Source organism: Saccharopolyspora flava (assembly GCF_900116135.1).
Classification (GTDB): domain Bacteria; phylum Actinomycetota; class Actinomycetes; order Mycobacteriales; family Pseudonocardiaceae; genus Saccharopolyspora; species Saccharopolyspora flava.
This window is the reverse complement of sequence record NZ_FOZX01000008.1, coordinates 1-114,500: the sequence shown is the minus strand read 5'-3', so window position 1 is coordinate 114,500 and position 114,500 is coordinate 1. Positions and strand designations below refer to the sequence as shown.

The 114,500-nt window shown below is 70.4% G+C and carries 107 protein-coding genes, 3 tRNA genes, 1 rRNA gene, 1 other RNA gene and 1 riboswitch; of the genes, 58 read left to right on the top strand and 54 right to left on the bottom strand.

Annotated features, from left to right (window positions below; genetic code table 11):
- The first annotated feature begins 30 nt into the window (after positions 1–30).
- Positions 31–103, top strand: a tRNA-Asn gene (locus BM424_RS21315).
- A 121-nt stretch (positions 104–224) separates the two neighbouring features.
- On the opposite strand, the gene BM424_RS21310 is transcribed toward BM424_RS21315, so the two are convergent.
- Together BM424_RS21310 and BM424_RS29560 are read right to left on the bottom strand one after the other, a co-directional pair.
- The gene (locus BM424_RS21310; protein WP_139274128.1) at positions 225–737 is read right to left on the bottom strand and encodes a DUF6346 domain-containing protein; all 513 of its coding nucleotides are present in this window, start codon (positions 735–737) and stop codon (positions 225–227) included.
- A 120-nt stretch (positions 738–857) separates the two neighbouring features.
- The gene (locus BM424_RS29560; protein WP_245776046.1) at positions 858–1,178 is read right to left on the bottom strand and encodes a hypothetical protein; all 321 of its coding nucleotides are present in this window, start codon (positions 1,176–1,178) and stop codon (positions 858–860) included.
- Here BM424_RS29560 and BM424_RS29555 point away from each other — a divergent pair.
- The 6 genes from BM424_RS29555 (at position 1,107) to BM424_RS21280 (ending at position 10,980) form a co-directional block, all read left to right on the top strand.
- Positions 1,107–1,583 carry a GNAT family N-acetyltransferase gene (locus BM424_RS29555; protein WP_245776042.1) on the top strand — a complete coding sequence of 159 codons (477 nt, stop codon included), beginning with the start codon at positions 1,107–1,109 and terminating at the stop codon, positions 1,581–1,583. The two genes, BM424_RS29560 and BM424_RS29555, sit on opposite strands and share 72 nt — an antisense overlap.
- A 169-nt stretch (positions 1,584–1,752) precedes the next feature.
- The gene (locus BM424_RS21300) at positions 1,753–2,322 is read left to right on the top strand and encodes a thymidine kinase (protein WP_093420933.1); all 570 of its coding nucleotides are present in this window, start codon (positions 1,753–1,755) and stop codon (positions 2,320–2,322) included.
- A 117-nt stretch (positions 2,323–2,439) separates the two neighbouring features.
- Positions 2,440–2,991 carry a YbaB/EbfC family nucleoid-associated protein gene (locus BM424_RS21295; RefSeq protein ID WP_175548204.1) on the top strand — a complete coding sequence of 184 codons (552 nt, stop codon included), beginning with the start codon at positions 2,440–2,442 and terminating at the stop codon, positions 2,989–2,991.
- Positions 2,988–3,302, top strand: coding sequence for a WXG100 family type VII secretion target (locus tag BM424_RS21290; RefSeq protein WP_093420931.1), 315 nt, complete (start codon positions 2,988–2,990; stop codon positions 3,300–3,302). The genes BM424_RS21295 and BM424_RS21290 overlap by 4 nt, the downstream gene beginning before the upstream one ends.
- Positions 3,303–3,304: 2 nt before the next feature.
- Positions 3,305–8,728, top strand: a complete 5,424-nt coding sequence (locus BM424_RS21285) for a WXG100-like domain-containing protein (protein WP_093420928.1) — start codon at positions 3,305–3,307, stop codon at positions 8,726–8,728.
- A gap of 2 nt (positions 8,729–8,730) precedes the next feature.
- Complete coding sequence (locus BM424_RS21280; RefSeq protein ID WP_139274127.1) at positions 8,731–10,980, top strand: ADP-ribosylglycohydrolase family protein; 2,250 nt, start codon at positions 8,731–8,733, stop codon at positions 10,978–10,980.
- A gap of 87 nt (positions 10,981–11,067) precedes the next feature.
- On the opposite strand, the gene BM424_RS21275 is transcribed toward BM424_RS21280, so the two are convergent.
- Complete coding sequence (locus BM424_RS21275) at positions 11,068–12,213, bottom strand: magnesium and cobalt transport protein CorA (protein ID WP_245776024.1); 1,146 nt, start codon at positions 12,211–12,213, stop codon at positions 11,068–11,070.
- Positions 12,214–12,343: 130 nt separating this feature from the next.
- Complete coding sequence (locus tag BM424_RS21270) at positions 12,344–13,186, bottom strand: SAM-dependent methyltransferase (RefSeq protein WP_245776023.1); 843 nt, start codon at positions 13,184–13,186, stop codon at positions 12,344–12,346.
- A 702-nt stretch (positions 13,187–13,888) separates the two neighbouring features.
- Here BM424_RS21270 and BM424_RS21265 point away from each other — a divergent pair.
- The 4 genes from BM424_RS21265 (at position 13,889) to BM424_RS21255 (ending at position 15,519) form a co-directional block, all read left to right on the top strand.
- The gene (locus tag BM424_RS21265; RefSeq protein WP_093420920.1) at positions 13,889–14,095 is read left to right on the top strand and encodes a hypothetical protein; all 207 of its coding nucleotides are present in this window, start codon (positions 13,889–13,891) and stop codon (positions 14,093–14,095) included.
- A gap of 145 nt (positions 14,096–14,240) precedes the next feature.
- Complete coding sequence (locus BM424_RS28520; protein ID WP_139274126.1) at positions 14,241–14,504, top strand: hypothetical protein; 264 nt, start codon at positions 14,241–14,243, stop codon at positions 14,502–14,504.
- Positions 14,505–14,667: 163 nt separating this feature from the next.
- A tRNA-Ile gene (locus tag BM424_RS21260) sits at positions 14,668–14,742 on the top strand.
- A gap of 195 nt (positions 14,743–14,937) precedes the next feature.
- Complete coding sequence (locus tag BM424_RS21255; RefSeq protein ID WP_093421337.1) at positions 14,938–15,519, top strand: NUDIX hydrolase; 582 nt, start codon at positions 14,938–14,940, stop codon at positions 15,517–15,519.
- A gap of 102 nt (positions 15,520–15,621) precedes the next feature.
- On the opposite strand, the gene BM424_RS21250 is transcribed toward BM424_RS21255, so the two are convergent.
- The 3 genes from BM424_RS21250 to BM424_RS28515 all read right to left on the bottom strand — a co-directional run bounded on the left by BM424_RS21250 (position 15,622) and on the right by BM424_RS28515 (position 16,553).
- On the bottom strand, positions 15,622–16,008 hold the full coding sequence (locus BM424_RS21250; protein ID WP_093421334.1) for a transcriptional regulator: 387 nt from the start codon (positions 16,006–16,008) through the stop codon (positions 15,622–15,624).
- Between the two features lie 69 nt (positions 16,009–16,077).
- The gene (locus BM424_RS21245; protein WP_139274125.1) at positions 16,078–16,317 is read right to left on the bottom strand and encodes a hypothetical protein; all 240 of its coding nucleotides are present in this window, start codon (positions 16,315–16,317) and stop codon (positions 16,078–16,080) included.
- Positions 16,318–16,340: 23 nt separating this feature from the next.
- Positions 16,341–16,553, bottom strand: coding sequence for an HC3 family zinc finger protein (locus BM424_RS28515; protein WP_139274124.1), 213 nt, complete (start codon positions 16,551–16,553; stop codon positions 16,341–16,343).
- Positions 16,554–16,824: 271 nt separating this feature from the next.
- Between BM424_RS28515 and BM424_RS21240 the strand changes: the two genes are divergently transcribed.
- On the top strand, positions 16,825–17,925 hold the full coding sequence (locus BM424_RS21240) for an NsdA family TPR-like regulatory protein (protein ID WP_245776022.1): 1,101 nt from the start codon (positions 16,825–16,827) through the stop codon (positions 17,923–17,925).
- Between the two features lie 85 nt (positions 17,926–18,010).
- Here the strand turns inward: BM424_RS21240 and BM424_RS21235 are convergent, their stop codons facing one another.
- From BM424_RS21235 to BM424_RS21220, 3 genes are read right to left on the bottom strand one after another with little or no spacing between them, the layout of a single operon-like run.
- Entirely contained in the window at positions 18,011–18,319 is a 309-nt protein-coding gene (locus BM424_RS21235; RefSeq protein WP_093420913.1) for a hypothetical protein, read from the bottom strand.
- A gap of 3 nt (positions 18,320–18,322) precedes the next feature.
- Positions 18,323–20,035: an alpha/beta hydrolase gene (locus tag BM424_RS29550; protein ID WP_245776021.1), complete on the bottom strand. Its 1,713-nt coding sequence runs from the start codon at positions 20,033–20,035 to the stop codon at positions 18,323–18,325.
- Between the two features lie 42 nt (positions 20,036–20,077).
- Positions 20,078–20,314: a hypothetical protein gene (locus BM424_RS21220; protein ID WP_245776020.1), complete on the bottom strand. Its 237-nt coding sequence runs from the start codon at positions 20,312–20,314 to the stop codon at positions 20,078–20,080.
- 314 nt (positions 20,315–20,628) lie between these two features.
- Here BM424_RS21220 and BM424_RS21215 point away from each other — a divergent pair, with 314 nt between their 5' ends.
- A complete protein-coding gene (locus BM424_RS21215; RefSeq protein ID WP_139274123.1) occupies positions 20,629–21,012 on the top strand; it encodes a nuclear transport factor 2 family protein in 384 nt (127 codons plus the stop codon).
- A 111-nt stretch (positions 21,013–21,123) separates the two neighbouring features.
- Positions 21,124–23,166 carry an NACHT domain-containing protein gene (locus tag BM424_RS28510; RefSeq protein WP_139274122.1) on the top strand — a complete coding sequence of 681 codons (2,043 nt, stop codon included), beginning with the start codon at positions 21,124–21,126 and terminating at the stop codon, positions 23,164–23,166.
- A 184-nt stretch (positions 23,167–23,350) separates the two neighbouring features.
- Here the strand turns inward: BM424_RS28510 and BM424_RS21205 are convergent, their stop codons facing one another.
- The 3 genes from BM424_RS21205 to pobA form a co-directional block, all read right to left on the bottom strand.
- Positions 23,351–23,551: a cold-shock protein gene (locus BM424_RS21205; protein ID WP_093420904.1), complete on the bottom strand. Its 201-nt coding sequence runs from the start codon at positions 23,549–23,551 to the stop codon at positions 23,351–23,353.
- 218 nt (positions 23,552–23,769) lie between these two features.
- On the bottom strand, positions 23,770–24,474 hold the full coding sequence (locus tag BM424_RS21200; protein WP_093420901.1) for a class I SAM-dependent DNA methyltransferase: 705 nt from the start codon (positions 24,472–24,474) through the stop codon (positions 23,770–23,772).
- Positions 24,475–24,617: 143 nt separating this feature from the next.
- Complete coding sequence (gene pobA, locus BM424_RS21195; RefSeq protein WP_093420899.1) at positions 24,618–25,790, bottom strand: 4-hydroxybenzoate 3-monooxygenase; 1,173 nt, start codon at positions 25,788–25,790, stop codon at positions 24,618–24,620.
- A gap of 120 nt (positions 25,791–25,910) precedes the next feature.
- On the opposite strand from pobA, the gene BM424_RS21190 reads away from it, so the two are divergent.
- Positions 25,911–26,534 carry a TetR/AcrR family transcriptional regulator gene (locus BM424_RS21190; RefSeq protein ID WP_175548203.1) on the top strand — a complete coding sequence of 208 codons (624 nt, stop codon included), beginning with the start codon at positions 25,911–25,913 and terminating at the stop codon, positions 26,532–26,534.
- 45 nt (positions 26,535–26,579) lie between these two features.
- On the opposite strand, the gene BM424_RS21185 is transcribed toward BM424_RS21190, so the two are convergent.
- The 3 genes from BM424_RS21185 to BM424_RS21175 form a co-directional block, all read right to left on the bottom strand.
- Positions 26,580–26,786 (bottom strand): YbdD/YjiX family protein, encoded by a 207-nt coding sequence (locus tag BM424_RS21185; protein WP_093420893.1) that lies wholly within the window; start codon positions 26,784–26,786, stop codon positions 26,580–26,582.
- Positions 26,783–28,918: a carbon starvation CstA family protein gene (locus tag BM424_RS21180; protein ID WP_175548202.1), complete on the bottom strand. Its 2,136-nt coding sequence runs from the start codon at positions 28,916–28,918 to the stop codon at positions 26,783–26,785. Before BM424_RS21180 ends, BM424_RS21185 begins: the two co-directional genes overlap by 4 nt.
- Before the next feature lie 164 nt (positions 28,919–29,082).
- Positions 29,083–29,907 (bottom strand): LLM class F420-dependent oxidoreductase, encoded by an 825-nt coding sequence (locus BM424_RS21175; protein ID WP_093420891.1) that lies wholly within the window; start codon positions 29,905–29,907, stop codon positions 29,083–29,085.
- 300 nt (positions 29,908–30,207) lie between these two features.
- Between BM424_RS21175 and BM424_RS21170 the strand changes: the two genes are divergently transcribed.
- The 3 genes from BM424_RS21170 to BM424_RS21160 all read left to right on the top strand — a co-directional run bounded on the left by BM424_RS21170 (position 30,208) and on the right by BM424_RS21160 (position 32,426).
- Complete coding sequence (locus BM424_RS21170; RefSeq protein WP_093420888.1) at positions 30,208–30,699, top strand: SigE family RNA polymerase sigma factor; 492 nt, start codon at positions 30,208–30,210, stop codon at positions 30,697–30,699.
- The gene (locus tag BM424_RS21165; RefSeq protein ID WP_093420886.1) at positions 30,696–31,685 is read left to right on the top strand and encodes a WD40 repeat domain-containing protein; all 990 of its coding nucleotides are present in this window, start codon (positions 30,696–30,698) and stop codon (positions 31,683–31,685) included. The genes BM424_RS21170 and BM424_RS21165 overlap by 4 nt, the downstream gene beginning before the upstream one ends.
- 117 nt (positions 31,686–31,802) lie before the next feature.
- Positions 31,803–32,426, top strand: coding sequence for a hypothetical protein (locus tag BM424_RS21160; RefSeq protein WP_093420883.1), 624 nt, complete (start codon positions 31,803–31,805; stop codon positions 32,424–32,426).
- Between the two features lie 10 nt (positions 32,427–32,436).
- Here BM424_RS21160 and BM424_RS21155 read toward each other — a convergent pair whose 3' ends face one another.
- The gene (locus BM424_RS21155; RefSeq protein ID WP_093420881.1) at positions 32,437–33,669 is read right to left on the bottom strand and encodes a hypothetical protein; all 1,233 of its coding nucleotides are present in this window, start codon (positions 33,667–33,669) and stop codon (positions 32,437–32,439) included.
- 385 nt (positions 33,670–34,054) lie between these two features.
- On the opposite strand from BM424_RS21155, the gene BM424_RS21150 reads away from it, so the two are divergent.
- Both BM424_RS21150 and BM424_RS21145 read left to right on the top strand, forming a co-directional pair.
- Positions 34,055–34,570 (top strand): DUF3145 domain-containing protein, encoded by a 516-nt coding sequence (locus tag BM424_RS21150; protein ID WP_093420878.1) that lies wholly within the window; start codon positions 34,055–34,057, stop codon positions 34,568–34,570.
- Positions 34,571–34,619: 49 nt separating this feature from the next.
- The gene (locus tag BM424_RS21145; RefSeq protein WP_139274121.1) at positions 34,620–35,192 is read left to right on the top strand and encodes a hypothetical protein; all 573 of its coding nucleotides are present in this window, start codon (positions 34,620–34,622) and stop codon (positions 35,190–35,192) included.
- Between the two features lie 55 nt (positions 35,193–35,247).
- Here the strand turns inward: BM424_RS21145 and BM424_RS21140 are convergent, their stop codons facing one another.
- The 5 genes from BM424_RS21140 to BM424_RS21120 all read right to left on the bottom strand — a co-directional run bounded on the left by BM424_RS21140 (position 35,248) and on the right by BM424_RS21120 (position 40,086).
- Positions 35,248–36,492, bottom strand: a complete 1,245-nt coding sequence (locus BM424_RS21140; RefSeq protein WP_093420873.1) for a beta-ketoacyl-[acyl-carrier-protein] synthase family protein — start codon at positions 36,490–36,492, stop codon at positions 35,248–35,250.
- The gene (locus BM424_RS21135) at positions 36,489–36,728 is read right to left on the bottom strand and encodes an acyl carrier protein (protein WP_093420871.1); all 240 of its coding nucleotides are present in this window, start codon (positions 36,726–36,728) and stop codon (positions 36,489–36,491) included. Before BM424_RS21135 ends, BM424_RS21140 begins: the two co-directional genes overlap by 4 nt.
- Positions 36,729–36,802: 74 nt before the next feature.
- Positions 36,803–37,783 carry a beta-ketoacyl-ACP synthase III gene (locus BM424_RS21130; RefSeq protein ID WP_093420868.1) on the bottom strand — a complete coding sequence of 327 codons (981 nt, stop codon included), beginning with the start codon at positions 37,781–37,783 and terminating at the stop codon, positions 36,803–36,805.
- Entirely contained in the window at positions 37,780–38,700 is a 921-nt protein-coding gene (locus tag BM424_RS21125; RefSeq protein WP_093420866.1) for an ACP S-malonyltransferase, read from the bottom strand. Before BM424_RS21125 ends, BM424_RS21130 begins: the two co-directional genes overlap by 4 nt.
- Positions 38,701–38,871: 171 nt before the next feature.
- A complete protein-coding gene (locus BM424_RS21120) occupies positions 38,872–40,086 on the bottom strand; it encodes a PucR family transcriptional regulator (protein ID WP_175548201.1) in 1,215 nt (404 codons plus the stop codon).
- A 240-nt stretch (positions 40,087–40,326) separates the two neighbouring features.
- Between BM424_RS21120 and BM424_RS21115 the strand changes: the two genes are divergently transcribed.
- Positions 40,327–41,052: a mechanosensitive ion channel family protein gene (locus BM424_RS21115; RefSeq protein ID WP_093420863.1), complete on the top strand. Its 726-nt coding sequence runs from the start codon at positions 40,327–40,329 to the stop codon at positions 41,050–41,052.
- Between the two features lie 124 nt (positions 41,053–41,176).
- Positions 41,177–42,052, top strand: coding sequence for a peptidoglycan recognition protein family protein (locus BM424_RS21110; RefSeq protein ID WP_093420861.1), 876 nt, complete (start codon positions 41,177–41,179; stop codon positions 42,050–42,052).
- A 3-nt stretch (positions 42,053–42,055) separates the two neighbouring features.
- Here the strand turns inward: BM424_RS21110 and BM424_RS21105 are convergent, their stop codons facing one another.
- Positions 42,056–42,283: a DUF3263 domain-containing protein gene (locus BM424_RS21105; RefSeq protein ID WP_093420858.1), complete on the bottom strand. Its 228-nt coding sequence runs from the start codon at positions 42,281–42,283 to the stop codon at positions 42,056–42,058.
- Between the two features lie 160 nt (positions 42,284–42,443).
- Positions 42,444–42,572: riboswitch (FMN riboswitch) on the top strand.
- 98 nt (positions 42,573–42,670) lie between these two features.
- On the opposite strand from BM424_RS21105, the gene BM424_RS21100 reads away from it, so the two are divergent.
- Entirely contained in the window at positions 42,671–43,315 is a 645-nt protein-coding gene (locus tag BM424_RS21100) for a nicotinamide mononucleotide transporter family protein (protein WP_093420856.1), read from the top strand.
- Here the strand turns inward: BM424_RS21100 and BM424_RS21095 are convergent.
- Positions 43,302–44,345 carry an isocitrate/isopropylmalate dehydrogenase family protein gene (locus tag BM424_RS21095; RefSeq protein WP_245776019.1) on the bottom strand — a complete coding sequence of 348 codons (1,044 nt, stop codon included), beginning with the start codon at positions 44,343–44,345 and terminating at the stop codon, positions 43,302–43,304. The two genes, BM424_RS21100 and BM424_RS21095, sit on opposite strands and share 14 nt — an antisense overlap.
- 234 nt (positions 44,346–44,579) lie before the next feature.
- The gene (gene aceE / locus BM424_RS21090) at positions 44,580–47,354 is read right to left on the bottom strand and encodes a pyruvate dehydrogenase (acetyl-transferring), homodimeric type (RefSeq protein WP_093420853.1); all 2,775 of its coding nucleotides are present in this window, start codon (positions 47,352–47,354) and stop codon (positions 44,580–44,582) included.
- 300 nt (positions 47,355–47,654) lie between these two features.
- Between aceE and BM424_RS21085 the strand changes: the two genes are divergently transcribed.
- From BM424_RS21085 to BM424_RS21075, 3 genes are all read left to right on the top strand, one after another.
- On the top strand, positions 47,655–48,089 hold the full coding sequence (locus BM424_RS21085) for a DUF3052 domain-containing protein (RefSeq protein WP_093420851.1): 435 nt from the start codon (positions 47,655–47,657) through the stop codon (positions 48,087–48,089).
- A gap of 124 nt (positions 48,090–48,213) precedes the next feature.
- Positions 48,214–48,678 carry a peroxiredoxin gene (locus tag BM424_RS21080; RefSeq protein ID WP_093420849.1) on the top strand — a complete coding sequence of 155 codons (465 nt, stop codon included), beginning with the start codon at positions 48,214–48,216 and terminating at the stop codon, positions 48,676–48,678.
- A 102-nt stretch (positions 48,679–48,780) separates the two neighbouring features.
- Positions 48,781–48,855, top strand: a tRNA-Val gene (locus tag BM424_RS21075).
- 276 nt (positions 48,856–49,131) lie between these two features.
- Here the strand turns inward: BM424_RS21075 and BM424_RS21070 are convergent.
- From BM424_RS21070 to BM424_RS21050, 5 genes are all read right to left on the bottom strand, one after another.
- Complete coding sequence (locus tag BM424_RS21070; protein WP_217649788.1) at positions 49,132–49,983, bottom strand: aminoglycoside phosphotransferase; 852 nt, start codon at positions 49,981–49,983, stop codon at positions 49,132–49,134.
- Positions 49,983–50,729 carry an AAA family ATPase gene (locus BM424_RS21065; protein ID WP_093420847.1) on the bottom strand — a complete coding sequence of 249 codons (747 nt, stop codon included), beginning with the start codon at positions 50,727–50,729 and terminating at the stop codon, positions 49,983–49,985. The genes BM424_RS21070 and BM424_RS21065 overlap by 1 nt, the downstream gene beginning before the upstream one ends.
- Positions 50,730–50,736: 7 nt before the next feature.
- Positions 50,737–51,621 carry a radical SAM protein gene (locus BM424_RS21060; RefSeq protein ID WP_217649787.1) on the bottom strand — a complete coding sequence of 295 codons (885 nt, stop codon included), beginning with the start codon at positions 51,619–51,621 and terminating at the stop codon, positions 50,737–50,739.
- 148 nt (positions 51,622–51,769) lie between these two features.
- Complete coding sequence (locus tag BM424_RS21055) at positions 51,770–51,976, bottom strand: hypothetical protein (RefSeq protein ID WP_093420842.1); 207 nt, start codon at positions 51,974–51,976, stop codon at positions 51,770–51,772.
- Positions 51,973–52,200, bottom strand: a complete 228-nt coding sequence (locus tag BM424_RS21050) for an HC3 family zinc finger protein (protein ID WP_093420839.1) — start codon at positions 52,198–52,200, stop codon at positions 51,973–51,975. Before BM424_RS21050 ends, BM424_RS21055 begins: the two co-directional genes overlap by 4 nt.
- Before the next feature lie 320 nt (positions 52,201–52,520).
- Here BM424_RS21050 and BM424_RS21045 point away from each other — a divergent pair, with 320 nt between their 5' ends.
- Positions 52,521–53,756: a helix-turn-helix domain-containing protein gene (locus BM424_RS21045; RefSeq protein WP_139274120.1), complete on the top strand. Its 1,236-nt coding sequence runs from the start codon at positions 52,521–52,523 to the stop codon at positions 53,754–53,756.
- On the opposite strand, the gene BM424_RS21040 is transcribed toward BM424_RS21045, so the two are convergent.
- From BM424_RS21040 to BM424_RS21010, 7 genes are all read right to left on the bottom strand, one after another.
- On the bottom strand, positions 53,728–54,285 hold the full coding sequence (locus BM424_RS21040; protein WP_245776018.1) for an NUDIX hydrolase: 558 nt from the start codon (positions 54,283–54,285) through the stop codon (positions 53,728–53,730). The genes BM424_RS21045 and BM424_RS21040 overlap by 29 nt on opposite strands.
- Positions 54,286–54,466: 181 nt before the next feature.
- A complete protein-coding gene (locus BM424_RS21035) occupies positions 54,467–54,880 on the bottom strand; it encodes a DUF3592 domain-containing protein (protein ID WP_093420831.1) in 414 nt (137 codons plus the stop codon).
- Positions 54,881–54,940: 60 nt separating this feature from the next.
- Entirely contained in the window at positions 54,941–55,750 is an 810-nt protein-coding gene (locus BM424_RS21030; RefSeq protein ID WP_245776017.1) for an SAM-dependent methyltransferase, read from the bottom strand.
- Positions 55,751–55,815: 65 nt separating this feature from the next.
- Positions 55,816–56,445: a LysE family translocator gene (locus BM424_RS21025; protein ID WP_175548199.1), complete on the bottom strand. Its 630-nt coding sequence runs from the start codon at positions 56,443–56,445 to the stop codon at positions 55,816–55,818.
- Positions 56,446–56,642: 197 nt separating this feature from the next.
- On the bottom strand, positions 56,643–56,837 hold the full coding sequence (locus BM424_RS21020) for a DUF1059 domain-containing protein (protein ID WP_093420826.1): 195 nt from the start codon (positions 56,835–56,837) through the stop codon (positions 56,643–56,645).
- Positions 56,800–57,387, bottom strand: a complete 588-nt coding sequence (locus tag BM424_RS21015) for a class I SAM-dependent methyltransferase (RefSeq protein ID WP_139274119.1) — start codon at positions 57,385–57,387, stop codon at positions 56,800–56,802. The genes BM424_RS21020 and BM424_RS21015 overlap by 38 nt, the downstream gene beginning before the upstream one ends.
- Positions 57,384–58,328: a DMT family transporter gene (locus tag BM424_RS21010; RefSeq protein ID WP_093420821.1), complete on the bottom strand. Its 945-nt coding sequence runs from the start codon at positions 58,326–58,328 to the stop codon at positions 57,384–57,386. The genes BM424_RS21015 and BM424_RS21010 overlap by 4 nt, the downstream gene beginning before the upstream one ends.
- A gap of 121 nt (positions 58,329–58,449) precedes the next feature.
- Between BM424_RS21010 and BM424_RS21005 the strand changes: the two genes are divergently transcribed.
- Positions 58,450–59,046: a TetR/AcrR family transcriptional regulator gene (locus BM424_RS21005; protein ID WP_342742640.1), complete on the top strand. Its 597-nt coding sequence runs from the start codon at positions 58,450–58,452 to the stop codon at positions 59,044–59,046.
- A gap of 12 nt (positions 59,047–59,058) precedes the next feature.
- Here BM424_RS21005 and BM424_RS21000 read toward each other — a convergent pair whose 3' ends face one another.
- On the bottom strand, positions 59,059–59,547 hold the full coding sequence (locus tag BM424_RS21000) for a YbaK/EbsC family protein (RefSeq protein WP_093420817.1): 489 nt from the start codon (positions 59,545–59,547) through the stop codon (positions 59,059–59,061).
- A 235-nt stretch (positions 59,548–59,782) separates the two neighbouring features.
- Here BM424_RS21000 and BM424_RS20995 point away from each other — a divergent pair, with 235 nt between their 5' ends.
- Positions 59,783–60,580, top strand: a complete 798-nt coding sequence (locus tag BM424_RS20995) for a thioesterase family protein (RefSeq protein ID WP_093420815.1) — start codon at positions 59,783–59,785, stop codon at positions 60,578–60,580.
- Between the two features lie 315 nt (positions 60,581–60,895).
- The gene (locus BM424_RS20990; protein ID WP_093420812.1) at positions 60,896–61,642 is read left to right on the top strand and encodes a D-Ala-D-Ala carboxypeptidase family metallohydrolase; all 747 of its coding nucleotides are present in this window, start codon (positions 60,896–60,898) and stop codon (positions 61,640–61,642) included.
- Between the two features lie 512 nt (positions 61,643–62,154).
- Here BM424_RS20990 and BM424_RS20985 read toward each other — a convergent pair.
- Positions 62,155–62,370: a hypothetical protein gene (locus tag BM424_RS20985; RefSeq protein ID WP_093420810.1), complete on the bottom strand. Its 216-nt coding sequence runs from the start codon at positions 62,368–62,370 to the stop codon at positions 62,155–62,157.
- A gap of 10 nt (positions 62,371–62,380) precedes the next feature.
- Positions 62,381–62,557, bottom strand: coding sequence for a hypothetical protein (locus tag BM424_RS28965; protein WP_175548198.1), 177 nt, complete (start codon positions 62,555–62,557; stop codon positions 62,381–62,383).
- A 104-nt stretch (positions 62,558–62,661) separates the two neighbouring features.
- On the opposite strand from BM424_RS28965, the gene BM424_RS20980 reads away from it, so the two are divergent.
- From BM424_RS20980 to mshB, 3 genes are all read left to right on the top strand, one after another.
- Positions 62,662–63,378, top strand: a complete 717-nt coding sequence (locus BM424_RS20980) for a Clp protease N-terminal domain-containing protein (RefSeq protein ID WP_093420807.1) — start codon at positions 62,662–62,664, stop codon at positions 63,376–63,378.
- A gap of 64 nt (positions 63,379–63,442) precedes the next feature.
- Positions 63,443–64,402, top strand: coding sequence for a DUF3048 domain-containing protein (locus BM424_RS20975; RefSeq protein ID WP_093420805.1), 960 nt, complete (start codon positions 63,443–63,445; stop codon positions 64,400–64,402).
- Between the two features lie 99 nt (positions 64,403–64,501).
- Complete coding sequence (gene mshB / locus BM424_RS20970) at positions 64,502–65,344, top strand: N-acetyl-1-D-myo-inositol-2-amino-2-deoxy-alpha-D-glucopyranoside deacetylase (RefSeq protein WP_093421314.1); 843 nt, start codon at positions 64,502–64,504, stop codon at positions 65,342–65,344.
- 26 nt (positions 65,345–65,370) lie between these two features.
- On the opposite strand, the gene BM424_RS20965 is transcribed toward mshB, so the two are convergent.
- Positions 65,371–66,084, bottom strand: a complete 714-nt coding sequence (locus BM424_RS20965) for a maleylpyruvate isomerase family mycothiol-dependent enzyme (protein ID WP_245776015.1) — start codon at positions 66,082–66,084, stop codon at positions 65,371–65,373.
- A 203-nt stretch (positions 66,085–66,287) separates the two neighbouring features.
- On the opposite strand from BM424_RS20965, the gene BM424_RS20960 reads away from it, so the two are divergent.
- The 3 genes from BM424_RS20960 (at position 66,288) to BM424_RS20950 (ending at position 70,050) form a co-directional block, all read left to right on the top strand.
- The gene (locus tag BM424_RS20960; protein WP_093420802.1) at positions 66,288–67,853 is read left to right on the top strand and encodes an alpha/beta hydrolase; all 1,566 of its coding nucleotides are present in this window, start codon (positions 66,288–66,290) and stop codon (positions 67,851–67,853) included.
- A 471-nt stretch (positions 67,854–68,324) separates the two neighbouring features.
- Entirely contained in the window at positions 68,325–68,906 is a 582-nt protein-coding gene (locus BM424_RS20955) for a TMEM165/GDT1 family protein (protein WP_093420800.1), read from the top strand.
- A 97-nt stretch (positions 68,907–69,003) separates the two neighbouring features.
- Complete coding sequence (locus tag BM424_RS20950; protein ID WP_093420797.1) at positions 69,004–70,050, top strand: saccharopine dehydrogenase family protein; 1,047 nt, start codon at positions 69,004–69,006, stop codon at positions 70,048–70,050.
- Positions 70,051–70,178: 128 nt separating this feature from the next.
- Here BM424_RS20950 and BM424_RS20945 read toward each other — a convergent pair whose 3' ends face one another.
- On the bottom strand, positions 70,179–70,730 hold the full coding sequence (locus BM424_RS20945) for a VOC family protein (RefSeq protein WP_093420795.1): 552 nt from the start codon (positions 70,728–70,730) through the stop codon (positions 70,179–70,181).
- Positions 70,731–70,813: 83 nt separating this feature from the next.
- Here BM424_RS20945 and BM424_RS20940 point away from each other — a divergent pair, with 83 nt between their 5' ends.
- Complete coding sequence (locus BM424_RS20940) at positions 70,814–71,299, top strand: GNAT family N-acetyltransferase (RefSeq protein WP_093421309.1); 486 nt, start codon at positions 70,814–70,816, stop codon at positions 71,297–71,299.
- Between the two features lie 3 nt (positions 71,300–71,302).
- On the opposite strand, the gene BM424_RS20935 is transcribed toward BM424_RS20940, so the two are convergent.
- The 4 genes from BM424_RS20935 to BM424_RS20920 are packed head-to-tail and all read right to left on the bottom strand — an operon-like array spanning position 71,303 to position 79,508.
- Entirely contained in the window at positions 71,303–72,523 is a 1,221-nt protein-coding gene (locus BM424_RS20935; protein WP_093420792.1) for a DUF2399 domain-containing protein, read from the bottom strand.
- Between the two features lie 27 nt (positions 72,524–72,550).
- Positions 72,551–76,669, bottom strand: coding sequence for a TIGR02680 family protein (locus BM424_RS20930; protein WP_093420790.1), 4,119 nt, complete (start codon positions 76,667–76,669; stop codon positions 72,551–72,553).
- Entirely contained in the window at positions 76,666–77,865 is a 1,200-nt protein-coding gene (locus tag BM424_RS20925) for a TIGR02678 family protein (RefSeq protein ID WP_093420787.1), read from the bottom strand. The genes BM424_RS20930 and BM424_RS20925 overlap by 4 nt, the downstream gene beginning before the upstream one ends.
- Positions 77,862–79,508: a TIGR02677 family protein gene (locus tag BM424_RS20920; RefSeq protein ID WP_093420785.1), complete on the bottom strand. Its 1,647-nt coding sequence runs from the start codon at positions 79,506–79,508 to the stop codon at positions 77,862–77,864. The genes BM424_RS20925 and BM424_RS20920 overlap by 4 nt, the downstream gene beginning before the upstream one ends.
- A gap of 139 nt (positions 79,509–79,647) precedes the next feature.
- Between BM424_RS20920 and BM424_RS20915 the strand changes: the two genes are divergently transcribed.
- Complete coding sequence (locus tag BM424_RS20915; protein WP_093420782.1) at positions 79,648–80,583, top strand: cobalamin biosynthesis protein; 936 nt, start codon at positions 79,648–79,650, stop codon at positions 80,581–80,583.
- Positions 80,584–80,741: 158 nt separating this feature from the next.
- On the opposite strand, the gene BM424_RS20910 is transcribed toward BM424_RS20915, so the two are convergent.
- From BM424_RS20910 to BM424_RS20900, 3 genes are read right to left on the bottom strand one after another with little or no spacing between them, the layout of a single operon-like run.
- On the bottom strand, positions 80,742–81,776 hold the full coding sequence (locus tag BM424_RS20910) for an SURF1 family cytochrome oxidase biogenesis protein (protein ID WP_093420780.1): 1,035 nt from the start codon (positions 81,774–81,776) through the stop codon (positions 80,742–80,744).
- A gap of 47 nt (positions 81,777–81,823) precedes the next feature.
- Positions 81,824–82,687, bottom strand: a complete 864-nt coding sequence (locus tag BM424_RS20905; RefSeq protein WP_093421306.1) for a fructosamine kinase family protein — start codon at positions 82,685–82,687, stop codon at positions 81,824–81,826.
- Positions 82,687–83,142: a low molecular weight protein-tyrosine-phosphatase gene (locus tag BM424_RS20900; protein ID WP_093420777.1), complete on the bottom strand. Its 456-nt coding sequence runs from the start codon at positions 83,140–83,142 to the stop codon at positions 82,687–82,689. Before BM424_RS20900 ends, BM424_RS20905 begins: the two co-directional genes overlap by 1 nt.
- A 59-nt stretch (positions 83,143–83,201) precedes the next feature.
- Between BM424_RS20900 and cobC the strand changes: the two genes are divergently transcribed.
- The 16 genes from cobC (at position 83,202) to BM424_RS20820 (ending at position 99,129) form a co-directional block, all read left to right on the top strand.
- Entirely contained in the window at positions 83,202–84,248 is a 1,047-nt protein-coding gene (gene cobC, locus BM424_RS20895; protein WP_093420775.1) for an Rv2231c family histidinol phosphate aminotransferase CobC, read from the top strand.
- Positions 84,229–85,104 (top strand): Nif3-like dinuclear metal center hexameric protein, encoded by an 876-nt coding sequence (locus tag BM424_RS20890; protein ID WP_093420772.1) that lies wholly within the window; start codon positions 84,229–84,231, stop codon positions 85,102–85,104. Before cobC ends, BM424_RS20890 begins: the two co-directional genes overlap by 20 nt.
- A complete protein-coding gene (locus BM424_RS20885) occupies positions 85,101–85,826 on the top strand; it encodes a zinc ribbon domain-containing protein (RefSeq protein WP_093420770.1) in 726 nt (241 codons plus the stop codon). The genes BM424_RS20890 and BM424_RS20885 overlap by 4 nt, the downstream gene beginning before the upstream one ends.
- Positions 85,823–86,947, top strand: a complete 1,125-nt coding sequence (locus tag BM424_RS20880; protein ID WP_093420767.1) for a bifunctional RNase H/acid phosphatase — start codon at positions 85,823–85,825, stop codon at positions 86,945–86,947. Before BM424_RS20885 ends, BM424_RS20880 begins: the two co-directional genes overlap by 4 nt.
- Positions 86,948–87,017: 70 nt before the next feature.
- Positions 87,018–87,410, top strand: an RNA gene (rnpB, locus tag BM424_RS20875) — RNase P RNA component class A.
- Between the two features lie 786 nt (positions 87,411–88,196).
- The gene (locus BM424_RS20870) at positions 88,197–88,487 is read left to right on the top strand and encodes a hypothetical protein (RefSeq protein ID WP_093420765.1); all 291 of its coding nucleotides are present in this window, start codon (positions 88,197–88,199) and stop codon (positions 88,485–88,487) included.
- 6 nt (positions 88,488–88,493) lie between these two features.
- Positions 88,494–89,063 (top strand): hypothetical protein, encoded by a 570-nt coding sequence (locus BM424_RS20865; protein WP_093420762.1) that lies wholly within the window; start codon positions 88,494–88,496, stop codon positions 89,061–89,063.
- A complete protein-coding gene (locus tag BM424_RS20860) occupies positions 89,038–91,929 on the top strand; it encodes an ATP-binding protein (protein ID WP_175548197.1) in 2,892 nt (963 codons plus the stop codon). Before BM424_RS20865 ends, BM424_RS20860 begins: the two co-directional genes overlap by 26 nt.
- Entirely contained in the window at positions 91,926–93,887 is a 1,962-nt protein-coding gene (locus BM424_RS20855) for a voltage-gated chloride channel family protein (protein WP_245776014.1), read from the top strand. Before BM424_RS20860 ends, BM424_RS20855 begins: the two co-directional genes overlap by 4 nt.
- Positions 93,887–94,474: a hypothetical protein gene (locus BM424_RS20850; RefSeq protein ID WP_093420759.1), complete on the top strand. Its 588-nt coding sequence runs from the start codon at positions 93,887–93,889 to the stop codon at positions 94,472–94,474. The genes BM424_RS20855 and BM424_RS20850 overlap by 1 nt, the downstream gene beginning before the upstream one ends.
- Positions 94,475–94,476: 2 nt before the next feature.
- The gene (locus tag BM424_RS20845; protein WP_093420757.1) at positions 94,477–95,490 is read left to right on the top strand and encodes a C40 family peptidase; all 1,014 of its coding nucleotides are present in this window, start codon (positions 94,477–94,479) and stop codon (positions 95,488–95,490) included.
- Between the two features lie 151 nt (positions 95,491–95,641).
- A complete protein-coding gene (locus tag BM424_RS20840; RefSeq protein ID WP_245776013.1) occupies positions 95,642–95,980 on the top strand; it encodes a hypothetical protein in 339 nt (112 codons plus the stop codon).
- Between the two features lie 99 nt (positions 95,981–96,079).
- On the top strand, positions 96,080–96,265 hold the full coding sequence (locus BM424_RS20835; protein WP_093420750.1) for a hypothetical protein: 186 nt from the start codon (positions 96,080–96,082) through the stop codon (positions 96,263–96,265).
- Between the two features lie 6 nt (positions 96,266–96,271).
- Complete coding sequence (locus tag BM424_RS20830; RefSeq protein ID WP_093420747.1) at positions 96,272–97,723, top strand: RNB domain-containing ribonuclease; 1,452 nt, start codon at positions 96,272–96,274, stop codon at positions 97,721–97,723.
- 79 nt (positions 97,724–97,802) lie between these two features.
- A complete protein-coding gene (npdG, locus tag BM424_RS20825) occupies positions 97,803–98,468 on the top strand; it encodes an NADPH-dependent F420 reductase (RefSeq protein ID WP_217649794.1) in 666 nt (221 codons plus the stop codon).
- A 274-nt stretch (positions 98,469–98,742) separates the two neighbouring features.
- Positions 98,743–99,129 (top strand): DUF4326 domain-containing protein, encoded by a 387-nt coding sequence (locus BM424_RS20820; RefSeq protein WP_093420742.1) that lies wholly within the window; start codon positions 98,743–98,745, stop codon positions 99,127–99,129.
- A gap of 56 nt (positions 99,130–99,185) precedes the next feature.
- On the opposite strand, the gene panB is transcribed toward BM424_RS20820, so the two are convergent.
- From panB to BM424_RS20795, 5 genes are all read right to left on the bottom strand, one after another.
- A complete protein-coding gene (panB, locus tag BM424_RS20815; protein ID WP_093420739.1) occupies positions 99,186–100,040 on the bottom strand; it encodes a 3-methyl-2-oxobutanoate hydroxymethyltransferase in 855 nt (284 codons plus the stop codon).
- 132 nt (positions 100,041–100,172) lie between these two features.
- A complete protein-coding gene (locus BM424_RS20810) occupies positions 100,173–100,961 on the bottom strand; it encodes a transporter substrate-binding domain-containing protein (protein ID WP_093420737.1) in 789 nt (262 codons plus the stop codon).
- 96 nt (positions 100,962–101,057) lie between these two features.
- Complete coding sequence (locus tag BM424_RS20805) at positions 101,058–101,867, bottom strand: SWIM zinc finger family protein (RefSeq protein WP_093420734.1); 810 nt, start codon at positions 101,865–101,867, stop codon at positions 101,058–101,060.
- Positions 101,860–104,844, bottom strand: a complete 2,985-nt coding sequence (locus tag BM424_RS20800) for a DEAD/DEAH box helicase (protein ID WP_093420732.1) — start codon at positions 104,842–104,844, stop codon at positions 101,860–101,862. The genes BM424_RS20805 and BM424_RS20800 overlap by 8 nt, the downstream gene beginning before the upstream one ends.
- A 225-nt stretch (positions 104,845–105,069) precedes the next feature.
- A complete protein-coding gene (locus BM424_RS20795; protein ID WP_093420729.1) occupies positions 105,070–106,815 on the bottom strand; it encodes an NAD+ synthase in 1,746 nt (581 codons plus the stop codon).
- Between the two features lie 83 nt (positions 106,816–106,898).
- On the opposite strand from BM424_RS20795, the gene BM424_RS20790 reads away from it, so the two are divergent.
- From BM424_RS20790 to BM424_RS20775, 4 genes are all read left to right on the top strand, one after another.
- Positions 106,899–108,479, top strand: a complete 1,581-nt coding sequence (locus BM424_RS20790; RefSeq protein WP_093420727.1) for an alpha/beta hydrolase — start codon at positions 106,899–106,901, stop codon at positions 108,477–108,479.
- A gap of 116 nt (positions 108,480–108,595) precedes the next feature.
- Positions 108,596–109,939 carry a glutamine synthetase family protein gene (locus tag BM424_RS20785; RefSeq protein WP_093420724.1) on the top strand — a complete coding sequence of 448 codons (1,344 nt, stop codon included), beginning with the start codon at positions 108,596–108,598 and terminating at the stop codon, positions 109,937–109,939.
- A gap of 80 nt (positions 109,940–110,019) precedes the next feature.
- Positions 110,020–113,721, top strand: a complete 3,702-nt coding sequence (locus BM424_RS20780; protein WP_093420721.1) for an FkbM family methyltransferase — start codon at positions 110,020–110,022, stop codon at positions 113,719–113,721.
- A gap of 604 nt (positions 113,722–114,325) precedes the next feature.
- A 16S ribosomal RNA gene (locus BM424_RS20775) occupies positions 114,326–114,500 on the top strand; the annotation flags it as partial.

Below are 114,500 nucleotides of genomic sequence, written 5' to 3'. Positions count from 1 at the left end.
CGCGACAGAGCGCCGACGACAAGAGAACATTCCTCCGTAGCTCAATCGGCAGAGCATTCGGCTGTTAACCGAAGGGTTACTGGTTCGAGTCCAGTCGGAGGAGCGCAAAGCCCAGGCCCAAGGCCTGGGCTTTTTCATGCGCCGGGGGTGAGACCCCACGTTCACCTGATCGTGGGTGGTGGGGAAGTTTTCATGAAAACTTCCCCACCACCCACGAGATCACGTCACTTCTTGCGCTTGCCCGCACCGCCGAAGCGAGGCCAGGCGAACACGAGTGCAGCGACGGCGAACAGCGCGCCGACGAGGCCGAGCGGGAAGATCGCCACCCACCCGAGCCAGGCCCAGGGGCGTTCGACGTCGCGCACCACGGTCATCGTCGTGGGCCGGTGCCCGCCGTCGGGGAGGTTCTGCACGACGGGAAACCGCTGCCCGACGTCGTCGCCGGAGAAGTCGGTCTCGACGCTGACCGCGGTGCTCGTCGAGCCGTCCTGCCATCGCACCTGGAGATCGCACTTCTCCCAGAAGTTCAGGAACAGCGGACCGTCCGACCAGCACTTCACCGGGACGGCGGTGCCCGACCGCTGCTTCCCGCCGTCGACGTCCGACGCGGTCGCCCCGCTACCTACGAGAGCGATCACGCCGAGCGCGCCGAAGAACAACCCGATCGCCAAGCACACCGCAGCCAAGATGAGACGAACATGAGCCGGATCCTGCTGTGCTCGCTTCACCTTGGTCACGCGCCCGCCTCCTTCTCCGCCTGCATTGTCTGCTGCTGCCAGTTTCGTACCCGACGGGCGAGCCTGATCTTCATCCCTACGGGCGTGTTCGGTGTTCGGTATTTACCGAACACCGAACAGTCACTCGCCGTGGTAGAGGCGGTTGAGGTCGATGAGCTCGACTTCGGGCGCGTCGTCGGCGGCTCGGCGGAGGTCGTCGGAGAAGCCCGCGCCGCTGAAGCACAGGAGCCGGGTTGCACCGCTCTTGGTGATGTCGCGTCGTTCCAGCACATCGCGGATCTCTTGAAGACGCCGGAGGTGCGAGAGTCCCATCGGTTCGTTCCACTTGGCTTCGCCGATGGCGAGCAGGGTTTCCCGGTCGTCCGCGTCGTGGCCGAAGACGGCGAGATCGACCTCGTGCCCCTTCTTGGCAGCGGGGTCGTTGATCGTGCCGTTGACCACCCGAGTCGGGTGTCCTCCGCAGGTCTCGGGCGCCGCGTACCAGCGAGCCCATTGACGGCAGAGATCCTCGAAGTGAGGACCCAGCACCTTGCTGGTGAAGGTGTTCTGCGCACGTCGCCAGACAGTCGCGGCACGTCCCGGGCGCTCCAGATCGCCCCAGTGCGGAGCCTCTACCTCGATCCCGCCCAGTGGGGGCGGGGACTTGGTCGGCGGTTGCACGATGAGGCGCTCATCGTCCTGCGGCGGGACGGCTACCGGCGTGCGGTCGTGTGGGTCCTGGTCGGAAACGTGCGTGCCCGGCGCTTCTACGAGCGGGCAGGGTGGGTTCCGGACGACGTGAGCAAGATCGACAGCATCGCGGGCAGCCCACCCCTGACGGAAGTCTGCTACTCGCGGGAACTTTGACAGCCTTCACTTGTATAACTCCAGTTATCATAACTCGAGTTATATGAGCTGGATCACGTTTTCCGGTGCCTTGTTTGCCGTTGTGGCCACAACCGCGAACAAGGCCGTCGCTGTTCACGGTTGTGGCTGGGTGTGGGGTGGTGGTCGGGGGTCGCTACTGTGTTCGGTCGTGGCGAAGCTCTACTTCCGGTACGGGGCGATGAACTCCGGCAAGTCGACCGCGTTGATCCAGGTCGCGCACAACTACCGGGAACGCGGTCAGCAGGTCTTCGTGGTGAAGCCGGAGATCGACACCAAGAGCCCGGTGGTGCTGTCGCGGATCAACGTGACCCAGGACGTCGACCTGGTCGCCGACGCCGGAACGGCCGTGCGGGACGTCGTGCTCGCCGCTGGGCGGCCGGATTGCGTGCTGGTCGACGAGGCGCAGTTCCTCACCGGTGAGCAGGTGGAGGACCTGTTCCGGCTGGCGGTGCTCGACGGCGTCCCGGTGATCGCCTACGGGCTGCGCAGCGACTTCCGCACTCGCGGGTTCCCGGGGAGCCTGCGGCTGATGGAGCTCGCGCACTCCATCGAGGAGCTCAAGACGATCTGCCGCTGCGGTCGCAAGGCGACGCTCAACGCGCGCACCGTCGACGGCGAGTTCACCCAGGACGGCAGCCAGGTCGCCATCGAAGGTGACGTTGGCTACGAATCCATGTGCGGCACCTGCTATCTCGCCAAGGTCGGCACGCTGGGCTGATCGAGACCGTCGTCTCACGTGGTGGGTGACTCCGGTCCAAACCGCACACGAGCTCCCGGCACGACCGATAAGGTGCCTCGCGGCCGGGCTGAGCGAGGAGACGGACGAGGGGCGCAGGTGACGGGGGCCGACGACGACCGGGCGACGCTGCAGGCGCGCAACGCGGCGATCAAGGAGCAGGTCAACGGGCTGCTCGACAAGTTCCACCAGCAGACCGCTCTGCTGGAGCAGGCGCAGTCCGCCGCCTCGTCCGCGACGGCGACGGTGACCTCCCCGGACGGGCTGGTCACGGCCACCGTGGACGCCACCGGCACCATCACCGAGCTCGAATTCGCGTCGAAGAACTTCCAGCGCACTGATCCGAAGCAGCTCGCCCGAACCGTCCGCGAGACCGTTCACGCCGCGAGCGCGCAGGTCAAGAAGCAGATGGCCGACCTGGTCGCGCCGGTGACCGAAGACCTGCCCGACCTCCCGGACCTCATCGACGGCGCCCCGTCGCTCAAGGGGCTGCTGCCCGAGATGCCGGACCTCTCCGAACCGTCCGCGCCCGCGCAGCCGCCGCGGCTGGAGAGCGCGCCGCAGTCCCGCCTGCCCCGTCGTCGCCCGGTCGACGACGACCCCGATGACGACGCGCCCGACAGCTGGCTCGTGGGAGGTCAAGGCCGATGACCGGCGCGCGCATGGAGCCGGACCGCGTTCGCGGCGGTGCGGCGAAGTTCGACGGGGCCGCCGACGAGGTGGAGCAGATCCTCGACCGGCTGCAGCAGACCCTGCAGGCGCAGGGCCCGTGCTGGGGCAACGACGAGTCCGGCCAGGCGTTCGCCAAGGACTACGTGCCCGGCGCCGACGGGATGACCGAGGCGCTGTCGGCCGTCCAGGAAGCCCTGCACAACCTGCGCGGACAGGTCGAGGGCGCGGCCAACGACTTCGAATCGGTCGACCGGGGCGAAGCCGGCAACATCTCGGGCGCGGGGAGCTGATCGTGGGGCTGGAGATCCCCGACGAGGTCAAGTGGCTGCTGCCGATCGTCGTCGGCGAGAGCTGGCCCGAGGGCGACGAGGACAAGCTGCGCGAGCTGAGCGAGGCCTGGAAGCAGGCCGCGCAGGCGTTGCCCGGCGCGATGGACGCCGGCAACGCCGCCGCCCGCGAGGTGCTCGCGTCCTGGGAGGGCGAGGCCGCGCAGAAGTTCGACGAGACCTGGAAGAAGTTCACCTCCGGTGACGGCGCGGTGTTCAGCTCGCTGGAGGAGTCCTGCAACGGTCTCGCCGAAGCGTGCGACAAGACCGCGCTGGACATCGAGTACACCAAGTACATGATCATCGCGTCGCTGATCATGCTGGCGATCCAGATCGCCGCGATGATCGCCGCGGCGTTCGTGAGCTTCGGCGCCTCCACGGCCGGTGTGGTGCCCGCGCAGCTGGCCACCCGCGCCGCGGTGCAGATGATCTTCCGGCAGCTGGTGCAGAAGCTGGCGCAGCAGGGCGTCAAGAAGGTCGTCCGCGAAGCGCTGGAGAAGGTCCTCAAGGAGGGCCTGCAGAAGCTGATCAGCAAGCAGGCGCTCGGCAACCTGGGCAAGACCGTCGCCATGAACGTCGGCTCGGAGGTCGCGCTCGACGCCGGCATCCAGGGCCTGCAGATGGCCAAGGGCGACCGCGACTCCTGGGACTTCGGCAAGACCAAGGACTCCGCCGTCGGCGGTGTCGCCGGAGGCATCGCGGGTCACCTGGTCAGCGGGAAGGCCGTCAGCGGAGCCGCCGGTGAAGCCGCGTCCAGCAGCGTCCTCGGCCACGCGGCCCGAGGCGCGTCCGAAGGCGCGCTCGGCAGCGTCGGCGAAGCCGCGATGACGGGCCAGCTCGGCGACCTGTCCGCGAGCGACGTGCTGATGGGCGCCTCCAGCGGCGCCGTCGACGGCGGAACCGGAGGAGCCAAGGACGGCTTCTCCGAAGCGGCCGGCGCCCGCAGCGCAGCGGAATCGGCGAGCACGGTGGCCGACTCCGCCGGATCGGCGGCCGAGACCGCGAGCTCGCCGGAGACGTCGGCGGCTCCCCCTGCGGACTCCGGTGCATCGCTGAGCCCGGCCGATTCCGGTGCTGGCACAACGGATTCCGGTTCCAGCGGTGCGGCCGAGCACTCCTCCGGTGGGGGCGAGGCGGTGTCGAGCGGATCGGATTCGGTTGGCTCGGGCGGGGTTTCGACGTCCGAAGGCTCGTCGAGCACGTCCGAGAGCAACGAGCCCGCGGCGACGACGGCGTCCGGCGCTGTGACCGCCGAGCGTCCCGAAACCGCCGGTGCCACAACGGGTTCCGCCGGTGTCGGCTCGGCGATGCCCGGTGCCGCAGCCCAGCACTCCAGCGGCCAAGCCACCCCGCAACCGGGCCAGCAACCGGGCAGCTTCGGAATGCAGGCACCTCCCCAGGGCCCGGGGCCGGGCCAGCCACCGATGGGAGCGGGGCCGCGAGCCGCCGGGTTCGGTCCGACCGGTATGCCCGCGCAGCAGCCGTCGTTCCACCCGAACCAGCAGCAGGGCTACGCCCAGCAGGGGCCTCCGCAGCAGGGCAACTTCGCTCAGCGCGGCCAGCTCCCGCCCCAGGCGGTCGCGCCGGGACCGCAGCACACCGGGCCCGCGCAGCACAGCGCTCCGCCGCAGCACCCGCAGTACGGTCAGCCGAACGGGACCGGACAGCCCGTCGCCCGCCCGGAAAACCCGCGTCCGACCCAGCAGCAGGGATTCCAGCAGGCACCGGCCCACCAGCCACCGCTGTACGGGCCACCCCAGAACCCCGCGCCGAACCACGGTGCGCCTCAGCCGGGCCCGCGCGGCCCGATGCCGCCGCCCGCTCCGCAACAGGGCCCGCCCCGCCAAGCAGGGCCCCCGCGTCAGGGCCCGCCGCAGGCGTTCGCCCAGCCGCCCCACCAGGGACGACAGCAGTTCAGCGCGCCGCCGGCCGACCCCCGCAGTCGGGGTCCGCAGCCGCCGCAGCCGCCGAATTCTGCTCCGCCGCAAGGCCGTCCGGCCGCGCCGGGACCGATGCCGCCGCACCAAGGCGCGATGCGGGGGAGTCTGTCGCCGCAGTCCGGGCCGGTTGCCGATCCGCGGCCGAGCTCCCAGCCGACGCGTGAAGCGCGTCCGGAGACACCGCCGGAGCAACCCGCGCAGCAGGACGCTCCCGAGTCGGACCTGGCCGAGAACACCGGTGAGCTTCCGGAGAACACCGGGCGCGAGAGCGACACGACCGCACCGCACGACGACAAGGCGGACAGCTCCGAGGAGCGCTCCACCGAGGAGCGCGACACCGAGGAAACTCGGACGACTCCCGAGGATTCGCAGCACGCGGACGAGGATCAGAACGACGACTCGAACGAGCCTGCGGAGCTCTCCACTCCTGCCGACACCTACGACGGAGGCCCGTTCGACTGGTCTGATCTGAACGAGCAGCACGGCGCACGGCCTGAGCGGCTGTCCCCGCTGGCCAAGGACCAGAGCCTCGACTTCTGCCTGGATCCGAACTACCGCGCCCCGAAGGAGTCCGTCGACGCCCACGAGGCCTCGTTGAGCGCGGGGCGGATGGAAGATGGATCCGACCGCACTCGCCGTGCCGCGATGGCGCAGGTCGTCAACGAACGCTTCGCGGCGAACCCGGAGCTGCGGTCGGTGAGCAAGAGCGGTGCGCTGGCCGTTCACTCCTACACCGCGCACGACGTCTTCGGGCCCCTCAACGCGGCGACCCGCTTCGGGACGATGAGCGAGACACAGCGGCACCAGCTCAGAGCCATCGTCTCGGGCATGAACGAGCAGCCGCGGTTCGAAGGCCGGGCGGTGCGCGGCATGAGCCTCGGCGACGTGAGGGCAGCGGAACTCGCCGCTGCGCACTACGTGCCGGGTGAGGTCACGGTCGAGCCCTCGATCACCAGCATGTCGATGGACACCGACACCAAGTCGGGATCCGACTACGTGAGTGACTTCGAGCTGCAGGTCGACTCGAAAACGGCGCGAATACTGCAGGGCCTGGCCAGTCAGGTGGGCGAGCGCGAGGCGGCGCTGATGCCGATGTCCCAGCTCTACGTCCACAGCAAGGAGCTGGTGACCTACTTCGACAAGCACAACAACGAGCTCCAGAAGTGGGTGATCAAGGCCGAGGAGATCGTTCCCGGCGATCCCCGCTACCTGAGCCAGGAGGAGGCCTCGAGCAGGGTCACCGAGCGCCAGCGCCGGAGCTTCGGCGAGGAGTTGATGGTCGGCGCGCTGCGCGGTGATCACATCGACCGGGCGCTCAGCGGTGAGAGCACAACGGACTCCACCACTTCCGGTGGAGCCGACGCGGGTCGCTCCACAACGGACGGTGAAAAGCGCTCCGACGAAACGCAGTCCACGAAGGATGCCGACAAGCCGTCCATCAGATCGATGCTCGACGGTGAGGACACGCCGGAGCCGGGCGTGCAGACCCACGACGGTGAGGTCCTGCCGCAGCCGGGCGACGCGCAGCACCTCCAGCCGGGCGACGACCAGGTCCCGCCATTGCCGACGAAGGACGACGGAACCCCGGACTGGGAGGTGCTGTCCAACGCGACGCCGCCGGTCACGACCCTTCCGGCGATCCACAGCGGCACCGCGCAGGTGCAGCACGGGATGTCCTACGTGGCCGCGAACCACCCCGAGCTGCCGAAGGTCAACCCGAACTTCTACACGCCCGAGGCCTGGGATCGAGGCTGGCAGACGAACTGCTCGAAGTGCGTGGTGAACTACGCGAAGCGGCTGCTGGGCATCGACGAACCCGTGGAATCGGTTCTTCCGGACGACCTCCCGAAGGAAGACCGGATCGGCTGGATGGCCGGGGAGCTGAACTCCCAGTGGGAGCCCCACCGCAGCTACGACAGCGTCATCCACCGGATGAGCCAGCAGCCCGTCGGCTCGCACGCCTCGGTGTACGTCTCCTACGAGATCCCTCCGGCCACCCCGGACGGAGACCCCGTGACCGCGGCGCACGTCGCGATCGTGACGAACACGCCGGACGGCGTTGCCTTCATCGACCCGCAGAGCGGGCACCTGATGAACCTGCCCTATCCGCCGAAGATGTTGTCCTTGCTGCCCTTCGGTTCCGAGAACCCGGAGACACCGGGAACCAGCGACACGAGTGCAGCCGCTGCCGACAACCTCACGCCGGTTCAAGCCAAGCCCGATCGGAGTGAGGAACCGGAAGCTGAAGCGCGTGCCGAGGAGGAGCCACCGCTCTCGGCAGACGACACGACGGCGGAACCTCAGCGCGGAGTGGAACCGGATGAGGACGAGAGCGACTCGAACACCGAGGAGGATTCGGACTCCCCGGCAGCTGAGCGGTCATGGCGTCAGGACGGCCCGTGGCTGGGGCAACACGTGAACCCGCTCCGCACGGTTCCGGAGCAGGAGGACGACTTCGCCCCGGGGCCATTCGCCGATGAACGGATCGTTCCCACGGTCGAACCGACGGACCCATCGCACCCCGGCACCCAGCCTTCCGGCTCGATGCCGGATGCGCCCGGAACTGCCGGCTCCGGTGCCGGTTCGGCCTCCGGTCCTGGTGGTGCGGGTGCAGGCTCGTTCCCACCTGGCGCCAGTGCTTTCAACCGGTCGATGACCGGGGAGCTGAACCTCGGTGACCTCGCTGCGGGACCGCCGCCGGTTGACTCCTCGCGGACCGGCTCGATCCCGTCGATGAACGCGTCCACCGGTGCTGATGCGCAGAGCTCGATCGACGGCCCGGCGAGCACCGGTTCGACGGGCGGTTCCTCCGGTCAGCAACCGACCACCCCTGCCGGAGGTGCTGCGCCCGGTGCGCCGAGTGGAATGGCTCCGGGCGGGAGCAGCGGGACCGGTGGAACCGAATCCGCCCCGGCTGCCGGAGGAAACCAGCCAGGCCTGGCGTCCGGCGGCTCCAGCGCTCCCGTGGGCGGTGCCGGGTTCCCCGCTCAGGGCAAGGGCGGCGCTGCCTCGTCGAACCACGAAGGGCGCTCGCACGAGGTCGGTTCGGTCACGCACAACCGGGAGATCGCGATTCCGCGTGACGTGGCGGCCCTGTACCTGGGCAACCACGAGCCGACGACGTTGCTGCCCGACGACGGACGGCAGGTCTTCTTCCGCAAGGACGCCGTGGTCGACCTGGGCGGGGGTGCGCTCGACGAACTTCCGGGTTCCGCGCTCCGGCTGCGCTACGAGGCATCCGATCCGAGCGGGGTCGGGATCCCCTTCGACGCCGACGAGATGCGCGACGACGAGTTCGTCGGCAGAGCCGAGATCTACACCGACGGCTCCGACGGCTCGGAGCTCGTCCTCGGTACCTTCGAGGGCGGGGCGTGGAACCCGACTCCGGAGGGAACCCGCTGGTTGAACGGCACGCAGGAACGCAACGACGGATCGGGAAGGACGCGCTGATCGTGGAGAAGGCCGAGGCGATCGAACTCGTCGAGCGGTGGCTGCGTGCGCAGGGGCTGGAGATCGGCGTGCCCGGTGGCCGCAAGGTCGAGCCGGACGGTGTCCGCCTCAGCGCAGAGGGCTGGCGCGTTCCCTTCAACACGACCGAAGCGGTCGACACGGGAAACCACCTTGAGGCGATCGTCCCGTTCCCGATGTGCGTGGTCACCGAACCCGATGGTGAGCTGCGGCTGGTGAACACCACGCCGTACCCCGGTTTTTCGACCCCGCTGACCTGGCCGGGTGAGCCGCGGCGGTCGGAGATCATCGATCCGGAGTACAAGGCGGACGGGTTCTTCGGCATGGGTGTGCCGAAGAACAAGGTCGCGGGCTGGAAGATCACGCATCCAGATGGGACGACCGAGGACAAGGTCAATCCGGAATACAAGCCGGGCCCTCAGCGCGCAGGGTTGCCCAAGCCGGCGAACCACCTCGAGAAGCTGCTGAACTACGTCGCGCTCAAGCATTTGCCGCATCGCAACGTCGTGTTCGGCATGATGCGTTGCGACATCTTGATCCCGGGCGAGCCGGATTCGCCGCCGGAGCAGCGGCTGGTCATGAACGGCTACAGCTCGCCGCGGCACATGCCTCAGGCCACGACGTGGTGGCGGATGACGATCGCCACCTTCGCCGACCGCTATCCGGGGTCGGGTTTGGCGATCAATTCCCAGTCGTGGCCGTCCATGACGATCAAGGGCTCTGAGCTCACCGAGGTCTACGAGCACATGCGGCAGCCCCACACGGTGATGAAGAGCGTCACTGAGGGCATCAAGCCGGGTGAGGTCGTGTTCGAGGAGGAACCCGGGCTCTCCGACGCGTGGGAGGCGAAGCGGACCGAGCTCCAGCAGCGCTTCGGACTGGAGCACCCTCCGTCCATCACGCCCAAGGCGATCGTGGAGGCCCGCGCCAGCGGTCATGGGATGACACCGGAGGAGCAGGAGAGGCACCTGCTCGGCCGGGCCTGGGTGTCGTACAACGTCCCTCGCACCACCTGGTCCCAGGAGGGGCGGGCGGCCGACGACATCTCCGGGCAGGAATGGCCTGCGGACCTGCGCGCGAACGGCCTGGTGGTGCGGCACGACCCGATCGGCCGGGTGCGTCCGCTGGTCGACTTCTTCGGCAAGGTCCCGCACGTGGGCGGCAGTGATCCCGTCAAGTCCTGGCACTCCGTGGTCGGCGCCTACGTCGGGTTCGCGCTGGGGGAGGCGCTGGGCGCGGCGGTCGACGGCTTGACCTGGCCGCAGATCCAGCAGCGCTACGGCCCGCACGGAATCCCGGACATGCAGACGGTTTTCGAGCGCCCCGTCCAGAGCGGCTGGCTCACGCAGTGGCTGATGTTCATCACCGAAGGCGCGGTGCGCGGGGCCAAGCGGGGCGACGTGCTGAGCCCTGAGGTGATGCGCTCGGCGTTCGCCCGCTGGCTGGTCACGCAGGGGATGCCGTGGCAGCAGGCCGCCGGTCCGCTGGCGGGGGACCACCCGCAACCGGACGGCTGGCTGCTGCGCGTGCCCGAGATGCACGTCCACCGCGGTGCGTCACCGCAGCTGATCGAGGTGGTGCGCGCGGCGGTCGCCGACCCGGCCCAGAGCACGCTGACCGGTCCGCTGCAGCTGATCTGGGCGCTGCCGGGCGCGGTCGCCGAGACGGATCTCGCCGCATCTGGGGGATTCAACCGGACCGGGGTCGACGACGGCGCCACGTACGCGCTCCGCTTGCTGTTCCAGCGCATGTTCCGCAAGGAGACCGTCCCCAATCCGATCTGGCTCGATCTCCGACAGGTGATCGAGGAGAACCTCCAGGCCAAGACCTCGGGCGAGGCCGCGGCCGCCGAGACGATTCAGGACGTCAACCAGCGCTGGAAGCAGTACTTCGTCTACGACATCGACCTGGTCGAAGGAATCGGCAACGGCACGGACACCCTCTCGGTGCTCGGACGCGCCGTGTTCGCCGCGGCCCGCCGCGAGTACGACCCGGAAATGGCGCTGAAGGGCGCGGTCAACCACTCCGGCAACAGCGCCCTCACCGGCGCTCTCGCGGGCGCCGTCCTCGGAGCCCGACTCGGCGTCGCCGGCCTCCCCAGCAAGTGGGTCGACGCGTTGGACACCCGCGACCTCCTCGAAGAACTCGCCGACCACGCCTACTGGCACTTCGCCATCCGCAACCCCCACCGGATCAACGAAAAGGACTGGAACCTCCGCTACCCGGCCTGGTGACGCGATCTGGGTGGGTGACAGTTTTCATGAAAACTGTCACCCCACCTGGGGAGGGTGCAGTTTTCATGAAAACTTCGTCATCCCAGGTCAGAGCCAGTTTCGGCGTTTGAAGATCGCGTAGAGGCTCAGGCAGACCGCGAGCATGAGCACGATCGCGAACGGGTAGCCCAGCGTCCAGTGCAGCTCCGGGATGATGTCGAAGTTCATCCCGTAGACCGTGCCGATCAGGGTCGGGGCGAACAGGATCGCCGCCCACGAGGAGATCCGCTTGATCTCCTCGTTCTGCGCGTAGCTGGCCTCGGTCATGCGCTTCATCTCCTCGTTCTGCGCCTGGGTGACCAGCGTGGCGTTGACGGTGAGGATGTTGTCGAGCATCTGCCGGAAGCCGTCGACGCGCTCGGCGACGGTCGTGGCGTGGTCGGCGACGTCGCGCAGGTAGCGCTGCAGCTCCTCGTCGATCTCGTACTTCTCGAACCCGGCCTCCAGGCTGCGCAGGATCGACAGCAGCGGCCGGGTGGCGCGCTGGAACTCGATGACCTCGCGGGAGAGCTCGTAGATGCGCCGCGACACGTGCGGGTCAGCGCCGAACACCTCGGTCTCGATCTCGTCGATGTCGTTCTGCAGGCCCGCGATGACCGGTGCGTAGCCGTCCACGACGTGGTCGAGCACCGCGTAGAGCACGGCTTCCGGGCCGCGTCGCAGCAGCTCCGGATCGGCCTCCATCCGCCGCCGCACCACCGACAGGTCGGGGGCCTGCCCGTGCCGCACGGTCAGCACGAAGTTCGGGCCGATGAACAGGTGCAGCTCGCCGAAGCTGACCTCCTCGACGTCGTCGAGGTAGGTGGCCGCGCGCAGCACCACGAACAGCGTGTCGCCGTAGCGCTCGATCTTGGGCCGCTGGTGGGCGACGATCGCGTCCTCGACGGCCAGCTTGTGCAGGTCGAACTCCTCCGCGGCGGCCAGCAGCTCCTCCTCGGCCGGCCGGTAGAGGCCGATCCAGGCCATCGCGCCGTCCGCGCCGGGCAGCTGCCGGTAGGTCTCGCCGAGGCTGGGCGGGGTGGCGATGCGGACGCCGTCGCGGTAGATCGCGGTGTCGATCAGCGGCCGGTCCGCCAGCGGGCGCTCGTCCCGGGCGCGCGGGTCCATCGAGTGCTCGGGCGCCGCGTCCTGACGGGTCACCGGCTCGGGTTTGCTGCCGCGCCTGCGCAGCGGGCGAGGGCGCCATTCCGGCACGGGGACCTCCCGAGGTCGTCGGGGCAGGCGATCGGGTCGAGCGTACCCAGCGGTGACGGCGGCGCGCTGGCCCCGGAACCGCCGAAGCCGCCGGGACCGGGCAGGTCACGGCGGCTTCGCGTGGCGTCGATCAGGGCTTGCGTGCGACTCCCGCCCAGACCACGGAGTCGTTGGGGCTGTCGAACTCGACCACGGGCGCGTTCTCGCCGGATTCCTCCGGGTGCCACAGCGGGGTCCAGGTGCAGCCCGGATCCACCAGCTCGTAGTCGCCGAACAGCTCCTCGATCTCGGCCTGCGGACGCCAGATCACCGGCGTCGCCGACTTGTCGTACATCTTGCCGAAGTCGGCCATCTCCTGCTTGCGGCTGTCCGGCACGTCGTCGGCGGTGCCGTGGGTGATCACCAGGTAGGAGCCCTGGGGCAGCAGCTCGCGGAACCGGGCGACGGACTGCGGGCCGATGTCGGTGCCGTCGTGACCGGGCTGGGTCACGTGCAGCACGGCGAGCAGCAGTAACGCCACCGGCTGCTCGATGTCGATGACACCGCTCTCCTCGATCTGCTTCCACAACCGGTCGGGTTCGCGAAGATCGGCGTGCAGCACGGTGTGCTGATCGGTGACGTCCTCCTGCTCCAGCAGGATGCGCGAGTGCGCCACGGCGACCGGCTCGTTGTCGACGTAGACCACGCTAGCGTCGTCGACGATCTCGTCGGCGACCTGGTGGGTGCTGCCCATCGTCGGCACGCCCGAGCCGATGTCGATGAACTGCCGGATGCCCTGCTTGCTGAGGTAGCGCACCACGCGGTGCAGGAAGAGCCGGTTGGCTTTGGCGGCGGCCGCGACGAACGGGTAGCGCTCCAGCGCCTTCTCGCCGAAGACCCGGTCGACCGCGTAGTTGGCCTTGCCACCGAGGTAGTAGTCGTAGACCCGGGCGACGTTGGGGTGCTCCAGGTCCACGCCTTCCGGCGCGAACATATCCGCCCTCGACTGACTCACGGTTTCTACCCCTTCGCGGTACCCGTACTTCCATGACGGACCGTGTCGATCACGTCACGCTGAACTGAGGCCGTAGTCTGCCACCGAACGGGTGTCCGGTCATGCACCCATCGGGTTGATTCCATTCAGTTACCGTGGGGAACGAAATACCTCGTCGGGGGACTGGCGCGGCGTGCTCGCCGGTCGATCCGGGGCCCGAAATCGACGAATCGTTCACTTCGAATTCGCATTCGACCCGCTTTGATCGATTCCGAAGCGCAACGCATCCGAAACGGATCATCGAGGCCCGATCGGCGGTTCCGCCGCGCGCCGACCCGGACGAGCATCGAGGACGGTCGATGTGAGAATCTTGGTGCGACCGGCGATGTTCCAGCGTGGGGGCGTCCCGGTCGACCAGCATCGCCCGTCCGCACGCTGCGGACCGCCGGCCGGATAACGATCCAGGGTCGAAATGTGCGATGTCGCCCCTGCTCGGCGCGCGGCCGACGGTTCCGGTGCGGATGATTCGTACCGAGCCCGGTGGCGCGCAGCCGCTTCAGGGCCCGACCTCGCCGGCTGATTCGATCGATTTCCGACCGAGACGAATTCGTGATGCGAATTGGCGCAACGGTTCGCCGTTGCGCTCCGTCCCTCGAATGCAGGTGGTCGTTCGAGGGGACTGACACAGAACGGGGGAGTCAGATGTCCGCACCAGGGATCGGCAAGGAACCGCACATCACGCTGCCGGACCTCACTTCGGTCAGCAAGCTGCCGAAACCGATCAAGGCAGTCGTGTACTTGATCATCATGTCGGTGCTGACGGTGGCCGCCATCGGGGCGCTGATGGCCACCATCGCGATCATCGGTCAACTGTCCGGGGCGTTCGACGTCTTCCGCCTGCTGGGCTGAAGACCGACACCTTCCCGAAGGCCCGGCGTCCCCCACAGGCGCCGGGCCTTCGTCATGCCCGGCGCCGATCACTGCGGTCGCGGGACGGGGGAGCGGCCCCGATACTCGGGCGTCCCGGAAAGTGCCGCAGGCGGAGGTGCAGGTGATGAGCAGACCGATCGCGACCACTGTCCTCGCCGTGGCCCTGCTCGCCTGCCCGGGCGCCCCGGGAGCACCGTCCACGCTGAGCGGCCGCGAAGATCTTCGGCAATTCCCGCACGATTCCGGAAACCGGCACGCGCCCGCGGAATATGCCGATCCGGCAGGATTTCCGCAATGCGCCGCGGCACTCGGCCCCCGCGCTCTCGGAAGCGAAGAACAACGCGCTCACCTGTGCGAACAGCCCGTGATCGAACCACCCGAGCGATGATCGAAGACTCCGCTCGCCAAGATCGGTAGACCAGCCGACGCAACACCCGTGCGCTGCGGTTTCCACCGTTCCGACCAACACCCCGATGGGCCGTCCGGCCGGAACACCCGGCGACCCCGCTCCGTCACACCCTCGATACGATCGCCGATACCGAGCACCCCACGGGGCAGTAGCTCAGCTGGTCAGAGCAGCGGACTCATAATCCGTCAGGTCGTGGGTTCAAGTCCCACCTGCCCCACATTTACGCTGGTCAGAATGTGATTCTGCGATCTTTCCAGCGGGCAGCGTGCACTTTACGTGCACAAAACCTCAGATCACTCTGATCTGCACGCGGCATCGAGGATATCCGCAGCTTCTCGAGAGCCCGCGCTTGTCCGTGTACACGTCTTGCGTGATCGACGGACGGGTCGGTTCCGCCCGTACGCTCCCCCTCGTGAGCACTGAGCGCGGGGCGTGGAAGACCTACGGGGAGCGGCTGGTCTATGACAACCGGTGGGTTCGGTTGGGACTGGCCGATGTCGAGGCTCCGAACGGTGAGCGGTGGGAGTACCACGTGGTGCACCTGGCGCGGATCGCTATTGCTTTGATCGTTGATGAGCAGGACCGGGCGTTGATGCTGTGGCGGTACCGGTTCCCGACCGAGCAGTGGGGTTATGAGCTGCTGGGCGGCATGGTCGACGACGGTGAGGCCTCGGCGGGGACTGCGGCTCGTGAGGCTGTCGAGGAGAGCGGGTGGGAGCCCATCGGGGATGGCGAGCACCTTGTGACTTTCGAGCCGTTGCCGGGACAGGTGACCGCGCCGATCGATGTGTACCTGTGGCGCAGCGCGAAGCACATCGGCGAGCCGACCGAGACTGAGGAAGTCGGGCGGGTCGAGTGGGTGCCGTTGGCTCGTGTCCCGGAGCTGGCGCAGCGACAAGAGCTGCTCGGCTCCGGGACGTTGGTCGCGCTGCTCTACTACCTCACGTCACACGGCACTGGTGCGGGGAAGCATCAGCCCATCCAGGCGCCGTAAGTGCCCGTCCGCCTTGATCCGAGACGTTGATGGCGTTGCGATCCAGCACTTCCCAACCGGCGCTGCGGCTCGCTGCTCCCGCCTACTTCCGGAGGGGTTGTTTCAACCCGGTCGATCGGACCGCACAGCTGATCGGTCGTCCCGAAGTCGGTTGTTCAGCTCGTCGAGCTGCTGCGTGATCTCCCGCAGATGCCGTTCGATCGCGTCGAGGCGCGTCGGCACGTCGTCTTCCGGGAAAACCGGGTCGTCGACGGCGGGAGGTGTGTGGCCTTCCAGCAGAGAAAGCAGGTGCCGGGGGTGCCATTCGAGCGCGAGTGACAGCGCTTCCAACGTCCGCGTGCTTCTGCGGCGGATGACTGTGTGCCGCTGCAACTCGCGCACCGTCGCTTGCGATACCTGCGCGCGCTTCGCCACGTCACGTTGCCGCAAGCCCAGCTCGTGCGTTCGCTGATCGATCGCGCGAGCGACCGCAGCCCAATCCTCCGACACGTATTCCTCCGCGATCCGCTTCGACGCCGAGATTAACGCCTCCACGCGATTTCGCGGTTGTCCCTCAGCTCAGAGGTGCCCGGTTTCCCGTCCCGCTTGTGGTCTCCCGGCCACCTCGTCGAACCCGTCCCGAGCTGACTCCGTCGCGCCGTCGACGACACCCGGGCTCTTTCGCTGTTCCTCACGAAGCATCGCCGTGACGGACTCGAGCAGGCTGGTGATCCCGGTGAAGTCGATCTGATCAGCTCGCCCGGATCCGACCTCGAAGGCGAGATCGTCGAGCAACCATTGAGTCTTGCGCAGCAGCACGGCCAGAGCGGCCGACCGGGTCGTCATGACTCGCTCGCCACGAGCAGATGCGCACTCTCATTGCAGCTGGCGCAGGTCTCCCACAACCACGCCAGTTCGCTTGGCTCGGCGACCTCGACGGACCGGCCGCACAGCGTCTCGATCTGCTCGGACACCGGAAAAATCCCAATGAGTCGGCGTCGGTCGGTTGTTGCGTGTCGCTTCCCCTCTGCGAGTGTCCAGCGAAACGGGTGCATGGCGGTTCCTGTACGTCGATGCCTGTCCAGTGCGGACGTGGCCCGTGCCCGATCGGGGGCAGCGGCACGGGCCACGCCCGGGAGTCCGGCGACGGTGCCGAAGCGCGGAGAGGGCGCCGCCGCCGGACTGATGTGTGACCAGCCGGCATGCGGCGTGTCTCACTGAAATGAGCTTCTCGACGCGCCAATATTGGCGGAACGACATCAACACGACATGCGGACGACATGCGCGAGTGGACGGGGGAGAGACGCGGTGCGATCGCCTCGCACGGTGCTCGAACAGAAGATCAGGGAACGACGCCAGACCCTCGAGGAGTTCACCGAGTACGCAGAACGCTTCGCCCGCGAGCACGACGAACCCGGAACACTCAGCCTGCGCCACCTGCAACGGCTGATCACGGGACGCGGCCCCAACGGACAGCCGCTCGGCCCCGTTCGAGCGGTGACAGCACGCCTGCTTGAACGGATCTTCGGGCTGTCGATCGACGAACTGCTGTCACCGCCCCAGTGCGACGACGAGACCGCCGAACTGCGACAGATGCTCGACGCGTCGCGTCGAATCGACGGCACCCTCCTGGACCTTCTCCGCGGACAGCTCGACTCGATACGGCGCATCGACCGGCAACTCGGCGCCGTCGTGGCATACGAGGAGGTCGGGGCCAAGGCGAGTCAGGTCGAGAAGCTCTTCACCCACAGCTTGCCCGGGAACACCCGCCAGCAACTCGCCGTCATCCTCACCGAACTCCACACCCTCGCAGGCTGGCAAGCCCTCGACCTCGGCAAGATGCACCACTCATGGCAGCACTACGAGCGGGCGAAACATGCTGCACGAGAGACCGGAAGCGAGTCGTACGAGATCCACGCATCCGCTGAACAGGCCTTCGTGCTTCTTGACCTCGGTGAAACCGAGAAGGCTGTAGCTGTGCTGGGCGCGATGCAGAGGCGGGCGAGCTCTGGGTGTCCACAGCTCCTGCGTTCCTGGCTCGCTGCCGCATATGGCGAGGCACTCGCTGCACATCATCAACCATGCGAGAGTCTCGGTGCGTTCGATGACGCCGCTGAACTCCTCCGGGGCGAGTCGATCGACACGGGCGGCCCGTATGTGGTTCTCAATCCTGTGCACCTCGATCGCTGGCGGGGCCACGCACTCGCCACCTTGGCGGACCCAGCTGCGGTCGAGGTTTTGTCGCGCGTACTGATTGAACTCGACCCGAATCTCACTCGCGCCGAAACTGCATTACGCGTGGATCTCGCTGTGGCGTTGACGTCCGTAGGTGAAGGAAACGCGCTACAAACTGAAGTGGACCGAGCGAAGCGCCTCGCCAACGCCATTGGTTCGGTCCGCCAGCAACGAAGACTTTCTTCGCTGTAAGCGGCACTTGTGGTGCGGGCCTGGGCCCCGTTGACCTGCCAGATCATCTCTAGAGAAGTTCTGCTGCCTTCGAGGCGGGAAGATATCAATATTGAGTATTGAGTGTGACGGTGGTGAGTATTGCTACGGCAAGCAGTGCGAGATAGATCCAGAGTGCTGGGCGGCTTGAGCGGTGTTCGCTGGCGGCGATGGCACTGAATCCGATCGCGCCGAGGATTCCGTAGATGACGGCTCCGATGGTGGCGAAGCCGGCCTCTACCGTGATTCGGGTGGCGAAGAAGAGGGCTGACCCGGTCAAGGGGATGACGACGAGCCAGACGAGGATTGCCAGTGCGAGAAGGAGCCAACCTACGACGGTCCCGGCAGTTGCGGGCTTCGTGGCGTCGATTTTCATCAGTCAGTTTCCCTTGCCGTGGTTGGCGACGATGCGAGCCATCCCATCAACGGACTCATCGTATGTCCAGTAGTCGCCGTGGTAGGACCAGTCGTGGACCGGGAGCTCCTGGCCGCCGAAGCTCGGATCCGATGGGTTCCGGCCGAACCAGTGATCATCGGTGGTTTCAAGACGGCCGTAATCGGCCGGGTCCGGCGATGGGGTGAAGTAGTCGATCACATCGAGATTGGCCGTGCCCGACCAGACTCGGTTCGGATCAACGCCGAGTTCGCTGGCGTGATCGACGCCGACGCCGGGGGAGCCGAGGAACACGATGTTGTCCGCGTGGATGCCGTGATCCCGTGCGGCGTACCCGACCTCCGTAGTCCCGTACGAGTGCCCGATGACCGTGTTGTTGCTGGGCTGGTCGAGTTCGTGGCTGACGCGCAGCCCTTCTTGGAACTCCGAGAGTCCGCGGCTTCCTTCCTCGGCGAAGCGGCCATTGGCGGCGTCCGGGAGGCTCGGTGGTGACTCGTACCCGGCGTAGGTGATCGAGGCGAAGGACTGGTTGGGTTCGAGCGCCTGGGCGCGCTGCATGACCTTGTCGGCGTCAGTCGAGTAGTTCATGACGTCGCCGAGGTCGGAGTAGGTTCCCGGCACAGTCGTCATGACGTTCTGCGCTGTGTCCGGATTACCGTTCGCAATGATGGCTTGTCCGCGGCCACCGCTCGCAGTCGCATCGATGCCCAACAGGTAGTGGCCGGGCCGGTGTGCGGTCGCATCGAGCTGCTTGAGGCCGGCAAGTGACTCCTCGAGCTGTTCCTTTTGCGTCTCCAGCCGTTCCTTCTCGGCGGCCAGACCATCACCAGGACGGATGTCGGCGATTCGCTGCTGCACAGCACGGTACTTCGATTCCAGAGCCTGACGCTGGCTGGCGAGCAGCGACAAGTTGGCCTCGTGCCGGACAGTGGTGGGCAGGCCGTTCCCGTTCCCGATCATCTGAGGGAATCGGTCCATCAGGTCGCCTCGTTGTGCTGTCGACAGCGAATCCCAGCAGGCGCGTGTTGCTGCAGGTCCCTGCGCAGTGGCCTGCTCGAAGATGCCCTTCGTCGCCTCGGCAGCGCGCGTCTCCATCGTGGTCGCGGCGCCCGCGAGCGTCATACCCGCCGGGCTGGATGGGTTCGTGCCGGCCTGTTCCCACGCTCCGGCCTGGGAGATCAGGCCCATGTCGTTCTTGGCCGCATCCATTGCGCGGACGAGCTCGGCGTGTGCCGAGCGCTCCATATCGCGTGCTTGAGTCACAGTGGCTTCAGCTTCCGCATAGGCGGCTTCCGCCTGCGCATGCTTCGCTCGTGCCGCCTCGCTTTGGGCCTGAGGAGGCTGCGTGCCGCTCCCGGGGATCGCGTTCGGGTCTGCTGCGGGAAGCGGTTTCGGTGGATAGATCAGGTCACGGAGCACGATGAGACCGCCATCGTTGGCGACCTGCTTCGCCTGCTCCATCCGTGACTTCACAGTGTCGATCTCGTCGCACCACCCTTCGACAGCGGTAGCGACTCGGCGGAACACCCCCGCGAGTGCGTCACCGTCACCGCCCTGTTGAGACGTCCAACCCTGGAATGCCTCCGAGGCGGCTCCGTCCCACTCAGACGCCGCTTGGTTCCGAGCGTCGAAAGTACCTGTAGCGACCTTCTCGACACCGCTGCCGAGTTTGTTCACCTTTTGCGCGTAGTCGCGCATCGCGCCGGGGTTCCCGGCAACCCATGTGTTCAGCACGATCGATCAGCGCCCCACCTGCTCGAACATCCCGGCGTTGCCGTCGTCCGCGCCGCTGTAGGTCGCCTTGTTCGCGTCCAGGTCCGATGCGCCGTGGTGCACGGTCTCCACGAATCCGGCGGCGACCCGCAGCAGATCGGCTGTCGTCGCGGAAACCGCCGCGCTCGACGGCCCGGCATCGCCAGGCGGCAGTGGTTGAGCGCTCCCCAGCTCGTCGGTCGACCGTTCCAAGTCGCCAGCCATCACGCCGAGCCTGGACGGCTCGATCCGCAACACCAACTTGGCCCCTCTCCGCAAAGGTCACGTTGTGTCAGTGCCCGGGACGATAACCCGCCTGACCTGCGGAGGACTCCGGAGTTCTACTCATTCTCGGCCGTCGCCACTCGAACAGAGCAGCAGTAGAAGTGCGCTCGTGACTAGGGCTACGGGGATGGCGGACGGATCGCCGGGTGCGGGACTGGGTGTGCGCTGCCGTGGAGGATGTGTGCAGCAGCTTGATCTGCTGGCTTTGGTGTTGCGGCGGTGATCCGGTGGGCGTTGGTGCCATAGTTCTTCGCATGGGTGAGGGCGACGTGGCTGGTGGGGTTGATGGGCAGGTCGCGGAGGCGATGGCGGCTGAGCGGGAGTCGTTGAGCAACGCGTGCCGGTCCGATGCGCAGCGTCTCGGGCGGCTGCTCGCGCCTGACTTCCACGAGTTCGGTTCGTCCGGTGGGGAGTTCGGGCGTGAGGTGGTTGATCTCGTTGCGGCGGCGACGGATCCGGAGGACGAGCCGATCCGGGTGGAGAACCTGCGCGGGTGGCTCATCGCCGACGGTGTCGTGATGCTGAAGTACACCAGCGAATCCGCGGGACGGCGGTCGAACCGCACCTCGTTGTGGCGTCGCGTGGCCCCGGGGCGCTGGCAGATGTTTCATCATCAGGGAACACCGGTGGCGACCTGAGACGTGGCGCCCGCAGCGGACGGCAGGCCAACCGGGTGAGTCTCCACCCCGTGGATTGAAAATCTGTCGTGACTACTCACGGTGTCCGCTCGGATACGGCAAAGTGAGTGGGTGGCAGAGGAATCCAAGATCCACAACGAATCCAGCGGGCCCGCCAGGAACAACATCCAGATCGGCATCAACTACGGCAAGGTCTCGGTGGGCGCCGTGGGGCCGTTGGACTTCGATGAGGTGCATGACCGGCTGCTTCACGTCCTTGCGCGCTCGGTGGCTAAGGCAAGCAAGGACGAGCTTGCGCGGTGGGAGCTGGGCGGTAGCGATGTGCTGTCGGTGCGTTGGAGTGCCGCGGACGACGGCCTTGTTGACCATCCGGACAAGATCCAGTCGGATGGAACCCCTGGGCAGCTGGATGGGGAATTCGGGTCGATTCGGCAAACCTTTGAGAGCGTTGAGTCTCAGCGGTTGGTGATCCTGGGGCGCGCTGGTGCGGGTAAGACCGTGCTCGCACGCCGGTTGATCTTGGATCTGATTGCTGAGCGCCGTGCCCCGGTGCCGGTGTTGTTCAGCCTCGGTGGCTGGGATCCTGAGGTCCGGCTGAAAGGCTGGCTGGAAGGACGTCTCGTGCGTGACCACCCGATTCTCGGTGCGGAAGACGTGGCCAGGCGGAGCATGGCGCAACACCTCTTAGATCGCGGATCTATTCTCCCGGTCCTGGATGGTTTTGACGAGATACCCGAAAGCCGCCGGAAACGAGCGATTCGTCAAATCAGTTCTCTGGATCTGCCGTTCGTGTTCACCAGCAGGCCGAGTGAATACTCACGAGCTGCTCGTGAGGCGCGACCCATCAGCCGTGCGGCTGCCATCAAAATTCACGAACTCGCCTCTGGCGAGGCTGAGCGCTACCTGTCGTCTAGTACTGCCGTGGGTCGTTCTCCTGGCTGGGCGGAGGTGTTCAAAGCGCTGAACGGCGTTCCGGCCGGCTCTGAGAAGCCGGCTCTCGCTCATGTCTTGACCAGTCCGCTGAACGTCACGCTCGCTCGCGCCATCTACAACGACGGGGGAAGGGAACCAAAGGAGCTCCTTGAACGATTTCACACGGTTGGGGAGATTGAAGAGCATCTGTGGAGCTCCTACCTTTCCATAGCCTACCTGCGCGATGGTGGTCCGAGGGATGAGGGGTGGGATCCGGATCTTGCGCGCGAATGGCTTGGTAGCTTAGCCGAGGGGCTCGTTCGTCGGGGCACTCTTGATTTGATGTGGTGGAGTCTCCCTGCTTCTCTTTATCGAGGCACTCGAGTTCTTGTTTTTGCGGTTGTAGTTTCTCTCGCCGTGGGGTCCGCGGGATTGGTCTTCCTGAGTGACGGTGTTCTTTTTGCAATCGGTGGCGGGCTGGCGGTCGGGCTTGCCGGCGGCCTGGTCAATGAGAAGAGGTTCCCTCGTGGTGGTCCTGTGCGCGGTCCTGAGAGGTTGCGGCTCAGGATGCGGTGGAAACCGTCGAAAAGCGCTCCCCGGTCGGGGCAGCGGCAGGGGGCGCCAGATTTCGCTGACGGATTTCAGTTCGGGCTCCTCAACGGGTTAGGGCTCACAATTCTGAGCCTCGCCATGGGAGTGCCGAGCTTCGGGATCCTGAACTATTATATGCTTGAGCCTGAATTCGGGGTTGCTCTCGACCCGGTGCACAGTGCCGTGGATGGAATCCTGGCCGGTCTGTTCGTGGGGGGAATCAGTGGTCTCGTTTTCGGTATCGGCAACTTCCTCGTTGCGATCTTCGGGGAGGGGAACGACTCGCACGAGATTGACTCGTGGGATTTCTTGAAGATTGACCGCGCTGTCGCGCTCGTGCGAGCGGCCGGTGCGTTTCTCGCGTTCGGCATCACGTACGGGGCGGTGTCCATTCCCGTGCTCGGAGTCTTGCCCGGGGCTGCTCTCGCGCTCGTCAACGGGTTCTGCATCGGAGTGGTCCGATTGGCGATCTCGCCCTGGGGAAACTGGATTCTCTTCACGCGTCTTTGGTTGCCGCTGACCGGGCGGATGGCGTGGCGTCCCAGGAAGTTCCTGGAACACGCCTACGAGCGTCAAGTGCTGCGCAGGACCGGTGCTGTGTTCCAGTTCCGCCATTCTCGCCTGCAGGACCATTTGGCTGATCGAGGTTGAACGGGAGATCCAGCGTCAGCCTGGACACGTGTTCGGTGCAACCGCATCCTCGGCCGCGATCGAAGCCGAGTGCGGGTTGTCGTCGATCGCGCTCAGGCGACGGCGAGTCGTCTACAAAGCAGAACGCCGACCGCTCACCGAGGTGAGCAGTCGGCGTTGGTTCCTGCTAGATCAGGAACGAGGCTCAGACGCGGACCGAGCTGGCCTGCGGGCCCTTCGGGCCCTGGGTGACCTCGAAGGTGACCTGCTGGTCCTCCTCGAGGCTGCGGAAGCCGCTGGCGTCGATGGCCGAGTAGTGGACGAACACGTCCGGGCCACCGTCGTTCGGGGCGATGAAGCCGAAGCCCTTTTCAGCGTTGAACCACTTCACGGTTCCCTGTGCCATGTCTTCTCCTCCTGGGAGTTGGAGCGTGTGACGGGCGCCCGCACCGCGCGGGAGCCCGGGCCGGAGATCTCGAACGGCGGCTATTCCAACTGCAACCAGGGGGGACAGCAGCTCGCTCGCATCACAATCCTGCGAGCGTGCGCGAACACGAACCCAGAAAAACAACGACCGCAGCCCAGCTTACACACCTCGGCCCGGGACCACACCGGACACGCGGGCTAGTTCTTGCGCCAGGTGTAGGCGGCTGAGAAGGGGTGGTTGCGGAAGCGCTCCCACTTGGGCTTGATGCGCAGCCAGTCGTCGTCGATGACGTTCTCGTGCAGCTCCGCCAGGCGCCAGCCCGCGCCGACGCCCGCCGCGACGTGGTCGCTGATCAGGTGGACGTGGGTGGCGATCGCGACCGGCTCGCCGTCGGCGTTGGTGTAGTGGGTGGGCATGCCGGAGGTCATGATGAAGTGCGGGTGGTAGGTGACCAGCACGAACGCCGCTCCCGGGGTGGCCAGGCGGTGCGCTTCGGCGTAGAGCGGGCGCAGGTCCGGCAGGTGCTCGTCGATCAGCGAGCAGATCACCAGGTCGTAGGACTCACCGGGCAGTCCGGTCGCCGAGGCGTCGGCCTCCAGCAGCTGCTCGTGGGCGCCTCTGCGGCGGGCCAGGTCCAGCATCTCCGGGGTGACGTCGACGCCGTCGACGTGCCGCACGCCCCGGTCCCGCAGCCACTGCCCGGTGCGGCCGGTGCCGCAGCCGAGATCGGCCGCCCGCCCGATCTCCGGCCACGACGGTTCGGCCAGGCGCTCCAGCAGCGCCAGGTCCATCACGTCCTCGACGGTGTTCTCGTAGTGGGCGACCCACTCGCCGTACCCGGTCCGGACATCGACCGTCCGGTACCCCCGCGCGTCAAACGTCTCGAAATCCACGTGGGCCATGCTTGCGCACCGGGGAGCCGACCGAAACCGGTTTTCCGGGTCCCGGCGTTCGACGCGGATTACCGCCGTAATCGGGTGCCGGATTACGGCGGTAATCGGGTGCCGGAATACCGCCGTATTCCGGTCACCCGGGGCGGGAGCGGTCAGCGCAGCGGCATGCCGACGTAGTTCTCCGCGAGGGTCGTCGCCGAGGCCTGCGAGGAGCGGAGGTAGTCGAACTGGGAGCGCTGCAGGCGGCGGTCGAAGGCCTGGTCGGGACCGTCGAAGCGGTGCGTCAGCGACGTCATCCACCACGAGAAGTGCTGCACCCGCCAGACCCGCTCCAGGCACTTCGCCGAGTACTCGTCCAGGCCGGCCTCGCTGCCCGTGCGGTAGCGGTCGACCAGCGCCTCCGCCAGCCGGTCCACGTCGGCCACCGCGAGGTTCAGGCCCTTCGCGCCCGTCGGCGGCACGATGTGCGCCGAGTCCCCGGCCAGGAACAGCCTGCCGTGGCGCAGCGGCTCGGCCACGAAGCTGCGCATCGCCGTCACCGAGCGGTCGATGATCGGCCCCTCCTGCAACTTCCAGCCCGGCGCGGCCAGCCGGGTGCGCAGCTCGTCCCAGATCCGCTCGTCGGACCACTCGCCGAGCTGCTCGTCGGGGGCGCACTGCAGGTAGAAGCGGCTGATCGTGGACGAGCGCATGCTGTGCAGGGCGAACCCGCGCTCGTTGTTGGCGTAGATCAGCTCGTCGGTGGAGGGCGCCACCTCGGCCAGGATCCCCAGCCAGCCGAACGGGTACACGCGCTCGTAGACCCGCCGCACGTCCGGCGGGATGACGTCGCGGCACACGCCGTGGAACCCGTCGCAGCCGGCGACGAAGTCCGCGTGCAGCACCTGCGCCCGCCCGTCGTGGGTGAAGGTCACGCTCGGGCTGTCGGTGGTGACGTCGTGCACGGCGACGTCGCCGACCTCGAACAGCACCTGCCCGCCGTCGGCGCGGCGCCGCTCGTTGAAGTCCTTGACGACCTCCTGCTGCCCGTACACGGTGATCGCGCGGCCGGTGAGCTCGGTGAACGGGATGTGCAGCCGCTCCTCGTCGAACTGCAGGTGCACGCCCTCGTGCCGGTCGCCCTCGCGCAGCATCCGCTCGCCGACGCCGACCTCCCGCAGCAGGTCGACGGTGCCCTGCTCCAGCACTCCCGCGCGGACCCGCTGCTGGACGTACTCCTGACTGCGCCGCTCCAGCACCACCGAGTCGATGCCCTGCAGGTGCAGCAGGTGGGACAGCAGCAGACCGGCGGGACCACCGCCGACGATCGCGACCTGAGTACGCACAGCACGGCCTCACTTCTCCGGGAGCACTGACGAGCAACACTGTCGGATCCGAGACCCCCTCGCACGATGCCTCCGCTACCGCTGGACGGAAACCGGACCGGCGGATGCCAGGATGTGCGCGTGGCGAAGGCGCAGCGATCGGGGCGACCCCGCGATCCCGGGGTCGAGCAGCGCGCGCTGGCCGCCGCGCGGACCGTCTACGCCGAGCGCGGCTGGAGCGGGTTCTCCCTCGACGAGGTCGCCCGCCGCTCCGGCATCGGCAAGGGCTCGCTGTACCTGCGCTGGCCGGACAAGGCCGCGCTGCTGGTCGCGGCGGTGCGCGAGCGCGCCGGGTTCATCGCCGAGATCGACACCGGTTCGCTGCGCGAGGACCTGCTGGCCTTCGCCCGCGGCTGGCGCGACTACCTGCGCACCGACGAGGGCGTGCTGATCTTCCGGCTGAGCGTGGACGCCACGTTCTCGCCTCGGCTGGCCGAGGCGTTCGCCGAGGACCCCTACCCGGAGCACATCCGCGCCACGCGCGCGATCGTCCGCCGCGGCATCAACCGCGGCGAGCTGCCGCCGGACACCTCGGTCGCCCTGGTCGCCGACCTGGTGGCGGGCGCGGTCACCAACCACGTGCACACCACGCCCGCGCACCTGCTCGACTCCCAGAACGGCGACCACGTCGTCGATCTCGTCGACGTGGTGCTGGCCGGAACGAGGAAGAGGCCGGAGGTTTCCGCGGAAACCTCCGACCTCTGAGTTCCTGGGGGTGGGGACAGTTTTCATGAAAACTGTCCCCACCCATCAACAGCAGCGGGACCCGGGGTTGGTGTCCTGTTTGTCGATGTGGGCCTTCCAGAACTCGCGTTCGGACATCGGCGTCCGGCCGGGGTGGTGCGTGCGGTGGTGTTCGAGGTAGGTCTCGTAGGCCGTCTCGCCCACCACGCCGCGCACGATCTGCCAGGCCGCGCGGACGGATCCGCGCAGCCTGGTCAGGGTCGTCCCGGTCAACTGCCGCTCCCGGAGGACGCGAGCTCCTTCTGCTTCCGGCGCTCCTCGGCCGTCGGGACGAGGCCCGCGGGCGCCCACAGCTCCGAGCGGACGTACTCGGCCTCGGTGCTGGGCAGCGGCTCGGTGGTGCGCAGCGCCTTGATCCAGACGCGCACCGCGTCCACCAGCACGATGATGATCAGCACCGCGAACAGCACGCTCAGCACGCCGTCCACAGTGGAGTTGACCACCACCTTCTGCATCTCCTCCACGGTGGAGGCCGTGCCCTTGCTGGTCTGCCCGGCGTCCAGCGCCGCCTGGTAGGACGCGCGCTGCGCGAAGAACCCGATCTTGGCGTCGGAGGAGAAGATCTTCTGCCAGCTCGCGGTCAGCGTCACCGCCGCGTCCCAGGCCAGCGGGACCAGCGTCACCCACGCGTACTTCGCCTTGCCCGCCTTGATCAGCAGGGTCGTGGCCACCGCGAGCGCCACCGCCGCCAGCAGCTGGTTGGCGATGCCGAACAGCGGGAACAGCTGGTTGATGCCGCCCAGCGGGTCGTTCACGCCCGCCCACAGGAAGTAGCCCCAGGCGCCCACGATGATCGCGCTGGCCAGCCAGTTGCCCGGCTTCCAGCTGACGTCGCCGAAGCGCTTCCACACGTTGCCGACGGTGTCCTGCAGCATGAACCGGCCCACTCGGGTCCCGGCGTCCACAGTGGTCAGGATGAACAGCGCCTCGAACATCACCGCGAAGTGGTACCAGAACGCCTTCATCGCGTCCCCGCCGATGACCTGCGAGAACACCTCGGACAGGCCCAGCGCCAGGGTCGGTGCACCGCCGCTGCGGCCCACCAGGGTCTCCTCCTCGACGGCCGCGGCGGCCGCCGACAGCTGCTCGGGGGTGACGTGGAAGCCGATGCCGGCCACCGCCTGCGACGCCGACTGCACCGTCTCGCCGAGCGCGTTGGCGGGCATGTTCATCGCGAAGTAGATGCCCGGATCGATGATGCAGGCCGCGGCCAGCGCCATGATCGCCACGAACGACTCGGTGAGCATGCCGCCGTAGCCGATGACCCGGATCTGCGATTCCTTCTCGATCATCTTCGGCGTCGTGCCCGACGAGATCAGCGCGTGGAACCCGGACAGGGCGCCGCAGGCGATCGTGATGAACACGAACGGGAACAGCGCACCGGAGAACACCGGGCCCTTGCCGTTGAGCGCGAAGTCGGTGACCGCCGCGGTCTGCATCGCCGGCATCGCGATCAGGATCGACGCCGCCAGCAGCACGATGACGCCGACCTTCATGAAGGTGCTCAGGTAGTCGCGCGGCGCCAGCAGCATCCACACCGGCAGCACCGAGGCGATGAAACCGTAGATGATCAGCGCGAAGGTGACCTCGTTGCCGGTGAGGGTGAAGAACTCCGCCATCCCGGACTCGGCCACCCAGCTGCCGCCGGCGATCGCGGCCAGCAGCAGCACGATGCCGATCACCGACACCTCGACGATCTTGCCCGGCCGTAGGTAGCGCAGGTAGAAGCCCATGAACAGGGCGATCGGGATAGTCATGCCGATGGAGAACGCGCCCCACGGCGACCCCTTCAGTGCACCCACCACGACCAGCGCCAGCACCGCCAGCAGGATGATCATGATGGCGAGCACGGCGATCAGCGCCGCCACGCCGCCCACCGGGCCGATCTCCTCGCGGGCCATCTGGCCCAGGCTGCGGCCGTTGCGGCGGGTGGAGAAGAACAGCACCACCATGTCCTGCACCGCACCGGCGAAGATGACGCCGAGGATGATCCAGATCGTGCCGGGCAGATATCCCATCTGCGCGGCCAGCACCGGACCCACCAGCGGGCCGGCACCGGCGATCGCGGCGAAGTGGTGACCGAACAGCACCCGCCGGTCGGTCGGGTGGAAGTCGGCACCGTTGTTGAGCCGCTCGGCCGGAGTCGCCCGCTCGTCGTCGGTCCCCAGGACCCGCTTGGCGATGAACCGCGCGTAGAAGCGGTAGGCGATGGCGTAGGAGGCCAGCGCCGCGAAGACCAGCCAGGCGGCCGAGATCTCCTCACCGCGCACCAGCGCGATCACGCCCCAGCTGACCGCGCCGACGAGCGCGACCAGCACCCAGACCACGATTTCCTTGGCACTCATTCTGCGCTTCCGAGCCGAACCACCGCTCGGGGCCGTTGTCGTAGCCACCGTCTCGGACTCCAATCCTGCTGTGCGAGACGCGTGTGCACAGCAGTTCTAGAGCATCGGCGCGCGCGTCTGGAATGTCCAGCCCGTTTCACCAGCGTAATCAGGATGTGAAGTCCTCACCCGACGTCGCGGGTGAGCGCGGCCAGCTCGTCGAGCGCGCGCAGCGTCTCGTCGCGCGGGAGCGTCGGCAGCATCAGCAGCGCGCGATCCACGCCGTCCTCGGCGTAGCGGGCGAGCTTCGCGGCGTCGTCCTCGGCGCCGAACAGCGTGACCGGAACCCGTTTCCCCGCTTCGTCGCGCACCCGGGAGATGAGGTCGCCGAGGTTCTCGGTGCCGCCGCGCGGCAGCCAGCCGTCGCCGAACTCGGCGACCCGGGCGATCGAGCGCTCGCTCTCACCCCCGATGTAGACCGGCGGGTGCGGGTCCTGCACCGGCTTCGGCCACGCGTAGATCGGGTCGAAGTCGACGAACTCGCCGTGGAACTCGGCGGTCTCCTGCGTCCAGATCTCGCGCATCGCCTTGATCCGCTCGTCCATCAGCCTGCCGCGGGTGCGCGGGTCGGTGCCGTGGTTGCGCATCTCCTCGCGGTTCCAGCCCGCGCCGACGCCGAAGACCGCCCGGCCGCCCGAGATCAGGTCGAGGCTGGCGACCTCCTTGGCGGTGGTGATCGGATCGCGCTCGACGACCAGCGCGATACCCGTGGCCAGCAGCAGGTTCTCGGTGACCGGCGCGATCGCCGACAGCGCCACGAAGGGGTCCAGCGTCCGGTAGTAGATCCGCGGCAGCTCCCCGCCGCCCGGGTACGGCGACTCGCGGCTGGCCGGGATGTGGGTGTGCTCGGCGAGGAACAGCGCGTCGAAACCGCGCTCCTCCAAAGCCCTCCCGAGATCCACGGGCGCGATGCCCTCATCGGTGATGAAGGTCGAAATACCGAACTTCATGCGGACTCCTCTCTCAGGAACGGTCACCCCGCTCGGCGGTGCGAGTGGCGGAACCAGCCCTACCGGTGCGGGCGGGGGACGGCAAGACGGGGCAGCGGTGTGGGCCGGTGGCGTGAATGCGCCGGACGGACTGATCAACACGGCCGCGCGTCGGTAGAGTCGCCGCCGTTGATCGCTGCCGATTCGGTCACAACCGAAATCCGGCCACAACCCAGGAGGGGGCCCCGGGCGTCGTGCACAGATGTGACGGTGTCGATCGCAATGCCTGCGACCGTCCGGCCGGGTGACAGGTCGGCGGTCATGGACGAGCTGACGAGCAAGCTGACCGACCTCTACCAGGAGCACTACGCGCACCTGCTGCGCATCGCCGTGCTCCTGGTGGACGACCGCGCCACCGCCGAGGACATCGTGCAGGACGCCTACCTGCGCGTCTTCGACTCGCGAACCCGGTTGCGCGATCCCGACAAGGCCTTGGCCTTCCTGCGGCAGGCGGTGCTCAACCGGGCCCGGTCGACGCTGCGGCGACGCCTCGTGGCGCGCAAGTACCTGCCGAAGCTGGCCGTGCACGACAGCCTGCCCGACGACACCGGGCGCGGCCTCGACCGCGCGGTGCTCGCCCAGGCGCTCGCGCGGCTGCCGCGCAGGCAGCGGGAGGCGATCGTGCTGCGCTACTACGCCGATCTGAGCGAGATCCGCACCGCCGAGGTGATGGGGTGCAGCCAGGGCTCGGTGAAGTCCTACTGCTCGCGCGGGGTGGCGCGGTTGTCGGAACTGCTGGGGGAGAGGGTGTGAACGAACTCGATCGCGACACCGAGCTGGTGCGCGCCCGGCTGCAGCGGGCGGTCGCCGACGTCGAACCGGCGCCGGACGCGCTGCCCACGCTGCTGTCGGCCGCCCGGCGCCGTCGCGCGCCGTACCGGAGACCGACGTTCCTGATCGTCGCCGCCGCCGCGGTGGTGGCGGTGTTCGCGGGCGTCGCGGTGAGCGTCCAGACGCCGACGCCGCAGCCCGTGAGCGTGCGTCCCGGCGACTACCTGGCCGCCGTGAACGGGGGAGTGATCGCCTCGTTCGACGTCACCTCCGGCCGCGAGCGGACCGAGCTGGCCCGGATCGACGGGGGAGAGGTGACCGACCTGGCCGGCGACGCGGACCGGGTGTACGCCGCGGTGTCCACTGCGGACGGTGGCCGGGTGGTCGAGGTCGCCGCGGGCGGGCAGCGGCAGCTCGCCGAGACCGCCGACGGGCGCGCGCTGACCGCCAACGGCGGCCGCCTCGCCTACGCCGACGGGGACCGGGTCGTGGTGTGGGCGGGCGGCGCTCGCCGGGACCTGCCGACCCCGGGCCTGCGGGTGCTCGACCTGGCGCTGTCCGGCGACGGCAGGCTGGCGCTGCTCGCCGAGCGCGGCGGCCCTGCCGAACTGCTGCTCACCGGACCCGAACCGACCACTGTGGAGGGTGCGGAGCGGGTTCCGACCGGGTCTTGCGCGCCGCTGGCGATCACCGGAGCAGGCCGCGACATCGCGGTGCTGGAACCGGCCGACTGCACGGCGCTCGACCGCGCCCGGGTCGCCACCTACGCCGCCGACACCGGACGCAAGATCGCCGCGGGCACGCCCTTCGCCACGCCGCAGCTCACCGCGGGTCCCGTGGGCTTGTCGACCGACGTGCAGGGGCGCGCCCTGGTCGCGATGCCCGGCCGGGGGCAGTGGCTCGTCGACGGGGCGCAGATCCTGCCGATCCCGCTTCCCCGCGACTGCCGCGTCCCCGCCACCTTCTGACCCCCTTCACCCAAGCGAGGGAGACAGGTTGGTCGCGGGCGTCGCGGTGGCCCATTGTCGTTGAGGCCCCGTCGTCGTCGGGGTGCACCGGAGGCGGTCGCGGAAGGTTGGGGTGTCGTGCGGGGATTGCGGCGGTTGGTGTTCGTGGCGTTGGACCGGCCCCGGTGGCAGCAGATCGTCGCGTGCTGCGTGTCGCTGTGGGCGCTGGCGTGGATCGCCGGGCAGTTCGTCGACCCGGACGACGCGCCGAGCGCGCTGGGCGTGCTCGGCGACCTCGCCGCCCGCTTCGGGATGACCGGCGGCGGCTGGGCGGAGCGGGTCACCGAGACCTGGCAGCGCAGCGGCGGTGGGCTCGCCCTGTTCGGCGGGCTGCTCTGGGCGGCCACCACCGAACGCGGCCAGCTGCCCGCGCTGCTCGGCTGGGTCGCGGTGATGCTCGGCGCCGAACGGCTCGGCTACCGGCCCGCGATGCTCGCGGCGCTGGCCGGGATGGTGGGCTTCGTGCTGCTGCTGTGGATCACCGCGCACCTGTCCCGGCGGTTCCTGGACTCCGCGACGCTGTTCCCCAACGACGTCGTGCGCGCCGGGGTCACCGCCGCCGCGCTGGCCGCGGTGGTGCCGCTGTACGCGCCGATGCTGTTCCTCACCAGGCTCGGCAACCCCTACCTCACCAAGGGACCCCGCCCGGTCCCGGTCCAGCGCCGCGAGGAAACCCGCGTCACCGACCGCGAACGGGCTTGAGGGATCGTTTTTACGGGTCGAGCCGCAGGGCGCGTTCGGCCATCGCGCGCAGCTCCAGGTCCTCGGGGTGGGAGGGGCGTTGCGACCACACGACCTGCACGACCCGCACCTGAGATCCGCTCTGCTGCACGGCCTGCGCCGCGTCGCCGAACTCACGGGGACCGCCCGGCCAGCCGCGGCCCTGCGCGACGAGATCGGTGACACCGCCGGTCCCCGCCGACTCCAGCAGCTCCCGGAGCCGCGTCGCCGAATCAGGATCGGCTACGTCCGCGATCGCCACCGACACCGCCACCGGCGACGGGCCCACGTGCGTCTCGAACACCCCGCGCCGCAGGCTCCGGCACGGCTGCTGCTGGAACCACCGCTGCACGTCGCCGTAGGAGTTCGGCGCGCACGCGGCCACGTGATCGGCGGCGCGCAGCGCGAACTCCACCCCGTCGACCCGCTGCGCGGGCACCGGCGGGCTCGCCGACGGCGACCCCAGCAGCAGCGACCCCAGCAGGGCACCGGCCACCGCGCACACCAGCAGCGCGACCGCGATGCCGATCAGCCTGCCGCGCGGCGCCGGCCGGGCAGGCCTGGCGGGCGGGGCTTCGGAGTACTTCGGGATGAGGGCGGTCTCGACGCGGGCCAGGTCCACCTCCGGCGAGGCCGGGAACCCCTCCTCGACCAGCTGCTCGTCGGTGACCTCGGCGCCGAGCACCTCCAGCAGCGCCCGCGCCGACCCCGCGCCGCACGGGCTCTCGTAGGTCGCCAGCTCGCGCGCCGCCGACAGCACCGACGTGGTGTTCGGCGAGACGACCCGCACCCCGCGGTGCAGGTCGGTGGTCGGCTGGGTGACCTGACCGACGTAGGGCCCGACCGCGACGACCGCCGCCACCGGCAGCGGTTCCAGGCCGCGCGACTGCAACCCGCGGGCCAGCGCGGCGGCCGACTCCAGCCCTTCCTGCGCCGGGTTGACCTTGCCCTCGGTGCGCACCAGCGGCCAGCCGTCCACCGTCCACGGCGTGCCCGCCGGGGCCTCCAGCTTCAGCGCCGGTTCCGGGAGGTCCACGCCGAGCACTACGATCACCCCGCGCGGCAGCACGATCACCGCGTCCAGCTCGCGCGGACCGCCCGCGGGACGGCAGCCGAGCACGGCGACACCGCCGAGCACCGAGCGGCCGGCGCCCCAGGCGGCGATGGCCGCCCGGATGTCGGCGCCGACCTCGGTCGGTTCCGCTCCGAGCCGCACCAGGTGCATCAGGCCTCCTCCTCGGGAGTTCCGGTGTGCCAGGCCTTTCCGGACCGGCCCGGACGACGGTAGCGGGGCCCGGCACGCCGCGTCCCCGGGATCGCGCATTCGCCCGATCGAGTGGTAATCGCCACTCGTCTGCCGAGGTGCCGTTGCTGCGTCCGAGGGATCCCGATCACCCGCTGCGGCGCTCGGATCAGCGGTTTCAGTGAATCTTGGTCGCCGGGGCGGGAGTGGTCTCGGCTGGTACCGGGCGTTTTCGGCGCTGGACGCGTGTTGATGTCGCGGTGGCGGAGATCTCCACCGGCGATGCAGAATGACGCCGCAGCTGGTGATCGCCGGGTTCGCGAGGTCGTAGGGGAAGACGTCCCTCGTCGAATAGCGGAGGTCAGCAGTGAGCACCCGTGGCAGCGACAGTGGCCTCACCAGCGGTGTGGTCTACATCCACTCGTCGCCGTCTGCGGTCTGCCCGCACGTCGAGTGGGCGATTTCCGGCGCACTCGGCACTCGGACGGAACTCCGCTGGACGGCGCAACCGGCAGCCCCAGGGCAACTCCGCGCGGAGTGCACCTGGACGGGCGAGCCGGGTACCGGAGCACGCCTGGTGACCGCGCTGCGCGCGTGGCCCATGCTTCGCTTCGAGATCACCGAGGACCCCAGCACCGGGGTCGACGGGCAGCGGTACTGCCACGCGCCCGGACTCGGTCTCTGGCGCGCCTGCACCAGCGCCAATGGTGACATCGTCGTGACCGAAGATCAACTCCGCACGCTCGCGGCGAACGCCAAGGGCCCGGAGTCCTTCGCGCACCGCGTCGAGCAGCTGCTCGGCGCCGCGTGGGACGACGCCCTCGAGCCCTTCCGCCGCGCGGGAGACGGCGCACCCGTCACCGTGCTGCACCGCGTCGGCTGATTTCGGGGAACCGCGCACCCGGATGATTCGGTTGTGCGAAGCTGTGCCCGTGCGTTCTTGGCTGAAATGGGGCATCCCGCTCGCCGTCGTCGTGCTGCTCGCTGCCGGAGGTGGCGGGGTGCTGCTGGCCCAGAACGTCTACGACACCGAGCGCGACCAGCGCGTCCTCGCCGTCCAGGGCGCGCCCGCGCAGCAGGGCGTGGTGTCGCGCTCCGGCGTCGAGTACACGCCGGACGCCGCGGCCTACCCGGACCAGCGGATCATCGAGGGCCTGCTGGACAACTACTTCGACGGCATCAACCGCAAGAACTACGAGCTGTGGAAGTCCACGGTCCCGCCCAGCAAGTGGCGCGAGCTGCCGCAGAGCAAGTGGACCGAGGCCTACGACACCACCCGGGACTACGAGATCAAGGTGCACCGCATCGACCCGGGCCAGGACCGCTCCGCGCTGGTCATGCTCAGCTTCAAGAGCGAGCAGAGCCTCGAGGACGCGCCGCCGCAGGTCAAGGCCACCTGCGTGGCGTGGAACGTCGTCTACCCGGTCGTCGTGGACGAGCACGGCAACGCCGTGCTGGACATCAGCAAGCTGCCGAACAGCGCCATCGCCGAGCGCTGCGGCTGAGATCCGGGAACACCGGAACGCGGGGACGGGAACGCGCCCGCCCCCGCGATCGGGATCAAGCCTTGGTGAAGGCGAGGGCCACGTTGTGGCCGCCGAAGCCGAAGGCGTTGTTGATGGCGGCGGTCTGCTCGACGTGCCGCGGCTTGTCGGCCACCACGTCCAGCTCCACCTTGGGGTCGAGGTTCTCCAGGTTCTGCGTCGCCGGGATGACGCCGTGGTGCAGCGAGAGGATCGTGACGATGCTCTCGACCGCCCCGGCCCCGCCGACCAGGTGCCCGAGGGAACCCTTCGGCGCGGTCACGACCGCGCCGTCCCCGATGGCCTTGCGCACCGAGTTCGCCTCGCCCACGTCACCGACCACGGTCGAGGTGGCGTGCGCGTTGACGTGCCCGATGTCGGACGGCTGCAGCTCGGCGGCCTCCAGCGCCTTGCGCATGGCCGCGACCTGCCCCAGACCGTCCGGGTGGCTGCCGGTGATGTGGTAGGCGTCCGAGGTGATGCCGGATCCGGCCAGGCGGCCGTAGATCCGCGCACCGCGCGCCTTCGCGTGCTCGGCGCTCTCCAGGATCACCACACCGGCGCCCTCGCCCATCACGAACCCGTCGCGGTCCGCGTCGAACGGGCGGGAGGCGCGCTCCGGCTCGTCGTTGCGGGTGCTCAGGGTCCGGGCCTGGGCGAAACCGGCGATGGTGATCGGGTGGATGCAGGACTCCGCACCACCGGCCACCACCACGTCGGCCTGCCCGTACCGGATCATGTCGGCGGCCTTGGCCAGGCCCTCCGCACCGGACGCGCACGCCGAGGCAGGCGAGTGCACACCGGCGCGAGCGCGCAGTTCCAGGCTGACCATCGCCGCAGGCCCGTTGGGCATCAGCATCGGCACGGTCAGCGGTGAAACCTTGCGCAGGCCACCCGCTTCCAGCAGGTCGTCCTGCTGCAGCAGGGTCAGCGGGCCACCGATGCCGGTGCCCAGCGCCACGCCGAGCCGATCCGGGTCGACCGGTTCGGACTCGTCCGTTGGCATCTCGAAGCCGGCATCCACCCACGCCTCGCGGGCCGCGATGACCGCGATGGCCTCGCAGCGGTCCATCCGGCGCAGCTGCACGCGGGGCAGCACCTCGCTCGGGTCGACCGCCAGCGAGGCACCGATCTTGGCGGGAAGCTCGTAGGTGTCGAGCCACTCGGCCTCCATGCGGCGGATGCCGCTGGCACCGTTGAGGATCCCGTCCCAAGTGGACGCCACGTCACCGCCGAGCGGTGTCGTCGCGCCCAGCCCGGTGATGACGACTTCGCGGGTCATTTGTTCTTGACGATGTAGTCGACCGCATCGCCGACGGTCTTGAGGTTGGCCAGCTCGTCGTCGGGGATCTTGACGCCGAACTTGTCCTCGGCCTGCACGGCGATCTCCACCATGGACAGCGAGTCGATGTCCAGGTCGTCGACGAAGGACTTGTCGGTGGTCACGTCGTCGGCGTCGGTGCCCGCGACCTCCTCGACGATGGTGGCGAGACCCTGGGTGATTTCTTCGTTCGACACTGGTTTCGTTCCCTTCCTGGTTCTTACGTCCCTACCGGCGGGCCTGGGGCCTGGCGGTGGCTTTCTGGTGGTGATCAGGGGCAGACGGCGACCTGGGCGGCGTAGGACAGCCCGGCCCCGAAGCCCACGAGGAGCATGACGGCGCCGCTGGGGATCTCCCCGGCCGCCCGCATGTGATCGATCGACAGCGGGATCGACGCCGACGAGGTGTTGCCGGAGTAGACGATGTCACGCGCGACGATCAGGTCGTCGCGGGCACCCTTGGTCTGCAGCTTCTTGGCGATGGCCTCGACGATGCGCAGGTTCGCCTGGTGCGGCACCAGCACGTCGATGTCGGAGAGCTGCAGCCCCGCGGCCTCGACGGCCTCGATGGCCACCGGCGCGATCTGGGTCGTCGCCCACCGGAAGACCGACTGGCCCTCCTGGTAGATGTACTTGTTCTCGCGCAGGTAGATGGTGTCCACCAGGTCACCGGCGCTGCCCAGCACGCCCGGCCCGAGCTGCGGCTCCTCGGCGGCGCCGACCACGCAGGCGCCCGCGCCGTCGGCGAAGATGATGCAGTTGGCGCGGTCCTCCCAGTCCAGCCACTCCTGGAACCGCTCGGAACCGATGACCAGCACGTTGCGCGCCGAACCCGCGCGCACCGCGTCGGAGGCCTGCGCGATCGCGTAGACGAACCCGGCGCAGGCGGCGTTGAGGTCGTAGGCGCTCTTGGCCTTGATGCCGATCTGGTCGGCGACCTGGGCCGCGGCGTTGGGGATGCCGCCGGGCATCGTGCAGGTCGCGACGATCACCTGGTCCACGTCGGACGGGTCCAGCCCGGCGTCGGCGACGGCCTTGGCGCCGGCCTCCACGGCCATGCTGACCACCGTCTGGTCCTCGTCGCCGAGGCGGCGGTGCACGATCCCGACCCGCTGCTGGATCCACTCGTCGTTGGTGTCGACGATCTTGGCCAGGTCGTGGTTGGTGACGATCCGGTTGCCCTGGGTGCTACCGAAGCCCAGCAGCTTGGTGCCCGCCACGGCGGGCTTCGATGCGATGCGGGGCAGGCTCACGCGGCGCTCCCGAGCTGGTCGGCGACCTTGTCCAGGTCGGCAGGGGTTTTCAGGGCGATCGTCTGAACGCCCTTGAGCGCGCGGCGCACCATTCCGGTCAGCGCACCCGCGGGCGGGAACTCGACCACGGCGTCCACGCCGCGCTCGCCCAGGGCGGTCATGCAGCTGTCCCAGCGCACCGGGCTGGTCACCTGGCTGACCAGGCGCCCGAGGATGTCGTCGGCGGAGGTGATCACCGCGCCGTCGGCGTTGGACAGCAGCGGCAGCACCGCGTCGGTGGCCTCGACGTCCTCGGCGTGCTTGGCAAGGGTGTCCCGGGCCGGTGCCATGAAGCGGGTGTGGAAGGCCCCGGCGACCGGCAGCGGGCGGACGCGAGCGCCTTCCGGCGGCTCGGCGGCCAGCTGCTCCAGCGCGCCGTTCTTGCCCGCCGCGACGATCTGACCGGCACCGTTGCGGTTGGCCGGGTCGAGACCGAGGCGCTCCAGCGTCTCCAGCACGGTCTGCTCGTCGCCGCCGAGCACCGCCGCCATCCCGGTGGGCTCCAGGGCGCAGGCGGCGGCCATCTCGCGGCCGCGCACCGCGGCCAGCGCCACGGCGTCGTCGGGCGACAGCGCGCCGGCGACGGCGGCCGCGGCGAGCTCACCCACCGAGTGGCCGGCGACCGGGGTGTCGGCGGGGACGTCGAAGCGGCGGCGCAGCTCCTCGGCCGCGATCAGCGACAGGGCGACGACCAGCGGCTGGGTCACCGCGGTGTCCTTGATCTCGTCGGCCTCCGCGGTGGTGCCGAGTTGGATCAGGTCCAGGCCGGTGAGCTCCGACCAGCGCCCGAGGCGTTCCTCGACGCCGTCGAGCTCCAGCCACGGGTTGAACATCCCCGGGGCCTGCGACCCCTGTCCGGGAGCGAGAAGCGCGATCACTCTTGCTACTGAACACCCGGGCGCGGGAGCGGGGTGATGCCGACGAGGACGAAACCCGGCTCGCAATGTTGTGGAGTGTCTACAAGCACCACCCTGAGCAGGGGTTCTTAACTGGGGAATTGTTGTCGGGCGTGTCCGGGCGGTCACTCCGCGAGGGGAGCGAGACGGCCGTCACCACAGGCCGCGCGCCTTGGCCAGCCTGCCCACGGCGAGCCCGACCCGGAGCACGTGCGCGTCCCGGGCGTTGGAGGGCGTGCGCCCGGTCAGCTCGGCGACGCGCCGGAGCCGGTAGCGGACGGTGTTGGGGTGCACGTAGAGCTGGCGGGCGCAGTTCTCCAGCACGCCGCCGACCTCCAGGTAGGTGTCGACGGTCTCCATCAGCGCGCCGCCCGCGTCGACCAGCGGCAGCACGATGCGCTCGACCAGCTGCCGCTCGGCCTCCGGGTCGCCGGCCAGCGCGCGTTCCGGAAGCAGGTCGGCGGAGGGCACCGGGCGGGGCGCGGTCGGCCAGGCCACCACCGAGCGCAGCGCCGACATCGCGTCGGCGGCGGAGCGGTGCGCGTCGGCCAGGCTCGGCATGCTCGGTCCGGCCACCACGGGTCCCTCGCCGAAGGCCTCGGTCAGGCCGAGCGCGATCTCGTCGTTGTGGCGGTCGTCGCCGGTGCCGCCGAAGACGACCACCAGCCGCGAGCCCTGCACGCCCAGCAGCACCGGGCAGCCGATCCGCGCGGCCTTGCTGCGCACCTGGTAGACGACGGTCGGCGGGTCGTCGGAGGGGGCGTTGCCGACCAGCACGGTGGCCTCGGAAGCGGGGTCCCAGCCCAGCGCGGCGGCGCGGGAGAGCAGCGATTCCTCGGCGTCGCCGCGCACGATGCCGTCGACGACCAGCGCTTCGAGCCGGGCATCCCACGCGCCGCGCGACTCGGCCGCGGCGGCGTAGGAGGTGGCGGCGGCGAAGGCGATCTCGCGGGTGTAGCGCAGGATCGCCTCCAGCAGCACGAACCGCTCGTGCTCCTTCTCGGCCAGCTCCGGGAGCTGCTGCTCGAAGACGTCGATGGCGACGCGGACGAGTTCCAGCGTTTGCCGCAGGCTGACCCAGCGGGACAGGTCGCGGGGCGCGTTGCGGAACGCCTCGGCGGTCAGCCGGATGGACTGGCTGGAGTCCTGCATCCACGCCACGAAGTTGGAGACCCCGGTCTGGGTCACCAGCTGCACGCTCGCTCGCTGGTCGGCGGGCAGCCGCTGGAACCAGGGGAGTCGCTGCTCCATCGCGGTGATGCTGGCCCCGGCGAGGCCGCCCGAGGCCCGCTCCAACCGCCGCAGCGTCGCGGCGCACACGTGATCTTGCGTACCGGTGTCCCGCTCACCAGCGTCTTCGGTACTCATGCCGACAGAATCGCACGCCCGAGATCGGCGCGGTCGTGGGGCGCGCGACGAAGCGAGACGGCTCACGCGACCGGCATTCGTATTCACTGCGTTACTGGAGAGAGGAATTGTTCACTCGAATTGGTGAGCAAATTCGGCCGAACGTGAAGCCTGTCAGAGTTGCTGCCCGATGAGTGATCGAGAACGATTCCCCCGACGCGAATTCGCCCCTGATTTTGGTTTTTTCGAGGAGCAAAGAAAATGGGAGCTCTCCAGCAAGGATTGGCCGCCGCCTGGTCGGCCGTGGCCACCTTCGTGCCCAAACTGGTCGTCTTCCTGATCCTTCTGCTGGTCGGATGGCTGATCGCCAAGGCGGTCTCCAAGGCAGTGCAGATGGCGTTCAAGAAGCTGGGATTCAACAAGCTGATCGCCAAGGCCGGACTCGGTGACATGACGTCCGGTTCCGGAATCGACGTCGGCGGAATCCTCGTCAAACTGGTCTACTACTTCATCCTGCTGATCTTCTTGCAGCTGGCGCTGAGCGCGTTCGGCCCGAACGCGGTGAAGGACCTCATCGACCAGGTCGTGCTCTTCCTGCCGCGCATCGTCGTCGCCGTGGTCCTGGTGCTGGTCGCCGCCGCGATCGGCCGCGCCGTGGGCGACCTGATCCGCAGCGCGCTGGGCAACCGCCCGGTCGGCCCGCTGCTGGGCAAGATCGCTTTCGGATTCATCCTGGCGCTGGGCATCATCTCCGCCCTCAACCAGATCGGCATCGCGGTCACCGTGACCACCCCGGTGCTCATCGCCGTGCTGGCCTCGGCCGCGGGCGTGATCATCGTCGGTGTCGGCGGCGGCCTCATCCAGCCGATGCAGCAGCGCTGGACCCGCTGGCTGGCCAACGCCGAGTCGCAGTTCTCCGCGCAGGGCGGCAACGGCGCCCAGCAGTCCGGGCAGCAGCCCGAGCAGGGGCACACCGGAACCCTCTGACGCAACGCCGGAAGATCGGGACTCACCCATCGGGTGGGTCCCGATTTTTCATTCTCTTGGCCGTTCCGGCCCGGCTCGGGAAACGGACATCATGGGCATCGGGATCTGTTGGGGGTGATCACCGGTGGCACTACCGCTCGTGTGGCTCGCCGACGTGCTGCGCGCGGCCGGACTGGCCGTCGTGGAGACGCCGGGCTGGAAGGAGCGCACCGCGTCCGGGCGGCAGCCCGCCGCGGTCGGCGTGCTCGAACACCACACCGCGACCTACGCCTCGTACGAGAACCCGGCACCGACCGTGCAGATGTGCATCGACGGGCGCCCGGACCTCGCCGGGCCGCTGTGCCACGCGGTGATCGGCTTCGACGGCGTGGTGCACGTGATCGCCGCGGGCCGCGCCAACCACGCGGGCGAGGCCAAGGCCTCCGGCCCGAACCCGGCCGGTGACGGCAACACCCTCTACGTCGGGTTCGAGTGGGACTACCAGGGCGTCGAGCAGGGCCCGAGCCCCGAGCAGTACGGCGCGGCGCTGGCCGCGACCGTCGCGGTGCTGCGTCACCTCGGCCGGCCGCCGGACGCCGCGCGCGGCCACAAGGAGACCAGCGTCACCGGCAAGATCGACCCGGGCCACGTCGACATGGACCGCTTCCGGGCCGACCTCGTGACCCAGGACCAGGAGGACGAGATGACCCCGGAACAGGACGCGATGCTGCGGCGCCTGGAGCACGAGCTGCTCGGTCCGCGCGGACCAGAGGGGCAGATCCAGGGGTGGCAGACCGCGGTCGGTCCGCGCACGATCGTCGCGATGCTCGTCGACCTGGTCAACGACATGGCCGCCGACAACCAGAACCCGCAGGCCGCCCCGCAGGCGCCGCAGAACGGGTTGCAGGGGCCGGAGGCGATCAAGGCGGCGTTCGAGGCGATGCCCGCCGATCAGGCCGCACCGCTGCTGGCCGAACTCGTCCGCATCCAGCAGCAGCGCCAGCCGGCGCCGGGCGCCTAGGTCCTACACCGCGCGGCGCCTCTGGGCCCGCTGATCGCGGCGGTTGAGCAGCCGCTTCACCAGGGCCGGTTGCTGCGCTAACGCCTCCGGCTCGTCGAGCAGCCGGTTCAGGCGCTGGTAGTAGCGGTTCGGGGAGAACCCGAAGCGCTCCTGGATCACGCGTTCCTTGTTGCCCTGGTACTGCCAGTGCTCGAGCTCGAAGGCGAGGATGGCGCGGTCGGTGTCGTTCATCCGGCGTTACCCCCTCGTTCAGCCTGGGACGATCAAGTCTAGGCGATCGGGGTACGGGTGTTCGATCGGCCATCGGTGGTCGGCGTGTTGTGATCCGACCCACGTGCGGCTCGCGGAACAGATCCGCCGGAGCAGGATGTTGCGCAGTGCAGTACGAACTCGTGCGCTCCGGGGTCGGTGGAAATCCGAACCGGCGGTGAAAGTCCGCGAACCGGCACCTCCGTGGGTGCCGGCCGATCCGGTGGAATTCCGGGACCGACGGTCATAGTCCGGATGAGAGGCGCGCACGGGCCACCGCGACGCGCGAATCCGGGCCGGTCGAGCCGTGTTTCGCGGCTCTCGCGGTCGCCCGCGCACACCCCGGCGCACCCGGCGGGAGGAGCGGGCGTGCAAGCGGTGGCGGAATGGCTGCTCGGCAACGGGATCACCGTGCTGGGGCAGAAGATCTCCTGGGCCGAACTCGTCGGGCAGCTCTGCGCGCTGGCGGTGGTGTTCCTCGCGCAGCGGCGCTGGGTGGCGACCTGGCCGGTGCAGGTGACCGCGACCGTGCTGCTGTTCGCGGTCTACGCCTCGGCGCACCTCGGCGGGCTCGCGATCCGGCAGGTGGTGATCCTGCTGATCTCGGTCTACGGCTGGTGGGCGTGGAACCGCCGCAGCGACCCGGTCTACGGCGTCGCGATCCGCAAGGCCACCGGCGTCGAGCGGCTGGTGCTGCTCGCGGTCCTGGCGGTGGGCACCTCGGCGTTCGCGCTGCTGCTCAGCGCCCTGGACGCCTCGTGGGCGCCGTGGCCGGACGCGTGGATCTTCATCGGCACCGGCGTCGCGTTCTGGGCGCAGGGCCGGGGTCTGGTGGAGTTCTGGCTGGTCTGGCTGGCCGTCGACGCGGTCGGCGTCCCGCTGCAGCTCGCCTCCGGCCTGCACTTCAGCGCCGCCATCTACATCGTGTTCGCGGCCCTGGTGATCCACGGCTGGTGGACCTGGACCCGCACCGCCAAGGCCCAGCACAACCTCACCACCGTCACAGACGGCTGAGGACTGCTTCGGTCACTCCTCGGGTGCCGCAGGTCGGGGTGCCGTCGGGGTTGAGGCGGACGGCGCCGTCGGCGTAGGCGGACTCGACCGCGCCGGTGATGCGGCGGGCGGTTCCGGTGACGCCCGCGTGGTCGAGCAGCATCGCGGCGGTGAGCAGCTGCGACGTCGGATTGGCCTTGTCCTGCCCGGCGATCGACGGGGCGCTGCCGTGCACGGGTTCGAAGTAGGCGGCGTCGTCGCCGATGTTGCCCGACGGGCACATCCCGAGACCGCCCGCGGTGGCCGCGCCGAGGTCGCTGAGCATGTCGCCGACGAAGTTCTCGGTGACCAGCACGTCGAAGTGGCCGGGGTCGGCGACCAGGTCGTGCGCGGCGGCGTCGGTGTAGCGGTGGTCGGCCTCGACGTCGGGGTGCTCGGCGGCGATCTCGTCGAAGATGTCCCGGAAGAACGCGAAGCTGCGCAGCACGTTGCTCTTGTCCACGCAGGTCACCCGGCTCACGCCGTCCTTCGGCGCACCGGAGCGCGCCCGCGCGGTCTCGAACGCGAACCGCACGATCCGCTCGACGCCGACCCGCGTCATGAGCAGCTGGTCGCTGGCGGCCCGCTCGTTGCGCACCCCGCTGCCGCGCGAGAGGTACAGGCCCTCGGTGTTCTCCCGCACGATCACGTAGTCGATCGGGTCGGCGCCGTCGCGGATCCCGGGCAGCAGCCGCACCGGCCGGACGTTGGCGTAGGTGTCGAGGCCGTTGCGCAGCACCCCGCCGAGCACCCCGGCCTCGGTCCCGTCGGCCTTGCGCACCTCCGGCAGTCCGACGGGCCCCTTCAGCACGGCGTCGTACTCACCCCGGAACCGCTCCACGGCCCCGGCCGCCAGCGGTTCCCCGGCCTCCAGGTAGGTCCCGGCGCCACCGGACTCGAACCCGAACTCGACGTCCCACCCGTCCAGAGCCGCAGCCGCCGCCAGCACCTCCCGAGCGCTGGCCATCAGCTCGGGCCCGATCCCGTCCCCGTCGACACACGCGATACGCACACCCCCACTCCACCACACCCGATGCCCCGCACCGGAAACCGCGGCACTCGTCGGGTCAAAAACCGCGGTATTCGACCGGTCAAAAACCGCGGTATTTGTCGGGTCGAATACCGCGGTTTTTGACCCGAGTGGAACGTGTTTCAGCGTTGGGCGGATGGTGTTGGCATGGCGAAGGCCCCGGTCACCCCGCTGCGGGGGCGGGGTGACCGGGGCCTTCGGGGGTGGTCGCTCGGGTCAGGCGACTCCGGGGTCGGAGGTCTGGGGGCCTGCGGCCTGGACGTCGTCGATGCGGTACTTGCGGGCGGCCTCCACGACCGTGGCCCGGTCGATCCGGCCGCTGCGGGCCAGGGCCGCCAGCGTCGCGACCACCGTCGACTCGGCGTCGACGAGGAACACCCGGCGCGCCGCGGGACGCGTGTCGGAGAAGCCGAACCCGTCGGCGCCGAGGCTGACCATCTCGCCCGGCACCCACGGCCGGATCAGGTCCGGAACCGCCCGCATCCAGTCGCTGACCGCCACCACCGGGCCCTCGGCCTCCGACAACGCGCGGGTCACGTACGGCACCTGCGGATCGGCGCCGGGGTTGAGCAGGTTGTGCCGGTCGGCCTGCTCGGCGTCGCGGCGCAGCTGCGCCCACGACGTCGCCGACCACACGTCGGCCCGCACGCCCCAGTCCTCGGCGAGCATCCGCGCCGCCTTGAGCACCTCCGGCAGCAGCACGCCCGAGCCCATCAGCTGGGCGCGGGGACCGGACCCGGCGGGCGCGGCCTGATACCGGTAGAGACCGCGCAGCAGCCCGTCCACGTCGAGCCCCTCGGGTTCGGCCGGCTGCTGGTAGGGCTCGTTGTAGACGGTCAGGTAGTAGAAGACGTTCTCGGCGTTCTCGCCGAACATCCGCCGCAGACCGTCCTTGACGATGTGCGCCACCTCGAACGCCCACGCCGGGTCGTAGGCCACCACCGCCGGGTTCGTGGCGGCGATGAGCTGCGAGTGCCCGTCGGCGTGCTGCAGCCCTTCACCGGTCAGCGTCGTCCGGCCCGCCGTGGCGCCGAGCACGAATCCCCGCGCCATCTGGTCGGCCGCCGCCCAGAACCCGTCACCGGTGCGCTGGAAGCCGAACATCGAGTAGAAGATGTAGATCGGGATCATCGGCTCGCCGTGCGTGGCGTAGCTGGTGCCCGCGGCGGTGAACGAGGCGGTGGAGCCGGCCTCGTTGATGCCCTCGTGCATGATCTGCCCGGACTCGCTCTCCCGGTAGGCCAGCATCAGCTGGTAGTCCACCGGCGTGTAGAGCTGGCCGTGCGGGTTGTAGATCTTCTGCGACGGGAACATCGAGTCCATGCCGAAGGTCCGCGCCTCGTCCGGGATGATCGGCACGATCCGGCCGCCGATCTCGGAGTCCTTGGCGAGGTCCTTGAGCAGCCGGACGAACGCCATCGTGGTGGCGACCTCCTGCTTGCCCGAACCCTTGCGGATCACCTCGTAGACCTTGTCGCCGGGCAGCACCAGCGGCTTGGGCTTGGACCGGCGCTCCGGCAGGTACCCGCCCAGCTGACGGCGGCGTTCCTGCAGGTACTGGATCTCCGGCGAGTCCTGGCCGGGGTGGTAGTAGGGCGGCTGGTAGGGGTCGAGCTGCTCGTCGGAGATCGGGATGCGCAGGCTGTCGCGGAACAGCTTGAGGTCGTCCAGCGTCAGCTTCTTCATCTGGTGCGTGGCGTTGCGGCCCTCGAAGTGCGGGCCCAGGCCGTAGCCCTTGATCGTCTTGGCCAGGATGACCGTCGGCTGGCCGTGGTGCTCGGTCGCCGCCTTGTAGGCCGCGTAGACCTTGCGGTAGTCGTGGCCGCCTCGCCGCAGGCCCCAGATCTCGTCGTCGCTGAGGTGCTTGACCATCTCCTTGGTGCGCGGGTCGCGGCCGAAGAAGTGCTCGCGCACGAAGGCGCCGTCGTTGGCCTTGTAGGTCTGGTAGTCGCCGTCGGGCGTGGTGTTCATGAGGTTGACCAGCGCCCCGTCGCGGTCGGCGTGCAGCAGGGTGTCCCACTCGCGGCCCCACACGACCTTGATCACGTTCCAGCCCGCGCCGCGGAAGAACGCCTCCAGCTCCTGGATGATCTTGCCGTTGCCGCGCACCGGGCCGTCGAGCTGCTGCAGGTTGCAGTTGACCACGAACGTCAGGTTGTCCAGACCTTCGTTGGCGGCCACGTGCAGCAGGCCCCGCGACTCGGGCTCGTTCATCTCGCCGTCGCCGAGGAACGCCCACACCCGCTGCTGGGAGGTGTCGGAGATGCCCCGGTCGTGCAGGTAGCGGTTGAAGCGGGCCTGGAAGATCGCGTTCATCGGGCCCAGGCCCATCGACACGGTCGGGAACTCCCAGAAGTCCGGCATCAACCTGGGGTGCGGGTAGGACGGCAGGCCGCCGCCGGCCCCGGCGTGCGAGTGCTCCTGGCGGAACCCGTCGAGCTGGTGCTCACCCAGCCTGCCCTCCAGGAACGCCCGCGCGTAGATGCCGGGGGAGGCGTGGCCCTGGATGTAGAGGTGGTCACCGCCGCCGGGGTGGTCCTTGCCGCGGAAGAACCAGTTGAACCCCACCTCGTAGAGGCTCGCCGAGGACGCGAACGAGGAGATGTGCCCGCCGACGCCGATGCCGGGCCGCTGCGCGCGGTGCACCATCATCGCCGCGTTCCAGCGCATCCACGCCCGGTAGCGGCGTTCGGTCTCCTCATCTCCGGGGAACCACGGCTCCTGCTCGGTGGGGATGCTGTTGACGTAGTCCGTGCTGGTCAGCGAGGGCACGCCGACGCCGCTCTCGCGGGCGCGCTGCAGCAGCCGCAACATCAGGTAGCGGGCGCGCTGCTGCCCGTTGGCCGACAGCACTGAATCGAATGACTGCAGCCACTCGTCGGTCTCCTGCGGATCGATGTCGGGCAGGTGGGAGGCCAGGCCGTCCCGGATCACCCGGACCCGCTGGGCGGGGACGGCGTCGTGAGCGGCGTCGTTGTTGAGCGCGGACAAGGGATCTCCTCGACTACGTCGGGATTCGTGGCAGGGTGTGGCGCCGGACGTGATGTCCGACACCTCCCATGTTCCCCCATGTTCGCGCCCTGTGGGCGCACCCGAAGCCGACGACGACGCACCGCAGGCTGTTGGTGCGGGCGAAGCCGGTCTAGAGTCGGTCATCAACGCGTTGCTACGGCGTGTCGTGCGCCTAGCAGTTGCGCCGGTAGCGGTCCGCAGTGTTCGCTATCGGCCAGGTTGGGAAGTCGTGCGGGGCCAGAGGCCGCCGCACCGGTGCATTGGAGGAGTGAGAAAACCGTGGTCGCCGCGGGAGACGCCGGTAAAGGCGAAGCCGACGTCGCCGAGAGGCTCGACATCGAGCCGGAGATGGTTGTCCAGGAAATCGGCTGGGACGAGGACGTTGATGACGACGTCCGGGCCTCGATCGAGGAGCGTTGCGGGAGCGATCTGCTCGACGAAGATGCCGACGAAGTGGTCGATGTCGTGTTGCTGTGGTGGCGCGAAGACGATGGCGACCTCACGGACACGCTTCTCGATGTGATGACGCCCCTGTCCGACGACGGGGTCATCTGGGTGATGACCCCCAAGACCGGCCGAGACGGATACGTCGAACCGGCCGACATCGCCGAGGCCGCCTCAACGGCGAACCTGGCGCAGACCGCGAACGCCAGCGTCAGCGAAGGCTGGATGGGCACCCGGCTGGCGTACCGCCGGGCCAAGGCCCGCCGCTGAGGCGTTTCGCATCCCGAACCGTGGGCACCGATGTCGCCATCGGTGCCCACGTTCGTCGCCGCACCGTCATCGCGCGGTGTAGGTTCGGCCGGGACAAGGTCATGTCGAACAGGAGGGTGCTCTCATGACTGTTGAGGTCGGTGCGCAGGCCCCGGACTTCACGTTGCCCGACTACAACAAGGAAAAGGTCTCGCTGGCCGACTTCCGGGGCAAGAAGAACGTCCTGCTGGTGTTCTACCCGTTCGCGTTCAGCGGCGTCTGCCAGGGCGAGCTGTGCCAGGTCCGCGATGACCTGAGCGACTTCGAGAACGACAAGGTCCAGGTCATCGGCGTTTCGGTGGACACGCCGTTCTCGCTCAAGGCGTGGGCCGACCAGCAGGGCTACACCTTCCCGCTGCTGTCGGACTTCTGGCCGCACGGCGAGACCGCCAAGGCCTACGGCGTGTTCAACGAGGCCGCCGGTATGGCCAACCGCGGCACGTTCCTCATCGACACCGAGGGCAAGGTCCGCTTCGCCGAGGTCAACCAGCCCGGCGAGGCCCGCGACCAGAACGTCTGGAAGAAGGCCCTGGCGGAACTCACCGCCTGACCCCTTCCCGGAACAGGTGGTCGACCGGCCCCGAATCCGGGCACAACACCCCGGTATCCTTGCCGGGGTGTTCACCCGGCACACGCCGATCGATCACCTCAAGGGCGCATAGCTCAGCGGAAGAGCACTTGCCTTACAAGCAAGGGGTCGTTGGTTCGAACCCAACTGCGCCCACCACCTCCGACCTGGTGTCTTAGCAAGTTCGTAGTTCGGTCCGGCCTTCTCATGGCACGAGTTGCCCTGTGAAAGCCGTCTGAATGCATGGATCGGTCGCACCTGCTTGGTCCCTCCGATGAGGAACGAGACATCCGTGCCCGGTGAGCTCTCGGAATCGCGAAAACCTTTACCCCGGGTTGTTGGGCATCTGCAAGAGCACGATCACCTTCGCAGCAAGCCCGGCTCCATGGGAGCGTGGTTCCCGGGACTTTTCAACATCACTCGGGCAGACGTCGTTCAGTCAGCACCGTCGAGCAGGGCGCGAGCGTGGGCCCGTAGCGCGTGGGCGAAGTCGTGGCGCTCGTCCATCTCTACCCGGTGCAACAGCCGGGCGGCAGCGTAGAACTGCGCCACCCGCCCGGACGGCGAGTCGAGGACGCCGGCGAACACCGATCGGACGTCGCCGTAGGTGGCTGGAGCGAGCAGGCTGCAGCACAACAAGGTGGCTGCGTCGGTGCCCGTCGGTCCACGCCCCCAGCCTTCCCAGTCCAACAGCCCGAATTCAGGCTGCATGAGGTTGTTCCAGTGCAGATCGCCGTGCACGGTCTCCCACTGGTCGACGCGGGTGTCGACCTGGTCGCCGAAGGCTCTGCGGATGCGGTGCGTGACCTTCTCCTGGTCGGCGTGGACACGGTGGGTGGGGGCGGCTGCCAGTGTGGTGAGGGCGAGCTGTAGGGCAGACCACCACCCCGGATCGAGCTGCAGCGGTCCGGCGGGGGCGTCGTGGGTCGCGCACGGCCTCCCCGGCATCCGGGTCGCGAGCTCGGCGCGCTGGCGACGTCCGTCGGTCCATTCGGTCGTCGCCTCGACGTGCGGGCGCGGGATGGTCGCCGGGAGCGCGTTCGCGTCGGCGTTGCCGGTCCAGAATTCGCCCGAAGCCCAATTCGGGAATTCCGAGACGACGCGCAGCCATCGAGCTGCACCGTCGGCGTCACGGGCTGGAGCGCCGATTGAGCGCAGTCGCCACCCGAAGACGGGTTCGCCCTGGACTTCGACACCGAAGTGCGCGGCGGCGCGCGCGAGGTTGGCGCGCATCCATGCGGCGAATCGGCGGTCGGCCTCGGCGACTTCGGCGGTGGTCGGACTCATCAGTCGATGATGTGTCGGAGGTAGTTGTCCGGGTTGGTCAGGTAGCGGCGCCAGTGGTCGACGAGTTCGAGTTCGTCCCACTTGATCCGGCGGAACCCGTGCTCGCCCACCTCGATGATGTCGGCGCCGGGCGTGGCGGCCAGGATCGGCGAGTGCGTCGCGCACACCACCTGGGCACCGGTCTGGCCCAGCTCGTGCAAGAGCGACACCAGGTGCAGGCACGAGGTGAATGACAGCGCGGCCTCGGGCTCGTCCATCACGTAGAACCCCGGCTTGTTGAACATCTCCCGGAACACCGTCAGGAAGCCCTCTCCGTGCGACATCTCGGCGGTGTTGTCCTCCCAGTAGCCCGGCACCCCTCCTAGGTTCTCGGTCATCTGAAACGCCGTCTCGGCCCGCAGGAAGAACCCCTGCTTGCGGGAACGGGGGCCACCGAGCATCCGCGATCCGGCGGCCGTGGTTTCCAGCGTCAGCACCTCGCCGAGCGCTGTCTTGACGGAGTCAGGGCGACCGCGTTTCGCTGCGAGCCGGCCGCCGTAGGAATCGAGCTTGAAGCCCTCGGCGATGGCCTCAACAAGCGTGGACTTCCCGGAGCCGTTGTCTCCGACGAGGAAGGTCACCGGTGCCTGGAAGGTCAGGCCCTCCTCGGCGAGCTCGGCCACGCACGGCACAGTGAACGGCCACCGGCCGCGCTCGGCGCGGCCGGGGCGGTTCGCCTCACGGACGTAGGCACGACGGACGTACACCGGTCTCCTAGGCGTCGTAGTTCGGCTGGCACCCGCCGTTGGGTCCGCACGGTCCGGCGCCGGTCGGCCAGCACGACGGGTTGCAGGCAGGTCCGCAGTTCGGTCCGCACTGAGGATCGCACGCAGACCGTGGTCGCGTAGCGAAGTGGGTGCGCAGCGTCGCGTCCGCCTCGGCCATCTGTGGACCGGCCAAGATGGCGGCAAGAGCACGATCCCGCACGTTGCCCACCGGCATCCACCGGGAGAACACGCACGGCCACACCTCCCCGGTCGGGGAGATCGCTATCTTGTCATCGCCGCAATGGCCGCACAGTTGATCGAGGCCGGTTCGTCCGGTGCGCACTCCGCGGCCAACTTGTCGTAGCCGGTCGGTCCCGATCTCGTTGACCCCGAGCTCGCGCAGCTCGGCGACGGCTTGATCGCTGCGCTGCCCGTCCCGCAGGTTCACCACACCGGCCCGCACCGGGATCGACCGGCGCACGGCTTCCGCGATGTTGGCCTTCGTGCGCGCGTACGTCCGCCGCTTGGTGATCGTGGCGTGCTCGGCGGCGTCGGTCGAGTAGTACGACGTCGCCAGCCGCACGCCCGGCTGGGCGAGCACGTCCCACAGCACCGGGTGGACACTGACGAGGTTCGAGAACACCTCGACCTCGACCTCGCGGGATCGCGCGTGATCGACCAGGGACGGCAGCGACGGGTGCAGGGTGGGTTCACCGCCGATGAACTGCACCATCCTTGTGCCCACCTCGGCGGCCTCGTCGATGACCCTGCGCCAGTCCTGCTCGCTCATGCTGCCGTGATCCCCGCCGGGGCCGGAATCGGCGTAGCAGTGGGCGCATTCGAGTTGGCACTTGCCGGTGATCTCCAACCATACGAACGAAGCTTGTCCCACAGGTTTCCTCCCCGCTGATTGCGTTGCCGTTGAACAGCGCCTTGCAGACGCCGCAGTTGAGTCCTGGCCCGTGCGGGGCGCAGGTTGGCGCAGCTCTCGCCGCACGGGCCCGTCCACGACAAGGTCCGCCGACGCGCCGAAACGGTGATCATGGTTCGATCACCACCGCCACGACCTCGGCCTCAAGCGCCTCGGTCTGCTCAGCAGCTGCTCGCAGGACCTGCGCGAGCCGATCGCACACCAACGCCATTTCGTCGAGCTCGTCCTGGTCGCTGCGGCCGGCCTCGACGTTCTGCACTGCTGCGCCGATGGCGACCAAGGCAGTCCGCATGGTGCGGCTCAGCGAGGTGGTCATGCCCCTACCGCCGCACCGGTCGGCATGGGAACACCCGCGAGGCCGTGCGCGGTGATGTTGCAGCTCGCGCAGGTTTCCCACAGCCACGCGGTATCGCTGTACGACGCGACAACGTGCTCGCCGCACAACATTCGAGCGGTCGCGCCGTCGTCTACGCGGCTCCGCGACGCGTGTCGTCGACCGCTGGCAGGCACCCAGTGGAACGGATGCGGTTGGTACGCCATGGCTACGTCCTCCCATGACCAGATGGTTGCTGTCGCAGCCACTTTCACCGCCTGTTGCGAGACGGAAAACGACGAAACCGCTTGCGATATGTATGCCGCGCATATCCGCACGTGACAAGGAGTAGTGATCCCTATGCTGATCGTGAATCTGGCCTGATGGGGTGACGATGAGCGCTAGAGGCGACAGGGCGTGCCGCAGCTGCGGAACCCGTCTTGGGCGAGACCAGCGCGACGTCTTGTGCAGCCCGTGTCGGCGGAAATCCGCGGCGGAATCCTCAGGCCCCGAACCGAAGAGCGCGGATTTCTGGCAGCGTCCCACGTTGAGCGAAGCTCTCCAGGCCCGCCATTTCGGACGCGTCCTCTACGCGTACCGCTACGAGCATCGCCCCGTGATCACTCAAGCGGCGTTGGCGCGGTGGCTCAACATGACGCAGGCACAGATCAGCAGACTGGAGCGCGGCGCGAAGCCTCCGAGTGACCTCGACAAACTTGGCACGTGGGCGTTGATTCTGCACATCCCTGAATCACTGCTGTGGTTCAGGCTCCCGGGACGGGAAACCCCGGCGTCGGCCACTTCTGCCCGCGTCGGATTCGGATGGTTCGGCGGACGCCGAGCACCATCCCTGAACACCGGTGCGAGTGCGCCGCTCTCGGTGGACTCGATCAGGGAGACCACGGCGACCTTTCGCGGGCTGGACAACCGTTTCGGCGGTGGCCACGCCAGGGCCATGCTCGGCGCCTACCTCGCCGACGAAGTCGCGCCCGCCATGCACGACCACCGGCCCGGCAACGTCCAGGTCGAGTTCGTCTCGGCCGTCGCGGAACTCAACCAGCTCGCTGGGTGGATGGCCTACGACGTCGGCGACATGCTGTCGGGCCGCCGCCACCTGCAACAGGCGCTGCAGATGTGCCAACGGGTTGGGGACCACGCGCTGTCGGCCGAAATGCTCGCGGGCATGAGCCACCAAGCCGCCCACGCCCGAGATGGAGCGGGATCGGTGGGACTCGCGCGCGCAGCCCGCGAGACGGCGGCCGACACCGGGTTGGCCGCGTTGGAATCCGAGACAGCCGTGATGGAAGCTCACGGACTCGCGCTGGTGCGCGACAAGCGCGGCAGTGTGGCTGCGCTCCGTGACGCCGAGGATGCGTTCGGCCGCGTGGACCAGGTGGAGCACCCGCCGTGGCTCAGCTACTACGACGCGGCCTACCTCGCCGCCAAGATGGCCCACTGCATGCGGGAACTCGGCGAACTCCGCGCTGCGGAGCGTTTCGCCCGCCGGTCCCTCGAAATGAGCGCGGGGTACGACCGTGGGAAGCTGTTCAACATCGCCTTGCTCGCGTCGATCCTCGCCGACCTGCGGGAGATCGAGGAGGCGTGCGCCGTAGGCCGCGACGCCCTGCACCTCGGCCGAAAACTGCAGTCGGCGCGCACCCGGCTCTACTTGCAGGACTTCGCCAAACGCCTGCATCGCCACCGGACCATGCCGGTGGTTGCCGAGCTCGGCGACGAACTCGCCGCGTTGGGCATCAGCTTCGGTGCTGCGCCAACAGCTTGAACAAGGCCACCTGTGCCGCGGCTCCAGGGATCAGCCCTTGCTCGATGCGTTCGGGAATCTCGGCAAGCGGTACCCACTCGACGCGAGCTGTCTCGTTGATGTCGGCCGGTTTGCCGGTGTCCTCCGCGCCCTCGGCGAGGAACAGCAGGTTCTCGAAGTCGGCGGTGCCGGTGAGGGGTTGGAACGTGCCGAAAGGACGGATGGACGACGGTCGCCAGCCGGTCTCCTCCTCGACCTCGCGCGCTGCCGTCAGAGCCGGGTCCTCGTTCGGGTCCACGTATCCGCCGGGGAGTTCCCACACCCACTGGTCGAGGATGAACCGATGCCGCCAGATCATCAGCACGTGCTCGTCGTGGACGACCACGGTCATCGCGGCCTTGGGCATGCGCAAGACGTACTGCTCGAACGTGACGCCATCTGGTAGCTCGACCGACGCAATGCTCAGCTTGAGTCGTCGGGTGTCGTCGATGAGTCGTTCGCCGTGGATGGTCCAAGTCACCAGCTCGGGTGCGTTCGCCTCGTTCGCCACGGAGCGGAACGCTACCGGAACGCGGTGTGCGGCAGCCATGACGACGTTCCCAGCAGGCCGGGGGATCAGTTCCGGTGATTGCGGCTTGAGCTCGGATGAGCTGCGCGACTTCTGGGCTCGTCGACGGCCTCGGGCGCTGTTGCCGGTAGGGGCCGCGCGGTTCATGGCGGTGTTGGGCGCCTCACTGGGTGAGCGACTGGAGTCCTGCCACGAGGGACCACACGCCGAGGGCCAGGAGCACGACGGTGATCGGGAACAGGACGTTCAGCCAGGTCGTCGAGGCGGCTTCGCTGCGGTCGGGGTTGTCGGGGTCGTACACGACCGCGATGTCGCTCTTGCGGCTGGGCGCGCGGAACCAGGGCGTGTCGGTGCCGCTGCGCTGCTGTCCCAGCGCGTCGGTGTAGCGGTAGTGGACGGTCGTCCGGGTTTCGCCGTCGTTGCGCCGCTTGGTCCGCACTGACGTGACGGTGCCGGTGACGTGGGTCCAGGTGCGGCGCCGGGCGTGGGTGCGCACCAGCATGATCAGGGCGAACGGGAAGGGAACGGCGAGGACCAGGCCCAGCCCGATGAAGAACCACGCGTCGCCGTTGCTCATGCCGATCCCGATCTCGAAATGCCGTTGTCGCCGGTCACCTTAGCTGGACGGCGGATCCGATCAGGGGATGCGGGCGACTGCTGCCCAGAAGCCGGTGCGGGCGCCTTCGGCGGGGACCGTGCCGGGGTCGGGGCGCCAGTCAGTCGCGTACACCGCGCCCGGGGGAACGAGTTCGCGGTCACCGATGAGGCGCTTGAAGTCCTCGAAGGTGCGGTGCCGGGCGGCGTTCGTGGTGCTCGAGTAGAGGCGGTCGATCTCCGCGACGCGCTCGGGTGTGTCGTAGTGGTCGGTGATGTGCGAGACCGCCAGGAAACTGCCCGGGGCGACCGCGTCGCAGTAGGCGTCGAGCATCGCGGCGGGGTTCTTCTCATCCGGGACGAAGTGCAGCACCGCGACCGCCAGCACCGCCACGGGTTCGGCGAAGTCCAGCAGCTCGGCGACTCCGGGGGAGTTCAGCACCTCCTGCGGGTCCTGCAGATCGGCCTGCGTGACGGTGACCGTGGGGGTGTCCGACAGCATGCGCCGGGTGTGCGCGACCGCGATGGGCTCGATGTCGACGTAGGCCACGCGCGCCGACGGGTCGACCGCGTGCGCGATCTCGTGGACGTGACCGACCGTGGGAATGCCCGAACCCAGGTCGAGGAACTGGCGGATGCCGGCGTCGAGGAAGAACCGGACCGCGCGCTGCAGGAAAGCCCGGTTCGCGCGAGCGCCCGGGATCATCGTGGGCGTCACCTGGACCGCTCGTGCGGCGGCCGCGCGATCGGAGGCGAAGTTGTGCGAACCACCGAGGTAGTAGTCGTACATCCGGGCCGCGTTCGGCGTCTCGACGTCGAGATCGCCACCGTCCCAGCTGCTCGTGTCGCTCACGTTCCGGCCTCCCCTTCGGCGCTGTCCGGCGAATAGCTGATCGTCTCGGGCGCGCCGGTGTCAACTCAGTTCTGGACGGCGAGGCCCGCGCCGAGGGTGATCAGCGCGGCGGCCGAGGCGCCGGTGATGGTGCGCTGGACCTCGCGGCGTCGCAGCCACACCTGGACCCGGCCGAGCACGGCGATCAGCAGCACGTACCAGGCCAGCGACAGCGCGCAGAACAGCCCGGCGAGCAGGGTGTGCTGCACCAGCGTCGGCATGCCCGGCAGCGTGAACTGCGGGAACAGTGCGAGGTAGAACGCGGCGACCTTCGGGTTGAGCAGGTTGCTGAGCAGACCCTGCCGGAACGCCTGGCGCGTCGTCAGGCCCGGGCGCGGAACCGCGTCCTCGGACCGGGGTTCCTCGTCCCGGCGGATGAGGCTGATCAGCGCGCGAACGCCCAGGTAGATCAGGTAAGCCGCGCCCGCGAGCCGGATCGCGTTGTACAGCGGTCCCGAGGCCTGCAGCAGCGCCGTCAGCCCCGCCACCGCCGCCGTGGCCAGGACCGTGTTGCCCGTCATGATCCCGCCGGCCGTGGCAGCCGCCCCCGGACGGCCGGCGACAGCCGCGTTGCGCAGCAACAACGCCAGATCCGGTCCCGGAACGACGATCACCGCCAAGCACGCCCCGACGAAGGCCACCAACTGACCCGACACCCGCAGCCTCCTCGACACCACGCCCGACGACGCCCATCGTCCACGACGCACCGCCGATCGAGACCACCGCAACCCCGACCTGTTCCCCGGCTCACGCTCCACCTAGGCGGCCTCGGCGAACCCCGCTGGCCCGATGTCATCGAACGATGACATCGCCCCAATGTCATCGTTCGATGACATGCGGGCGAAGGTGCTGGTCAGGTGTTGGTGGGGCTGGCGTCTTCGAGCATGGTGCGGATCTGTTCGCGCAGTTCCGGGGTGTTGTCGTGCCCGTGCGCGGAGGTGGCGTGTTCGGCGGCGGCGCGCACGACCTCGTCCTCCTCGCCGATGATCGTCAACGAGCAGTTGATCTCGCTAGGCGTCTTCCGGCAGTCCGCGACTTTCCTCGTCATCGTGCTGTCCTCCTCCTGAACCGCCGAGCAGCCACGCGAATTCGCGCGGGTACTGCACGGGCGGGTGCGCGGCGACGCCCTGCACCAGCAGCGTCCCGGGGCGGCCCTTGGGACGGGACGAGTCGACCCCGTGCGTGATGAGCGCGTTGAGCCTGAGGTTGCTCACGACGTCGACGTGACGCGTGCTGTCGGCGAGGTCCACGAACAGCAGCTGCCCGGCCCGGCACAGCACGCGCGCGATCTCCGAGGCCATGAGAGCGGGATTCGCCGAGCGCGACAGGGCGAACCGGGACACCACGACGTCGAAGCAGCGGTCCGGGAACGGCAGATCGTCCGGACCGGCGTCGATCCTGCTCGCCCCCAGCGGAAGATCCGCGTCGCGCACCTCGTCGGACGCGCCGACCAGGGACAGCCGGCCGAGGTGCTCGTGGTCGGGCAGGTCCCGGACCCCGCGCGCGCCGATGTCGAGCACGCGTCCGCAGGCCCGGCGCCGCACCAGCGCGCGGAACCGCTCCATGGGCCCCGGCGGCCGGGTTCGAAGCTCCGTCATCCCTGAAGCCTGCGTTCACCGCCAACCCCGTGCCAGGGGCTTTCGACCTGCTCAATCGCGACGCCTGAGGACTGCGGGCGCGCAGACCCGGAGTTCTCCCTCAGGGCGAGGACTCCGGTGAGGGCGAGGAGGAAGCCGGGGATCGTGGTGAGGTGGAAGGGCTGGTCGAGGGCGAGGGTGCTCCAGGTCGCGGCGACCGCGGGGGTGAGGAAGAGCAGGGCGCTGACGGCCAGCGAGCCCGAGCGGTCGAGGACGAGCAGGTAGCAGCCGTAGCCTCCGGCGAACGGCAGCAGGACTAGGAAGGCGATCGCGGTCCAGAACTCGGGTGTGGGCGGTGGGGTGACGCCGCCGCCGACCGTCGCGACCAGGGCGAACCCGGCCAGGGCGGCGGCCGATTGCACGGTCAGCGAGTCGAGCAGGTCGTGGCCTTCGGGGCGGGGACGGCGGTCGCCGAGCAGCGTGGCGAGGGTGAGTCCGGCCGTGCCCGCGACGACCGCGAGCATCCCCAGCGCGCCACCACCGGATCCGATGTCGGTGACGACCACCAGGGCGACGCCCGTGACTCCGGCGGCGAGGCCGAAAAGCCTTCGCGGGCCCAAAGATCGGTGCGCGAGCCCGCTGGTGATCACGGCGACGAGCACCGGTTGCAGCGACGCGATCAGCGCGCTGGTGCCCGCCGGGACGCCCAGCGAGGCGCCGTGGAAGACGCCGGAGAGGTAGACCGCCTGGCCGAGCACGCCGAGGACGATCTCGTGGATCAGGAACGCGCGACCGTACCGGCGTCGTCTCGCCGCGGCGATGACCAGCAGGATCGCGGTCGTCACCGCGTAGCGCCAGAACAGGCTCGTGTTGGCCGAGGCGCCGGTGTCGGCCGCCATGCCCGCGCCGACGAACCCCGAGCTCCAGAACACGACGAAGGCGATCGGAAGCAGTGCTCTCATGTTCGCCAAGTAACCACACCGGTCGGTATACTCGCAGTGTCCTCCGGGGCGAATACCGCAGGATTTGACCGGTCGAAAACTGCGGTATTCGACCCGACGAAAACCGGGGTTTTTGACTTGAGTGCCTGATGGGGTGGTTGTGGTGGGGCGTGGTGCGAATCCTGATACGCCTGCTGGGCGGCGGATCCTCGAGGTGGCCGGGGTGTTGTTCTACGAGCGGGGGATCGGGGCCGTGGGCGTCGATCTGATCGCCGAGGAGGCGGGGACGACCAAGAAGACGCTCTACGACCGGTTCGGGTCGAAGGACGCGCTGGTCGCGGCCTACCTCAAGCGGCGCGAGGAGCGGTGGGAGGAATTCCTCGACGAGTGGCTGCGGACTCGGGCGCCGCGGTCCGGGGTCGATCGGGTGCTCGCGGTGCTCGACGCGGAGGAGGCGTGGTGGGCGGGCAGCAGGCGCGGTTGCGCGTTCGTCAACGCCCACGCCGAACTCGGCGAGAGCGACCACCCCGGGCGCGAGGTGCTGCGCGAGGGGAAGCGCCGGTCCCGCGCGAAGTTCACCGCCCTGCTGGCCGAAGCCGGCGTCGCCGACGCCGACACCCTCGGCGCCCGGGTCCACATGGTCTACGAAGGCGCCATGGTCAACCTCACCGTCGGAGGCATGACCGGTGCCTTCGACGAAGCCCGCGACACGATCCGCGCCCTCGTCGCCGCCGGGTGACGGCCCGGCGCGTCACTCCGCAGCGACGCGGATCTTCTCGCCGCTGGTGAGCTTCACGAGCTGGTCGACGTCGAGCGGGACGATGGTGTGCGGGGTGCCCGCTGCCGCCCAGATCGTCGGGTAGTCGTCGAGGGCCTCGTCGATGAAGGTGCGGAGCGGAGCCGGGTGCCCGATCGGCGCGACTCCGCCGATGGCCTGGCCGGTGGCGGCGCGGACCTGCTTCGCCGACGCCATCCGGACCTCACCGGCTCCGATGCTGCGGGCCAGCAGGTCGGTGTCGACCCGGTGCCGCCCGCTGGTCATCACCAGAACCGGCTGCTCGTCGGCGAGGAAGACGAGGCTGCTGGCGATCGCCCCGACCTCGCACCCGAGCGCCGACGCCGCCTCCGCGGCGGTGCGCGTCGAGTCCGGCAGCTCCCGCACCTGCGCGGTCAGCCCCGCCTCGCTCAAGCGCTCCTGCACGATGCGACTGCGCTCGGGAAGCTGCAGATCATCAGACATCCGCGACGGCTCCTCTCGCCGTGTGGGTGGGTCGGTCCGAACTGTCCGACGGCGGTCCTTGAAGGTGTGCCACCGGTACAGCGAAAACTACATCTGGATGTAGGGAACGCTGCGTCGACCTCGTAGCTTTTGCTGTGTCGGCGTCGGTCGTGATTCCCGTCCTGTTTGGGTTTTGGTGGGGGGAGGGGCTCATATGCTGGGGTGGTTGTTCCGCTGAACGGGGGAGTGCAGTTCGTTGGGTGAGACGGTCCGGGCCGGGTACTTCGAGCGCGTCGGGGACGGTCGGTACAAGCCGACCGCGCACGTCGGCGGGGCTTGGCGCTCCGATGAGCAGCACTTCAGCCCGCTCGGCGGGTTGATCGTGCACGCGATCGAGCGGTTCCGGGCCGCCGAAGGCCGTCCTGATCTGGTGATGAGCCGGATCAGCTTCGACATCCTCGGGCAGATCGCGCTGGAGGAGTTCGACGTCGAGGTCGAGATCGTCCGGCCGGGGCGGACCATCGAGCTCGTGGAGGCGACCGTGGTCATCGGCGGCCGGGCCGTCGTGCGGGCGCGCGCGTGGCTGCTGGCCGAGGTCGACACCGGGATCGTCGCGGGCGGTGAACCCGACGCCGTGCCGGGCCCGGACGAGCTCCAGCCGTGGCCGATGGACTCGGTGTGGTCCGGCGGCTTCATCGAATCGCTGGAGACGCGCGTCGTCGGCGAGCCGCAGCCCGGTCGCACCACCGCGTGGATCTCCACCGGGCACCCCTTGGTGGAGGGCGAGCAGGTGAGCCCGCTGGCGTCGTTCGTCGCGCTGATCGACGCGGCCAACGGCATCGCCGTGCGCCAGGAACCCACCAAGTGGATGTTCCCCAACGTCGACCTCACCGTCCACCTCTACCGGCTGCCCGAGGGCGGCTGGACCGGCCTCGACACCAAGGTCGTCTTCGGCGCCGAAGGCCAGGGGCTCACCAGCACCGACCTGCACGACGTGCGCGGTCCCGTCGGTCACGCCGAGCAGATCCTGACCGTTCGCCCGCTGACGACCTGACCCGTCGCGTCAATTCCCGGAATTGGCGGAGATCGGGCGCCGATTGGCGGTTTCGCCGCCACGACTGACCCACCGCTGACGCACGAGCCGCAACGGGCCGCTCACCGCGAGGTGTGCGGCCCGTTGTCGCTGCTAGGGGTTGCTTCGGGTGCGGGCGCGGTGACCGGGTGCGCGGTGCGATCGGCCGTCTGGACGGTGGGATTCGACCGGGGTGCGGCTTTTCTGGTGAATTCCTGACAAGAGTGCGGGCGGGCGCGGGATTTTCGGGAAGTATCCGCAGCTGCAGATCATCCCCCGCAGCGAGAGGTGTCCCGCATGAAGACCCGATTAGCCGGTGTGACCGCCGCCCTCGTGGCCGGTGCCGTCGTCTCCTTCGTCGCGCCCGTCGCCGTCGCGACGCCCGCCGCGCCCGCACCCACCGCCGACGGGTGCTACAGCTGGAGCCAGCCCCTCAGCGAGGGCGCCTCCGGAGACGACGTGCGCAACCTGCAGATCCGCGTGGCCGGATATCCCGGCGACGGCGGGCAGCTCACCATCGACGGCGTCTACGGCCCCGCCACCAGGGATGCCGTCGTCCGCTTCCAGCAGGCCTACGGGTTGTCCGCGGACGGCGTGGCGGGCGAGTCGACCTTCGCCAAGATCTACGAGCTGCAGGACGACGACTGCTCGCCGGTCAACTTCGACTACTCCGAGATCAACAACTGCAACTCCGACTGGTCCGGCGGCAAGGTCTCCGCCGACGAGGCCAAGGCCAACGCCCTGGTGACCATGTGGAAGCTGCAGGCCATGCGGCACGCGATGGGCGACGCGCCGATCCAGGTCAACGGCGGTTTCCGCAGCGTGTCCTGCAACGACTCGGTCGGCGGTGCGCCCAACAGCCGCCACCTCTACGGCGACGCCGCCGATCTCGGTGCCGGGTCGCAGGGCTTCTGCGCGCTGGCGCAGCAGGCGCGCCACCACGGCTTCGGCGAGATCCTCGGACCGGGCTACCCCGGGCACGACGACCACGTGCACGTCGCCGGCGGTGCCGACACCTGGTCGGCGCCGGACTGCGGGATCTGACGGGATTTTCGCGCTGCGGGCACCCGGTTCTCGCCGGGTGCCCGCGCTGCATCGGTAGGCGAACGACAGGTGTTCGCGGGATGTCAAGCCGGTGTTACCCGGGTGTGGTGGGCATGACGTGTGATGTGACTATCCGTAGTCGGCGCTAACAACTGCGCGTCATGTGCGACATAATGGTTGAAGCTTCCACAACGCAGTCGGAAGCGTCCCGCGGGGAGCCGGCCACCCGGACAGGTGCGCACCGCCGCCCCCGCCGTCAACTCTCCTCACTTGCGGTTCGCCGCGCCCCGATAGCGGCGAACCGCGCACCACCCCGTCACTTCCCGACGCGAGCCGCGCTGCGGCTCGCCCTGGCCGGGCGCGGACCGAACCCCCAGTCGGACCCCCGGCCAGCGAGGAAGCGAGCCGGGACCCTGTCCCCCGGGGTCCCGTCTCGCGAATCCCCGGATGGGGATGGGGCGGGCCGGACGGAGATCTCCCCCAGCCTCCGGTCCGGTCCGCCCGCCTCCGCGTCACGCCGGGGGATTGATCCCGCGGTGGTAGCCCTTCCCGGTGCAGTGCGGGCAGGTTCGCCACTCGGACATGGTCATGCCGGTCTGCATCTCCTCGGTGGCCTGGATCATGTAGAGGCGCGGCTCGCTGATCTTCTTGAGGCCGCCGCAGGTGAAGCACAGGGCGTTGGGGCCGTTGGCCTCGATACCGGTGTTCTCGCCACCCTCGTCCGACATGCGTCGATCCTCACACGGGCGGTCCGCCACCTCGCTGTCGCCCCGGGTTTTCCCGGCAGTGCGGGCAGCGCGCCAACGACATCACCGTCGACACCCGGCCGGTGTCGAGCGACATGAACCGGCGGGCCACCTTGATGTTGCCGGTGCCGTCGCATCCCCGGCACTCCGAGTTCTCCTCCTCGGTCACGTCCTCACCTCCGCGGTCGCCGCGACGCTACCGCCGGACGACCGGCGCGTCATGTTCGTCAACCACTGGTTGACGCCATCGGAGCGTCAACCTATGGTTGACGCATGGCTGAGAACCTCCCACCCACCATTCGCCTCGACGACCTCATCGCGGGCATCAAGAAGTCCAACGACGACGCGTTGTCCCAGCTCGAAGGCGCCGTGATCGTCGCCGACCACCTCGGCGACCTCGCCGACCACCTCATCGGCCACTTCGTCGACCAGGCGCGCCGATCCGGCGCTTCCTGGACCGAGATCGGCCGCAGCATGGGCGTTTCGAAGCAGGCCGCGCAGAAGCGGTCCGTCACCAAGGGATTCGACGACGACTCCGGCAACGGGTTCAGCCGGTTCACCCCGCGAGCCCGCAACGTCGTGGTGCTCGCCCAGAACGCCGCGCACGAGGCCCGCAACGACGAGATCGGCGTCGCGCACCTCGTCCTCGGCCTGCTCGGCGAACCGGAAGCCGTGGCCGCCAAGGTGATCGAGGACCAGGGCGTCGCGCTCGACGCGATCCGCGAGGCCGCGACCGCGACGCTGCCCGCCGGCGCCGACGACCTGCCCGCGCTGGTGCCGTTCGACGCCGACGCCAAGAAGGTCCTAGAGCTGACCCTGCGCGAAGCCCTCCGGCTCGGCCACAACTACGTCGGCACCGAGCACATCCTGCTCGCCGTGCTCGAGCACGAGGGCGGCGACGGCCTGCTCTCCGGGCTCGGTCTGGACAAGGCCGCGGCGGAGGCGCTGATCGCGAAGGTCATCGACGACGTGGTGCGCGGTCAGGCTTGAATCTGGGCCGTTCGGCCGCTTGTTCTCGCCCGGGCGCCGGGTGAGGCTACGCGGTGGAGGGGCGATGTGGGTTCTGCGCGTGATCGGCACACTGGTGTCGGCGGTCGTGCTCGTGGCCGGAGCGCTGGCCGTGCAGCCGACGGGAACGGTGGCGTTGCCGATCATCGACCCGGTGCCGCAACCCGCACCTGAGCCACCCCCTCCGCCGCCACCGCCGCCCGGCCCGCCGGTGCTCGCGGTGAAGATCGACAACGCGCCGCAGGCCCGGCCGCACACCGGAACCGGTGCCGCCGACCTCGTCTACGTCGAACCCGTGGAAGCCGGGATCAGCCGTCTGATCGGCATTTTCGCCTCCCGTGTCCCTCCTGTGGTCGGACCGGTGCGCAGCGCCCGGCAGACCGACCTGCGGTTGCTGCCCCAGTTCGGGCACCCCACGCTCGCCTTCTCCGGAGCGGCGCCCGAGCTGCTGCCCGAGATCGGCCGCGCCCCGGTCACCGACGCCTCCCAGCGGACGTTGCCCGGCGCGTTCCACCGCGGGCCGGGCGTGATGCCGCACAACCTGTTCGCCCGCACCGACCGGCTGCCGCCCGGAGCGGGCTGGTCGCCGGCCGCCCCGCTGGTGTTCGGGCCCGCCCCGGCGGCCGGGGGAGTGCCCACCGGGCACGAGGAGATCGCCTACCTGCACGCCCGCGTCGGCTTCGACTGGGACGGCGCGCGCTGGCTGGTGTCGATGGACGGGCAGCCCTACGTCACCACCGACAGCGGTCGCGGCGCCGCGAGCACCGTTGTGCTGCAAGAGGTTCCGGTGGTCAGCTCGCCGTTCCAGGACATCGCGGGCAACGTCTCGCCGTTCGCCGAGACGGTCGGCGGCGGGCGGGCCGTGGTGCTGCGCGACGGCCAGAAGTTCAACGCCTACTGGAACCGCCCGGCTCCCGAGGTCGGCACGACCTACACCACCGAGGCCGGGGAACCGATGACCTTCGCGCCCGGGCAGGTGTGGGTGGTGCTGGTGCCGCGGGCCTGACGAGATCGAAAACCCGCGCGGCAGCGCGACGAACGCCACATCGGTGACCGCCGTCGGTGTCAGTCGCTAGGCTCGGAGGACATGAGCGATCGCCGTCTGCTGCTGGTCCACGCCCACCCCGATGACGAGTCCACCGGGACCGGCGCCACCATGGCCCGCTACAGCGCCGAAGGCGCCACCGTCAGCCTCGTCACCTGCACCAGCGGTGAACTCGGCGAGGTCATCGCCGACGACCTCGCGCACCTGCGCGGCAAGCCGCAGGAGCTGGGCGAGTACCGGCGCGGGGAGATCGAGCGCGCGCTGGTCGAGCTCGGCGACATCCGCCAGCACTGGCTCGGCGGCCCCGGCCGGTTCCACGACAGCGGCATGGCCGGTGAGGAGTCCAACGACGACCCCCGCGCCTTCGCCAAGGCCGATCCGGCCGAGGTGACCCGCGCGATGGTCGCGGTGCTGCGCGCCGAGCGCCCGCAGGTGGCCGTCACCTACGACCGCAACGGCGGCTACGGCCACCCCGACCACATCGCCGCCCACAAGGCGCTGATGGGCGCCCTGGAGCCCGCCGCCGACCCGTCCTACGAGCCGGACCTCGGCGAGCCCTGGGACGTGCCGAAGGTGTACTGGACGGCGATGCCGCGCTCGCTGCTCACGCGCGCCGTCGAGGAGGGGTTCCTCGCCGAGGACGCCGTCGCCGCCTTCGAACCGAGCACGGTTCCCGACGAGGAGCTGACCGCGCAGATCGACGGTCGCCGGTTCCACGCCAACAAGCTCGCGGCCCTGCGCACCTACCGCAGTCAGGTCAACGTCGACGACGACGGCTTCTTTGCCAAGATGGTCAACAACGAGGAGTTCGGCCGCGAGCACTACGTGCTCGTCCGGGGCGAGCGCGGCCCGGGGGAGGGGCCGTACGGCTGGGAGACCGATCTGTTCGCCGGTCTCGACTAGGAGCCGTCAGGGAACTCAGCGTTTCCTCAACCCGCCGCCAGGTGGGAGCGGTCCGCCGGGGCCGGGTGCGGTGGCCAGGGGCCCAGTTCCGGGAGGTCGCCCGCCGGCAGGCGCTGCGGCGGGCGACCGGCCAGCCAGGCCGCCAGGTCGTGCGCCCGGCCGGTGATCTCGACGTCGGCGACCGGGCTGATCTCGCCGTCGGCGGACCAGCGGCGGGGGCCGTCGGTCTGCCGCAGCGCGACACCGGCGGGCAGCCGGGGCAGCAGGAATTCGATGGTGTGGTGGCAGAAGTCCTCGGTCCACTCCTGCGGCCCGACGCCCAGGTCCAGGTCGACCAGGTGGATCCAGACCTCCCGCCAGCGCATGAACACGATCCCGGCCAGGTCGCCGTTGCGGAAGCGCACCGGGCGCTCCCAGTCGGCGGGGGAGGCGTGCGACCAGACGGCTTCGAGCACACCGACGTGGCGGTTCAGGCCGTCGTGGTGGGAGAAGGCGTTCCCGCCCGACAGCCCTTCGATGATGGCGTCGCGCTCGGCCTGACCTCCCTCGTAGGCCTCGACGAGCTCGCCGTTCAGCGCCAGCGAGCAGACGCGGGCGAACGCGCGGGCGTTGTCGGTCAGATGTGCCAGCACGTGCCCGCGGGACCAGCCGGGCAGGAGTGAGGGGGCGGCCACCTGCTCGTCGGTGAGCGTGGCGGTGAGGCCGAGCAGCCGCCGGTGGCCCTCTGCAACAGCTTTCAACGGAGGCATCACGCGGCGTGATCCTAGGGGCGGATCACCGGTTTGAAACCACCTCGCCGTGATCGGTACCCGAAAGAGGCCATCCGGGCGGTTATCAAACTGTGTTGTCGGGAAAGAGGATTCGTGCGTTCTGCGGTGTCCGGGATCCCCTTCGGAATGTTCGATCAGCGAACACCCACTGATCGGACACGAGGAGGAAGCACGTGGCGACGCGACGCGTGCGATTACGGACAGCGCTCGCCGTGGCGGCGAGCGTGCTGGTCACGGGCACCGCGGTGGTCGCGGGAACGTCGGCGGCGCAGGCCTCTCCGGTGGCCTGGGGGCCGTGCGAGAAGGCCGTGCTGCAGGACGTCCCGCTCACCGAACGGCACCTGTACAGCTGTGCGAAGTACCCGGTTCCGCTCGACCACGCCGACCCCGGCAAGGGGACCATGGACATCGCGATGATGCGGCGGGCCGCGACCGAACCGGGTGAGCGGATCGGCTCGCTGTTCCTCAACCCCGGCGGCCCGGGCGGTCCCGGGTTCGACATGCCGGTCGGCGCTGTGGAGCGCTTCGACCCGGCCGTGCTGCAGCGCTTCGACATCATCGGGTTCGACCCGCGCGGCATCGACCGCAGCACCCGGATGCGCTGCTTCCGCAACGCTGAGCAGGCTGAGAAGGTGCTGGGCCGGATGTCGTCGGTGCCGGTCACCGACGAGCAGATCGGCAGCACCATGGACGCCTACGGCGACTACGGGGACGCCTGCGCGAAGAACGCCGGCGAGCTGCAGCGGCACATGAGCACCGCCGACGTCGCCCGCGACCTGGACCTGATGCGGGCCGGGGTCGGCGACGCGCAGCTGAACTTCGTCGGCTTCTCCTACGGAACGCTGCTCGGCGCGACCTACGTCGGCATGTTCCCGGACCGCAGCCGCGCGATCGTGCTGGACGGCAACGTCGACCCGGCGCTGCGTACCGCCGACGGCGTGCAGTACGACCGGGAGCGGGCCGGTGGTTTCGAGCTCGCGCTGGACGCGTTCCTGAAGCGCTGCGGTGCGGAGAAGACCAAGTGCGCCTTCGGCGAGGGCGACACCCGGGCCAAGTTCGACGAGATCCGCGACGCCCTGCGGCGGGGTCCGATCACCATGCCCGACGGCACGACGATCGACCTGAACCAGTTCACCGACGCGGTCAGCAGCGCGCTCTACGACCCGGAGCAGTTCCGGCAGCTGGGCAGCGACCTGCAGGGCCTGCACCTGCAGCTGCACCCGAAGGCCGGGCTGATCCCGGACCTGCTGCGGGTGCTGCAGCTCCCGGCGGCCAAGCACCGCAGGGACGCCGCCGAGGAGTCCTATGTGGACGACTCGTACTTCGCGGTGAACTGCACCGACAAGCCGATTCCGAAGAAGCCGGGCCTGGTGCCCGCGATCGCCGCGCAGTGGGAGTCGGAATCGCCGACGTTCGGCCGCAACCAGGCGTTCAGCGACCTCGCCGGCTGCTCGCAGTGGCCGCCGACCAGCCCCGACGTGCACCGCGGCCCCTGGGTGAACCAGGCCGCCAACCCGGTGCTGCTGTTCGGCAACTTCTACGACCCGGCGACGCAGTACGAGTTCTCCCGGCGGATGGAGAAGGAGCTCGGCAACGCGCGACTGGTCAGCGTCGACGCCTTCGGGCACTGCATCCTCGGCGACAGCTCCTGCGCCGACAGCCGTGCCGCCGACTACCTGATTAACCTGCGCGTCCCGCAGCCCGGTGAGGTCTGCCAGCCGGACGAGCGGCCGTTCTGAGCACCCGCGCGAGGGCCGTCGCTCCGAGGAGAAGGAGCGACGGCCCTCGTCGTGAGTGGAGGTCGATGCGCCGGTCGCCTCTCGGCGAGTGGCGCGACGCGGCTCCAGCCGGACGGTATTCCGCGAAGGCGATAGATGAGGCCCGGGGACACGGAACGCATCGACCAGTCCGTTCAACAGGATCCCGCCCCGCGTTGTTCCGCCCCGGAAGGTGACTCCGCTCTCATCGCGCCGGCGCATTCGATTTTGCGGTGCGCCGAAACCCGCATTTGGTGAAATGGAAATGCGAATTCCTCCGTTCCCCGATATTGGACGTGTTTCGCGATTCCGGTAATGTTCCTCCTCGGTTGAAGGGGAGTAGTCCGCGAATTCGCGGTCGACATGCTGGTGCGGCGTCATCGCACCCGGTCGCGAGCCTTGCGTTCGAGGTGGGCGAGACCTTCGGTGTTCTCGGAAGGTGGGTTTCACATCATGCTGGGCAGCATCGCGCTGAGTTCCGCAGCTATTTTTGTCGCCGAGCTCGGCGACAAGTCGCAATTGATGGCGATGACGTTCGCCACGCGATACCGGTGGTGGCAGGTGCTGCTCGGCATCACCGTCGCGACCACGCTGGTGCACGCCGTTTCGGTGGCACTGGGATTCGGTCTCGGCGAACTGATGCCGACCGAGTGGATCGCGCTCATCGCCGGCATCGCGTTCCTGTTCTTCGCGGCCTGGACGCTGCGCGGCGACCGCCTCACCGAGGAGGAGAAGCAGAAGGCCCAGCGCGGCTTCGGGTCGGCCGTGCTGGTGGTGACGCTGGCGTTCTTCCTCGCCGAGCTCGGCGACAAGACCATGCTGGCGACCGTCACCCTCGCCACCCACCACGACTGGCTCGGCACCTGGATCGGCTCGACCGTCGGCATGGTGCTGGCCGACGCGCTGGCCATCGGCGTCGGCCTGCTGCTGGGCAAGCACCTGCCGGAGAAGGCCGTGCGCTACGGCGCGACCGCGCTGTTCGTCCTGTTCGGCGGCTGGCTGATCGTCGACGCGCTGCTGTCGATGCAGGCCTGACGGCCGCCCGGGTCTGACCGGGTGATCGCCGCCGCTCCGGGCAACCCGTGACCGCCGACGAGGGTGTTCGTTAGCGGGGGTGAGCGGAGGGAGCGCGATGACCTGGATGATCTACGGCGCGAACGGGTTCACCGGACGGCTGGTGGCCGACCTGGCGGTCGAGCGCGGGGAGCGCCCGGTGGTCGCGGGCCGCAACCCCGGCGAGATCGCCGCGTTCGCCGCGCCGCGCGGGCTGGAATCGCGGATCTTCGACCTCTCCGAACCCGCCCGGGTCGCCGAGATGCTGCACGACGTCGACGTGGTCGCGCACTGCGCCGGGCCGTTCTCGGCGACCTCGGCGCCGATGGTCGAGGCCTGCCTGCGCTCCGGCACCCACTACCTGGACATCACCGGGGAGATCGACGTCTTCGAGTCGATCTTCGCCCGGGACCGGCAGGCCCGCGACGCCGGCGTGGTGCTGCTGCCGGGCGCCGGGTTCGACGTGGTGCCCACCGACTGCCTCGCGGCCCTGGTCGCCGCCGAGCTGCCCGGCGCGACCCGGCTGGACCTGGCGTTCCAGGCGGGCGGCCGGATCAGCCCCGGCACGCTCAAGAGCGCCCTGGAGGGCGCGGCGATCGGTGGCCGCGCCCGCGTCGACGGCGAGCTGCGGACGGTGCCGCTGGCGTGGCGGCGCCGCGAGGTGCCGTTCCCGTCCGGGCCGCGCCAGGTGACCTCGCTGCCCTGGGGCGATGTCGCCACCGCCTACCGCAGCACCGGCATCGGCACCATCACGACCTTCGCCCGGCTCCCCATCCCCGACCTCGGCGACGGCCTCGGCAAGGTGAGCCAGGCCGTGCTGGGCTCGGCGCCGGTCCAGCGGGTCGGGAAGTCGGTCATCGGTGCGTTCGTCAAGGGACCGGGCCGGGGGACCCGCTCGCGCAGCTGGGTGGAGGTCTTCGCGGAGGCGTCCGACGAGCGGGGGCGTTCGGTCTCGGCCGCGCTCATCGGTCCCGACACCTACGACATGACCGCCGACTCGGTGCTCCGCGCGGTCAGCGCCCTGCACGCCGAGGCTCCGGCGCCTGGTGCTCACACCCCGTCGACGGCGTTCGGCGCGGACTTCGTCCGGCGTCTGCACGGGGTGAAGGTCATCGAGCCCGCCTAGGGCTCCGGAGGGGACAGTTTTTCCTCGAATCACCCATGATCGATGTCCGAAATGTCGGGACAGTTTTCACTAAAACTGTCGCCCTCCAGGAGCCCAGGGCAACGGGACGGCCGCCGCGGATCGGGAGGTCAGCCGGGGAGGATGCGGAGCATTCCGGGGTGGGGGTTGTCGTCGTGGAGGAATTCGAGGTGGGGCCCTTCGCCCGAAGGCGGGCGGAGGGCCGCGAACTCGGATTGCTCGGCGAGGACGTCGTAGTCGAGCTCCTCGGCCCACGCCCTGGCCTGCTCGCGGGGATCGGTGGTGGCGACGACGACCGCGGCCAGCGGGCCGGTGCAGGCGTAGGCCTTGCGGGGTTCGAGGGCGCAGAGCTCGTTGCCCTCGACGTCGGTCATCACCACCCACGGCACCTCGGTGCTCTGGCCGATGTCGGCGAACCGGGCGCCGTGGTTGAACAGCCGTTCCACGAGGCGGGTCTGCTCGTCGTGCGACTCGCTGCGCAGGTCCAGGTGCACGTCGTTCTGGCCGGTCTTGGCGCCGTCGGCGGGCCGGAAGCGCAGCGGCACCCCGGGGCCGTCGGGGCGCACCCCGGTCTCGTCCACGACGGTCCAGCCCAGCACCTCGGCCCACCAGCGGGCCAGCCGGGCCGGGTCCTGCGCGGCGAACTCCACCACCAACGGCATACCGGGAAGCTACCGGAACAGCACGAATCAGCAGCCCGGAAAATCCCGTGCGGCCGATCGGCGGCGTCGTGGAGACTGGGGACATGGAGATCAGGGAGGCCGAGGCGGCCGATTGGGCCGGGATCTGGCCGTTCATGCGCCGGATCGTGGCCGCGGGGGAGACCTACGCGTGGGACCGGGACCTCGACGAGCAGACCGCCAGGCAGCGCTGGTTCCCGCCGGCGCCGTGGCGGACCGTGGTGGCCGTCGACGGCGACCGGGTGCTGGGCACGGCGATCTCCGGGCCGAACCGGGAAGCCCAGGGCGCGCACGTCGCGACCGCGAGCTTCATGGTCGACCCGGACTCCGGCGGTCGCGGAGTCGGCCGCGCCCTGGGCGAGCACGTCCTCGGCCGCGCGCAGGCCGACGGCTACCGGGCGATGCAGTTCAACGCCGTCGTGGAGACCAACACCCGCGCGGTGGCGCTGTGGAAGTCGCTCGGCATGGAGATCGCCGCGACCCTCCCCGAGGCCTTCCACCACCCGACCGAGGGCTACGTCGGCCTGCACGTGATGTACCGGCTGTTCTGACCCCTACAGGCCGCGGCGCAGGTCGTCGAGGAGGGGCTGCAAGGCGTGCTCCTCCTCGATGGCCCGGGCCGCGGTGGTCATGAGATCCGCCAGCTGCGGGTCCCACGGCGTGGGGACCGGGGCGCCGACGAGGGTGGGCAGGTCCGTGCGGTCCCGCGACGCGCGGTCGAGCGCCGAGCGGTAGTCGTCGCCGGACATGCGCCAGGGCACCGTCCCGTGCCGTTGCGCGGTGAGAGCGGCGGCGATGCCCGGCCAGTCGAAGTCGGCGTGCACGCGCAGCACCGCGCCGTCCGCGGAGAGGCGCTCCAGCAGCGCGCGGGCCGCCGTCGACGGCAGGCCCGACAGGCAGATCACCGGGTGGTGCAGGGCCTCCCGGATCGCCGCCTCCAGCACGCGCGGGTGCTCGCACACCGCGATCACCGAGCCCTCCGGCACCAGCCGCTCCGGGGCGGCGCCCAGGTCCAGGTGCGTCAGGTGCGCGGGCAGCCCCAGCTCGGTGCGGGACCGCACCCCGGCCGACCACGCGTCGTCGCCGGAGACCGGCAACGCCCAGGTCAGCACCGTCGCCGACACCCCGTCCGGGGCGACGCCGCAGCGCTCCCACAGGGAGCGGCGGTCGCGCTCGTTGCCCGGCGACTCGGCGCCCTGGGCCAGCGCCGCGGCCTTGAGCACCACCCGGCTCAGCGTCGTCCCGTCGTCCAGCGAGTGCGGGAAACCGATCCGCCCGGCCAGCGACGCCCGCGAGGTCCACGAGCGCGGCGGCTCGGACAGCGCCATCGCCGCCAGCACCCGCGCGGCCGCGTGCACGATGCCGACCAGCTCGGCCTCGCCGACCCGCCCGTACTGGCGCACCCACCGCAACCACGGCGCCGCCCACGAGGTGCCGGCCAGCCCGTGCTCGTCGAGCACCGGCAGCAGCTCGTCGGCCTCCTCCGCGGCGGGCTCGGCCTCGGCGACCGAGCCGTGCAGCACCTCGACGACCTGGGAGAGCCCGACGCCGAACCGGTTTCGCAGCGCATCGTCCAGTTTGGACACGCTGATCCGGGTCCCCTCGCCCCACATCGGACGCCCGTAGAGCTCGCCCACCGCGGTGCGGGTGGCGTCGTCGGGCAGCTCCAGCCGGAACGTCGGCTGCGACGACGACAGCGCCTCGCGCGCGGCCTCCCACAGGCCCCGCAACTCCGGAACGCCGAGGGCCTCCCGGATCTCGTCCGTGACGGCCACGGCGAAAACCTCCGTTGAACTCGCTGATCAGGCGTCCGGACGCTGCAGGTCCGTGCCCGTCCAGGTGGTGTGTGTGGTCGCGATGCCGTGCCCGCTGCGCGGCCGCAGCACGTCGTAGATGTGCATCTTCGGGATCTTCGGCGACACGCCCCAGCCGCTCGGCCAGGTGATCAGCCAGTCCATGTCCAGATCCACCAGCAGCCCCAGCATCCGCGCGATCGTCGGATCGTCGAGCCGCTCGAACGCCTCGTCCAGCAGCACCAGCCGCAGCGGGCCGCGACCGTCCGAGGACACGCTCACCGCGTCGTAGAACGCCGCCGCGGCCGCGAACAGCGTCACGTACGAGATCAGCCGCGTCTCACCCGACGACAGCTGCCGCAGCCGCCGCACCCGCGGCTTGCCGTCCGGGCCGGTGTCGCGCACCCGCACCGTGAAGGCGAACCACGAGCGGTAGTCCAGCGCCCGCGCCAGGATCTCCGCGTACCCGCCCGAGGCGCTGTCCCGCTCGGACTCGATGAGGTCGGTGAACACCCGGCGCAGCAGCGCGTCCTGGTCCTCGCTGCGGTTGGCGAACGGCGTGCGCACCAGGTCGATGGCCTGCTTGATGTCGTCGCCCAGCGCCGCCGACGGCTGCCAGTCCAGCTGCACGTGCACGCCCTGGCTGGAGCGGGCGCCGTCGAGGACCTCGTTCATCCGCTTGCACAGGTCCTCGGCGATGGTCATCTGCCCGCGCAGCCGCTCCGCCAGGTCCCGGATCAGGTAGTCCGCGAAGATCGACTGGTAGCGCTCGTTGAGGTACCCGCGCTGCTCGCCGAGCCGCTCCGACACCCGCCGCGCCGCCTCCGCGACCGGCTGCGGGCCCTCCTCGCCGGTGACGGTCACCGTGAGCAGGCCGTGCTGGTCGGCGGCCGTGATGTCGTAGTTGCCGCTCAGCGCGTGCTGCAGCGTCTGCAACCGGTTGAGCACCGTCGACTCGGTGGAGCCCTTGCGGTCGGAGCCCACCAGCAGCTCGGCGGCGTCCTCCGGCTCGCCCGGCGGCTCCTCGGAGACCTCGGCCGCCGTCCACAGGCCCGGGATCTCCAGCGCCCGGCGGAACGCGGTCGTCGCCGCCTCGGCGTCCTGCTCGCGACCGGCCAGCCGCGACTGCTTGTTCTCCAGCTGCGTCTCCAACCGGGCCGCGGCCTCGCGCAGCGCGCTGATGCGCTCCCGCTCCTGCGGCAGCTTCTCCCGCAGCTCGGCGCGCTCGCGCTCGAAACCGCTGACCTTGTCGGCGATCTCCTGCGCCGCGCCGCCCACCGCCGAGGTCAGCTCGCTGAGACCGCCGGCCTGCTCGGCGAACTCGGCGCAGCGGCGCTCGGCCTGCGCCTCGGCCTCCATCCGGTCGGCCACCGCGACGTCGTGGTGCAGCGAGATGTCGCGCAGCTCCGCCAACGTCGGCAGGCAGCGGGACTCGACGGCCTCGCGCAGCGCGTCGATGCCCGAGCGGGCGTCCACCGCCGCCCGGTGCGCCGCGTCGAGCGCCTGGGTCTCGGCGGGCAGACCGGCCTCGCCCGCGGACCGGACCAGCTCGCTCTGCGCGGCCTGCCAGCGCTGCTCGACCTCCAGGTGCTGCTCGCGCAGCTGGATCACCTGGCGCTCGGCGTCCTCGGCCGTCTCGATCGCCGTGGCCAGCTTCGCCTGCGCGGTCAGCAGATCCCCGTCGTCCGGGAAGACCTCCAGGTGCTGCTCCAGCGCCGAGGCGTGCTCGCCGGCCTCGGCGTGGCGCCGCTCGGCGTCGCCGATCGCCTCCCGCAACCGGGCGAGCTCGTCCTCCAGCTCGGCGATCCGCCGCGACCGGGCGTCCTCGCGGGCGCCCGCGCCCACGTACTCGGCGGCGTCCTTGTGCCAGGAACCGCTGAGCGCCCCGGCCTTCCAGGACCCGTCGGTGGACACGCACAGCCCGGTACCGCTGCCGGTGGAGATCGTGGCCAGCAGCCCGGCGACCCGCTCCGGCGGCACCGGCGAGTCCGCCACGGCGGCGGGGGTGAGCAGCGCGTTGAGCGTGCCGCCGGTGGTCGGGTCGACCGGTCCGGCGGGGGAGGCCAGCAGGTCGGTCAGCCCGGGCATCTGCCCGGTGGCGGTGACCCAGGCGTTGAGCAGCCCGCTGGACTGCAACGCCGCCTCCAGGCCCGCGCGGTCGCTCTCGCTCAGCGACGGGGCGAAGTCGACCAGCTCGTAGAAGGCCCGCCCCTGCGACGGGTCGCGCTCGGCCTCGACCCACGACGGCAGGTCCGGGCGGCGCTCGTGACCCGCGCGCAGCTCGGCGAGTTCCCCTTCGCGCATGCGGATCTCGGCCCGCAGCTCGGTGATCTCCTGCTCCACCGCCGACGCCGCGCGCCGCGCCTCGTGCAGCTGCGGGCGCGCCGACTGCCGGGCCTGCTCGCGCGAGGTGCGGCTGGCGCCGCGATCGTTGATCAGGTCCTCGACGCTCGGCGGCTCCGGCGCGGGCTGCTCGGTCGCGGCGGGCCACTCGGTGGCCCACTTGCGCGCCAGCTCCACCCACACCGCGGCGGCGTCGGCGAGTTCCTGCTGCGCCTGGTTGCGGCGGCCCGCGGCCTCGGTGGAGGTCAGCTGCGCCTGCCGGGCGTTGCGCTGGATCTCGGCGACCTGCGCCTGCTCGGCGTCGAGCTCGCGGGCCTGCTGGTGCAGCGCCAGGGTCAGCGCGGCGCGCTCCCGCGCCTCGTTGGCCGCCTGCGCGGAGCTCTCCACCGCGGCGCGGAACTGGGCGGCCAGCGCGTCGGCGTCCAGCTGCGGCGGCTGGTAGCGCTCCACCGGGGTCGGTTCGGCGTCCGGCTCGGGCGAGGTGCGCACCGACTCGGTCTCGGCGACCAGCTCGGCGGCCGGGACCGGCGGCGGCTGCGGCACCGTCGCCCCGCCCAGACCGGCCGTGCTGAGCTGCTGGCTCGCGCGGTTCGCGGCCTGTCCGGCGGCGTCGGCGTCCCCGGCCAGCCGGCGCAGCACGCCCAGCACCGACTCCGCCGAGCGGGTCTCCTGCGCCCGGTGCCGGGTCGCCGTGTCGAGCGCGGAAACCGCTGCGGCGCGGGAACTCTCGACGAGCTTCTCGCGGTCGCGCAGGTTCTGCAGCTCCGAGTAGGCCGGGTGCGAGCGCAGCGCGTCGATGCTCGACTCCAGCTCGCTCTCGCGCTGCTCCAGCTCGGTGATGGTGCGCTGCGCTGACTCCCGGTCCTCGCGCTTGCCGGTGAACTGCTTGTCCAGGCTCGCGAGCTCCTTGCGCAGCGACGCGAGCTTCTGCTGCGCCGCGCGCATCGCCTCGGCGCGATCGCGCAGCGCGCCGAACGCGTAGCCGGAGTAGGTCGACAGGAACGCGCTCAGCGCCTTGTCCGCGCCGGTGAGCCGGACGATGTTCTCGCGGATCGACTCCAGGTCGTCGAACGAGGTCGCCAGCCGCTCGATCAGGCCCGCGTCCAGCGGCGGCAGCGCGTCGGACAGGATCTGCTCCAGCTGCCCCTCCAGGACCTTCAGGCCCACGTCGGGGTTGCGCAGGGTGCGCTGCAGGTGCAGCAGGTCGCCGTAGCGGGCGGCCGGAACGCCGTAGACCGAGGCCGCGACCTTCGCGCGGAACGACTGGTCGTCCAGCACGCAGTCGGCGCCCAGCAGCTCGCGCAGCTGCGCCGCGCCCAGCGGAACCCGGTCCGCGCCCACCAGGTGCAGGTTGATGCCCACCCGGCGGCCGGTGATGAACCGCCACGAGTCGCTGATCGACTGCGAGGTCTTCGACGCCTTCACCCCGAGCCCGCAGGTGAGGAACTCCTCGCCGCCCTCGGGGGTGTCGCGGCGCAGCTCGATCCAGGCGTAGCCGATGCGGTTCGGCCCGCCCGGGTACTCGTCGAGCATCAGCCGCCGGATGCTGACCGTGTCGAAGCCCTTCGACCCCAGCTGGCGCAGATCGCCGTCCAGGCACAGCGGCAGCAGCAGCTCCAGGGTCCGGGACTTGCCGGAACCGTTGGTGCCCTGGAAGATCGCGCGCCCGCCGTCGAGGTCGAACGTCGTCTCGGCGTACTGCCAGATGTTGACGATCCCGCCGCGGTGCAGGCGCCACCGGTGGGCGGACTCCGCAACGGCCGCTTCGGTGCTGTGTGGGCTCACCGCGTTGCCTCTTCCATCTCGTCGAACAGGGACAGGCCCGGCGGTTCGGGTGCGGGCGGTTCGGTTTCGCGCTGCTGCTGCGCGGGTGTCGCGTCGGGCTGCGGGAGCCAGCGGTGCGCGGCCGGGCTGAGCAGCCACGACCCGTCGGACTCGCGGAGCAGGCCCAGTCTGCCCAGCAGGTCGATGACCGAGCGCACCAGGTCCTGGTGATCCTCGGTCGCCGCCCGCGACCACGCCGACGGGTAGGCGTCGACCAGCTCCTGGCACACGTCGGCGAAGTCCTGCCAGGACACCGGATGCCGCCCCGCCGAGTCGGGTTCGGCCTTGTCGAGCAGTTCCGGCAGCGCCAGCAGCGCGATCCGCGCGACCGTGCCCGGGCCCGGGAAGGCCAGGTCGGTGAGGTAGTCCTCCGGGTCGCACACCACCACGCCCTCGGCGCGGGCCTCGCCGACCAGGCCGAAGAACCGCTCCAGCAAACGGGATTCGTTGATGACGTGCTCGCGCAGCCAGCTCGCCTGCTCCGGCGGCAGATCCGCGTAGAGCACCACCGGGTCCTCGATCAGCTTGCGCCGCACCGCGTGCTCGATCCGGCGCGGCCCGGCCGCGGAGGCGAGCTCGACCAGCTGCTGCGGGTCCTCGGCCTCGGCCAGCGGGCCCGCCACGAGCTGGCCCAGCATGTCGGTGTCGATGGTGATCAGCGCCTCGGCGGCCGACTCGGCCGTCACCGAGCCCTCGGTCTCGGTGATCACGCCCAGCGCGACCAGGTGCCGCAGCGCCGCGGTCAGCGCGCGCCGGTCGGCCGGGTCGTCGGCCACCTCGATCTCCGCCTCGGCAGCCGCCGCGCGCACGTCGCTGACCAGCCGCGACAGCAGCACCTGGCGGCCGATTCCGGTCAGCGCGGCCAGCGTCAGCGCGAAGTAGGCGTACCCGCGCGGGCTCAGCGACTCCACGCCGCGCCCGGCGTCCTCGCCCGGACCGGACTTGTACAGCCGCGCGAAGCGGCGCTCCACCACCAGCCGGTAGCCCAGCAGACCCGCGAAGACGTCCTGCAGCGCGGCGCGCTGGCGGTAGATCATCGGTAGCAGGTCGCCGTCCGGCCCGTCGGCGCGCAGCAGCGGCCTGCGCAGCAGAACCCGGGCGCAGCGCACCACGTTCGCCGCGTCGATGTCGGGGAGCTCGTCGAACGTCGAGATCATCGGGCGGCTCCTCGCAGCGGTGCCTCGGAGTCGGGTAATCCGCCGTCCCCGGCCAGTTCCAGAACCGTGTCGCGCAGCGTCAGCTCGCCCGCCGCGCTGCGAATCCTGGTCTCCTGACCGGGTTCCGGGCGGATCGTCACGCGCAGCCGGTGCACCGGGTCCAGCGCCGTGCCCTTGTCGTCGGAGCCGTCGCGCTGCGCCATCGCCAGCGTCAGCAGCTCGCACAGCACGCCCAGCGCGTCCGGCGACAGCGTGCGCCGCCCGACGTCGGCGCCCGCCTCGGCGAGCTCGGCGACCGCTGCGCTGCGCCGCTGATCGGCCCGGCGGGCCTGCTGCAGCAGGGTTTCCTCGGTCATCGGGTCGTCCAGCACCCGCGAGGTGCGGCCGCGCGCGCCGCGGTCGCCGCGGCTGCGCACGCTGACCGTCACGTCCTGCACCGGCCCGTCGCGCCACGGCACCTTGTCGTTGTCGGAGTCGTAGTCCGGCGCGGGCTGCAGGTGCCGCGCCGAGTGCAGGCCGAACGCCGCCGCGTAGAGCCGGTGCGAGGTGCGCTCGTCGGCCCGGTCGAACCACTTCGCGAGCTTGAGCAGCTCTCCGCGCCTGCCGGGCACCAGACCGCCGCCGGAGGTGGCGCGCTTGACGCTGGCCAGCAGCGACCCGATCGCGCGGGCCGTGGCCTCGCGCAGGGCCGCGACCTGGCTGGGGCGGCCGGGGGCGTCGACGAACCAGTCCGTCAGCTCCTGCCAGTCGGCCTGGGTGCGCCCGCGCGCCCGCTCCACGTCGGTGCCCAGCTGGTCGGCCGGGCCCAGCAGCCGCAGCAGCTCGCCGCGCGCCCCGGTCAGCCCGGCCAGCGAGCCGGCGATCGTCTCGGTGTGCCGCAGCACGTCCTCGACGACCATCTGGATGTACTCGACCAGCAGGTTCCGGAAACCCGAGATCTCGTCCGGCGCGAGCTGGTGGCGGGTGACGACCTGGCCCAGGTAGGCGTAGAAGTCGCGGACCGTGGCGGCCAGCTCGGCGTGCTGCAGGAACACCGTCGTGACCTGCTCGGCCAGCCGTTCCCGCGCCTGGCGGGCGGGTTTGCCGCGCGGGTCGTGGCGCTCGGCGGCCAGCGCGTCGGACAGGGCCCTGCCGATGCCCGCGAGGCCGCGGTCGATGGCGGGCAGCAGCTCGCGGGAGACCTCGCGGGCGCCCTCCGGCACCCGCAGCAGCGCGTCGACGTCGCGCTGCACGCGCACGGCGAGCTTGCTGACCTGGTAGCGGACGCTGCCGTGCTGGAACTCGGCGATGCTGGAGGCGATCGTCTCGCGCCGCCCGACGACCAGGTTGCCCCACTTGACCAGCTGCTTGAGCCGGTCGATCACCGTGTCCACATCGGACTCGCCGGGGGCGACCCGGCCCTCGCGCTCGGCGGCGGCCAGGGCCGCGGCGACCTCGCCGGCCGACAGGTCCGCCAGCAGCGTCGAGGTGAACAACCGCATGATCGCCAGGTAGGTGCGGTGCTCCTGGGCCTGCAAGTAGGCGAACAGCTGCAGGCGCTGCGCCTCGTCCGGCGGCGTCTCGGCAGCAGGCTGCGGCACGTCGGTCGCGTTTCCCGCGACACCGGCGCGCAGCACATCGGCTTCGTGATCAGGGGCCGTCACGGTCCGCCACGATATCCCGTCGCCCGGACACAGCCGGTCACCTGGGATGCCGTGATCGGTCACAGCGGCCGTCGGGGTAGCGTGCGGTGCTGCTTTCGAGCTGTCCGAGATCGACTTCTCAGCGGTGGTGGAGGTGCGGGTGAGCGCGGGACGAGCGGTCGGGCTGCTGCTCGGCGTGGCGGCGGACGCGGCGCTGGGCGACCCCCGGCGCGGGCATCCGGTCGCGCTGTTCGGGCGCGCCGCCCAGAAGCTGGAGAAGGCGCTCTACCAGGACCGGCGCTCCACCGGTGTCGTCTACACCGGGGTGCTCGTCGGCGGCACCGCCGCGCTCGGCGTGCTGCTGCAGCGCTCGGTCCGCCGCAGCCCGGTGCTGGAGGCCGCCGCGACGGGCGTGGTCACCTGGGCGGTGCTCGGCGGCACGTCGCTGGCCGACGAGGGCACCGCGATGGCGCGGCTGCTCGACGCCGGGGAGATCGACGGCGCCCGCGAGCGCCTCGGGCACCTCTGCGGCCGCGACGCCGCCGTCCTCGACGGGCAGGGCCTGGCGCGCGCGACCGTCGAGTCGATCGCCGAGAACACCTCCGACGCCGTCGTCGCCCCGCTGGTGTGGGGCGCCGTGGCGGGCATCCCCGGGCTCGCGGCCTACCGCGCGGCCAACACGCTCGACGCGATGGTGGGGCACCGCTCGCCCCGCTACCGCGAGTTCGGCTGGGCCTCGGCACGGCTGGACGACCTGCTCAACCTCGTGCCCGCGCGCTTCGCGGCCGTGCTGACCGCGGTCTGCGCCCCCGTCGTCGGCGGCGCCGGCGGCGGTGCCTGGCGCACCTGGCGGCGCGACGCCGCCGCCCACCCGAGCCCCAACGCCGGCCAGATCGAGGCGGCGTTCGCGGGAGCCCTGGAGATCCGCCTCGGCGGCCGCACCGTCTACGGCCACATCACCGAGCAGCGCCCGATCATGGGCGAGGGGCGCACGGCCGACGCGGGCGACGTCACCCGCAGCGTCGAGCTCTCCCGCCTCATCGGCACGGTCACGGGCGTCGCAGCGGCCGCCACCGCCCTCCTCCGCCACCGCTGACGGAACCCACAGCTGTTCGTCCTGGAGCGTTGGCCTCTCGCGTGGGGAGCGTCGTTACCAGGGGACAGTTTTAGCCATAATTGTCCAGACATTTCGGACATTGATCATGGGCAATTATGGCTAAAACTGTCCACTGCCCAGCCCTCGGTGCGGCGGGATCAGGACTCCCGGGAGTTGCGCTCGAAAGATTCGGCTTCGCGGCGCTCTTCCTCGGCGATGGCTTCGGCGACGGAGAGCTTGCGGCGGCGCTTCGGGGTGGACTTCCGCTTCGCGGCGTAGCGCGAGGAGGTCGGGGTCGCGTCGGAAGCCGAGGTGGAGTGGGTCGGGTCGGTGCTCGGCGAGGTCGGGGAGCCCGAAGTGGCCGAACCTGAGGCGGCTGAAGCCGTGGCCGATGATGCGGCTGCGGAGCCCGAGGGGGTGGGTGCGTCCTCGTCGTCCTCGTGCTGGCGGCGCCAGGCGGGGGCTGCTTCGGGGCGGAGCTCCGTGTAGATCAGGTAGCCGATCGTGAGGATCGCCATGATGCCGAAGGCGATCCACTGCAGCGCGTAGGAGAAGTACGGCCCCGACTCCAGGCGGGGCAGCGGCAGGGCGCCGAGAACGCCCGGCTGGCCCTCGGAGAGGGCGACGTAGCCGGGGCGCAGCGCCAGACCCGTGCCCGCGGAGATCGTGCCGGAGTTGACCGCGTAGGCCCAGCGGTGCCCGTCGTGGTCGAACAGCGGACGCTGCTTGCTGTCGGTCTCGTCAGCGCGGATCCGGGCCGTGAGCGTCACCCGGCCCGACGGCGCGGCCGCGTAGTCGGGGGCCTGCGTGCCGTTGACCGGCCGCACGTAACCCCGGTCGACCAGCACCGTCGTCCCGTCGTCCAGCCGGAACGGGGTGATCACCTCGAACGCGGGCTCGCCGAGCACCGTGCGCTGCCAGGCCAGCGTCTCCGACCGGTGCAGGTACTCGCCGGTCAGCAGCACCTGCGACCACTCGGTGTTCACGTCCGGAGCGCGCCCGGCCGGCAGCACCTGGTCGATCGGCTTCGGCTCGGCGTGGAAGGACTCGGCGATCGCCTTGTTCCGGATCTCCGTCTCCTCGCTGCGCCCGAACTGCCACGGCGCGAGCGTCGTGAAGCACAGCCCGGCGAACACCACGACCAGCGCGATCGCACCCAGCCACCCGGGACGCAGCAAGAACTTGAGACGCACACCCCCACGGTAGGCCGCGCGACCGGCGAGGTGGCTGAGACCCCGGCTCAGTGTGACCTCAGCGCCCGCTCCGCGGCCCGCGCCGCCTGCGCGCCGTACCCGCCGCCGAACAGCACCGCGTGCACCAGCAGCGGGAACAGCTGGTGCAGCGCGATCCGCTCCCGCCAGCCGTCTGAGAGCGGGCGAACCTCCTGGTAGGTGGCGACGACCCGGTCCAGCTGCGGGCAGCCGAACAGGTGCAGCATCGCCAGATCGGTCTCGCGGTGACCGCCGTGCGCGGCCGGATCGATCAGCCACGCCGCCTCGCGGCCCCAGTGCACGTTGCCGCTCCACAGGTCGCCGTGCAGGCGGGACGGCGGTTCGGCGGGCCCGGCCAGCTCCGGCAGCCGCTCGCACACCCGGTCCAGCACCCGCGCCGACTCGGTCCCGATCGCGCCGGAGTCCACCGCGCGCCGGACGTAGGGCTGCACGCGGTGCCGCGCGAAGAACGCCGGCCAGTCCTGCTCGGGCTCGTTGCGCATCGGGGCCAGCCCGATCCACGCGTCGGCCGGTCCGCCCGGCGGGGCGCTGCCGTGCGCCGGAGCCCCGGCGTCGTGCAGCCGAGCCAGGCCGCGCCCCAGCTCCTCGGCGGCCCGCGCCGTCGGCGATGCGGCCGCGACGTGCTCGGTGACCAGGACGTCCTCGCTCGCGCCCAGCACCTCCGGCACCGGCACCGCGCCCGGCTCGGCGAGCCAGCGCAGCGACGCCGCCTCGGCCGCGGTCGCGCCGGGCATCGACGGCGGGGCGGACTTGGCGAACACCTCGGTCCCGTCGTCGAGCCGCGCGGCGAACGCCGCCGCCGTGTCCCCGCCGGACAACCGGCGGGCCTCGACGACCTCGCGGCCGGTGAGCCGGGCGACCTCCTCGGTGATCACAGGCGTTCCCGCACCCACGCCATCAGCCCCGGCATCGCGGCCTCGACCATCGCCAGCACGTCGTCGAACCCGTTCGGGCCCCCGTAGTAGGGGTCGGGCACCTCGGTGCCGTCGGCGTCCGGGTCGAACGACCGCAGCAACCGCACCTTCTCCGGGTCGCCGGTCAGCCGCCGCACCGCGCGCAGGTGCCCCTCGTCCATCGCGACCAGCAGGTCCGCGCCCAGGTGGTGATCGTCGATCTGCGCGGCGACGTGCTCGGTGGGGTAGTCGTGGGCGGCCAGCACCTTCTCGGTGCGCGGGTCGGCGGGCTCGCCGACGTGCCACGGCCCGGTCCCGGCGCTGGAGACCTCGACCAGCGAGTCCAGCCCCGCCCGCCGCAGCTCGTCGGCGAAGATCAACGCCGCCATCGGCGACCGGCAGATGTTGCCCGTACAGATGAAGGAGACATGCACGCCTCTACAGGGTACGGACCGTCTGAGACGCTCCCACGTGGACGTTTAGACTGCCCACGATGAGCGGGGACGATCGGGAGCTGTTGCGCCACCACGGCGACGTGGACGCGGCGCGTGGGCTCGCCGACTTCGCGGTCAACGTGCGGCTCGACCGGCCGCCGCGGTGGCTGCGCGACCGGCTCGCCGAGGCCCTCGACGACCTCGGCTCCTACCCCTCGGCCGACGCCGACGAAGCCGCCCGCCGCGCCGTCGCCGACCGGCACGACCGGCACCCCGACGAGGTGATGGTGCTGGCCGGAGCCGCCGAGGCCTTCGCGCTGCTGCCCGCGCTGCGCCCGAGGCTCGCCGCGCTGATCCACCCGTCGTTCACCGAACCCGACCTCGCCCTGCGCACGGCAGGCGTCCCGGTCCGGCGCGTCCTGCTCGACGCCGCCGACGGCTACCGGCTGCGCGCCGAGCAGGTTCCCGACGAGGCCGACCTCGTCGTGCTCGGCAACCCCACCAACCCGACCTCCGTGCTGCACCCGGCCGAGGAGATCCGCCGGCTGCTGCGGCCCGGCCGGACCGTCGTCGTCGACGAGGCGTTCATCGACGCCGTCCCCGGCGAACGCGAATCCCTCGCGCACCTCGCCGACCCCGGGCTGCTCGTGCTGCGCAGCCTCACCAAGATGTGGGGCCTGCCCGGGCTGCGCGCCGGATACGCGCTCGGCAGCCCGCAGCTGCTCGCCGAACTCGGCCGCGCCCGTCCGCACTGGCCGGTCAACTCGCTGGTGCTCACCGCCGTGCAGGCCTGCTGCGAACCGCGCGCCCTCGCCGAATCCGGCAGCGCCGCAGCGGAATTCACCGAGAACCGGGCCTCGCTGATGGACGCGCTCGACGGAGTGTCCGGCGTCGAGGTGGTGGGCGCGGCCCGCGCGCCGTTCCTGCTGCTGCGGGTGCCCGACGGGCAGCGGGTGCGGGAAGAGCTGCGGGAACGCGGGATCGCGGTCCGCCGAGGGGACACCTTCCCGGGCCTGGACACCGACCACCTCCGGGTCGCCGTCCGGGACCCGGAACAGAACTCGTTGTTGGTCAAGGCTTTTCAGGATGTCGTGGAACGTGGGTGAAACGGTGCGGATTCGGGACGTGATCGGCGCGCTGGAGAAGGCGTACCCCACCGGACTCGCCGAGGACTGGGACGCGGTCGGCCTGGTCTGCGGCGACCCCGACGCGGTCGTGCAGCGCGTGCTGTTCTGCGTCGACCCCCTCGAAGCCACCGTCGACGAAGCCGTCGACTTCGGCGCCCAGCTGCTCATCTCGCACCACCCGCTGCTGCTGCGCGGCGTCCACGGCGTGCCCGCCGACGACCACAAGGGCCGTGTCGTGCACCGGCTGATCCGCTCCGGCATCGGCCTCTACTGCGCCCACACCAACGCCGACAAGGCCAACCCCGGCGTGTCCGACGCCCTGGCCGGAGCCCTCGGCCTGACCCGCACCCGGCCGCTGATGCCCGTCGCGCCTGACGCCGACACCGGCCTCGGCCGCATCGGCGAGCTGCCGCAGCCCGAACCGTTCCGCGACTTCGTCCGCCGCGTCGCCGACGGCCTGCCCACCACCGCGTGGGGCGTGCGCGGCGCGGGCGACCCCGACCGCGAGATCCACCGCGTCGCCGTCTGCGGCGGCGCGGGCGACTCGTTCCTGACCGCTGCCGCCGAAGCCGGCGTCGACGCCTACGTCACCGCCGACCTGCGCCACCACCCGGCGGGCGAGCACCTCGCGCAAGCCGACGTGCCCGGCACCACCGTGCCCGCGCTCGTCGACGTCGCGCACTGGGCCAGCGAATGGCCCTGGTGCCAGCAGGCCGCGGACCTCGTGTCCGCCGCGCTGCCGGATACAGTCGAAGTCCTCGTTTCCACCCGACGCACCGACCCGTGGACCGTGCACGCCGGTGCGACCCCAGACCCAGGGAGGGCGCTCGCGTGAAAGCCGACCCCGCCGTTCAACGACGGCTGCTCGATCTCGCGGAAGCCGACGCGGAGCTCAACCGCGTCGTGCACCGCAGGCGCACGTTGCCGGAACTCGAGCAGATCGGCGACGCCGAACGCGAGGTGCAGACCAAGCGCGACGAGCTGGTGGTCGCCCAGACCGCGTTCAACGACCTCGACCGCGAGGTCAAGCGGCTGGAGAACGAGGTCGACAACGTCCGCAAGCGCGAGGCCCGCGACCGGGAGATGATGGCCGCCGGCGGCCCCGCCAAGCAGCAGGAGGAGCTCGAGCACGAGCTGCAGACCCTCGCCCGGCGCCAAGCCGTCCTGGAGGACGAGCAGCTGGAGGTCATGGAGCAGCGCGAAGCGCTCGAGACCAACGTGACCAAGTCCGCCGAGGCCGTCTCCGACGCCGAGCAGCGGCTCGCCGACATCCAGAACCGCCGCGACGAAGCCCTCGGCGAGCTCGACACCGCCGAAGCCCGCCGCCAGCAGGAACGCGACATCATCGCCAAGGCCCTGCCCGACGACCTCGTCGCCCTCTACGAGCGGGTGCGCGCCCAGCGCGGCGTCGGCGTCGGCCTGCTGCAGGGCGCCCGCTGCGGCGCCTGCCGCATCGAACTCGACCGGCACGCTCTCAACGAGGTCCGCGAAGCCGCCGCCGACGACGTGGTCCGCTGCGAGGAGTGCGGCGCGATCATGGTCCGGGAGAGCAAGTGAAGGTCATCGTCGAAGCCGACGGCGGGTCCCGGGGCAACCCCGGGCCCGCCGGCTCCGGCGCCGTCGTGCTCGACGCCGGTACCCGCGCCGTCCTCGCCGAACGCGCCATCGGCCTCGGCGAGACCACCAACAACGTCGCCGAGTACCAGGGCCTGATCGCCGGGCTGCGCGCCGCCGCCGAGCTCGGCGCCACCGAGGTCTCGGTGCGGATGGACTCCAAGCTCGTCATCGAGCAGATGGCCGGGCGCTGGAAGGTCAAGCACGCCAACCTCCAGCCGCTCAACGCCGTCGCCCGCGAACTCGCCGCCGACTTCCGGCACGTCGACTACGAGTGGATCCCGCGCGCCGACAACGCCGCCGCCGACAAGCTCGCCAACGACGCCATGGACGGCAACACCGTCGAGACCGGAACGGCCGAATCCGAGCAGGTCAGCGAAGCCGAGAGCGCCTCGGCCCGCAGCCGCCCCTCCGGGTGGCAGAACCTGCGCGGCGCCCCCACCAGGATGCTGCTGCTCCGGCACGGCCAAACCCCGATGTCCGTCGACAAGCGCTACTCCGGCCGTGGCGACGTCGAACTCACCGACCTCGGACAGCGCCAGGTCCACGCCGCCGCCAAGCGCCTCGCCGCCATGGACGGCATCGTCACCTCCGACGGCGCGGCCCCCATCATCGCCTCACCGCTCACCCGCACCCGGCAGAGCGCCCAGGCCGTCGCCGACGCCACCGGGAGCGAACTCGAGTTCCACGACGGGCTGCTCGAAACCGACTTCGGCGACTGGGAGGGCCTCACCTTCCTCGAAGCCGCCGACAAGTACCCCGAGCTGCACCGGAAGTGGATCGGCGACCCGACCGTCGTGCCGCCCGGCGGGGAGAGCCTCGCCGCCGTCCACCAGCGCGTCACCGCCGCCCGCGACGACCTCCTCCAGCGCTACGCCGGGCGGACGATCATCGTCGTCAGCCACGTCACGCCCATCAAGTCCCTGCTGCGCATGGGCCTCGACGTCGGACCCGAGGTCTTCTACCGGCTGCACCTCGACCTCGCGTCGCTGTCGATCGTCGAGTTCTACCCCGACGGCAACGCCTCCGTCCGGCTCGTCAACGACATCTCCCACTGGGCCTGAACTCCCGCCGGGCCTGAACAGGCCTGGCGGGAGAGCCCCGCCCACCCGGCGGTAACATCGACGGAGCGGAAGAGCCGGTCGAGTGACCGCGGCGGGCACGACCCGTCGAGGAAAGTCCGGACTCCACAGAGCAGGGTGGTTGCCAACGGCAACCCGGGGCGACCCGCGGGACAGTGCCACAGAAAGCAAACCGCCCGGCGCACGCGCCGGGTAAGGGTGAAACGGTGGTGTAAGAGACCACCAGCACCTCGGGTGACCGAGGTGGCTCGGTAAACCCCACCCGGAGCAAGGCCAAGATGGGCGTCTCGGCGCCCGCGCGGACGATCGAGGGTTGCTCGCCCGAGGTTCGCGGGTAGGCCGCATGAGCTCGTCGGCGACGGCGGGCCTAGATAGATGGTCACTGAACGGGGTTGGTCGTGAGGCCTCCCGGGAACAGAATCCGGCTTACAGACCGACTCTTCCGCTCTCTTTTCTTTTGGTTTTGCCTGGTCCTCGGCTTCTTTGGGGTTCTTGGCCGTCTGTGTCTTGGGTGGTTTCGTTGTACTGACAACTACTCTGTGGTCTTTTTGCTTGGCGGTGCGGGTAGCGGAACCTGAGCGGCTCTCTGGCTCCGGGATCCGAGGCTTATGTATGCCAATACACGACACGTCGGCTGTCCTCCCCAGAGAGCCGCTCAGAACCCGCGGCGGTGCCAGCGCCTTAGGTGGGGTACTGCGAAACCGGCTTCGCCGGTTGCCTGACGTTGGTTCTGTTGGTTCTTTCGTCGCAACGTGTTTCGGCTTTTTGGTCTAGGTGGTGTTATGCATGCCCTGGGGGGAACTGTTCGTGTTGGGGGCGTTACCCTGATTCGTGCGCGCCAAGATCACCTCGTTCTTTCGGGTTCGGCGATCACGTCGAGTGATCCAGTCGGGTGCTTCCTGGCGCGATGTGCGGAAATCCACTGGACCACCGCGATGTTCACGGTGCGTTACGAAGGGGCTCGCAAGCGGGTGAACAGCCACGAGATCCAGGCTCGAAACCGGCCTCCTGAGCGCCGATTCCGCGATGACCAGCCGGTGGTGGCTTGCTCGAATGGCCTATTCGCCGCGTGATGGCCGGAACGCCGTCCCGCTGTAACCCGCCACACCCGAACTCGCAACCACTACTTCTGGTGACCATGTCATGTTCTACTCGTATCTGCGCGTTGCGGATCACCGCCACGCGTTGAGGTACCGGCCCGCCGACACTCCGCGTACTCAGGGGTAAAGAGATGACCGCCATGCCGCTGGACACACTGGCGCACCTGGACGTACTCGCCCAGCAGACTCAACTGGGCACCGAAGGCATTCGCGGTTGGATCCTGAACAACCTGCTACCGCTGCTGCTGCTGACCGTGGCGATCCTGCTGCTGTGGCTCGGTGGCGGCAAGGGCGACAACGCGGGCGTCATGCGCCGGCTCGGCGGCGTCCTCGTCGCCCTGGCCATCGTCGGCATCGCGGTCACCAACGCGGGCATCGACATCGGCACCTTCATCGCACAGCTCTTCAGCACCAGCGGGTGATGCCCAGTGCGGATACGCACCGATGACGAGGTGTACCGGGTCGACGCCGTCTGGCTCGGGCCCCCGAAGGCGACCTTCCCGTGGCGCGCGCGCTACGTGGCCTGGGGCGTCGGCACCGCGCTGTTCCTGCTGATCCTGTTCATCGAGCGGCAGGTCAACATCGGGTTCGGCTTCTTCTCCACGGCCTGGGCGCTGGTGATCACCGTGGCGCTGACCAGGCTGATCTGCGGGAAGATCGGGCACGAGCGGCCGCTCGGCGCCGTCATGCAGATGTGGGCCCGGGAGCTGACCGCACCCCGCGAGCAGTCGCAGGCCACCGGGGGAGCGGCCAGCGCCGCCCGCGTCCGCGTGCGCCGGCGTCGCCCCGTGCCCAAGAACAAGCGCTCCCGCCGCGGACAGCAGCGGCAGGGGCAGCCCCAGCGGTCCCAGCGGCAGACCCAGCGGCAGTCGCAGACCCGGAGGCAGCAGGGCCGGCAGGCGCAGCAGCAGCGCACCGCCCGGTCCACCCAGCAGGTCGGAAGCAGGCGCACCCGTAGCAAGGAGGTTCGCGGTGTTCGGTCGCCGTCGAGGCGGTGAGCAGCAGCCGCAGCAGGTACCCCGTGGCTCCAGCGGCAAGATCCGCGGAGCCAAGGGCAGCGGCAAGCCGCGCAAGCGCGCGCGGGGCCTGGGTGACGAGCAGTCCATCCCGACCTACACGCCGTCGATCGCCGCGCGCACCATCGACGGTCACCTGCTGCGCACCGGCCAGGACGTCTTCGCCTGGTACCGGCTGTCGCCGCAGCGCTGGTCCTTCCGCTCCGACTCGCAGCGCCAGGACCTCGTCGCCGCCATCGCGGGCCAGTACGCGGAACTCCAGGGGCGCTGGCTGCACCTGCGGGTCACCAACCGGCCCTACCCGATCCGGATGTGGGCCGAGGCGCACGTGCACAACGCGCGCAACCCGCTCCCGGACGCCGACGGCGCGCTGAGCTTCGACGACTACATGGTCGGCGAGCAGCAGCAGCTGATGGGCCGCTCCATGGCGGAGAAGGAGGTCTACCTGGGCGTCCAGGTCCAGACCCGCAACGTCGTGGACCGGGCCGTGGAACGCGCCGCGCCGCTGCTGCAGAAGGTCTTCCCGGAAGCCGTCGACGCCGAGCTCATCGCGCTCGACAGCGAGATCGAGCACCTGGACCAGGTGATCGGCTCCGCGGGCCTGGACGGGCGACCCGTCACGGCCGAGGAGATCTCCTGGCTGATGCACCGGTCCTGCTCGCTCGGCCTGCCCGCCCCGCGCAACCTGCCCGCCGTGCCGGGCGCGCCGTGGGAACCGGAGGACCTCGCGTCGTTCACCGACGCCTCCGACATGCACCAGGACCCGTACTCGCCGACGGTGACGGTGCGCGGCCGCACCGGCTCCAACGCCGGCGTCACCCGGCACGTCGCGGTGCTCACCGTCGGCCAGACCCACGGCCTGCAGATCCCGGAGATCGACGACCCGTGGATGCAGCACTCCGACCGGCTGCCCGCCCCCGTCGAGTGGTCGGCGCGGATCTACGTCCGCCGACCCGAGGACGTCAGCGGTGAGCTGCAGCGGCAGATGAACAAGGTCCGCTCCCAGGTCCGGCACTACACCGAGGAGCACGGCCTGGAGCCGCCGACCTCGCTGGCCCGCCAGGCCGGCCGGGTGCTGGAGATCGACGACGAGATGACCTCCGGCTTCACCGCCCTGGCCACCCGGGTCAAGTCCTGGTGGCGGATGGCGGTGTCCGGGCCGACCGAGCGCGACGCGCTCAAGCTCGCCCAGCAGATCCTCGACCTGTACAAGCCGAAGGTCGCCGTCGAGCACCCCGAGGCGCAGTACGCGATGGCGCGCGAGTTCATCCCCGGCGAGCCGCTGGCCAACACCGCCTACCTGCGGCGCGGCTCGGTCGTGTGGGCCGCCTCGGCGGTCCCGCAGGCCACCGCGGAGGTCGGCGACCGGCGCGGCATCCTGCTCGGCGAGACCTGCACCGCCACCCGGCGTCCCGTCGCCTGGGACCCGTGGATGGCGCAGGAGGTCCGCGACGCCTCCGGTCTCACCGCCATGGTCGCCGGGCTCGGTGGCGGCAAGTCGTTCCTCGGCGGCGGCATCGTCTACAAGACGCTGCGCTCCGGGGCGCACTGGACGCTGCTGGACCCGTCGGGCCCGCTGTCCGAGCTGTGCAACCTGCCGGAGATCAAGCCCTACGCGCGCAACATCAACCTCCTCAACGCCCAGCCCGGCATCCTCAACCCGTACCGGGTGGTGGCCGAACCGGAGCTGGAGCACTTCGTCGACGAGGACGACCCCGAGCGCGGCTGGAGACGCGAGCGCGCCCTGGCCGCCGCCACCAGACGACGCCTGGTGCTCGACGTGCTCACCGGCCTGCTGCCCTACGAGGTCGCGAAGCTGCCGCAGACCCGGATCGTGCTGCTGCGCGCGGTCCGCGCCGTCGGCGGCCGAGTCGACGCCCACCCCGGCATGGTCTTCGAGGCGCTGCGCCGCGACGCCAGCGAGCACCACGAGCACGCCGTGGTCGTCGCCGACTTCCTCGACGAGATCCGGGAGCGGATGGCGCTGCTCATCCCGGAGAACGACGCCGACCCCTACTCCGAGACCCGCGACGACCGGCTCACGGTGCTGACCATGGCCGGGCTGACGCTGCCCAAGGACGGCGTCGGCCGCGAGCACTGGACCGACGCCGAAGCGCTCGGCGTGGAGATGCTGAACCTGGCCGCGTGGCTGACCCAGCGCTCCATCTACGAGCGGCCCAAGGGCGAGCGCAAGGGCGTCTGGATCGACGAGGCGTTCTTCCTCTCCGAGGTCCCGACCGGTCGCGTGCTGATGAACCGCTTCGCCCGCGACTCCCGGAAGTGGAACGTGCGAGTGCTGCTGTCCAGCCAGATCCCGGCGGACTTCCTGCGCATCCAGGGCTTCGTGTCGCTGCTGGACTCGGTGTTCATCGGCCGCCTCGACGACGAGCAGGCCCAGGCCGACGCGCTGCGGCTGCTCAAGGTGCCGGTCGACGCCGGCTACGAGCAGGTCGTGGCGGCGCTGGGACGGCGACCGGGCCCGGCCCGCAACGCCACCCAGCGCGACAACTCGCCGCGCCAGTTCATCTTCGGCGACGGCGCGGGCGGCGTGGAGAAGATCCGCATCGACTTCTCCGGCCCGCACCTGGAGCACCTGCGCAACGCGCTCGACACCACCCCGGCGTCCGAGCCCGACGCCGAACCGCGCGCCCTGGCGCCCGCGGTCGGCGGCGACGGCGCCAACTCCGACTCCAGCGCCTCGGCGCTGAACCCGGCGGAGGACGACTACGGGGACGACTTCGAAGCGTTCGACGAGCTCGAACTCGAAAGCGTCGGCATCGGTTTCGATGACGGCACCGAGAGCTCGACCCGCCGGCCGGGCGAGCGGGGTGGGGACGACGCGCGGTGAGCGGGGCGGTCTTGGGCGTCGTGCTGATCGCCGCTGCGCTGGCGGCGGTGATCGGCACGCTCGTGGTCAATCGCCGGACGCGGTCGGCGGAGGTGCTCACCCCGCGACGCCGTAAGGCGTACCTGCTGGTCGCGGGCCTGCTCGCGGTGCAGTCGCTGATGGCGGTCCCGGCGTGGGGCCAAAGCCTGGACTGCAAGGAGGCGCCGAACCCGGAGCGCCCCGGCTCGGGCATGGTCGGCGCGCTGGACCCGGCGCCGATGGGCGCGGGCAACCCCGGCAGCGCCTACGACGAGGTCGGCTACGCCGGTCTCATCTGGCACACCTACGACCTCGGCTGCGGCCCGCAGGGCGTCACCAACCCGGACGCGTTGGTCGACACCTGGGTCGGCAACGAGCTGTTCAACCTCGCCAAGAACCTGGTGGGCGCCACCAACGGGCTGCACTACGCGCTGCTCAACGGCGACCTGATGGACCCGCTGGACGACGTGATCGCCACTGGCACGGTCGCGCTCTACGACAGCGTGTTCGCGCCCTGGTTCGGGCTGGTCGCGCTGGTGCTGGCGGTCGTGCTGTTCCGCTACATCTGGCAGGGCGACCTGGCCAGCATCGGCAAGCGCGGCATGTGGGCGCTGGCGGGCCTGTGGTTCGCCTCGGCGACCTACCTGACCCCGCTGGTCTACACGCACGCCCTCGACGAGATCGTGATCACCGGAACCTCGGCCGTGCAGGCCGGTTTCCTGCACGAGGTCGGGGTGGACGAGGCCAACGCGCTGCCGACGCTGCTGCACGACCAGGTCGTCTACCGCAACTGGCTGCGCGGCGAGTTCGGCTCGCCCGACACCCCGCAGGCCCAGCAGCTCGGCCGGGAGCTGCTGCGCGCCCAGGCGTGGACCAAGCAGGAGGTCAACGCCGGGGCCGACGCCGGTTCGCCGGAGCCCAAGAAGCAGGCGTTCGAGGACGTCGCCGGCAAGATAGGCAGCTCCTACGGCTACTTCCAGGGCATCGACGGCAGCCGCGTCGGCGCCGGTGTGCTGGCCAGCGTCCAGTCGCTGGCCTACGCCTCGTTCCAGCTGCTGGCCAAGGCCACCATCCTGCTCGCCCAGGTGCTGCTGCGGGTGCTGATCCTGGCCGGACCGCTGATCGGCCTGGTCGCGCTGGTCTACCACCAGATCCTGCGGCTGATCGGCCGCGTCGCCGGGGCCGCGGTGCTCAACGTCGTGCTGGTCTCGGCGATGGCCGGGCTGCACACCCTGATCCTGACCTGGATCTTCGACCCGACGCGGGGTTTCTCGGCGCTCACCCAGATCCTGCTGGCGGCGTTGATCACCATCGTGTTCCTGCTGATCGCCAAGCCGGTCCGGCGGCTCACGCAGATGGTCGAGCTGTCGGTGGGCACGGTCGGGCGCGCGGTGCCGCGCTCGCCCGGCGGGATCTTCGCCCGCTTCGGGCGTCGCGGCGAGAACCCGACCGGCGAGCAGTTCTGGGACCAGGTCCGCGAGAACGACCCGGACGCCGCCTACGGCGGGGACCGGCCGGGCAGGAAGCGCCCGGAGGCGCTGCTGCCCGCGGTCGCGCAGCGCCTCGACCGCGACGACGACGCGGCGCAGGGCGCGCTGCCGACCGGTGGCCCGTCCGGCGGGACGACCGCGGGCGCGCTGCCGTCCGGCGGGGCCGGACCGCGCCGGCCGGGCGGGATGCAGGGCGTCCCGGAGGCGCGCACGGCCAGTCGGGTGGTCGATACCAACCCGGTGGCGGATGCCAAGTGGGACGGGAACGACGAAGATCCGGTGTTGATCCCGTCGCGCGCGACGGTGGAGCGGGTGTCGGACCAGCAGTCCGGGACCGACTCGCCGCGCCTCGCCGAGCGCGAAGTCGTGCAGGGACGTCCGGTGCACGTGATCTACCGGCCCTCCCGGGGGCTCGAGGTGGCCGATGGCGACCAGATGAGGGGGAGCTGATGCCGATCCGGACGCACCGCGGGAGAGCCGCGGTGTACCGCAGGTTCTGGGGCTGGCCGCTGCGCTCGCCCAAGCACCTGGCGGTCGCGCTGGTCGTGGTGGGCGCGGCGGCGACGGTCGTCGGGCTCCTGCTGCCCGAACCCCCGCCGAGCCGCAACGAGGCCGCCGGTGGCGGTCGCACCACCTCCTACGAGCTCCCGCCGCAGCACTCGGCCGTGGTGCCCACGACCGCCAAGCCGCCGACGATCTCCGTCCCGCAGGGCGGTCCGACGCCGACCGCGCCGGACCCCGCGGGCGTCGCGATCGTCGAGAAGTGGGGCGAGGCCTGGGTGAACCACCCGGTCGGCGCCGACCGGCAGCAGTGGCTCGACGGCCTCCGCCCGCTGACCACCGACGAGTTCCTCACCGAGCTGTCCACGGTGGACCCGGTGAACGCGGGCAACGTGATCACCGGCGCGCCCGCCGCCACGAGCTCCACCGAGGGCTCGATGGTCGTGCGGCTGCCCACCGACATCGGCGTTCTCAACGTGACCGTGAACCGGACCCCGGCCGGCTGGCGGGTGGCTCAGTACGACAAGGAAGGTTGACGATGCGCAAGCTCGTGGTCGCCCTCATCGTGCTCGCGGGTTTCGCAGGAATGATCGGTCTCGGCGTGCTGACGATGCTGATCAGCAGCAGCGGCGGCAACCAGGGCTGGTCCAACTGCAGCGCCGACCTCGGACCCTGGGGTGACGGCGCCGGGCGCGGCGAGAGCGACGCGGGCACGCTCAACCCGGAGTCGGTCGGCCTGGCCAAGCGCATCATCGACGTCGGCAAGCAGCGCGGGCTCCCGCCGCGCGCCTGGCAGATCGCCATCCAGGCGGGCAAGACCGAGTCGAACCTGGCGAACCTGACCCACGGCGACCGCGACTCGCTGGGCATCTTCCAGATGCGGCCGTCGATGGGCTGGGGCACGGTCGCGCAGGTCACCGACGTCGACTACCAGATCAACAAGTTCTACGACGTGCTGCTGGCCGTGCCCGGCTGGGAGGAGCTGCGGCCCGGCACCGCCGCGCAGCGCGTGGAGCGCTCGGCGTTCCCGCTGCGCTACCACCGCTGGGAGCCGATGGCCGCGCACCTGGTCAGCGTCGAGGGCAACGTCCCCGGCATCACCGGCTGCGACGACCTGCCGTCCTCCAGCGTGCTGGCCGGGCAGGCGCTGTCGTTCGCCAAGGCCCAGATCGGCAAGCCCTACGTGTGGGGCGCGGCGGGCCCGAACACCTTCGACTGCTCGGGCCTGACCCAGCAGGCGTGGAAGGCCGCCGGGGTCGAGATCCCGAAGTACTCGCAGACCCAGTACTTCCAGGGCGGGGTCCACGTGCCGCTGGCGCAGGCCCAACCGGGTGATCTCGTGTTCTGGGGTTACGGCCGGGATCCGCACGGAATTCACCACGTCGGGCTCTACCTGGGCGACGATCAGCTCCTGCACGCTCCGCAGCCGGGGGAATCGGTCGAGGTCACGAAGCTGTGGGACGGCGGGCAGCTGCTGCCGACGGTCGTGCGGCCGGCCGCGGACACGCCCGCGCCTCCGGGCGCGATACCCGCCGCAGGCGGCGCGCGGTAGGTCACAATGGCGTCGGCCTGCTGAAACTCCGGAAGGGTTGCACATGTTCACGCCGGACCCGATCCCGCGGCCGACCGGTCCGCCCGCGTCGAGCACGCCGCTCGGTGACTACCTGAACCAGTCGCCGCCCGGAAGTTCGTCGGGTTACGCCGTGTTACCGCGATCGCTCGCCGAGGCGATGCCCCTGCCGTGGCAGCAGCAGATGCGCAACCTGCTCGCCGAGTTCCACCAGGCTTTCGGGCACGTGCAGTGGCCCGTCTACCGCGTCGTGCCGTCCCGCTACGAGCGGCTGGCCAACCTCGACGACGACCAGCTGGCCGAGGTCGGCTGCACGGTGGAGGTCGGCGACGACGGCGAGCTGGAGTACCGGCTGCGCGACGGTCGCCGGATCGAGAACCCGGAGGAGCACCAGGTGCTGGTGTCCTGCCTGGACCCGATCCCGCCGCGCGGCACCCAGCCGCCGGCCGCGCCCCCGCCGCCCGCCTGGTGATCGCACTCCCGGTGACGGGCGGGTGACCGCGTTCGGACATCTCGGTCGTTCCCGCTCCGCAGGCGTGACAGGTCGGCGTCGGCGTGCGAGGCTCGGGGCATGGCCCGCGGAGGTTGGTACTTCTGTTTGAAGCATCGGCAGGTGGAGCCCAAGTCGGGCTGCCGCGCCGCCGACCGGTTGGGCCCGTACCCGGACCAGCAGACCGCCGCTCGCGCGCTGGAGATAGCCGAGGAGCGCACCAAGGCGGCCGATGAGGCCGACCGCCGCTGGAAAGAAGAGGACTGAGTTCTCGTGGCGGCGGCGGAGAAGTCCCCGGACGGCGTCCGCGCTGTTCCTGCCGTTGTCGAACCCCGGCTGGGGCTGGACTTCGCCGCTGTCCGCCGCGAGCTGAACCTGCCCCGGGACTACCCGACCGGCGCGCTCGCCGAGGTCGAGCAGACCGTCGCCCAGCCGCTGCCCACCGGTGACCGCCACGACGCCGTCGAGCTGCCGCTGGTCACCGTGGACCCGCCGGGCGCCAAGGACCTCGACCAGGCCGTCCTGCTGCGGCGGCGGGGGAGCGGCTACCGCGTGCACTACGCGATCGCCGACGTCGCCGCGTTCGTCCCGCCCGGCGGTGAGCTGGACCGGGAGGCCCGGCGCCGCGGCCAGACGCTCTACCTGCCGGACGGCACGATCCCGCTGCACCCCACCCGGCTGTCCGAGGACGCCGCGAGCCTGCTGCCCGACCAGGTGCGCGCCGCGGTGCTGTGGACCATCGACCTGGACTCCGACGGATCACCGCAGCGCGTGGACCTGCGCCGGGCCTGGGTGCGCTCGGTGGCGCGGCTCGACTACGAGGGCGTGCACCGCTCGCTGGTGCAGGGCTGCGCCCACCCGTCGATCGACCTGCTGCCCGAGATCGGCAGGTTGCGCCGCGAGCAGGCGTTGCGGCGCGGCGCGATCGAGCTGGGCCTGCCCGAGCAGCAGGTGGAGTCCGACGGCAACGGCGGCTGGCGGCTGGCGCTGCGGCCCCGGCTGGTCGTGGAGGAGTGGAACGCCGAGATCTCGCTGCTCACCGGCATGTGCGCGGCCGAGATCATGCTGGAGGCGGGCGTGGGCATCCTGCGCACGGTGCCCGACCCGGACGCCGAGACCGTCGACCTGCTGCGCCGCTCGGCGAACCAGCTGGGAGTGCACTGGCCGGGGGATCTCTCGCCGGCGGAGGCGCTCGCCGAGCTCGACCCGGCCCGCCCGGAGGCGCTGGCGGTGCACGTCGCGGCGACCCGGCTGCTGCGCGGTGCCGGGTACACGGCGTTCGGCACCGGAGCGCCCGCCAGGTCCGGGCACGCCGGCATCGGCGCGTCCTACGCGCACGTCACCGCCCCGATCCGGCGCCTGGTCGACCGCTACAGCGCCGAGGTGTGCCTGGCGGTGACGGCGGGCCGCGAGATCCCCGAGTGGGTGCTGGAGGCGCTGGGCGAGCTGCCGTCGGCGATGGGCGGGTCGGACCGGACCGCCGCGCAGGTCGAGCGGACCTGCATCGCCCAGGCCCAGGCGTGGTCGCTGGAATCGCGGGTGGGCGAGGAGTTCCCGGCGACGGTGCTGCGCGTGCCCAACGGGGTCGCCGGTGAGGTCTTCGTCGCCGACCCGCCGATCATCGCCCGCTGCGCCGGCAGCGGCCTGGCCGAGGGCCAGCAGGTCACGGTGCGGCTGGTGACCGCGGACCCGCATCGCCGCGACGTCGGCTTCGAAGTGGCTTGACGCACACCTCGTGGCATTCTCGGGGCCACGGGTCGATTGTGGATCGTGGAAGTCGATGGCGACGAAAGGGGCCGTGAAGGTGACGAGCGTGCGCGAGATGACCGTCGGGGTGCTGGGCGGCACCGGAGCTCAGGGCCGGGGGCTGGCGATCCGCTGGGCCAAGGCCGGGCTGAAGGTCGTGATCGGGTCCCGCAACGCTGAGCGCGCGCAGCAGGCGGCCGACGAGATCAAGGAGATCGCGGGCGGCGACGTCACCGGCGCCGACAACGCGGGCTGCGCGTCGGCCTCGGACCTGGTGCTGGCCGCCCTGCCGTGGGAGGGGCACGCTGAGACGCTGAAGTCGCTGCAGACCGAGCTCGCGGGCAAGATCGTCATCGACTGCGTGAACCCGCTCGGCTTCGACAAGAAGGGCCCCTACGCGCTCCCGGTCGAGGAGGGCAGCGCCGCGCAGCAGGCCGAGCAGATCCTGCCGGACTCTCGGGTGACCGCCGCCTTCCACCACGTCTCCGCCGTCACCCTCGCCGACCTCGGCGTCGGTCACGTCGACCTCGACGTCCTGGTCCTCGGCGACGACCGCGAGGCCACCGACGTGGTCCGCGAGCTCGCCGACGTCATCCCCGGCGTCCGCGGCATCTACGGCGGACGCCTCCGCAACGCCCACCAGGTCGAGGCCTTCACCGCCAACCTCATCGCCATCAACCGCCGCTACAAGGCCCACGCAGGCCTCCGCATCACCGACGTCTGATCCCGACCCCCGACCACGCCGATAACGGATTACCGCCGTAATCCGTCACCCGATTACCGGAGTAATCCGTCCGGTGACCGCGTGGTGGACGGATTACTCCGGTATTCCGGTACCCGATTACGGCGGTATTCCGTCACCCGAATACTCCGGTATTCCGTCACCTGAGTGCGGCGGTGTTCCGGGTCGGGTGGTGGAGGAGGTGTGGTCGTGCGTCGGGTTCCACGCCTGAAAGTCCGGTCTCGGCGTGGGACGGTGGGGTCGGAGGTGGTGCGGGGTGCTGCCGGAGGAAGCCAGCTGTTGGAGCGATGACGAGCGGGAGCAGGCGGACGCGCTGCTCGACGGGCACGCCGTGGTGGTCAACGTCCGCAAGGACGGACCGCACAAGCACCTGGTCCCGTGGCTGGTCGACCAGGACCTGCTGACCTACGTCGGCCATTCGGGACCCAGGCACGGCTGGCCGCAGTCGGACTTCGCCAGCCCGTTCGTCTCCGAGGCCAAGACCGACCGGGAGGCGATGGTCCGCCACTACGAGCAGTGGCTCGACGACCAGCCCGACCTGGTGGGACGCCTCCGCGAAGGTGAGCTCGCGGGCCGGGCCCTGGGCTGCTGGTGCGCCCCGAAGCCCTGCCACGCCGACGTCCTCGCCGCCCGCGCCCACTGACGCGGGCACGACGAAGCCGGGACGCGCGAGGCACGTCCCGGCTTCTCGGTCGGTGATCAGTGGAAGGAGTGCTCCGGGCCGGGGAAGGTGCGGCCCTGGACCTCCGCGGCGAACTGCTCGGCCGCGCCGCCGAGGATCTTGCCGAGCTCGGCGTACTGCTTGACGAAGCGCGCGGTCCGGCCGGTGTTCATCCCGGCCATGTCGGTCCACACCAGCACCTGCGCGTCGGTGTCCGGGCCCGCGCCGATGCCGACGGTGGGGATGCGCAGCTCGTGGGTGACGCGCTTGGCCGCCTCGGCGGTGACCATCTCCAGCACCACCGCGAACGCGCCGGCCTCCTGCACGGCCAGGGCGTCGTCGAGGAGCTGATCGGCCTGGTCACCGCGGGCCTGCACCCGGTAGCCGCCGAGGCCGTGCTCGTGCTGCGGGGTGAAGCCGATGTGCGCCATCACCGGGATGCCCGAGGCGGTCAGCGCTTCGATCTGCGGGGCGAAGCGGCGCCCGCCCTCCAGCTTCACCGCGTGCGCGCGGCCCTCCTTCATGAACCGCGTCGCGGTCTCCACCGCCTGCTGCGGCGACGCCTGGTAGGAGCCGAACGGCAGGTCGGCGACCACCAGCGCGTGCTCCACCGAGCGCGTCACCGCGCGGGTCAGCACCAGCATCTCGTCCACGGATACCGGCAGCGAGGTGTCGTAGCCGTAGACGTTGTTGGCCGCCGAGTCGCCGACCAGCAGGACCGGGATGCCGGCCTGGTCGAAGATGCGGGCGCTGTACATGTCGTACGAGGTGAGCATCGGCCACGGCTCGCCGCGCTCCTTGAGCTGCTGGAGGTGGTGGATGCGCACCTTGCGACGGGTCGGCCCCGATCCGTAGGGGGCCGCGGTCTCGCCCTGGTCCTGGGCAGCAGTCATCGTTGACCGTCCTGTTCCCTCGAGGCCCGTGCGGGTCCCCGGGTAGTTGCGGATGGTTGCGATTCCAGCGTCGCACGACGGGCCCGGCGTGGCGACGAACCCGGACTCACATCACAGCCCCACGTGCCGGGCTCAGCCGAGCCAGGGCTGCGCGAACCGCTGGTAGGTGCCGTCGTGCCGGGCGATGTCGAGGTAGTGGTTCACCCACTGCTGGAACGCCACGTCGTCCTTGGGCAGCATGTAGGCCTTCTCGGCGAAGGTGAACGGCTGGTCCGGGTGCACCGAGCACAGCTCCGGGTGCTGCTTGGCCTGCCAGCGGGTCTCCGAGGAGTCGGTCATCATCAGGTCCGCGCGGCCGTCGATGATCTGCTGGAAGATCGTGTTGTTGTCCGGGTGCTCGACGATCGTGGCCTTCTTCAGGTTCTGCTCGGCGAACTTCTCGTTCGTCCCGCCCGGGTTGACCACCGCGCGCACGCCCGGCTGGTCGATCTGGTCCAGCGTCTGGAACCGGGCGACGTTCTCGCAGCGGGTGATCGGCGTCTTGCCGTCGACCCCGAACGTCGAGCTGAAGAACGCCTTCTGCGCCCGCTCCAGGGTCACCGACACCCCGCCGACGGCGATGTCGCAGCGCGCGGGGAAGTCGTCCATCAGCTTCTTCCAGCTGGTGGGCACGATCGTGGCGCGCACGCCGAGCTTCGCGGCCATGTCGTGGGCGACGTCGATGTCGATGCCGCTCCACGCGCCGTGCTCGTCGCGGTAGGTGAAGGGCCGGTAGTCGCCGGTGCTGCACACCCGCAGCTCGCCGCGCCGGACCACGTCTTGCAGCCGGTCCGGGGTGGGCTGCGGCGCGGGCGGGGGAGTCGCGCACCCCGCGGTCACCGCCGCGATCATCAACCCGACGCCCCACTTCACCCAGCGCATGTGCCCTCCCGATCTCCGTGCAGGACAAGACATATCCCGTCGTGAGCCGGAAAGCCAGCATCGGTGATGGAACGAACGGCGCGACCTCGCTCGATGTCACTCACCGCCGCGGAAGGCCCGGTAGGCGGGACGCAGCAGGTCGGTGACCGGGGTGCCGTCCACGGTCACCGGCAGCGGTTCCAGCTCGTCGATCACCGGGGTGCCCGGCGCCGGGACCTCCGGGGTGCGGGCGGGGGAGGGGCTGGTCCAGAAGTCGTGCAGGTGCTCCGACAGCGGCGCCTCGGCGGAGGTCTCCTCGGCGACGACCTGCTGGGTGCCGCGCAGCGTCCGCAACCGGTCCAGCAGCTCCTCGCGGCTGCGGCCGCGCCACGCCAGGATCTGGAACGGGTCCTCGTCGAACGACTCGGCCAGCAGGTAGCAGGTGGCGGCCAGGTGCTTGCAGGGGATCTCCCAGTCCGGGCACGAGCAGTCCATCGTCAGCTCGCGCATCGTCGACGGGAACAGCTCCAGCCCGAGCTCGGCGAACACCCCCTCCAGGTCGGTGGGCATCTCCCCGGCCAGCAGCTTCGCCGCGTACAGCGCTTGCCCCGCCAGCTCCCGCTCGATGTGCGCCCACTGCTGGGGGCTGAACGCCTTCACCCCGATCCGCGCCCGGTACGGCTCGGGGCGCGAGCCCTGCACCAGCCCGACCACGACGCTGGTCGACAGCGTCAGGTTCAGCACCTGCCCGGAGCGCGCGTACTTCTTGCCGCGCTGCAACCGGCCGCCCATGCCGAACGACTCGAGCACCTCGATGAACCGCTGCGACCACCAGGTCTGGGCGATCGACCCGCGCTTGCTGCGCGCCTTGATGCCGCCCTCGACCCGGATCGGGCCGCGGTGGTCGAACTTCCACTGCTCAGGCACCGATCGCCTCCGCGTCGAGGGTGACCAGCTCGCGCAGCTGCTGGGTGGACAGCTCGGTCAGCCAGTTCTCGCCGCTGCCGACCACCAGCTGCGCGAGCGCCTTCTTGTCCTCGATCATCCGGTCGATCTTCTCCTCCAGGGTCCCGATGCAGGTCAGCTTGCGGACCTGCACGTCCCGGCGCTGGCCGATGCGGAACGCCCGGTCGGTGGCCTGGTCCTCCACCGCCGGGTTCCACCAGCGGTCGAGGTGGATGACGTGGTTGGCGGCGGTCAGCGTCAGCCCGGTGCCGCCGGCCTTGAGCGAGAGCAGGAAGATCCGCGGCCCGTCGGGGTCCTGGAAGCGCCGCACCATCGCGTCGCGCTCCTTCTTCGACGTCCCGCCGTGCAGGAACGGCACCTCGGTGTCGAAGCGCGCCGACAGGTGCGGCACCAGATGCCCGCCGAACTCGGCGAACTGGGTGAACACCAGCGCCTTGTCGCCCTCGGCCAGCACCGAGTCCAGCAGCTCCTCCAGCCGCGCGAGCTTGCCGGAGCGCCCGGCCAGCGCCGAACCGTCGCCGAGCAGCTGGGCGGGGTGGTTGCAGACCTGCTTGAGCTTGGACATCGTCGCCAGCACCAGGCCGCGGCGCTCCATGCCCTCGCTGTCGGCGATGCGCGCCAGCATGTCGTCCACCACCGCCTGGTACAGCGTGGCCTGCTCGGTGGTGAGGTTGCACAGCTGCTTCATCTCGAACTTGTCGGGCAGGTCCGAGATGACCGACGGGTCGGTCTTGACCCGCCGCAGCACGAACGGGCCGGTGACCCGGCGCAGCCGCGCCGCCGCGTCGGTGTCGCCGTCGCGCTCCACCGGAACCGCGTAGCGCGCGCGAAAAGTGCTGAGAGAACCCAGGATTCCCGGATTCGCGAAGTCCATGACGGACCACAGCTCGGCCAGCCGGTTCTCCACCGGGGTGCCGGTCAGCGCGAGCCGCTGCCGCGCCGACAGGCCGCGAACGGCCTTGGCCTGGCGGGAATTGCTGTTCTTGATGTTCTGCGCCTCGTCGAGGACCACGCGCTCCCAGCGGATCTCGCGCAGCGCCTCGGAATCGCGCGCGGCCAGCGGGTAGGTGGTGATCACCAGGTCGTAGCGCTCCACCTCGTCGCGCAGGTCGTCGCCGCTGAGCCGCCCGCCGCCGTGGTGGACGTGCACCCGCAGTCCCGGGGCGAAGCGCTCGGCCTCCCGCTGCCAGTTGCCGACCACCGACATCGGGCACACCAGCAGCGTCGGCGGCCGCGGTTCCTCGGCTCGGGTGAGCGCCTCCAGCGCGAGCAGCTGCACGGTCTTGCCCAGACCCATGTCGTCGGCGAGGCATCCGCCCAGGCCCAGGCGGCTCAGGAACGTCAGCCACGCCAGCCCGCGCCGCTGGTAGGGCCGCAGCGTCGCGCCGAAACCGGCGGGCGGGTCGACGGGTTCGAGGTGCTGATCGGCCTGGCCGGACAGCAGGTCGCCGAGCCAGCCGGTGGCGTTGACCTCCACCACCGGCAGCGGCTGCTCCTCGCCCTCGCCGCCGGCCTGCTTGATCAGGTCCAGGGCGGTCATCCGGCCGGTCGCGTCCTGCTCCAGCATCGCCAGGCCCGCCGCGAGCCGCTTGCGGTCGACCTGCACCCAGCGGCCGCGCATCCGCACCAGCGGGACCTTCGCGGCCGCCAGCTCGGCGAGCTCCTCCTTCGACAGGGTCTCGTTGCCCAGCGCCAGTTCCCACCGGTAGTCGATCAGCGCGTTGCGGTCGATGCCGGATTCCTTGGTGACAGCACCTGCCGTCCCGGTGCTGGTGGCGTTGAGCTTGAGCCCCAGTTCCCGCTGGCTGCGACCCCACCAGGACGGCAGCAGGACCGCGAACCCGGCCTGGTCGAGGTGGGCGGCGCGGTTGAGGAACTCGTAGGCGCCCTCGGTGTCGAGCACCAGCTCGCTCGGGTGCGAGGTGCGCAGCGCCGCGTCGAGCTCCGGGCAGATCCGGCTCGCCCGGCCGAGCTCGGCGAGCAGCAGCTCCTGCGGTTGATCCACCCAGCGGTTCAGCACCCGGGTGTTGTCGGCCCACACGTCCTGCGCGGAGACCAGCACGCCCGGGTCGTCGACGGACTGCAGCAGGAACTCCACGATCCAGTCCGGGTCGTCGTCCTCGGGCGCGTGCAGCCGGAAGCAGGTGCGCAGCGGGCTCTGCCCGGGAACGCCGGTGTGCCAGGTCTCCAGCTGCCGGGCGAGCGAGCGGAGCTGGCCGCGGTCGCCGTCGAAGTGCGGCTCGCCGGTCAGGGCGTTGAGCCAGGCGGCGGTGGCGTCGCCGGCCGGGGCGAGCTCGTGGGTGAGCCTGTTGCGGGCGAGGTCGTCGACGAGCGCGTTGAACGCCGTGCGCAGGACGTCCTCGGGCGGGTCGTCGGCGGCGGCCGCGCGCAGGGCGTGCGGCATGGCGTCGCGCAGGGCGACGAAGCGGGCGGAGTCCGAGCCGGACAGCGCGGGTGTCCAGCGCGCGGTGGGCCGGTCGTCCTCGAAGAGCAGCGACGGCAGGACGCGGCCGTCGGTGACCAGCGAGGCGGCGAGGTCGGCGAGCTGGGCCAGGAACCGGGCGTCCGACCCGAAGCGGCATTCGGGCAGGTCGGCGGCCAGGAGGTCGGGGAGGTCGGCGGGCCGGATCACCAGCGCGGGCACCGTCCAGCGCCGCAACCGCAGCTTGCCGCGCGGCGCGGCCCCGGCGGTCAGCGGGTCGCGCACCAGCTCCGGGGAGCCGACCGGCGCGGAGGCGAAGGAGGGCAGCGCCAGCGCGACGTCGTCGACCGCACCGTCAACGGGCACGGCCTCCCGCAGCGCCTCTCCCGACGCGGCGAACGGGTGCGGCAGCACGCCCGCGGGCGCCCGCCCCGGCACGCGCGCGGGCAGCCCGGAGTCCTCGGCCCACACCAGCACCCGGCCCCGGGCGTCGCACAACGCGTGCACCACCAGCACAACCGGCCCCCACTACGCACCGCGACGACGAACCACCCGACGAAACCCCGCCGAGTCTAGGCGCGCCGCCCCGGCGGGTGTTCCGGCCGCCTCGGCGCCCTCCGTCGTGCCGGGCACCGGGAGCAGGACAGTTTTAGTCCAAATTGCGGCCACTTGATGCCCGAAATGTCCGGACAGTTATGGCTAAAACTGTCCCCTGGTGACGCACGCACCCACCGGAACGGCTCAGGGGGCGACCTCGTGCCAGCGGTTCGTGATGGGCAGACGGCGGTCGCGGCCGAAGGCCTTGAACGTGATCTTCGTGCCCGGCGGGTACTGGCGGCGCTTGAACTCCGCCTTGTCCACCATCCGCAGCACCCGCTCCACCAGCTCCGCGTCGAAACCGTCCGACACCAGGTCCTGGTAGCCCTTGTCGCCCTCGACGTACCCGTCGATGACCACGTCCAGCACGTCGTACTCGGGCAGCGAGTCCTGATCCGTCTGATCCGGCCGCAGCTCCGCCGACGGGACCTTGCTGATCGAGTTCTCCGGGATCGGCGCCACCTCGCCGCGCTTCTCCGCGGCGTCGTTGCGCCACCGCGCCAGCTTCCACACCAGCGTCTTCGGCACGTCCTTGATCGGCGCGAACGCGCCCACCGCGTCGCCGTAGATCGTCGAGTACCCCACCGCCAGCTCGGTCTTGTTGCCGGTCGCCAGCACCAGGTGCCCGTGCTGGTTCGACAGCGCCATGAGCAGCACGCCGCGCACCCGGGCCTGCACGTTCTCCTCGGCGAGACCGGTCAGCTCCAGCTGCCGCACGTAGGTGTCGACCATGTCGGCCACCGCGTGCGTCTCGAAGTGGCAGCCCAGCCGCTGCGCCAGCTCGGCGGCGTCCGAGCGCGAGTGCTCCGAGGAGTACACCGACGGCATCGACACGCCGTACACCGAATCCGGGCCCAGCGCGTCGACCGCCAGCGCGGCGCACACCGCCGAGTCGATGCCGCCGGAGAACCCGAACGTCACCGTCCGCGCGCCGTTCTTGTGCACGTAGTCGCGCAGCCCGGTGACCAGCGCGGCCCACACCTCGGCCTCGTCCGACAGCGGCTCGGCCGGCGCGGGCAGCGGGCGCGGCTCGAAGTCCGGCAGCGGCTCCGGCTGCAGCACGATGCGGTGCACGTCGAACGCCGGCATCCGGATCGGGCCCGGCTCGGCCGGAACGGTCGTCGAGGTGTGCCCGCCCGCGGTCAGCTCCAGGTCGGCGACCAGCAGGTTCTCCGCGAACTGCGGGCCGCGGGCGATGATCCGGCCCTCGGCGTCGGCGATCAGCGAGTCGCCGTCGAACACCAGCTCGTCCTGCGCGCCCACCAGGTTCACGTACGCCAGCGGCGCCCCGGCCTCCACCGCGCGGCGCGACACCAGCGGCACCCGCTGGTCGTCCTTGGACCGCTCGTACGGCGAGGCGTTGATGCACACGACCATGTCCACGCCGACCTTGCCCAGCGCCGCCACCGGACCGCCGTTCTGCCAGATGTCCTCGCAGATCACCACGCCGACGTCCACGCCGTGCAGCTTGACGATCGGCAGGTCGAAGCCGGGCGCGAAGTTGCGGGCCTCGTCGAACACGCCGTAGTTCGGCAGGTGGTGCTTGTTGTAGGTGGCCACGACCTCGCCGCCGTAGAGCAGCGACGCGGAGTTGCGCGGTCCCTCGTCGTCGCGGCCCAGGTGCCCGACGATGACCAGCGCGTCACCGCAGCCCTCGGCCTGCAGGTCCAGCGCCAGCCGCTCCAGCGCCTCCCGGTTGGCGGCGGCGAACGACTTGCGCAGCGTCAGGTCCTCGATCGGGTAACCCGACAGCGTCATCTCCGGGAACGCCACCACGTGGGCACCGTCCTGCACAGCGCGCCGGGTCCAGTCCAGGACCAGCGAGCTGTTGCCGACGATGTCGCCGACACACGTGTTGACCTGTGCGAGTGCGATCCGCAGCTGGGGCATGCGCCCATCTTCGCGCACCCACCCAGGTGGTGTGCCCCAGCCCGACGTGAATCACACGGGCACGTTCATGTCAGGATCACCGAATGGCCCGCCCACTTCGAGCGCTGACCGCGTTGGCCCTGCTCGTGCTGGCCGCCGCAGGCTGCGGCGCCCCGAGCACCCAGCCCCTGCAGCCGCACGCCGAGCGCAAGGGGCCGGTCGGCCCGATCCCCACCGGCATGGACCGGTTCTACGGCCAGGAGATCGACTGGGGCCGCTGCTCCGACTACGCGACCTCCTCGGCCGACCGGACCGCGTTCCAGGACCCGGGCCTGGAGTGCGCGCGGCTGGAGGTGCCGATGGACTACGCGCACCCCGACGGCAAGACCATCCGGATCGGTGTCCTGCGCAAACCGGCCTCGGACCCGCAGGCGCGCATCGGCGCCCTGACGATCAACCCGGGCGGACCGGGCGCCTCCGGCATGAGCGCGGCGGCGGGCCTGGCGGGCAGCGTCGCCAACACCGAGCTGGGGGAGCGCTTCGACCTGGTCGGGTTCGACCCGCGCGGCATCGGCGCCTCCGAACCGGCGGTGCGCTGCCTGACCGACCCCGAGCGCGACGCCGAACGCCTCGACTCCGACGCCGACACGTCACCGTCCGGTGTGGCCGAGTCCGAGCAGGAGGAGCGCGACTACGCCGCCAAGTGCGCCGAGCGCACCGGCGTGGACATGCTCGCCAACATCGGAACCCGGGACGTCGTGCGGGATCTGGACGTGCTGCGCTCCGCGCTCGGCGAGCCGAAGCTGAACTACCTCGGCTACTCCTACGGCACCCGGATCGGTTCGGAGTACGCCGAGAGTTTCCCCGGCAACGTCCGCGCGATGATCCTCGACGGCGCCATCGACCCCGGACAGACCACAGTGGACGCGCTGGTCGCCCAGGGCGCCGGGTTCCAGCGGGCCTTCGACGACTTCGCCGCCTGGTGCGCCGACCAGTCGCAGTGCGCCCTGGGCGACGACCCGAAGCAGGCGGTCCACCGGTTCCAGCAGCTCACCCGACCGCTGGTCGACCACCCGGTGCAGGCCGGTTACGGCCGCGAGCTGTCCTATTCGGACGCCACGATGGCCGCGATCCAGGCGCTCTACGCGCCGTCGCTGTGGCAGGCCCTCGACACCGGTCTCGCCGAGCTCCAGCAGGGCCGCGGCCAGACCCTGCTGAGCCTCGCCGACAGCTACTTCGGCCGCGAGGCCGACGGCCGCTACACCAACACCACCGACGCGTTCGACGCGATCCACTGCGTCGACGACAAGCGCGTGCTGGACCCGGAGGAGGTGCGGGCCGCCGACCGCCGCTACCGCGAGGCCGCCCCGTTCCTCGACGACGGCAACCCGCCGAGCTCGGCCCGCGACATGTGCGCCTTCTGGCCGGTGCCGGTCACCGGCGAGCCGACCCAGCCGCAGGTCGGGGAGCTGCCGCCGGTGCTGGTCATCTCCACCACCGCCGACCCGGCCACCCCGTACCAGGCGGGCGTGCAGCTGGCCCAGGCCCTGCACGGCAGGCTGCTGACCTACGAGGGCACCCAGCACACGGTGTTCCTGCAGGGCGTGAGCTGCGTCGACGACGCGGGCACCCAGTACCTCGTGGACCTGCGGGTCCCGGAGGACGGAACCCGCTGCACGGGCTGATCGCCCCCTGGGCCGGCGGTCGTCGCGGCCGGGTCCGGGTAAACGCCTCGGCACCGGCCGGTTACCGGCCACGCCGATCACCCCGAGCACGAGGCCAGGAAGTTAGAGTGCGGGGCATGAACCGCCAGCAGGAGTTTGTGCTCCGCACCCTGGAGGAACGTGACATCCGCTTCGTGCGGCTGTGGTTCACCGACGTCCTCGGCATGCTCAAATCGGTGGCGATCTCGCCCGCCGAACTGGAGGGCGCCTTCGCCGAGGGCATCGGGTTCGACGGCTCGGCGATCGAGGGCTTCGCCCGGGTCTACGAGTCCGACATGGTCGCCAAGCCCGATCCGAGCACGTTCCAAGTGCTGCCCTGGGAAACCGCCGACGGCGAGCACTACTCGGCCCGGATGTTCTGCGACATCCAGATGCCCGACGGTTCGCCCTGCTGGTCCGACCCGCGACACGTGCTGCGCCGGACCCTGGCGCGCGCCACCGAATCCGGCTTCACCTGCTACGTGCACCCCGAGATCGAGTTCTTCCTGCTCAAGGGGCTGCCCGGCGACGGCAGCGAGCCCGAGCCCGCCGACTCCGGCGGCTACTTCGACCAGTCCAGCCACGACGCCGCCCCGCACTTCCGGCGCAACGCCATCGAGACCCTCGAAGCCATGGGCATCTCGGTGGAGTTCAGCCACCACGAGGGCGCGCCCGGCCAGCAGGAGATCGACCTGCGCTACGCCGACGCGCTCACCATGGCCGACAACGTCATGACGTTCCGGTACGTGGTCAAGGAGGTCGCGATCACCCAGGGCGTGCGCGCCTCGTTCATGCCCAAGCCCTTCAGCGCCCAGCCCGGCTCGGGCATGCACACCCACTTCAGCCTCTTCGAGGGCGACCAGAACGCCTTCTACCACCCCGAGGACCCCTACGAGCTGTCCGAGACCGGCCGGGCGTTCCTCGCGGGCATCCTGCACCACGCGCGCGAGATCAGCGCCGTGACCAACCAATGGGTGAACTCCTACAAGCGGCTCGTCGTCGGCGGCGAAGCGCCGACCGCGGTCTGCTGGGGCCACGCCAACCGGTCCGCGCTGGTCAGAGTGCCGATGTACTCGCCGGGCAAGTCCTCGTCGCGCCGCGTCGAGGTCCGCAACCCCGACTCCGCCTGCAACCCGTACCTGGCCTACGCGGTGATCCTCGCCGCCGGTCTGCGCGGGGTGGAGAAGGGCTACGAGCTCCCGCCGGCCACCGAGGACGACGTCTGGAGCCTCACCGAGCACGAGCGCAAGGCCGCCGGCTACGCCAACCTGCCGCAAAACCTCACCGAGGCGCTCGGCGAGATGGAGAACTCCGAGCTGGTCGCGGAAACCCTCGGCGAGGAGGTGTTCAACTTCTTCCTGCGCAACAAGCGCGAGGAGTGGAACAACTACCGAAGCCGCGTCACTCCCTACGAGCTGTCCTCGATGCTCCCGGTGCTGTGAGAACAACTCCGTGGTCCTTCCGCTTTTGGCGGAGGGGCCACGGAGTTCTCCTGGGGTCCGTGGGGCGATAGGTTGCGGGCGTGACTGATTCGCAGCCGCATCCCGAGTCGGACGAGACGCGCTCCGGCGAGACCGCCGTCGAGCTGCAGTCGGGCGTTCTGGAGCAGTCGTCCGCGTCGCTGGAACCGGAGTGGCCCGCCGAGCAGCCGGCCGCCGCCCAGCAGTCCTCCTTAACGCTGCTCGGCTGCACCGTGGCCTGCCGCGATCAGCTCCCGGCCGCGCGCGTGCTGCGCACGACCTTCCGCAAGCACCACCCGGGCGCCGGTTTCGTGCTGCTGCTCGTCGACGAGCCCGCCGCCGCGCGGGACGAGCCCGACGCCCTGTCGATCGCCGACATCGGCGTCGACCCGCAGGAGTTCGCCCGCCTGGCCATCGGCTGCACCGCTGAGCAGCTCCGCGGCGTGCTGCGCCCGCGCCTGCTCAAGCACCTGCTGCGCTCGGGCTCGACCGTCGTGCACTTCGAACCGTGGGTGCAGATCTTCGGTTCCTTCGACGACCTGCTCACCGGCCTCACCGCCGAACGCCCGGTGGCCCTGGTGCCGCGGGTGCTGCACCCGCTGGCCGCCGACGGGCTCCGCCCCGGCCCCGCCGACCTCGCCGAATCCGGCACCTTCGACACCAGCGCCTTCGCCGTCCGGCCCGGCGCCGAGGACCTGCTCTCCACCTGGATCGAGCAGCTGCGCGCCGATCCGACGATGACCGCTCCGGTCCTCGACGGCGCTCCCGCCCTCGTCGACCACCAGGTCATCCGCGATCCCGGCGTGGGCCTGTCGGTGTTCAACGCCGCGCAGCGCGAACTCGACCTCGCCGACGGCGAGCACCGCGTGGACGGCGCGGCGCTGCGCAGCGTGCACTTCGACGGTTTCCAGCCGCAGCGCCCGTGGCTGCTCTCGGCCGACTACGCCGACAACCCGCGGCTGCTGCTGTCGGAGAACCCGGTGCTGGCGGGACTGTGCGCGAACTACCGCAACGCGCTGGTCGACGCCGGCTACAGCCGCGAACAACCGCACCCCTTCGACGCCCTCGCCGACGGCGTGCGCCTGCCCGACGGGCTGCGCCGCCAGTACCTGCGGGCCTGGCTCCGCGACGACGCGCCGCCGAGCCCGTTCGAACCCGACGGCGCCGTCCCGTTCCAGGAGTGGGCCTGCGCCCCGGCCGACGAGCGGCAGCGCACCTCGGGCGGTTCCCGCTGGACAGCGGCGGTCTGGGAGGACGACGAGCTGCTGCGCCGCGACTACCCCGACCCGTTCGGGGCGGACGCCGAGGCCTTCCACGAGTGGTGCGCGGGCGTCGGCGTGGCCAGCGGCCGCGTGCCCGCCGAGGCCGTGCACCGCAGGACCGGCGGCGACCTGGCCCTCGTCGACCAGCTGGGCGTCGCGGTGCTCGGCAGCGGCCCGCTCGCCGACCTGATGCGCACCGCGGTCGGCGCCTCCGGCCTGCCCTCGGCCGACACCGCCTACTACCCGGTGGTGCTGCGCTGCTCACCCGGTCTCGCCGTTCCCGCAGGTCGCTACGTCATCGACGTGCACACCGGGGGAGGGGGCGACGCCGACGCCGCCGAGACCTGGGTGCTGTCGGAGAGCAGCCGCAGCGCCGTGCGCCGCACCGGCACCCGGACGCGCGTGGTCACCCTGCCCGCGCCGGAGCGCGAGCCCATCGACCTGCCGACCCGCAAGGGCGCCCGCGCGCGGTTCGAGCTCTCGGAGGAGTTCGTCCTCGCCGCTCACGTCGACCACGCCGCCGAGCGCGCCGACAACGCCCTCGGCCTGGTCTCCGCGTTCCTCACCGCCTTCGCCGACCGCGACGACGTGCGGCTGCTGGTGGGCGTGACCGGCGCGTCCCGCCACCCGGAGGCCGCGGAACGTCTCCGCCTGGCCACCGCCTCGGACACCCGGATCAGGCTCGTCGAAACCGACGTCGACCTGCACAAGCTGCTCGCCGCGGCGGACTGCTTCATCTCGCTGCACCGCGGCGATGCGGGCGACGAGCACGCGCTGCGCCTGCTGGAGGTCGCCGCCCACGGGGTGCCGGTCATCGCAGGTGAGCACGGTGCCGTCGCCGAACTTCTCGGCGCCCAGTGCGCGCGTCTCGTGCCCTGCCAGGGCGCCGGGGAACCAAACGTCGAGGCCGCCGCCGAGATCATCCGCGCCGCCGCCGACGACCCCGAGGGGACCGCGGCCTTCGGCGTCGCCGCCCGGGAAACGCTGCTGGGCACCCACACCGTCGCGCGCGCGGGCGCCCGCCTGCGCGAACGGGTCGAGCACGCCTACCGCAACTGGCGCACCAAGTGGGCGGGGGACAAGCACGGCCAGTTCGACGACCCGCTGCGGCCGCTGCTGGTCGCCCGGCACGCCCTGCACCGGGCCCCGGACGTCGGCCAGAGCGGCAGCAACTCGATCGCTCCCGCCCTGCGCAAGGCCGTGCTGCGCGCGCTGAGCCACTACGACGACCACATCCGCGACGTGCTCCGCGCCCTGGTCGACGGCGTTGAGCAGACCGCCGGTGAACTGCTGCGCCGCCAGTACGAGGCCGACGGGGACGGCGACGTCGAGTCGATGCGCGCCGAGCTCGCGCAGCTGCTCCGCCGCCAGGACCAGTTCGGCGCCCAGCTGGTCGGCACCGACGACGGTCTGGTCCGCGCCCGCGCCGACCTCGCCGACCAGCACCGCAGGCTCCGCCGGCTGGAGGAGTCGGGCGTCCCGGTCGACGCGAGCGGCGCGGATCAGCGCGTCGACGCCCTCGCCGAGCGGATGGACGGGCTGACCGGTGCCCTGGAGAAGGTGCTCGACCGGATGGACGCGATGGAGGCGCGCCAGCCCGACCGCGACCTCGAAGCCGGTGTCCGCAGCGCGGCAGGCGACGCGGCCAGCGCCCTGCAGCGCACCGACGTCCTGCAGCGGATCCTGCTGCGCGAGCACGAGCGCGCCACCGGCGGCGGGGACGGCACCACCACACCGGTGCTCTGCGACGCGGGTCTGCTGCGGCTGCCCGCCGACGACCCGCTGATGCTGCCGTGGCTGTCGTCGAACCCGACCTGGGACGCGGAGGTCTCCGCGCTCATCGACTCGCTGCTGGAACCGGACGGGGTGTTCCTCGACGTGGGCGCCTACGTCGGGTACCAGACCGTGCGGGTGCTGAGCAGGCTCGGCAACAGCGGCGCGGTCGTCGCGGTGGAGCCCAGCACGCAGGCCCGCGCCCTGCTCAAGCACAACGTCGAGATGAACGTGCCCTCGGCCTGGGCGCACCGGCTGCTGCTCATCGAGGGCGCGGCCTGGGACGGTCCGGGCGAGCTGGCGGGCGAGTCCGCACTCGCCGGCGGCGTGTCGGTCAGCCCGATCGCGCCGGACGCCGAGGAGGAGCCGCCGGAGAAGGTCCCGGCGTTCCGGCTCGACAAGGAGCTGGAGAACCACGCCTCGCTGGAGAACCTCAAGCTCTCGGTGGTGCACGTCGACGTCGGCGGGCGGGTGCACCGGGTGCTCGGCGGGCTGGTCCGGATGCTGCGCCGCGATCGTCCCTCGATCGTGTGCTCGTTCACACCGGACGCGATCAGCGCCCTCGGCGATGATCCGGCGGCTGCTCTGCGTGAGTTCGGCACGTGGGGCTACGAGCTCGTCCCGGTCGGCCGCAACCGTCCGGTCGAGGCCTCTGACCTGCTGGAAGCCATCAAGTCGGCGGGTGCGGGCAGCACCGTGCGGCTCTGGCTGCGGCCCAAGCAGAAGTGATCGACTTTGGGCCGAACGGGTGGCGTCAAGGCCTGAGCAGGCGATTTGACTTTGACGCAGAGTGTGCGTAACTTTCTCTTCGTCGCACGGAAAGCCGAACGACGCGAAGCACTCGCGGCGAACGGCACCGGGAGCGCCGCGAAGCTCCGGACTTCGGTTCGGACCACCGCGACAGCGCAGACCGGTTCGGGGCGGGCGGGTTTGACACCGCGAAGCGCACCGGGTAACGTAAGGCGGTCGCTGGAAGTAGCGAGGGCTTCGGCCCGAACTCATCCGGCAGTTGATAACTCGAATACAGGCTCGCTCTTCCGGCGAGATCGCAAAGGGGACCCCCCTGAAAGCGCCGAAATGAGGGCCTGCTAGAGTAATCAACACAAGAACGAGGAAATGACTCCCCGGATCTTGCGGCCCAGAAAAGGGCGGTAAGAGAAGGTGTGGGTGTGTTCTTTGAGAACTCAACAGTGGACTGTTTTGGTTAGTGTTCTTTTATGCCCCTAACCAACTGGGCGCGAGTGATCGTGTCTTGGTGGTTGGTGGTTTCTTTGAGTATCACGCTCCGACCTTTGGGTTGTTGAGTGTGTGCTGGGATTGTTTCAACAAGGCATTGTTGGAGAGTTTGATCCTGGCTCAGGACGAACGCTGGCGGCGTGCTTAACACATGCAAGTCGAACGATGAAGCCGCTTCGGTGGTGGATTAGTGGCGAACGGGTGAGTAACACGTGGGTAATCTGCCCTGCACTCTGGGATAAGCCTTGGAAACGGGGTCTAATACCGGATAT

Coding starts and splice junctions, on each gene's coding strand:
- BM424_RS21120 (WP_175548201.1), bottom strand. CDS start 40,086: ATGAGTACCGAAGACGCTGGTGAGCGGGACACCGGTACGCAAGATCAC.
- BM424_RS21105 (WP_093420858.1), bottom strand. CDS start 42,283: ATGAACGACACCGACCGCGCCATCCTCGCCTTCGAGCTCGAGCACTGG.
- BM424_RS20845 (WP_093420757.1), top strand. CDS start 94,477: ATGCGCAAGCTCGTGGTCGCCCTCATCGTGCTCGCGGGTTTCGCAGGA.
- BM424_RS21290 (WP_093420931.1), top strand. CDS start 2,988: ATGACCGGCGCGCGCATGGAGCCGGACCGCGTTCGCGGCGGTGCGGCG.
- BM424_RS21205 (WP_093420904.1), bottom strand. CDS start 23,551: ATGGCACAGGGAACCGTGAAGTGGTTCAACGCTGAAAAGGGCTTCGGC.
- BM424_RS21055 (WP_093420842.1), bottom strand. CDS start 51,976: ATGACCACCTCGCTGAGCCGCACCATGCGGACTGCCTTGGTCGCCATC.
- BM424_RS20785 (WP_093420724.1), top strand. CDS start 108,596: ATGAACCGCCAGCAGGAGTTTGTGCTCCGCACCCTGGAGGAACGTGAC.
- BM424_RS21070 (WP_217649788.1), bottom strand. CDS start 49,983: ATGAGTCCGACCACCGCCGAAGTCGCCGAGGCCGACCGCCGATTCGCC.
- BM424_RS21015 (WP_139274119.1), bottom strand. CDS start 57,387: ATGACGGAGCTTCGAACCCGGCCGCCGGGGCCCATGGAGCGGTTCCGC.
- BM424_RS28520 (WP_139274126.1), top strand. CDS start 14,241: ATGAGCAGACCGATCGCGACCACTGTCCTCGCCGTGGCCCTGCTCGCC.
- BM424_RS29550 (WP_245776021.1), bottom strand. CDS start 20,035: ATGCGCGACTACGCGCAAAAGGTGAACAAACTCGGCAGCGGTGTCGAG.
- BM424_RS20795 (WP_093420729.1), bottom strand. CDS start 106,815: ATGCCCCAGCTGCGGATCGCACTCGCACAGGTCAACACGTGTGTCGGC.
- BM424_RS21175 (WP_093420891.1), bottom strand. CDS start 29,907: ATGAAGTTCGGTATTTCGACCTTCATCACCGATGAGGGCATCGCGCCC.
- BM424_RS21000 (WP_093420817.1), bottom strand. CDS start 59,547: ATGTCTGATGATCTGCAGCTTCCCGAGCGCAGTCGCATCGTGCAGGAG.
- BM424_RS20925 (WP_093420787.1), bottom strand. CDS start 77,865: ATGATCTCGACGTTCGACGAGCTCCCCGACATCGACGCGGCGAACGTG.
- BM424_RS20790 (WP_093420727.1), top strand. CDS start 106,899: ATGGCCCGCCCACTTCGAGCGCTGACCGCGTTGGCCCTGCTCGTGCTG.
- BM424_RS21020 (WP_093420826.1), bottom strand. CDS start 56,837: ATGACGAGGAAAGTCGCGGACTGCCGGAAGACGCCTAGCGAGATCAAC.
- BM424_RS20890 (WP_093420772.1), top strand. CDS start 84,229: ATGTCGTGGAACGTGGGTGAAACGGTGCGGATTCGGGACGTGATCGGC.
- BM424_RS20990 (WP_093420812.1), top strand. CDS start 60,896: ATGAAGACCCGATTAGCCGGTGTGACCGCCGCCCTCGTGGCCGGTGCC.
- BM424_RS21115 (WP_093420863.1), top strand. CDS start 40,327: ATGGGAGCTCTCCAGCAAGGATTGGCCGCCGCCTGGTCGGCCGTGGCC.
- BM424_RS20940 (WP_093421309.1), top strand. CDS start 70,814: ATGGAGATCAGGGAGGCCGAGGCGGCCGATTGGGCCGGGATCTGGCCG.
- BM424_RS21270 (WP_245776023.1), bottom strand. CDS start 13,186: ATGTTCGCGCCGGAAGGCGTGGACCTGGAGCACCCCAACGTCGCCCGG.
- BM424_RS21080 (WP_093420849.1), top strand. CDS start 48,214: ATGACTGTTGAGGTCGGTGCGCAGGCCCCGGACTTCACGTTGCCCGAC.
- BM424_RS21170 (WP_093420888.1), top strand. CDS start 30,208: ATGGACGAGCTGACGAGCAAGCTGACCGACCTCTACCAGGAGCACTAC.
- BM424_RS21050 (WP_093420839.1), bottom strand. CDS start 52,200: ATGGCGTACCAACCGCATCCGTTCCACTGGGTGCCTGCCAGCGGTCGA.
- BM424_RS21215 (WP_139274123.1), top strand. CDS start 20,629: ATGGGTGAGGGCGACGTGGCTGGTGGGGTTGATGGGCAGGTCGCGGAG.
- BM424_RS21010 (WP_093420821.1), bottom strand. CDS start 58,328: ATGAGAGCACTGCTTCCGATCGCCTTCGTCGTGTTCTGGAGCTCGGGG.
- BM424_RS20945 (WP_093420795.1), bottom strand. CDS start 70,730: ATGCCGTTGGTGGTGGAGTTCGCCGCGCAGGACCCGGCCCGGCTGGCC.
- BM424_RS21140 (WP_093420873.1), bottom strand. CDS start 36,492: ATGACCCGCGAAGTCGTCATCACCGGGCTGGGCGCGACGACACCGCTC.
- BM424_RS20980 (WP_093420807.1), top strand. CDS start 62,662: ATGGCTGAGAACCTCCCACCCACCATTCGCCTCGACGACCTCATCGCG.
- BM424_RS21200 (WP_093420901.1), bottom strand. CDS start 24,474: ATGGCCCACGTGGATTTCGAGACGTTTGACGCGCGGGGGTACCGGACG.
- BM424_RS20835 (WP_093420750.1), top strand. CDS start 96,080: ATGGCCCGCGGAGGTTGGTACTTCTGTTTGAAGCATCGGCAGGTGGAG.
- BM424_RS21155 (WP_093420881.1), bottom strand. CDS start 33,669: ATGCACCTGGTGCGGCTCGGAGCGGAACCGACCGAGGTCGGCGCCGAC.
- BM424_RS21265 (WP_093420920.1), top strand. CDS start 13,889: ATGTCCGCACCAGGGATCGGCAAGGAACCGCACATCACGCTGCCGGAC.
- BM424_RS20985 (WP_093420810.1), bottom strand. CDS start 62,370: ATGTCGGACGAGGGTGGCGAGAACACCGGTATCGAGGCCAACGGCCCC.
- BM424_RS20870 (WP_093420765.1), top strand. CDS start 88,197: ATGACCGCCATGCCGCTGGACACACTGGCGCACCTGGACGTACTCGCC.
- BM424_RS21220 (WP_245776020.1), bottom strand. CDS start 20,314: ATGGCTGGCGACTTGGAACGGTCGACCGACGAGCTGGGGAGCGCTCAA.
- BM424_RS20810 (WP_093420737.1), bottom strand. CDS start 100,961: ATGCGCTGGGTGAAGTGGGGCGTCGGGTTGATGATCGCGGCGGTGACC.
- panB (WP_093420739.1), bottom strand. CDS start 100,040: ATGACTGCTGCCCAGGACCAGGGCGAGACCGCGGCCCCCTACGGATCG.
- cobC (WP_093420775.1), top strand. CDS start 83,202: ATGAGCGGGGACGATCGGGAGCTGTTGCGCCACCACGGCGACGTGGAC.
- BM424_RS28515 (WP_139274124.1), bottom strand. CDS start 16,553: ATGCACCCGTTTCGCTGGACACTCGCAGAGGGGAAGCGACACGCAACA.
- BM424_RS20975 (WP_093420805.1), top strand. CDS start 63,443: ATGTGGGTTCTGCGCGTGATCGGCACACTGGTGTCGGCGGTCGTGCTC.
- BM424_RS20850 (WP_093420759.1), top strand. CDS start 93,887: ATGCCGATCCGGACGCACCGCGGGAGAGCCGCGGTGTACCGCAGGTTC.
- BM424_RS21235 (WP_093420913.1), bottom strand. CDS start 18,319: ATGAAAATCGACGCCACGAAGCCCGCAACTGCCGGGACCGTCGTAGGT.
- BM424_RS20950 (WP_093420797.1), top strand. CDS start 69,004: ATGACCTGGATGATCTACGGCGCGAACGGGTTCACCGGACGGCTGGTG.
- BM424_RS21035 (WP_093420831.1), bottom strand. CDS start 54,880: ATGAGCAACGGCGACGCGTGGTTCTTCATCGGGCTGGGCCTGGTCCTC.
- BM424_RS20955 (WP_093420800.1), top strand. CDS start 68,325: ATGCTGGGCAGCATCGCGCTGAGTTCCGCAGCTATTTTTGTCGCCGAG.
- BM424_RS21180 (WP_175548202.1), bottom strand. CDS start 28,918: ATGAGTGCCAAGGAAATCGTGGTCTGGGTGCTGGTCGCGCTCGTCGGC.